Source organism: Deinococcus sp. QL22 (genome assembly GCF_023370075.1).
Classification (GTDB): Bacteria; Deinococcota; Deinococci; order Deinococcales; family Deinococcaceae; genus Deinococcus.
In genome coordinates this window covers 950001-1061072 of record NZ_CP097149.1, presented here as the reverse complement: position 1 = coordinate 1061072, position 111072 = coordinate 950001, and the positions used below count along the sequence as shown (strand labels likewise).

Sequence of the window (111072 nt, the reverse complement as noted above, 5' to 3'; positions counted from 1 at the left end):
ATTGATCCGCAACCGCTCCGCAGTTATCTGCTGAACGTGTACACGCACCCTCAGCACCGGGGCCTGGGCCTGGCGCAACGGTTGACCCGGATGGCCCTGGAGGAAACGCGGCGGCGCGGCATCCGCATCATGAGCCTGCATGCCAGCGAGTTTGGGCGGCCTCTCTACGAGAAGCTGGGCTTTACGGCCACCAACGAAATGCGGATCGTGTTGGAGGCTGAGGCATGACATACACCCTGCGCCAGGTCACCCGCGCCGAAGTGCCGACGTTTCATACCGTGATGATGGCGGCGGGCATGGATGCCCGTTCGAGTTGGAGCCGTACCACCGTTGCCGATCTGGAGCACTCCCTGTTCGGCGTTGGCGCAGGCGGGTTATTGGCTTGGGCAGGCGCGGAAGCGGTGGGCTGCGTCGGCTTCCGCCCCGATGGTTCGCACACCCTGACACTGAATAAACTCGCCACGTTGCCCCAAGCACGCGGTCATGGCATCGGCGCGGCGCTGGTGCAGGCGGTGGAAGAGTTGGCCGTCCAGCAAGGTTACGGGCGTGTGCTGCTGGCCGTCTCGCAATTCAATTTAGATGTTATCCCTTTTTACGAACGGCTGGGATACAGGCAGGATTCGGCGGCGGTGTACGCACATGCCAGCCCGCAGAGTCCTGCGCCCGTGGTGTTGGTGAAAGCAGTGATGCCTATAACAACAGAGGTTCTTTTATGACCAATTCAACCCAATCAAAAAAGCTCTGGGGTGGCCGTTTTGCCGAAGCCACCGATGACCTCGTGGAGCTGTTCAACGCCTCTGTCGGCTTCGATCAGCGCCTGGCCGAGCAGGATATTCGCGGATCGCTGGCGCATGTGGCGATGCTGGGCAGCGTGGGCATTCTGGACGACACGGAAGTCGCGCAGATTACGAACGGCCTGAATACTGTGCTGGCCGACATTCGCACCGGGAATTTTGAATGGCGACTTGACCGCGAAGACGTGCATATGAACGTGGAAGCCGCGCTGCGTGACCGGATTGGCCCGGTGGCAGGCAAGCTGCACACCGCCCGCAGCCGCAACGATCAGGTGGCGGTGGATTTCCGGCTGTTTACCAAAGAGGCGGCGCTGGACTTGGCCGAAAAAACGCGGGCGCTGCGGGCCGTGATGCTTGCCGAGGCCGACAAGCATCTGGAAGCTGGGGTAATTTTGCCCGGCTACACGCATTTGCAGGTGGCTCAACCGATCTTGCTGGCGCACTGGTTTATGGCGTATGTGGCGATGCTGGAGCGCGATGAAGGGCGACTGCGCGACGCTGCCGAGCGCATGGACGAATCCCCGCTGGGCAGTTCGGCGCTGGCAGGCACGCCCTGGCCGATTGACCGCCACGCTACCGCCGCCGCCCTCGGGTTTGCCCGTCCCACCGCCAACTCTCTGGACGGCGTGGGCAGCCGAGATTTCGCGCTGGAATTCCTCAGCGCCTGCGCCATTCTCAGCGCCCATCTGTCGCGCCTGTCGGAAGAGTTGATCCTCTATTCCACCTTTGAATTCGGCTTTATTACACTGCCCGATTCCCACACCACGGGCAGCAGCATCATGCCCCAGAAGAAAAACCCGGATGTGTCCGAGTTGGCACGCGGCAAGGCGGGGCGCGTGTTCGGCAACCTGATGGGCCTGCTGACGGTGGTGAAAGGCACGCCGCTGGCCTACAACAAGGATTTGCAGGAAGACAAGGAGGGCGTCTTTGACAGCTACGACACCCTCAGCATCGTGCTGCGCCTGTATGCCGATATGATGCCCAAGACCGTCTGGCACGCTGAAAAAACTAAGGCGGCTGCAGCACGGGGCTACAGTACGGCAACCGATGTGGCCGACTATCTGGCCCGGCAGGGCGTCCCCTTCCGCGAGGCACATGAGGTGGTGGGCGGGTTGGTAGGCACTGCTTCCCGCTCAAATCGCCAACTCTGGGAACTGACTGACGCTGAATTGAAGGCCGCCCACCCGCTGCTGAATGCCGAAGTTGCCCAGAATCTGACCGTAGAAGAAAGCGTGAAAAACCGCGCCAGCTACGGCGGCACTGCCCCCCAGCGGGTGCGGGAAGCGATAGCCGATGCCAAGAAGAAGTTAGAGGGCTGATGATGGATGTGACGGTGAGGTTGGACGGCACGTTGCTGACCAAACGCCAGCAGGAATGGGCGCAACATTTGGCGAACCCGGCGAAGAATCCGCTCTTGCCTACCGCAGATGGCCGCCTGTCTGGTGATGGATTCACCCTCCAAAACGAACTCTGCGTGTACAGCCAACTCCAACCCCAATACGCCGAGGGCTTGCTGTATTCCGGCCTGATCGTGACCAAGCGCCCGTGTGCCACCGTATTCGATCTCACGCCAAAAGAAGCCGCTGCTACACACGAACTTCTTGCCAAAGTGAAAGCGCATCTGGATGCCACCGTACAGCCCGACGGCTACACAGTCGGCTGGAACGTGAACCCGGCGGGTGGGCAACACATCCCGCACGTACACCTGCACGTCATTCCCCGCTGGAATACCGACGCGGCGGCGGGCGTGGGCCTGCGCTGGTTTTTCCGGCAGGTGGCGAGCCAAGCACAGGAGCAGGAGCGACGACGAGGTTTAGCCGAAGCATCTGCCCCCGCCGCCCCCGTGCCCATCTCTGAACCTGAAGGAGTGCCCATGACTGCCACTGAACTGACTCCCACCCCCGCCGTACTTCTCCTGACCCAGCAGCACGTGAAGTTGCGCGAAGCCCTGCCCGCCGATTTTTCCGTGATTCTGGACTTGCTGACCCGCTGCGGCCTGCACACATCCAGCCTCACACCGGAAGGCAGCACCTACTGGATTGCCGACCTGAACGGCGTTCCCGGTGGCTGCATCGGCCTGGAGCATGGGCAGGGCGTGTGCCTGATCCGCTCCACTGCCGTGCTGCCCGAATCGCGTTCTCAGGGATTGGGCCGCGCCCTAGTCCGCAGCGCACTCACGCAGGCCAGTTTGCGCGGCGACCATACCGTGTATCTGTTCAGTCAGGAGGCGGGCGATTACTGGCGGCGCTTCGGCTTCGTGCCGACAGGCGGCGATGAGCTGTCGGCGGCCCTGCCCGACGCGCCACAGGTCAAAAGCGGCCTGTGCCGGGGCTGGATACACGAGGAGCAGGCGTGGAAGTTAGAACTGGTACAGCAGGAGAACGCGGGGCAGTGAAACAGGTGGCAAATGAGAGTCCTGTACGCACATGGGAGCGTTCCCAAACGGGCGCGGTGCGCTATGCTGTCGCCACGCAAAACCCAAGCGCCCCGGCTGCCCTGTTCGGCTCCCCCGACGCACCGTTCATTCCCTTAATTGGAGGCATTCACCATGACCGACTCATCTGTTCAAATTCGCCTCGCCAATGCCCAAGACAAAGAAACCATTGTGCGCGTGATGGAAGAAGCGGGCCTGAGCACCGAAGCGGCGCTGGCCGAAGGCACTACTTACTGGGTCGCGGAGCGCGGCGGGCAACCTGTAGGAGCCATTGGGCTGGAGCACGGCGACACGGCTTCCTTGCTGCGTGGAGCGGCGATTTTGCCCGCAGCGCGGGGCGGCGGGCTGGGCAGACGCCTGGTCATGAGCGCTGTGGAATATGCACAGGGACGGGGCGACCGGGCCATTTATATGTTCAGCAAGGGCGGCGACTGGGGCACCTTTGGGTTTACGCAGGTGCCGCTGGCCGTCGTTATGGGCGACCTGCCCAACGCGCCGCAAATTCAGGCCTACAAAGCCAAGAGCGAGCGCCCCGGCGGAACCACATGGATGCGGGCACTGGATACGGGCGCAAGCAAAGCGTAAGGGCGGGCGTAGTGGGTGGATCGTGGATCGTGGTTTGGTCTGAATCTTTCCCCACGGTTCACCCTCCTCGATCCAGTCTTGGGGGCCACCCATGACTCTGTCTCTGGACTCCATCGCCGTCCCCGACCTGCACCCCGATTCTCCCCTCAGCACCCGCAAGGCCCGCCTCAGCGACATAGACGCGATTCACGAACTGATCGGCTATTGGGCGGCGCGGGGGCTGATGCTGGTACGCTCGCGGGCTTTGCTGGCCGAAACGATCCGCGATTTTCACCTGTACTTGGCCGAACCGCATGCGGGTAACCCCGGCGGCTTGGCAGGGGTGTGCGGCCTGCATATGTTGGCCCCCGACTTGGCCGAGGTACGCGGGCTGGCCATTCATCCGGCCATGCAGGGGCGCGGGCTGGGCAAAAAATTGGTGGAAGCCTGCGAGCAGGAGGCGCGTGAAATTGCGTTGCCTGCCCTGTTCGCCTGGACTTATCAGCAGGGATTCTTTGAAAAATGCGGGTTTGTCCGGATAGACAAGACCAACCTGCATCCCAAAGTCTGGAGCGAATGCCAACGCTGCGCCTTCTTTGAAAATTGCAACGAGATTGCTATGTATAGGGAATTGGGTTGACGGAAGCTCTGGCCCAAAGCAAGTTGGGACAGCGAATTCGGCAGGAATTGCATGATCGGGCCAATCCTGCCCTTGCGGCAGGGATGTTTGCCTACATGAAAGGCGTCCAACCGTTTATGGGCGTGCAAACTCCGGCACGGCGCGAAGTGGTGCGGGCGGCGCTGAAGCTGGAGCCGGATCGCACGGCCCGTTTTACCGCTGTAACGGAATTGTGGGCAGGCCAATTTCGGGAAGAACGCTACACGGCGCTCGATGTTGTGGCCTTCAGTCGCCCCAGCCCCGCAGACCTGCCCTTTCTGGAAGGCCTGTTGCCCGCCACTGATCACTAGAATGTGCTGGATTCACTGTCACCGCTGCTGGCTGGAGCTTTTGCAAACACGGAGCAACGGCGAGAGCGAGTGGAATTGTGGCGGGTCAGCCCCCACCTCTGGACAAGGCGGGCGGCAGTACTGGCGCAACTGAAGGCCAAGAGGAACACCGATCAAGCCCTAATGGTAGATACCATCCGCGCCGTGCAGCACGAGCGCGAGTTTTTTATTCAGAAGGCCATCGGCTGGGCATTGCGCGAGTACGCCAAAACCGATCCGATGTGGGTGCGGGCCGCAGTAGATAACGCTGGGCCTGACCGGACTAGCGCGGCGGGAAGCCCTGAAGCATCTGGACTGACGGGAAAAGATATGCGCCTCCATTGGCCCCATGCCCCGGCTAAGATAAGGATTATGAAGAAAACTCTTTCACTCACATTGCTGCTTGCCGCCCTCGGTTCGGGGGCACAGGCTGCCACGCTTACCCAAAATATGCCTGCCGGGGCGCTCATGACGCTGGAAACCCAGAAAGCAGGCGGGGCCATAGACCGCCTGTTTGGTCTGGTGGGCCAAGTGATCGAAACCGTTGGTGAAGACTCTCCCGATATGGCCGACCTGACCGATACCCTCACCGGATTTCAGCAGATTATCAAAGGTTCGCTGGGGCAGGAAGGCGCGCTGGGCGTGTTTACCGTAGGCGCACCCGGCAAGCCGTTCGATCTGCATGTGCTGGCCGCCTCGCGCACCGATGAATTGTCTGACGAGATGTTGAGCGACATGTTGCCCGACAAGCCCGGCGCAACAGTCGGCCTCTATTCCTTCTCGCGTCAGGGCCGTATGTTCGTGGGGCAGTCTCGGGGCCTCGTGTACATGTCCAGCAACAAAACCCTGCTGATGAACTACCTGGGCCGCCTCAGCGGAAGCACCGCCCCTCGCCTGCTGAATTCTGCCGTTTATACCGCTCCTACCGCCGCGAAAGGCGAGCAGGAGCTGTCCTTCTTCGTCAACTTTTCAGCCGCCGCCAAAGTCGCCCGCAGCCAGTTATCACGGTTCTTCCTGCCGCGCCTGCTCTCGCCCATCGTGGACACCGTGGACACTCTGGGCCAATATTCAGCCGGATTGACCACCACGGCGGCGGGCCTGACCGGGCAATCGGCGCACGCGGTCAACCTGGACGGTAAAGACAAACCGCTGACCCGCATGCTGACCACCACCACCAATTTTGCCGTGCAGAACATCATTCCTGCCGATGTAGAAACAGTGGCCGTGACTGCCTGCGCCCCGGAAAGTAATGCCTACGCCGCCCGCTGGCTCAGCCGCATCGATCTGCTCGACCCGGTGGGCTTCCTGACCGACAGCCAACTCGCCAGCCACCTGGAGCGCTCGGCGAAGTACCTCGGGAGCGAGTGCGCCCAGGTTGCGCTAGACGGCGCGCAGGCCGCAGGCTTTGACGCCGCCAACCCCCTGAGTGCCCTGGATTACAGCGTTACCTATCAGCGCGTGTCCGATTTGTCTGCCGCCGAAGCACACATGCCCGAATATGCAGACGCCGTGAATACCGCGCTGGCAGGCTTGGCCAAAAGCCTCAGCGATCTGCTCAAGAACACGGATATGACCGATTTGCCCGGTATGGGCGACATGGGCGAGTTTTCTAGCGGGGCGCAGGCAGGTGCACTGGCCGCCGCGCTCGGCAGCGTGGACGACCTGACCGACCTGATCGGCGGCCTGAAGATGGTCTACAACTTCCGCGACGGCTACCTGATCACCGCTTACAGCCAGGAGGCGCTGGATGCCGCCCTGGCCGAAGACGCCCCCGTGCTGGCCGAAGACGCCGATTTTGTGGCCGCTGCCCTCAAGACTCAGGGTGGGGCAGGCTGGCAGTACGCCCGCAACCCAGAAGACGTGACCGAAGAACAGGTCATGGGCGTATTCACCAACGCCCTGCCAAAAGAGCAGATGGACAGCGAAATGGCGGGTATGTTCAAGCCTGTGAGCGCCGTCATGACCGACCTGATCAACCGCTACGGCGGCATGACGGCCCAGAGCAGTGTCAGCGGCAACCTGATCGTCAGCAAATCCAACGTCAACTTCAGCTGGTAAGCTCCTGGCGCCCAGACTGATCCCCTGACTAAACGACTTCGGCTTTCTTATTCATTTTGGATGCATTAAAATACGCCCCGGCGATGGGCGCGGTAAGCAAAAGAGGCTGTCCCGACTGCGTTTTGGTGGGGCAGCCTCTTTTTTGGAATGTATGAATACAACATCTTTAGGCGCGGAGTTGTGCCTCTTGCGGGTATCGCCCACTCGGATGCCCGCTATGATGCGGCACGCGCCATGAACTGCGTCCGGAGAGGCGCGAATGGAGGAGGCCAAGCATGAGTTTAATCAGCATGTTGAAAAAGGAACGGGCGATTTTAGCCCTGGAAGACGGCACCGTTTATCGGGGTTACGCCTACGGTCACCGGGGCGAAACGGTCGGCGAAGTGGTGTTCAATACCTCGATGACCGGGTATCAGGAAATCATGACCGACCCCAGCTACAACGGGCAAATCGTCACCATTACCTACCCACATGTGGGCAATTACGGCGTGGCGATTTACGACATGGAATCCAATAAGCCGTATGTGCGCGGCTTTATTTCCCGCGAGTTTTCCGGCACCTACAGCAACCACCGCGCCCAGCAATCCCTAGAGGCGTTTATGCAGCAGTACGGCGTCGTGTCCATTCAGGGCATCGATACGCGGGCGCTGGTGCGCCGGTTGCGTTCGGGCGGCGTGGTCAAGGGCGTTATTGCTCACCGCTCCTACACCCACCCCGAAGACTCTTACGGGGAATTTACGCCCGCCGAGGAGCAGGTGTATGTGCGCCGCGCCCAGGGCCATCAGGACATCGACGGCTTTGATATGACCCGCGAGGTCACCACCGCGCTGCCCTACGCCTTCCCCACGCTCCGCAGCGGCAAGCGCGTGGTGCTCATGGATTTCGGCATCAAGCACACCATCATCGAGCGGCTGGCCGAGGTGGGCATCGAACCCATCGTGGTTCCGGCCCACACCACCCCGGCACAGATCATGGCGCTCCAGCCACACGGCCTGTTCCTCAGCAACGGCCCCGGCGATCCCGCCCCCCTGGAATACGCCCACAAAGCCGCGTGGGAACTGATGGGCCTGCTGCCCACCTTCGGCATTTGCCTCGGCCACCAAATTTTGGGCCTCGCGGCAGGTGGCAAAACCTTCAAGATGAAATTTGGTCACCGGGGTGGCAATCAGCCAGTCAAAAACCTCCTGACCAATACCGTAGAGATTACTTCTCAGAATCATGGGTACGCCGTAGACCTCGACTCTATTCCCAACGGCGCGTTTGTGGCGACGCACATCAACCTGAACGACGGCACGCTGGAAGGCATGGCGCATACGCGCTACCCGGTGTTTTCGGTGCAGTACCACCCGGAAGCCAGCCCCGGCCCGCACGACAGCCGCTACCTGTTTAACCGGTTTATAGAGGAAATAGATTTGTTTGATGGGGGTAGTGGTACACCCGTCGCCAAGGCCTCTACAGGCCGTTTGGGGGTTTGACAACCCATCTCTTGACCGGGATGATACTTGTAGCTAGGAAGTAAAGTTTTTCGTGTTTTAGCGAAACTCATGCTTCACTCAAGAAAAACTCACCCACCCTAACTTCCTGTCGAGGGCGTGACAGGAATGTCAGAAACAAACAGCTATCGTTCGATGCGGTTTGTGAAGTTTCCGACATACAACTAGCTGTTCCGGAGCCATGAATCACCCAGCCTATACGGGCGCCTGCTGGGTGTGGAGCGAGTGGCGCGACCGATAGAACTGTGGATTTTTCCACACCTGTCGGTCTTTTTCGCTCCCCAGGAGGATTCCACCTTGAAACGCACTCTCGTTCTTATGCCCACCGTACTGCTTGGCCTCAGTGTTATGGCAGCCGCACAGACCCCAGCCAGCAGCGGCACCGTCAACAAAGTCATCAAGTTCGTCTTGGCTCAGGATCTGATCAAGATCAACACCGTAGACGGCAAAACCACTGAGCAAGTGGTGCTTGGCCCCAAAACGGTGTTGCCCAACGACATCTTGCGTGAAGAAGTAACCGTGACCAACATCAGTGGCAAGTCCCTGAATACCGTGTACGTGGGTATTCCTGTGCCCAAAGGCACCGAGTTCAGTGGGCAGGCCACGCCCGGCAACGAGCGTTGGAAGCTGCTGTACTCCATCGACAACGGCAAAACATATGCCGCCACGCCCACCCGCACGGTCACCGTGACCGAAAACGGCAAAAGCGTAACCAAGCAAGTCGCCGCTCCCACCAACATGTACACCAACGTGCGCTGGACGGTCGCCACCCTCAAGAAGGACGAATCGTTGAAGCTCAGCTTCCGCGTGAAAGTCAAATGAGTTCTGCTTCAACCATTTCGCTCTAATCGTCAAACAAGTTTTCAATCGTCAACTCATTTGTATACAGGCAAGTCACTAATTCCGAGCAGTAAACAGGAGAACACATGAAGAAGTCTTGGTCGTTCGTTTCCGTATTGGCAGCACTCGCTTTGGGTACCGCTTCCGCCGTTGGCACCACCGTGCCCGCCAATACCACCTTCAAAGTCGGAGCGTATGGAGTTGGACAGGACATCCGCATGACCTACCCAACAGGAGATGTTTTCCTCACCTCCGCTGCCGACACCGATGCTGGTGCCCTGAACAGTGGACGTGTGACGGTCAGTCCTGGAGCCTTTGTGCTGGTTCCTGATGCAAAATTTACGGTCTGTTTCCGCGCCACCATCGGCTAAACTCACTTCATTCAACCTCTTCATGGGCCGCCCTCTGTACTGGGGCGGCCCGCTTGCTGCCGGGCTTTAAGCTTCCTTGACCCTTTTGTGCGCTGAACGGAAACCCACAATTTCGGTTTGGGTCAGGCGACACACTGCCGCCTAAGGAGTTTGCCTGCCATGAGCGACCAACCCAGCCTGTTCGACGATGCTGCCGCCGCCCCCATAGCATCAACAGCCGCATCTGCCGTGACCTTGCCCGGCGACTGGGCCGACGTGCTGAAGGGTGAGACCAGCCAACCGTATTTTCAGAATCTCATGGCGTACGTGGCCCGTGAGCGCACAACTGCCACCATTTACCCGCCGTCCGGAGAGATGTTCACGGCGCTGAAGCTCACGCCGTACGCCGATGTAAAAGTGTTGGTGTTAGGCCAGGATCCCTATCACGGCGGCACTCCAGATGGACAGGGGCAGGCGCACGGCCTGAGCTTCAGCGTGCGGCCCGGTGTGCGCCCGCCGCCCAGCCTCGCCAATATTTACAAGGAACTGCAGGGCGACGTGGGCTTTCAGATTCCCAAACATGGCTCGCTGACGCCCTGGGCCGCACAGGGCGTGCTGCTGCTAAACGCCGTGTTGACCGTGCGGGCCGGAGAACCCAACAGCCACGCCGGGCAGGGCTGGGAAAAGTTTACCGACGCAATTATCCGTGCCGTGAATGCCAAGCCGGAGCGTGTGGTGTTTGTGCTGTGGGGCGCGTATGCCCGCAAAAAGACCAAACTGATTACGGGGCAGCAGCACACCATTCTGGAGAGCGCCCACCCCAGCCCGCTCAGTGTGACCAAATTTATGGGCAGCAAGCCCTTTTCGCGGGCGAATGCGGCGCTACAAGAAGCTGGTCAGACGCCCATTCAGTGGCAATTGCCCATGCAGGCCGAAGCAGTGCAGACGGAAGGCTAAGAATGCCCGGACGCACCGAACTGCTCCAAGACGAATACCTGCGGCGCGAGGGCCACGATCCGAAAGCCTTTGCTTACGCCTTTCCTGATGGCGACCCGTATACCGACCCGGACGGCCTGGCCCGCATTGCCGCGCTGGCTGTACCGCCTGCCTATACCGATGTGTACGTATCGCCCGATCCGGACGCCGAATTGCAGGCCTTTGGCCGCGACGCTGCCGGACGGCTGCAATACCGCTATCACCCTGATTTTGTACAGATCGGGGCGCTGAAAAAATGGCAACGCCTAACCCGTTTTGCCGGAGCGCTGCCCACCCTGCGGGCCGTGACCACCACTGACCTGCGCCTCAGCGGGTTGCCGCCACGCAAGGTCATGGCCCTGATGAGCCGGGTGCTGCATGTGGCCCGTTTCCGGGTGGGCAGTGACGCCTACGCCCGCGACCACAAAACCTACGGCCTGAGTACGCTGAGGCAAAAGCATGTGCAGGTGCAGGGCAGCACCGTGACCTTTCATTTTCGCGGCAAACACGGGGTCACGCAGCACAAAGCCACCCAAGACCGCACACTGGCCGCCAACATAGAGCGCCTGCTGCAATTGCCGGGGCCGTGGCTGTTTCAGGGCGTGCAGGACGACACCCGCATCCGCATCCGCGCCCCTGCCCTCAATTCTTATTTGCGGGAAGTGATCGGTCCGTTTACCGCCAAGGACTTCCGAACGTGGGGCGGAACTCTGCTGGCCGCCGAATATCTGGCCGAAGCGGGCGCACCGGAAAGCGAACGCGCCGCCCGCAAAACCCTCGTGGAATGCGTGGAAGTTGTGGCCGCCGACTTGGGCAACACGCCCGCCGTGACGCGGGGCAGCTACATTTGCCCTGTCATTTTTGACCGCTACCTGGAGGGCAAGGTGCTGGACGACTACGAACCCCGCGCCGCCAAACTGCCCCCGGAACTGGACGGCCTGACCCGCAGCGAGGTGGCGCTGAAGCGATTGCTGGAGAGTGAAAAGGCGTTGCGTGGGCGGCGAAAGAAGGTGGATTAAGTCCGAATCAAATCCCGTCCCAATTCCCCCACGTTCACCTTGCCGCATAGCGCCATCGCCAGTCGCAGTTCCTCATTCAGCAACGTCAGGGTACGGGCCACACCTACTTCCCCACCTGCCGCCAAACCCCACAGCGCAGCGCGGCCCAAAAAGACGCCCTGTGCGCCGAGGGCCAATGCTTTCAGCACATCCGTTCCACGGGTCACGCCGCCGTCCAGATAAATCTCTGTGCGGCCTGCCACCGCGTCCACTACTTCAGGAAGTGCTTCTATGGCACTGACGGCCGTATCCAGTTGCCGCCCGCCGTGATTGCTGACCCAGACATGGCAGCCGTGCTGGGCGGCCAATTGAGCGTCTTCGGCGGTCAGAATACCCTTCAGCACAATCGGCAAGGAGGTCACGCCGCGCAGCCAGGCCAGGTCGTTCCAGGTCACGGTTTTGTCTACAAGTCCCTGAAAATAGTTGACCAGTTGCGACCCTGTGCCTGTTTCTACTCCGGCCAATTCTTGCCGTGTTCCGGCGTTGGGCACGCCCAGATGGGGCGGGAGGGCAAAACGGTTCCGCTCGTTGGGTTCGCGGCGACCCAAAAACGGCGCGTCTACGGTCAGCACCAACGCCCGTGCTCCGGCAGCTTCGGCCCGCTGCACCACTTCAGCGCTAATTTCACGCTGGCGGTAGAGGTACAACTGGAACCAAAAACCTGTGCTGGCCTGCTGTGCCACCGCCTCAATCGGAGTGTTGGAAAAGGTGCTGAGGGTCATGACCGTGCCCGCCGCCGCCGCGCCGCGTGCCGTGCCCAGTTCGGCGTCATGGTGTGCCAGACCATGAAAGGCGCTGGGGGCAACAGCAATCGGCATTTGCACGGGCAGGCCCAGCAGCGTGGTTCGGGTGTCCACGTTCGACACGTCGACCAACATGCGCGGCCGAAGTTTCAGGCGGCGAAAGCCTTCGCGGTTTTCCCGCAGCGTTACCTCGTCGTTTGCGCCGCTGGCGTAGTATTCCAGCGCGTTCTGATCCAGCGCGGCGCGGCCCAGCGCCTCTATTTCGGCCAGATTCACGGTCTGTTCCAGCGTCGGTTGTAATACCTGTAATGCACCCAGCAGCGTGGTCATGGCTTACCATCGGCTTCCCGACTTCTTTAAGTCAAGGGGCGCCCGACTTCGTAGCCTCGCTGACGGCATTTGCCCCCACCCCGGCGCAAGCTGAGCCATGTTGCGTTCTCCGAAACCCGTTGTTGCCCGTGCAGGCCAGGAAAGCGTCTGGGCCTACCCGCGCCCGCCCCGCCTGGAGCGTACCCCCAAACGCATAGAAATCGTGTTGGGAGGCATTGTTATTGCCGACACCACCCAGGCCTACCGGGTTCTGGAAACCAGTCATCCCCCTGGCTATTACCTGCCCCGCGCCACCTTTTTGCCCGGTGTGCTGCACGAGGCGCACGGCGCAAGCTCTTGCGAATGGAAGGGCGAGGCGGCCTACTGGACGCTCTCGGCAGGCGGAAAAACAGTGGCCCGCGCAGGCTGGAGCTATGAGCGGCCCACGCCTGCTTTTGCTGCTATTGCTGGCTTTGTGGCCGTGTACGCGGGCCAAATGGACGAATGCCGCGTAGACGGCGAGCGCGTGACGCCGCAGCCGGGCGGGTTTTATGGCGGCTGGATCACGCCAGATGTGGTGGGGCCGTTTAAGGGCGGGCCGGGGTCTATGGGCTGGTAGGCTTTGCGCTCTGCGATTTAATTTTGTCTTTTCGGCATGCTTCCAAGCTTTCCCCCACCTCCAAGTGGGTCAGGGGAGGTTTGTCGTTGCACTAGGGTCTGTAGGCCAAGGGTTGAAATTTGAGGGAATGAGCGTATCTTTTCGTGCTGTGGCGCGAAGAAATCACGGATGAACAGTGGCAACGTCTGGAACCCCTCCTCCCAGCCCGCTTCGGTCTGGGACGTCCTTATTTAGAGCATCGACCCATCGTCAGTGGCATCCTCTGGGTCCTCAGAACAGGTGCGCCGTGGCGCGACGTCCCAGAGCGCTTCGGCAAATGGACCACGATCGCCAGTCGGTTCCGTCGCTGGACTGCCAAAGGCCTTTGGCAGCAGGTCTGGGCCGAATTGCAACGCCAGGCTGACCGGAAAGGTCAGCTTGACTGGTCAATGCATTTTGTCGATGGCACTGTAGTTCGAGCACATCCATGTGCTGCAGGCGCACGTGGAGGCCAAGCCGAAGAAGCTCTGGGAAGATCCCGGGGTGGCTTCAGCACCAAGATCCATCTACGTGCAGAAGGGCACGGAAAGCCCATGGCGTTCGTCCTGAGTGGTGGAGAACGGCATGAATCCAAATACCTACAACCTCTGCTGGAGAAGGTGCTGTGGTACGCGCCGGACGGGGCCGCCGCGGATTCGTCCTGATCGCATCGTGGGCGATCAAGGCTACAGCTACACCACTGTTCGGAAGTATCTGCACAGCCGTGGCATTCGAGTCACGATTCCCAGGCGTAAAGACCAGGGTTCTGATCTGTGCTTCGATCCTGCTGTCTACAAAGAGCGGAACAAAGTGGAGCGCCTGGTCAACCGCTTCAAACACTTTCGCAGGATCGCGACTCGTTATGACAAACGGGCCCGGAGTTATCAAGCATGGCTCCAAGTGGCGGCGATCCTCTTGTGGCTCTGAGATGTGGAGAGCTTGACTGCACCTTCAGTAGCCTGAAAAATTCGGCCGAAGTCTGTCATCGTCAACGCCATGGGTTGTGATCTACACGAGCATTTTGAGGTTCGAAAAGACGACGGCTGGAAAAGAATTCAGGTGCTCCCAGATCTGGACTGGGACACGGCCACTCCGGAACAGGAAGAAGCCTACTGGCGCTTGCCGCTGTTTATCGGTCGCGATTACGATCTCTTTGCGATCCTGGGTGGTGTGCGGAACCGAATGAATGTGCGCCCGATCTCCCCGTGCCGTGGGATCCCAGACGACGTGAGTGATGAAGTTCGCGATGCTTGGCGGGCAGCACAGCACTATCCAGAGGTGCACAGTCCATCGTGGCTTTCCCTGCACGAGCTGTTGACGTTTGATTGGGATCCGCCTCTCGTGCGCTTGGAGCCCATTGCTGATCAAGACGCACGAGAGGCTCGGCCGGAGATGGTGACCTACCGTGATGCAGTTGCAGACACGAGGTTTGTGACCGAAGGTTTGACGCAGCTTCAAGCGTTCGTGGACGATCCCCACGATTTGCGAATGGTGTTCTGGTTTGACAGCTGACACAGCTGATGATCCAAACGCAACCCAAAGACGGAGGCGTATCCCTGCCCCTTGGCCTACAGACCCTAGGCAGGATTGATCTTGTCGCATTCAGGCTCGGCTTGTTCGTTCACCTGAAGCGGAATTGCCAGTCGTCTTGAAGCTGGAATTGGCCCGCGCGTTGCATGCACCTTGGGGCCTTACACGCAGAGGGGTGGGAACGATGTGGGTCTGTTTTCTCCCTCTCCCCTTGCGGGGGAGTGAGCGCCAGCGATTGCCCTTGACCTTCCTTCGACTCTAGACCCTTCGACCCTACCATTCTGCAAGCTGCCCTCCCCGCCCGCCCTTGATAACCTGACCCTATGACGGCTTCTGATGATCGCATTCGCTCCAAACTGACGGCGCTGGTCCCTGCGCTGCGGCATTTCCATTCGGCGCTGCTGGACTTTGCCAAAGGTGAATACGAGTTCCTGAACGGGCCAGTCGGCGGCCCTTTCGCGCTGTATTCGCTGGTCATGAATCACCCTTCTTTTCAATGGTTGCGCCCCCTGTCGGGATTTATGGCGACGCTGGATGAGGTGCTGGACGCCAAAGGCACGCCCATGACCGAACGCAATGTGGCCGATGCAAAGCAGGCGCTGGGGCTCCTCTTTTCCGATACTGACACCCGCTTTGCTGACTTCCGGGCAGGCTACTTGCGGGCCAAGAACGACAACCGCGTGCGTGAAACAGAGGCGCGGTGGCGCGAAATCTTGACTTCTCTGGAGGCGTGATGTGCGCCTGATCGTGGGCCTCGGCAATCCCGGCACGCAGTACGCCCGCACCCGGCACAACGTGGGCTGGCTGGTGCTGGATGAACTGGGGCGGCGTTGGGGAGCCACCTGGCGCAAAGAGAAAGACGCAGAATTGGCCGAAATTCGTTTGGGGCCTGCACCCGGAACCAAAGTGCTGCTGGTGCGCCCGCTGACCTTTATGAATGCATCGGGCAAAGCTGTGGCCCCGTTGATGTCCTTTTACAAGTTGGAGCCGGATGCACTGTTGGCCGTTCAGGACGACCTCGACAGCCCGTTTGGACTTCTAAAGTTTCGCCCCAGCGGGCGGCATGGCGGCCAGAACGGGATTCGTGACCTGATCCGTGTGCTGGGCACCGAAGCCTTTCCACGCCTGAAGATCGGCATTTCGCGGCCCCCGGCTGGCTGGGATCCCGCCGACTGGGTGCTGAGCCGCTGGCGCGACGAAGAAGCCGATACGCTGGCCGAACTGATCCGACTGGGGGCCAACGCCGCCGAAGTCTGGACGCAACACGGGTTGAAAGAAGGCCAGGCGCAATACAACGGCACCGATCTGAGGCCCAAGCCAGAGCCAATCAAAGTGGAGCCGGTCAAAGTGAATGCGGGGCAGGTTGAACCGGAGAAGGCGGCAGCGGTGAGAGTGGTGTCGGAGAGTTAGGCGCAGAGTCTCTCTCCTGTTCTGATTTAGTTTCCTTGCCCTCGCAACACAACAAAACTACCCTTGATCTGCCCTTAGATCCTAGACCCTTAGACCGCCCCCGCAACATTCCCGCCCCCAATCGCGTATAGGAGCCGTATGGAACTACTCACTGGACTCCTTTCTTCGCTGGGCCTCTCCGGGGCGGCGGGCCTGAATGCCTATATTCCGCTGCTGGTCGTGGGCCTGCTCTCGCGCTTTGGCGTGCTGGAACTGTCGCAGCCCTTTGATCTGTTGGGCAATGTGTGGGTGCTGGTCGGCGTGGGCGTCATCGGGTTGCTGGACTTTGTGGGCGACAAGATTCCCGGCGTAGATCACGTGCTGCACCTGTTCGGCGGCGTGGTCAATGCCGCGGCGGGGGCCATCCTGTTCGCGTCTCAGGCGGGCGTGGCCGATGTGCCCCCGACCCTGAGCCTCGCACTTGGCCTGATTGTGGCGGGCGGTGTGCAGGCCACGCGCACGGTCATGCGCCCAGTAGCCACAGCAACCACGGGCGGCCTCGCCAATCCGGTCATCAGCACCGCCGAAGATGGGGCCAGTCTGACCATCAGCGTGCTGGCGATCTTCGCCCCGGTGCTGGCGGTCTTGGGCTTGGCGGGCGTGCTGGTGGTTGCCTACCGCCTCTGGGCGCGGGTGCGGGGCCGCCGGATTTTGTAAATATCGCCGTACACTGTGAGCAGTCAACAGGGGAACAGTCAGCAGAGGAGAGGAGCCATTACGGGGCCTCTCCCTTTTTCGTGCTGGCATTCGCTGCTGCACCGATACTTATCAATCGTTTGGCGGCAAAATGTTCACTATTTTGGCGACGGATTGGCAGGTCATCTTCATGTTTGATTCTCTTTCTGGACAACTTGTGCAAACTGACCGCCATAATCTAGCTGAATGTTCATATTTCCGTTGACAAGTTGCACAGACTTGCTCACACTGAACCCATGCAGGGATGCACCGAGCCAACATTGACGGCCTGCAAATTGAGCAGTGCAAAGGAGACGCCATGAAACTAGTCACGGCGGTTGTGCGCCCCGAGCGGGTGCAACAGGTCAAGGAAGCTTTATTTCAAGCTGGAATCAGCGGAATCACCCTCAGCCGGGTCAGTGGGCACGGCGGCGAGCAGGAAGTTGTAGAGCATTACCGGGGTACCCGCGTGATGGTGGAATTCCGCGACAAAGTGGAGTTCCGGATGGCTGTCTCTGAACCCTTTGTGCAGGCGGCCATAGACGCCATTTGCCGGGGTGCACGCACAGGCGAAGTGGGCGACGGCAAGATTTTTGTGCAGACCCTTGACCGGGTGGTGCGGATTCGTACGGGCGAAGAAGACAGCGCCGCCCTGACGCCCGTCACCGAAAAGAAACTGACGCCGACGTTTTAAGCGGCACTAAGTACGCCCCCAACCCCGGAGGGAGAGACATGACGAACCTGAACAAGACCCTGCCCACCCTGCTGCTGCTCGGCGGCGCGGCCCTCGCACAAACGGCCACCCCCGAACTGAATACGGGCGACACCGCCTGGCTGCTGATCGCCTCGGCCCTCGTGCTGCTGATGACGCCCGGACTGGCCTTCTTTTACGGCGGCCTCACCCGTGCCCAGAGCGTCCTGAACACCATGATGATGAGCTTCGTTGCCATTGGCTTGGTGGCCGTGCTGTGGACACTGGCCGGATACACCATCGCGTTTGGTTCCGGTGGCAACGCCTTCTTCGGTGGGTTTTCTAACCTTGGCTTAGAAGGCCTCAAAGACCAACTCAGCGGCACTATTCCCACCTTCGTATTCGCCGCATTTCAGGGCATGTTCGCCATTATTGCTCTGGCCCTGATTTCCGGCGCAGTCGTGGAGCGCATGCGTTTCGGTGCGTACCTGCTGTTTGGCGGCCTCTGGAGTCTGTTTATTTACGCGCCGCTGGCCCACATGGTCTGGAGCAGTGACGGCTGGCTGTTTAAAGACGGCGCACTGGACTTTGCAGGCGGCACCGTGGTTCACATCGCTGCTGGCGTGAGTGCGTTGGTCGCGGCGTTCGTGGTCGGCCCCCGCATCGGGTATGGCCGCACCGCCCACATTCCCCACAACGTGCCGTTTGTCCTGCTGGGCGCGGGCCTGCTGTGGTTCGGCTGGATGGGTTTCAATGCTGGCTCGGCCCTCGCCGCCAACCAGACCGCCGGACTCGCCTTTATTACCACCCTCATCGCTCCTGCCGCCGCCATGTTGGGCTGGCTGGTCTGGGAAAGCGCCCGCAACGGCAAGCCCACTGCCGTCGGTGCCGCCACCGGCCTGGTCGTCGGTTTGGTCGCCATCACGCCCGCCTGCGCCTTCGTCACCCCGTGGGCCGCCATCGTTATCGGGTTGCTGGCCGCCACTGCTTCTTACTGGGCCGTGCAGCTCAAGTCCAGCCTCAAGGCCGACGACGCCCTAGACGTGTTCGCCTGTCACGGCGTGGCCGGAATCGTGGGCGCACTGCTGACCGGAGCGCTGGCGTGGACAACCGGCAGCGGCAAGCCTTTTGCCGAGCAGATGGGTACCCAGTTCGTGGCCGTCTTGTTTACGGTGGTCTTTACAGGCCTCGGCACCTTCTTGCTGCTTAAGTTGGTCAGCCTGATCATGCCGCTGCGGATTCCTGCCAGCCAGGAAATTACGGGCATCGACATCAGCGCCCACAGCGAGCAGGGCTACAGCGAAAGCGAAACTGGCCTCGGCGCACCTGTCTTCGTCGGCGGCGACTGAACCCTGCCCCGTATCTAAGCTTGCTCCATACCTGAGCATCCTTTCGCCCTAACGCCTCCTCTCCCCCAAATCCGAACTTCCACGTTTAGCCCGCCACTGACCGCATCCCCAGTGGCGGGCGCTGCTGTGCCTGCTGTCTGGAGGCTGGTGGGAAGCCTTATGGATGCTGGGGCGCAACCGTAGTCAACCTGACGGTACTTTTTGCCAGTCGTCTTATCAAGTTGCCTTCACCGGGACGCATGCCCCCTCAGTGCAATTGGAGGCGTGTGTTAGGATGCTTGCTGAGTCTGACGTCATTCTAAGGGTCGGGCCACCACAGCTCCAGGCCCCTTTCATGCCATCGTTTTTAGGGTGGTCTGTTTGGGTGTCTTGAGCCGCGATGGTAAAGGAGGAGGGGATTTGGACGCTTCAAGTCGAGTCTTGAGTGAACTGGCCAGCCGTGAGGCCGCGCTAGATGCCCAGATCGAAGCGGCCCGCGAGGAAGCGAAGCGGGAGGTCGAGGCTGCCGAGCAGGAAGCGGCCCGTATTCTCCGTGACGCAGAATCGCGTGCTCAGGCCATGCAGGCCGAACATGACGGGCAGCTGAACACCGAAACGCACGCCATTCGTGCAGACGCCACCGCGCAGGCTGAGGGCGACGCACACACGGCGCGTGAGCGGGCCAGTTTACGAGTACAGCAGGCTGCCGAACACATTCTGAAGGCGGTGTTGCCGTGATCAACCCCATGCAGCAGGTTGTGATTGCCGTTCGCAAGCGGGACAGCGAAACGGTCATCACGGCCCTGCAAGACGCCGGGGTGCTGCACCTCAAGCCCATCACGGGCGGCCCGCTCAACACGGGTTCGTTGGTCGGTCAAGATGCCTTGGCCCGCCGCGAAGACGAACGCCTGTTGGCACGGGCCGAAAGTACCATTGCCGAACTCGGCGCTTACCGCCCCGCCCCCGCTCCCCTGCCCGCGCAGGGCGAGTGGGAAAACGTAGTGGAAGCTGCCGCCGTTCCGGTCGGTGCGCTTGCCAAAGAGCGTCAGGCGCTTCAGGCCGATCTAGACGCCGAAGCTGCTTACGGCCCTGCGGTGCGTGCCCTGTCGCACATCGTGGGCGGGCTAGACCGCAGCCGCCGCGTGAGCCTGGTGCCATTCCTGCTTCAGCCCGCCGATAACGTGGCCGAACTGGACGCGGCGCTGCAAGCCTCGCTGAAAGACCGCTACCTGCTGGCCACCGAGCCTGTGGGCCAAAACCGCGTGGGCGTCATCGCTACCCTGAAAGGGGAACGCGACGCCGCCCGCACCGCGCTGGGCAAGGTTCGCCTCGGTGAACTGCGCTTGCCGGGACGCTTCGACAACATGCCCCTCTCAGAAGCCGCCTCGGAAATGGAGCGGATTCAGAAGGGCGGCGCAGACCGTCAGGTCGGACTGAACGGCACCCGCGAGAAGTTGGCGCAAACGCACGGCCCCGCGCTGTACGCCGTGCGCGACGCCCTCAAAGACCGGGTCGCCATTCATGATGTGCGGGCGGTATCGGCACGCGGCAAATACAGCCTTGCCATGCAGGGCTACGTTCCCGCCGACCGCGTGCCTGCGCTGACTGCCGCGCTGGGCAAATTCGGTGACGCCGTCAGCTTCGAGTTCCATGAAGCCGACGAGCACCACGACGCCACCATTCCCGTGCAACTGAAAAACAACGGGTATGTACGGCCCTTCAGCCTCGTCATGGGTCTGATGAGCCTGCCCAAATACGGCACCTTTGACCCCACGTGGGTCATCGCCGTGTTTTTCCCGCTGTTCTTCGGGATCATCATTGCCGACATCGGTTACGGCTTCTTGTTCTTGCTGTTCGGCCTCTGGCTGCTGGGCAAGGCCAAGCGCAACGAGGGCTGGGATCTCAGCTTCTTCGGGGCGTATGTACCGCCCGCCACCCTCAAAGACCTCGGCTTCGTCACCAACGTGATGTCAGCTTGGGCCATCGTGTGGGGTGTCCTGACCGGCGAACTGTTCGGCACGCTTGGCGAGCATATTCACCTGTTCTACGTCGATCCGGCCATCGTGAACAACCTGTGGGGCTGGACCGGAATCGTGGCCGAAGCCCATGAGGGCGAAAAGCACTACGGCCTGATTCCCACCGTGTTCCCACGCCTGGAAACCGATTACTTTTCCAACGTGGCTCTCGTGTTCGCGCTGCTGTTCGGCATCGTCCAAGTCCTGTGGGGCTGGGGCATCCGTATTCAGCAGGGCATCAAGCACAAAGACGCCGTGCATATCTGGGAAGGCATCGCCTTGTTCGGCGGTGTGGGCGCTCTGATTCTGATGGCGTTCGCCACCCAGGCAGGCAAGAACTTCGGCCAGTTTTCCAACTTCTCTAACCCCCTGATTCTGCTGATGTACGTGGGCTTTGCCCTGTTCCTAATTGGCTGGATTCGGGTCATCAAGCAGTATCCGCTGCTGCCCATCGAACTGCTCTCGCAGGGCGGCGCGGTCGTCAGCTACGCCCGTATCTTCGCCGTGGGTCTGGTCAGCGCAATTTTGGCCAAACTCTGCACCGACGTGGGCTGGAGCCTGTACGAAAATATCGGCTTCCTCGGCATCATCATCGGTGTGATTCTCGGCGCGGCGCTGCACTTCTTCGTGCTGGCCCTCACCCTGATCGGCCACGTGATTCAGCCCCTCCGTTTGCATATGGTCGAATTCCTCAATCCCACCGGCTTCAACGCCGAAACCAGCCCCGCGTACAATCCTCTTCGCCGCCTTAGCGCCAGCGCCAGCGTCAATGCTGGGGCCGGGCAGGTCAAATAATTTCAGGAGTGTCCACTATGACCAAGTACAACAAGATCGTCCTCGCTTCCCTCGTTCTCGCCCTCGCCACCACCGGCTTTGCCCAAGAAGCGGGCGCGGCTGCCAACGATGACCTGTACCGTGGGTTGCGTGCAGTGGGCGCAGGTTTGGCCCTCGGTCTGGGCGCAGTGGGCACCGGCATCGCGCAGGCCCGCATCGGCTCCAGCTTGGTCGGCGCAGTGGCCGAAGACCCCAGCAAGGCCGGTAGCCTGCTGCTCTACTTCCTGATCCCTGAAACGCTCGTGATCTTCGGCTTCCTCGCCCTGTTCATCCTGAACTGATATGGCGCTCGACAAGCTTCTCGAACAGGAGGCGCAATCGGAAATCGAGCGCATCCGCGCCGAAGCCCGTGACCGCGCCGCCACCATCCTGAAAGACGCCCAAGACCGCGCCGAAGCCCTGCTGGACAGCCGAACCCGCGCCCTGCACAGCCAGCGTCAAGCAGGTCTCGTGCGGGCACGCAGCGCCGCCGAACTCGAACTGAGTGCGTCTCGTCTCAAAGCGGGCGAACACGGAATGGCGCAGGTGTACAGCCTCGTGGAAGGTCACTTGCAAGAAGTGATCGCTGCTCCCGAATACCGCGAGATTTTGGCGCGGTTAATCTGGCAGGCCCGCGAAGCCATTCCCAACGCCGACGCGGTTGAAGTGAACCCCGCCGACGTGATGGTGGCTTGCGAACTCGTGACTGATCTGCCCGTGCGTGAAAACGCCGGAATCGTGGGCGGTGTGCGCGTGCTGTCCAACGGTGGTAAGAGCGGCATCACCAATACCCTCGCAGGCCGACTCGACCGCGTGAAGGGTGAACTTGCCCCGCAGATCAGCCGTCTGCTGGCCGAGTAAAGGACGCCCATGCCCGACGATTACGCTTACATCAACACGCGTGTCCGCATCATGCGAACCAAACTGCTCGACGGGCGCTCGCTCGACTCGGCGCTCTCGTCGGGCAGCTATCAGGAATTTTTGCGTGTGCTGACCGAAACCGAACTGGCCGCCAACATGCGTGAAACCACGACCGAGGGTGCGGGTCTGCCCGAACTCGACCGCGCCCTGTCTGCCAACCTGTTTGCCACCACCCAGAAGGTACTGAACTTTGCCGATGGCGACGCCAAACGCGAGATTCAGGCCCTGCTGATGAAGTGGGATCTGGTGAACCTCAAGACCGTGGCGCGTGGTGTGGTCGGTGGACGCGGCGCAGACGCCATTTTGGACAGCCTGATTCCGGGCGGCACCATCAAAATTGCTGCCCTGCAAACCGCTGCTCAGAGCAGTGATTTGGCTGCCGCCGCCGCCGCCATCGCCCTCAGTGGACACCCGCTGGCCAAGGCGATGCGCGACGGAGCCAGTGCTTACGCTGCCAGTGGCCGCTTGCTGGACTTGGAAGTGACGTTGGATCAGGGCTACTACCGCCACGCGCTGAACGTGGCCCGCAATACCAGCCTGCGCCGTTACTTGAGCCGGGAAATCGACGTGACCAATGCGCTGATTGCCCGCGCCAGCAAAGGCCAACCCCTCGACCCCAACTTGTTTGTGGCGGGCGGGCACCTCGACGCAGGCGGCTACGCACGCTTGGCAGGCGGGGACGCAGGCGGCGTGCCCGATATCGTGGGCATTCTGGACGCTCCGACCCTGGAGGACGCCGAAGTCGCGGCGCGGACGGCGCTCGACAATGCCGCCCGTAATGTGGCGGCGGGCGACCCCGAAGGTGTGGGCATCATCCTTGATTTCCTGCGCCGCAAAGAAATCGAGATTGCCAAACTGCGCCTGATCGCACGCGGGAAGTTTTATAACCTGAGTGCTGAATCTATTCGGAAAGAGGTGCAGGCATGACCGCCAAAGCCCAAGCAGGCGGCACCTTGCAGCGCGTGGCGGTGTTGGCCGACAACGAAACGGCCACCGGCTACCGCTTGGCGGGTGCAGAAGTCATCGAGGCCACCCCGGAAAGCGCCCTGCGTGAACTGGAAGCCCTGATTACCGGCAACCGCTACGGCCTGATCGCCATCGACACCGGCCTGATTCCCGACCCAGCCACCGCCACCGCCCGCATCATGCGGGGCCGGGATCTGCCCATCCTCTTGCCTATTCCCAGCTTGGCCGACGCCTTTAGTGCCGATACCGTGGACGCCAAAGCCTACATGGGTAAACTCGTGCGCGAAACCATCGGCTTTGACATCAAGTTGTAACCCTGTTTAAGAAATACCGTGTCCAAGGGTCTAAAGGTCTAAGGAAAAGACCCACAAATGGTTGAGTTTTTTGCCCTTAGACTCTTAGACCCTAGACCCTTAGACCTTCTCAAGGAGAACGAATGACGCAGAACAAAGCAGGCGTCGTGCAGAGTATCGCTGGCCCCGCCGTGATCGCCAACGGCATGTACGGCGCGAAAATGTACGACATCGTGCGCGTAGGCACCGAGCGTCTGGTCGGAGAAATCATTCGACTGGACGGCAATACGGCCTTCGTGCAGGTGTACGAAGATACCAGCGGCCTGACGGTGGGCGAACCCGTCGTCACGACCAACTTGCCCCTCAGCGTCGAACTGGGGCCGGGCATGCTCAACGGCATCTATGACGGCATTCAGCGCCCTCTGGACAAAATCCGTGAAGCTTCGGGCGACTTTATCGCTCGCGGTATCGAAGTCAGCAGCCTTGACCGCACCAAAACCTGGGCCTTTACGCCCAGCGTGAATGCGGGCGACATGGTCATCGGGTCTTCGATCCTCGGCACCGTGCCCGAATTCAGCTTCACGCACAAGATCCTGACGCCCCCCGAAAAGAGCGGCAAGCTGCGCTGGGTGGCGGCAGCAGGCGACTACAACATCGACGATACGATTGCTGAACTGGAAGACGGAACCAAGCTCCGCATGGCCCACTACTGGCCCGTGCGTGCGCCCCGTCCCGTTGCCAAAAAGCTTGACCCCAGCTTGCCCTTCCTGACCGGAATGCGCATTCTGGACGTGCTGTTCCCTCTGGTGATGGGCGGCGCGGCAGCTATTCCCGGCCCCTTCGGATCGGGCAAAACCGTAACCCAGCAAAGCGTGGCGAAGTACGGCAACGCCGACATCGTGGTGTACGTGGGTTGCGGCGAGCGCGGCAACGAGATGACCGACGTGTTGGTGGAGTTCCCCGAATTGGTTGACCCCAAGACGGGCGGCCCGCTGATGCACCGCACCATCCTGATCGCCAACACCTCTAACATGCCGGTGGCGGCGCGTGAAGCGTCCGTGTACACGGGCATTACGCTGGCCGAGTACTTCCGCGATCAGGGCTACTCCGTGTCCCTGATGGCCGACTCCACCAGCCGCTGGGCCGAAGCCCTCCGCGAAATCTCCAGCCGCCTTGAAGAAATGCCCGCAGAAGAAGGCTACCCCCCTTACCTCGGTGCGAAACTCGCGGCGTTCTACGAGCGTGCCGGAGCGGTGACCACCCTCGGCGGCGAAACAGGCGCAGTCAGCGTGATCGGCGCAGTTTCGCCGGCAGGCGGCGACATGTCTGAACCCGTGACTCAGGCCACCCTGCGTATTACCGGCGCGTTCTGGCGTCTTGACGCTGGCCTGGCCCGCCGCCGCCACTTCCCAGCGATCAACTGGAACGGCTCTTACAGCCTGTTCACACCGATTCTGGATGGCTGGTACCGCGCCAACGTCGGCCCCGACTTCCCCGAACTGCGCCAGCGCATCGGCAACCTGCTTCAGCAAGAAGCCGCGCTGCAAGAAGTGGTGCAACTTGTCGGCCCCGACGCCCTGCAAGACAACGAGCGTCTGATCATCGAAGCGGGCCGCATGTTGCGTCAGGATTTCCTGCAGCAAAACGGCTTCGACCCCGTTGACGCCAGCGCCTCCATGCCCAAAAACTACGGTCTGATGCAGATGTTCCTGAAGTTTTACGATCAGGCCGACATTGCGCTGAAGGGCGGAGCCACCATCGACGAAATTATTCAAAGCCCCGTGATCGAGAAACTGGGCCGCGCACGATACACGCCCGAAGGCGAATTTGCCGCCTACCGCGATGACGTGCTGGCCGAACTCGACACGACCTTCAAGGGAGTCAAGGTATGACCCTGCTCAAGAAGGAATACAACGATGTGGCCTATATCTCCGGTCCCTTGTTGTTCGTAAATGCGGCCTCCGACCTCGCTTACGGCGCAATCGTCGAAATCAAGGATGGTCAGGGCAAGATTCGCGGCGGACAGGTCATCAGCGTATCTGATGAAAACGCCGTGATTCAGGTGTTCGAAGAAACGCGTGGTCTGGACCTCGCCACCGCCAGCGTCAGCCTCGTTGAAGACGTGGCCCGCCTCGGCGTGAGCAAGGAAATGATTGGCCGCCGCTTTGACGGCCTGGGTCGCCCGATTGACGGTCTGCCCCAGGTGGTCGCCGAGAAGCGCGTGAGCATCAACGGCCAGCCCATGAACCCCACGGCGCGTGCCAAGCCCGAAGAATTTATTCAGACCGGCATCAGCACCATCGACGTGAACACCTCGCTGATCCGTGGTCAGAAGCTCCCCATTTTCTCGGGCAGTGGTTTGCCGCACAACGAACTGGCAGCGCAGATCGCCCGTCAGGCCAAGGTGCCCGGACACGAAGGCGACTTCGCCGTGGTGTTCGCGGCCATGGGTCTGACCCAGCGCGAAGTCAGCTTCTTCACGCAGGAATTCGAGCGCACGGGCGCACTGGCCCGCAGCGTATTGTTCCTGAACCGCGCCGACGATCCCGCCGTAGAGCGCCTTTTGACGCCCCGTATGGCGCTCACCACCGCCGAGTACCTGGCCTTCGAGCACGGCTATCACGTCCTCGTGATCCTGACCGACTTGACCAACTACTGTGAAGCCCTCCGTGAAATCGGCGGCGCACGCGAGGAAATCCCCGGACGACGCGGCTTCCCCGGCTATATGTACACCGACTTGGCAAGCCTTTACGAACGCGCAGGCGTGGTACAGGGCAAACCCGGATCGGTCACGCAGATTCCAATTCTGTCCATGCCCGACGACGATATTACCCATCCCATCCCCGACCTGACCGGGTACATCACCGAAGGCCAGATCGTGGTTGACCGGGCGCTGAACACCAAGGGCATCTTCCCGCCCATCAACCCGCTGCCCAGCCTGAGCCGCTTGCAGGGCAACGGCATCGGCAAAGGCAAGACCCGCGCCGACCACAAAAACGTGTCCGACCAGCTGTTTGCGGCTTACGCCAACGGCCTCGACTTGCGTAAATTGGTGGCAATTACGGGTGAAGATGCCCTCAGCGACACCGACAAACTGTACCTGCGCTTTGCCGATGATTTCGAGCAGTACTTCATCGGGCAGGGCGGCCAGGATCGTTCTATCGACGAGAGCCTGACGGTGGCGTGGGGCATTCTGTCCAAGCTGCCCCAGAGCCAATTGACGCGCCTCAGCAAAGACACCATCGACAAGTACTACGGTACCAAGGTGGACGAAATGTGGCGGGGCAACCGGATCTAAATAGAACATAGAGGCTAGAACGTGGATCGTAGACTAGTGTTGACCACGATCCACGCTCTACGATTTGAGCGACGAAGGAGGTGAATCTATATGGCAGGACAGATCAGCCCCACCCGCAGCGCCCTGCTCGCCAGCAAGGCTAGCCTGAAAACGGCCTCTAGCGGTGCAGACCTGCTGAAGCGTAAGCGTGACGCCCTCATCGGAGAGTTTTTTGCTCTGGTGAAAGACGCGCTGGCCGCCCGTGAGCAACTGAGCGGCGTGAGCAAGGGCGCGTATACCAGCCTGTTTGGGGCCAAAGCATGGGACAGTCCCGAAGCCGTGGAAAGCCTGAGCTTGGCGACGGGCGGTGAATACACCGTTCAGATGGAAATTCAGAGCATTTACGGCGTGAAAGTGCCTAAGATCGAGGTGCCCGCCCGTCCTACTGGCGTGAACTTCAGCCCGATCAACGTCGGCGCACGCACCATTCAGGCCGCAGGCGACTTTGGCGGCGTGATGGAAGCCATCGTAAAGGTGGCCGCCACCGAAACCAAGTTGCGGCGCATCGGCGAGGAGATTAAAAAGACCTCGCGCCGGGTCAACGCCCTAGAGCAAGTGGTCATTCCCGGCATTCAGGACGACATCCGTTTTGTGCGCGGCGTCCTCGATCAGCGCGAACGTGAAGAAAGCTTCCGTCTGAAGAAAATCAAGGCGAAGCTGGAACGCGAAAAAGAACTGGAAAAAGCCGCCACCGCAGCGGCAGGCAGTCACGGCACCGCCGCCGACTGAGTCCAGCACAGCAAAAGCCGTCCCCGCAGGGGGGCGGTTTTTTTGTTGGCTGCTAAAGTTTCGCTATCGTCCCCGCCAGATTCACCCGCGCCTGCGCCTCTAGCCCCGCAAATTCAGGCGTCGTAAATATCCGCTCCCGCTCCAAGAAGCCGCGCAAGATTTTTTTGCGGCCCACACGGTACAGCAGCCCCGGTACGTGTCCATATTCCCGGCGAATGGCGGCGTCGTAGGCAGCAAAAGCTTCGGCATCGGCTCCCAGAATGCTGAGGTCAGCGTCTATCAACAGGGCTTCAGCGCGTGTGGTGGCGGGCTCAGCGTGGCGGGTCGCCAAAATCAGGGCGTGGATGTCGGCGCCCAGATCAGCGGGTGCGCCCTGTTGCGTCAACCAGCCATCAAATACATCGGCGCTGCGTTGTTCGTTGTCGTGTTTTCGGGGATCGTAAATCAGGTCATGGCCCCACACGGCTAACGCCAGCACAGGAGTCAGCACTTGCCTACTGTCCAGCGCGTGCAGCACGGCCCGCACATGCTCAGCGTTGTGGTAGGCGCGGTGGGCCTCGGCGTAATAGGGGAGGGCAAAGGCTTCGGCAGTGGCCAGCAAAGCGGCGTCCATCGGAGCAGCGTCATTCATCATGCTCGGCCTTGGCGTCCCGTTCCATCAGGTGGCGCAGGCCCACAACGGGCGTCCATTCTCCGCTGGCGACACGTGCGACGGCCCGCACAATCGGCAGGTCGTGGCCGTGTGCGGTGGCCCAGGCGTCCAGCAGTCCTGCGGTGCGGAGGCCTTCCACCACTTTTCCCCCCTGCGCCGGAGTCTGACCGCGTGCCATCGCTTCCCCGGCGGCGCGGTTGCGGCTGTGCGCGCTGGTGGCGGTAGCGACCAAATCGCCCAATCCGCTCAGGCCGTACACCGTCTCTTCCTGTGCGCCCTGAGACAGTAAGTAGCGGCCCATTTCCCTCAGGCCACGTGTGATCAGGGTGGCTTTGGCATTGTCACCCAGTTGCAGACCGTCACCCAGGCCAGCGGCCAAAGCGATCACGTTTTTCAGTACGCCCCCGAGTTCTACGCCCACCTCATCGGTGCTGGTATACACGCGCAGGCTGGGCGTCATCAGGGCCATTTGCGCGGCGAGGGCCAAAGGTTCGTCGGTGCTGGCAACCACCGTCGCGGCGGGTAAGCCCCGGCCCACTTCCTCGGCGTGGTTGGGGCCACTCAGCACGGCCACCCGTGCAAAGCCCAACTTGCGGGCCAAGTCAGTCAGGCGTCCACCATCTGGCGCTAGGCCTTTGGCACACAGCACCACGCCCAGAGTGCGGGGCAAGTCGGCCAGCAAATCGGGCACGCCCACGCTGGGAACCACCACCAAAGCCCACTCTGCGCCCGCCACCGCTTCCGCTAGATCAGAGGTCAGGCGCACCGATTCGGGCAGCAAGCTGCCCGGCAGATATTCCCGGTTTTCGCGCACCTCGGCCAGGCGGGCGGCAAAATCGGGGCGTCTGGCCCAGAGGGTGACGGGCTGCTCAGCGCGTGCGCCGTTCACCGCCAATGCTGTGCCCCAGCCCCCAGCGCCCAGTACAGTTAAACCCGGCACAGTCAGGCCGCTCATGCGCCTGCCCAGGCAAACACCCACACACGCGGCGTTTCGGGCGTGGGCGGGGCAAAGTCGGGGTATTCCACCACTTCCCAGCGGTCAAAGCCTGCCGCGCCAAGCAGCGTCTCTAGATCGGCTGGGTCGTAGCCGCGTTCCCGGTGGGTTTCTATAAATTCCTCGGTGGTGCCGTCGCTGTTGAGCACCCGGCAAAACGCCTGCACCACGCCCACATCGGCTTCCACGTCATGATGATGAGACCAGTGGTAATGCACCTCACGGCCATCTTCGGTGTGCGCCAAACCCTCTATGGTGTTGTCTTCCCACAGTTCCCGCACGCCGATTCTGGTGTTCAGGTCGCAGGCCAACAGCCCGCCTGCCCGCAGATGCCCCTGCGCCTGCCGAAAGGCCGCGCCCAAATCGGCAGGGTCAAGCAAGTTGTTCAAGCTGTCGAAGACACAGGTGATCAGGTCAAATTGCTTGCCCAGTTCAAAGCTCCGCAAGTCGCCCACTTCAAAGGGGATGCTGGGCAGCCGTTGCCGCGCCACACGCAGCATTTCGGAGCTGCCGTCCAGCCCAGTCACGCTCAGGCCCGCTGCCTGCAACTCGCGGGTAAAGCCGCCTGTGCCGCACGCCAGATCCAGGGCGCTGAGTTGGGTGTCCGGCGCGGCGTTCAGGCCACCATCACGGGCATACGTCAGCACGAAATCGGCCCAGTGGTCATATTCCACATCGGCCATAATCGCGTCGTACACGGCGGCCAACGCGGTAAAAGGGGAGTGCTGCATAGGGGTTACTATAGCTGGGCTGTCTCTGCTAGCCGCGCCTCTATTTCGCTCTGCAAGCCTGCCAGCTCTCCCTCATCCAACACAGGAGGCCCCGCGTCTACCGTCACTTCTCCCAGCGGCACCCAACTGACACAGCCCAACATTTGCGGCGTTTCGGGGAGTACCAGCGGCGCACTCAGCGGGCGCACCCGCAGCAGCAGCGCATGAACCCAAGGGCGGCCCCGGTAGGCAAACCGACGCGAAATGGCGTCGGCAGTCAGCGCTTGCAAGTCGGCCAAGGCCCGCGCCTGCGCTTCCTGCTCTACCTTCCAGACGCCTATCACTTCGGCCAACGCTGGCAAGACAATTGCGCCGGGTTGCGGATCGTCTCGCAGCAGGAGCGCAAATTCGGGCCGCAGTTCGGCTGGGTTCTGGTGCAGGAAGGTGGGATAGAGCAGGAACGAACTGTGCTCAACTTCAAAGCCGTCGTGCGTTTCCATAATGCCGCCCTTGCGGATCAGCAGCGCGGTTTGGCCCAGACTGAGGGCTTGGGCTTGGGTGTCCCATTCTTTGAGGGCTGGGGTGAGGGAGGACATGGGCAAAGGGTAGCGCAGACAGAGAGGGCCGATTTTGCATGGCAAACATGGCAGAGGCAAACGCTTGGCCGCCTCCTTGGGGAAGGGGTTTGGATGGGGAATTGTTGTTGTAGGGTGAGTAATAAAGAACCGTCCCTCTGGGCAACAAGGGCGACAAGTGAAATCGTAAGGTTATTTAGCAGTGGTGATAATCAGGGGGCTTTTGCCAGCGAGTCCACCAGCGTATATAACGATCACTTGAGACAATGCAGGCCCGCCTAGCTAAGGAATGGATGAGTCTAGTTGGCTGCGAATGGCAGTGGCAGTTTCAGGTGTCTCCCGCCTCTACCTGTTTGGCCGCCTAGAGTTAAGCTTCTAATACTTCTTTTAGGTGAAGGTGCAAGTCCTTACCTTGTTGGTCAGTTGTTGCGCTGGGGGTGCTGCCTTATGTCTTGCACCCGTCAGGGGCTAGGGCCAAAGCGGTGGTATGATGCACGGCAGTTCCGCTTGGGCGTTCCCCGTATGGGGGCAGCCCCGGCTGAATGGGCGCGGTTTTTCCTGCACCCACCCCGCTTTACCCATCCCAATTGTTGACCCGGCACGCGCCACGCCGCTGCTTCCGCATTGTCGGGGCCGCGTTCCGTTGGCTGCTGCCCAAAGGAGAGGCCACTGCATGGAACTCACGCCACGTGTCCCGCCGCACAGCAATGACGCCGAAATTAGCGTGCTGGGCAGCATTCTGCTCGATAACGATACCTTGGCCCAACTGGGCGATACGGTGTCGCCCGAAATGTTTTACCGCGAAGGCCACCGCAAGATTTTTGCGGCCATGCGGATGCTGCAAGAAAAGGGCGAGCCTGTTGATCTGGTCACGCTGTCCGAGCATCTGCGAAGCAAGGGCGCGCTGGACGATGTGGGCGGCCTGACCTATTTAATTGGCCTGTCGGATCAGGTGCCGACTGCCGCCTACGCCGAGCATTACGCCCGGATCGTGCAGGAGAAACACACCCTGAGAATGCTGATCAGTGCGTCGGGAAAGGCCATGCAACTGGCCTACGACGCGCAACTGCCCCTGGAAGACCTGCTTGACCGCGCCGAAAAGATGATTTTCGAGGTGGCCGAGCAGAAGAAGAAGGGCGAGGCATTTCAGGCAATGGGCGAAGTGGTACACAACACCTTCGAATACATCACGTTGCTGCACGCCAATAAGGGCATTCCAGACGGCGTGAGCAGCGGCTTCCGCGACTTAGACGAGCAGATCAGCGGCTTGCAGAAGGGCAGTCTGAACGTGCTGGCAGCAAGGCCGAGCATGGGAAAAACTGCCTTCGCGCTCTCTATCGCCCAGAATGTGGCCCTACGTGGTGAGAAATCGGTGGCTGTATTCAGTCTGGAAATGCCTGCCGTACAGCTGGCCCTGCGAATGCTGTGCAGTGAGGCACGGGTAGACATGAACCGCATCCGCAGCGGGCAACTGAACGAGCGCGACTTTGAGCGCCTGGCCCACGCCGCAGGGCGACTCGCGGAAGCGCCGATGATCATCGACGATGAACCCGATTTGACCCTCAACGGCCTGAGAAGCAAGTTGCGCCGGATTTCTGCACAGCACGGACAGTTGGGGCTGGTCGTCATCGATTACCTGCAACTCATGTCGGGCGGCAAAAGCAACGGCGGCAGCGACAACAGACAGCAGGAAATCAGCACGATTTCGCGTGGCCTGAAGGGATTGGCCCGTGAACTGGAAGTACCGATCATGGTACTCAGTCAGCTCAGCCGCGCTGTAGAGCAGAGGCCCAACCATAGGCCGATGCTGTCTGACTTGCGCGAATGCGTCACGGGTGACACGCTGGTCATGCTGGCCGATGGCCGCCGCCTGCCTATTCGGGAACTGGTGGGCCAGACGCCGGAAGTCCTGGCGATGGCCGAAGATGGCCGGATCGTGGCGGCGGCCAGCGATCTGGTGTGGGAAGTAGGGGAACGTCCGGTGCTGGAAGTGCTGACCCGCAGTGGGCGGCGTTTGCGGGCCACCGCAGGCCACCGGGTCTACCGTTTGGGCGGCTGGGTCACGCTGGGCGAAGTGCAGCTCGGAGACCGGGTGGCTTTGGCGCGGCGCGTGCCCGAACCCGCCCCCACTGAAACAGCTACCACCCCAACAGTGTGGCCCGAAGACCATGCGGCCTTACTAGGCCAACTGATTGGAGACGGCAGTTTTCTGAAGGGTCAGCCCCTGCGCTACACCACCGCTTCAGAAGAGAACAGCGAACTGGTGCGCCGCGTGGCCGAAAGCTTCGGCTCCACCGTCTCTCGGCACGCGGGCCGGGGCAACTGGCATCAACTCGTAATCGCGGGTAACGGCAACCGCTGGCACGCGGCGGGCATGGGGGCGTGGCTCAAGGGCTTGGGCATCTTCGGTCAGCGTTCGCAGCAAAAACGCATTCCAGCCGTTCTGTTCACCCAACCGCTTCCCGTAGTGGCGGCCTTGCTGCGCCATCTGTGGGCCACCGACGGCTGCATTCATGTGCGTGAAAAGGGCGGAAGCAGCCGGGTGTATTTCGCCACCTGTAGCGAGGGCTTGGCGCGAGATGTGGCTGCCCTGCTGCTACGCTTCGACATTGTGGCCCGCGTCAAATCGGTGGTTCAAACGGCTTCCCCCACCTTGTCTCTGCTCTGGAATGTGGATGTCTTGGGGGCAGAAGCACAGCTGGCCTTCCTGAACGGCGTGGGAACATTCGGGCCGTGTGTGGCACCGGGCGAGGCGCTGTGGGCGCTGCTGGAATCTCAAACGGCTAATACTAACGTCGATACCCTGCCGAAGGAAGCCTTTGCACGCGTCAAAACATTGATGGCCCAGCAGGGCGTGTCTCAGCGGGCGATGGCAGCGGCGCGGGGTACGGCTTACGGCGGTTCATCTCACTTCCGCTTCGCGCCGTCGCGGGCCGTATTACTCGATTACGCCGCCCACCTTTCGGATGACACACTGCGCGAATGGGCGCAGAGTGACCTGTTTTGGGATGAAGTCATCAGCATCATGCCAGCGGGGAGCGAAGTGGTCTACGACCTGACCGTGCCCGGCCCCGCCTCCTGGTTGGCCGACGGCCTGATCAGTCATAATTCCGGGGCCATTGAGCAAGACGCCGACATCGTGATGTTCATTTACCGCGACGAGTATTACAACAAAGAGACGGATCAACAAGGCATTGCCGAAATTATTATTGGCAAGCAGCGCAACGGGCCAGTGGGAACGGTCAAGTTGCAGTTTCATAGCGCACATGTCCGGTTTAATGACCTTGCGCCGGAGGGTGTGTAATGCCAGAAGAAGCAGTAAAAGCAGCAGGACAGGGCGCGGGCAGACGGCGCAGACGCAGACGTACCCCCAAAGCGCCCGACGGCGGCAGTGGCTCGGCCAACTTGCAACAGTCGGGGCAGTTGCGGCCCGGTCAGGTATCCAACGCCACCGCCGCGCCCATTCCCGCCGTGCCCAACAAACGCGGCCAAAAGCGCCCACTGGCCGAACCGCGAATTGGCGTGGGCTGCATCATCATGCGCGGCGACGAGATTTTGTTGGTGCGTGAGCGCGGGCGGTGGAGTTTACCCAAGGGCGGCCTGGAGGCGGGCGAACTGATTCAGGAAGGCGCACGCCGTGAAACCTTTGAGGAAACGGGCCTGATCGTGGAACTGCGCGATCTCGCCTTCATCGTGGAATTTCAGGCGCAAACGTGGGGCCACCACCTGCAATTTTTCTACACAGGCCGCGAGGTGGGCGGCAAGCTGGAGCCGCGTGACCCAGACCGCGACGTGCAGGAAGCCCGCTTTATTCCGATCCGGCAACTGCGCGAATTTATCCGCTTCCGGCCCCGCCTGCTGGCCCTGGAGACGTGGCTGCGCGAGCGTCGGCCCCGCCATTTCGTGTTCAATCTGGACAAAGAACCCGCCATGCTCCGGAAGCGGCGGCGCGTGGGTGAAGGCCTGCCCAGCGGCTCGCAATTTGACATGACGGACGACGGCGACGAAGTAGATTTGTAGAAAAGCGGTGAGTGGTGAGTAGTGAAGAGTCAGTGGGGAAACACGGGTGGAATCAGAGTTTTTGCCCTTCTCAGTGACCACAATCCACTCATCACTTCCTGCATTTAAATCTGTTACTATCAGAATATGAAGCGTGTATTACGTAAGGATTTGGGGGAAGACGAGCTGGAATCTCTCCCGGCGAGTTTGCCCGTCAGTGGGCGCGGCTATGCACATGTCTGCCCAAAATGCGGCCAACCCCTGACTCTGCATGACCTGCGCGACGGCGATCAGGCGTATTGGTGCCATGCCTGCAACGTCGGCCACCGCGCCAGTGATCCACCTGCGCGGGCGTTCAAGCCGTTGCCTCAAGCGGGGTAAGCAGTTTCCCTCCATCTGGGGGGCGTTGCAGAGCAACGAGGTGGTTCGCCTTCCAGCCGCGCCCCGTAGCAATCCGCTATGCTAAGCGCCTCATGACGCGCCCCACAGATTTGCAGGCCAAGCCGCCGCACCCGTTGGCCGGTCAGGTCATTGCGGTCACGAGCGCGGATCAGGGCTACGGGCGGGCTATCAGCGGGGCATTGGCTCAGGCAGGAGCCAGCATCGTCCTCATCGGCGGCAACAGCGAAACGCTGGCATCGGCGGCCAGCACGCTGGAACATGCGGGCGGCACGGCCATTCCCATCAAGGCCGACGTAGATGTGCCGCTGGATTGGCTCAGCGCCCAGAACCGCATTCTGGATATTTTCGGTTCGCTGCACGGCATTGTTCACCTAGCCGACAAACGCGCCCACAGCAACTTTACGATGCTGACCGAGGGCGAGTGGATGGATCTGTTCAACTGCAACGTAAAGAGCAGCGTGGCGATTGCCCAGATTTTGCGCCGCCGCCTGCCCGGAGCGTGGCTGACCATCATCGGGCCGCATCTGGATGACACGGGCCTGCAAGTCCATCCCCAGCGCGGCGCGATTCGGGGCCTCGTGGAGAATGCCTACACCGAGGATTTGCGGATCAATATGATCTTGCCGGGCCGCGCCAGTTCCGGGGAAGAAGCCCTAGACCGCCCGGTGGCCGAAAGCGTGATGGCGCTGGCGACGCCCGCTCTGGGCCATCTGCGCGGCAATATCATCGATGTACCGCTGGCTCCCATTCCCAAGCTGCGCGTCATGGAACCGCAGCCCTTCTGATGAGTGGATTCAGGCAATGAAGTGTCCCTACTGCTCTGCGCCCGACAGTAAAGTCGTCAATTCTCGCCCCAGCGACGACGGGGCCAGCATTCGCCGCCGCCGCGAGTGTCTCAGCTGTGCCCGGCGCTTTACCACCTACGAACGCGCTCAGCTGGAGCCACTGATGGTGGTCAAGCGCAGCGGCCCCCGCGAGGCGTTTAACCCCGACAAGCTCTTGCGCGGCCTGACCCTCGCCACCGAAAAGCGCCCTGTGAACCCGGATGTGCTGCGGGCCTTTGCCTACGGCTTTGAAGACGATGTGCAAATCGGAGAGATCCCCAGCACCGAGATCGGGCGGCGGGCCATGACCTTCCTGCGCCCGCTGGACGGCGTGGCCTACATCCGGTTTGCCAGCGTGTACCGCGAATTCGACAGCCTGGAGAGGTTTATCGAAGAAATTCAGGGATTGAAAGATAAGGAAGAAGGCGGCGGGACGGGCTAGGTCAGATCCACGTTGAGGGTACGGTAAAACGCGTTGGTGGGCGTCTTGACCAGTTCACGGGTGTTGTGAAAACCCAAGGCCCCGTAAAAGGCCAGTTGCTCCGGGCCGTCATCGGTCAGCAGAGCCATTTGGCGCACATGGGCGTAGCGTTCCAATACGGCGCTCATCAGGGCACGGACTATCCCCCGGCGCTGTGCGTTTGGGTGCACCAGAATGTCCTGCACAAACAGGATGCTCACGTCATCGGTGACGCCGCGCACCAGCCCAAGCAAGGGGCCGCCTTCCTCCCGCGTTGTCCACACGAAGCCCGATTGCCTGACGGCCCATTCCAAGGCTGCTGGGTCTCTGGTGTAGGCGGTCGAACCCACTGAGGCGTAGAGGGCCAACAGTTCAGGCAGAGGCGCGGACTTCGCGGCAACGGTAAAGGTCATACCGACTATTTTGTCCTGTTCGGTGGGCATGACCTCTGTGCCATCTGGTCAGTGTTAGAACTCTAACCCTGTCGGCGTCTCTATGCCCGCTGGGATCGCCGTGACCAGCACTTCATATTTTCCAGTCACGAAGACCTTGAAACCGTGCTTCTGCAATTGGCGGCGGGCCTGCGTCACATCGGTACACAGCAGGCTCAGATCGGGGCGGGCGTAGTTTTTCATGCGTGCGCCGTAGCTGAGGTGGCCGTCCAGGTAGCGGGCATTGGGAAACCCTAAGATCAGGCCGCCCGTGGGGGTCAGGTGGTGGCGGCGAATGGCCCGCAGCAGATCGTGTGGCACGACGCCGGGGCTTTGCAGCAGGCTGAGGGCCAGCACCAGATCAAAGCTTCCCAGTTCGGGCAAAGGCAGCGTATTCACGTCCAGCACGCGGAAGCTGAAGCTTGGATGCCGTGCGTGGGCAGCAGCGAGGGCGCTCTGGTCTAGGTCTATGCCCAAGACCTCAACTGTCCGGTCGGGAAAGGCCAGCGCCAAGGCATCCAACTCGTGGCCTGCGTTCACGCCCAGCGCCAGCACGCGGCCCCCAACGGGCGGATTGACGCGGCGCAGGGCTTCTATGAATGTTGCCAGAAACACCGGGTCTTCCAGCTTGTTTACCCGCGCCCACTCGCCCGCTGTGCCGTAGCCCGCCGCATCTGGAGCCGGGGCAGGCGCGTACCGCTGCAAGGTCAGCCGGATTCGCCCAGCGCCCACAGCTTCGGGCGTGTGCAGGTGTGCGCCCAGCAGGTCGGCCAAGTCGACCCACACGTTCAGTGGACGGTGCAGCCCTGCATTCGTGGCTTCACCTACATAAAGGCCCAGCCCCAGCCCAGGGTCGGGCACGCTGAAGGTCACGCGGCCTGCTTCGGCCAAAGCGCGGCGCAGAGCAGGCAAGATTACACTCATCGGCTCTGAGGTGAAAACCAACTCCATCAGGTGTCGGCCTGTGCAGTGGGCGTCGGCGTTTCGGCATGGGGAGTGTTGCCCGCCCGCTGGCTCAGTACCGTTGCCACCACCACCAGCAGCCCGCCGAGTGCGCCGCGTAGTCCCACACGTTCGTTGATCAGTACATAACTGAACGCAGTGGCAGTCACTGGTTCCAGCGCATAAATCAGGCTGGCTTCAGCGGCACTGACGTGGCGTTGGCCCACTGTTTGCAGCAGGGTCGTCACAGCGGTGGCGGCGATGCCCAGATACAGAAGGGGAGCCCAAGCCTCTCTTGGGGGCCAGAGTGCGTCGGGCGCGGCAATGGCGGCCCACAGCCACGCTACCACCGTCACAGTGATCAACTGGGCCATCGTAAACGGCAGGGCAGCGTGCCGGTGCGCCAGCCGTTCTAACGTGACGATAAATCCGGCGTAGGTGACGGCGCAGCCCAGCGCCCACAGGTCGCCCACCACCAATGCTCCTCCTTCCCAAGACAGGAGCCCCAGCCCCAGCACCGCCAGCGGCAATGCCCCCCACAGTGTCAGCGGCAACGGGCGGCGCTGGGCAAAGGTGAGCCAGACCGGAACCAGAATTACGCTGAGGGCCGTAAAAAACGCTGCCCGATTTGCCCCGGTGGTTTGCAGCGCAATGGTCTGTGTGCCGTATCCGGCGATCAGCCACAAGCCCAGGATGAAGCCGTCTTTGGCAAGGCTGGAACCGTCAAAGCTGTTGTGGACCACCTGCGCCGCCGGACGGTACAGCAGCAGAGCGGGGGCCAAAGCAACCGTTGCAATGAGAAAGCGCCACGCGATCAGCACGCTGGGGTCAAGCACCTCGCCCAGGGTTTTGACCACCGCAAAGGTGCTGCCCCACAGGGCTGTAACCAGAATCAGCAGGAGGACACCGCGCGTGTGAGAAGACATCACCGGAGATTCTACGCGCAGTGGCGCCGGCGACACAGAAGAACAGAGGTTTGGCTCTGCTGCCTGCGTTGTGCATACAGGAGGAGCCGAACACAGCAGGTAGAGTGTTGTTACACGGACTCCGCCTGGTAGACAACCACAAGCATGTCTGGAGCTACTCTCGTGCTAAGTACAACGTATTTAATATGTAGACTTAAGCATGGCCCGTCCTGCCCGCCGCATTGAGATTTCTGAAGACGCTGATGAGTTGCTTCGGGAACTGGAGACCAGTCCACATACGCACCCGAAGGTTCGCCTGCGGGCGAGCATCCTCCGACTGCACCGACAGGGCTGGAGCATTCCCCAGCTCTCCAGGCATTTTGGCCGAACCATCAGGTCATCCACCACGATTTTACCCGTTTCGAGGAGCGCGGCATTCTCGGATTGGCCGACGAGTGTCCACCCGGACAGCCTTCGAAAGTCACACCCGAGATGGAGCAGTTTCTCACGGAGAAATGCGAGAGCAGCGCTTCTGGAACGCTCCACTGCTGTGCGAGGCCCTCGCACAGCAGTTCGGGGTCATGATTCGACCTCGTGCATTGGCCAATTACCTGCAACGCCTGGAGTACAGCTGAAAACGCGCCCGATATTCACCCGCGCAGACACTCGATCCTGCAGTCGCTGAAACACATCGGGCCGCGCTCGACACGCTAGATAGGGTGTCACTGATGGGTTGTCAAGGCTTTGGATGGGTGGTTGTCGGTGTTGGACCAGTTCCGTCTTGAGCACGACAAAAGTCATCCTGGTAAGGTTGCCCAGATTTCACCACCGCCAACCCAGTGATCAAGAGTTTGCGTCCCAGCGCGACCAAAGCCACTTTGGCTGGCTTGCCGGTATCCCGCAAATGGCGATAGTAGGTTCGCATTCGGCTGTGTGACCTTGCTCCCCCAAGGCCGAGAGATACGCGATCCGCCGCAAACGGGCGTTGCCGGTTTTGGAAATACTTCCTCGGCCACGCTTGGTTCCCGACTGGTGTGGAGAGGGAGCCAGGCCTGCGGCCGCAGAAATCTCCCGCCTGGTCTCGAGCTGGGCAAATCCCACGGTCTCCGCCAACATCGTTGCTGCAGACACGAAGGCAAACCCCGGCACACTCAGCAGCAACTTCAGTTGCTGCGACAATGTTTCATCGGCATGAATCAGCGCATGCATCGCCGCTTCAATCTCCACAAGTTGCTCCATCACGAGATCTAACCGCTGCTGGGCCAGCTTCACCCCGGTCTCTGAAGCGTAATGAGCGTCTTGCAACGCTTGCAGATAATTGTGCTCCTGAGTCCGGCGCACGAGAACGGGAAGCCGTTCTCGAGTGAGCTGCTTCAGATCGTTTAAAGCTCTGCTGGGTGGCGTCCAGCGGCCCGGATGCATCACGACGCCATACCGCGCGATCAGCTCCGCATCCATCGCGTCGGTTTTGCCCCGACGCAGCACAGAACGCGCAAAATATTTGATCTGCGCTGGGTTGACCACACTCACGACACACCCGAGCGCTTGAAAATGATGTGCACAGCGCTCCCAGTAGACATTGGTCGCCTCCATCACGACCTGAACCTGCTCGGGTGGCGCGAACGTCGAGATCCAATGGCTTAACTGTTGAAGTCCGGCGGGTGTGTTCGCCACGGGGCCGCGTTGACCCAGCCAGCCTCCTGAGGCATCTTGCAGCTGAACGAAGAGCTCTCGTTTTCCGACGTCAATCCCCAGCACCAACATGCTGCACCTCCTGAGATGGGCAAAGCGTGTCAGGCACGACTTTCTCGGCACTGTTCTTGTGGTGCAGGCTCTTCGGCCTCGGATAGGGTTCAGCGTTGCAGAGAAAGAGCCCAGGTCGGCCAGATCTAGCGTGCGGCCTTGGTGGGCCATAAAAAGGGCCTGGTTTGGCGACCTGGAATGGACCTGACCATCCGTAGTGTGACGGATCTGGCCCAACACACAAAACGGGGCACTGGACGGTAAATTGACCCTCAAATATCTCGACCAGACTGGCCTCTCTGATGTTATCGGTGGGGGCGACGTGGTTTAGGCGAGGCTCTGGGCAACAATTTGAGATCCCCACTCGGTGGGGATCCTCTGGACGGATCAATCTCATCGGTAGCTACAGCCTGCACAACTGCGCAGAACAGCTGGAAGTTCGCGAACTGGAAGGCACGTGCAATGGGGATCAGGTCATCGCTTATTTGGACACGCTGGCAGGCAACTGTCGTCCTGACCAGCTGACGGTCGTCGTGTTGGACATCGCTCCCTTGTGAAAGGGAGCGAAACTCAAGGAAAAGACTGTGGGATGGGAGAAACAGGGCCTGTACCTTCGCTATCTTCCACCCTACGCGCCCTTTCTCAACCTCATTGAGGAGGTCTGGCGCAAGCTCAAGGGCCTCCTCATGCCTCGCCGCTGTTATAACTCGGTTGCTGAACTCCGTGCTGCACTTCTCAGCGGGCTAAAGATACTTCAAGCGAAGTTTATCTAGATGTTAGATGCGGCATACTTAGATAGTACCGTCCGAGTTTCCCGAGCCGCTGGTGTTGCGAATTGCCAGTTCACGTGGACCAACCGCGCATTACAGTGGGTTTCCCAGGCGTGTATCTCATGCTCGACGGCCCCTTTACTCGCAGGACGTTGTCCGCGACACTGACGTTGCAGTGCAGACCCACACGGGCTCGGCCATGACTTCCAAGTGGGCCTGCAAAACCTCTTCCTGTCCCAGGGCTGCCCGGCAACGTTTTCTAGGATTGACGAACGATCATCCTCGCTCTGATGCTCAGGCACGGCCGCCAGAAGTCATTGAGTTGACCCTGGACGTCCGCTGGCGTTTGCTGACCTACCTTTACGTCCCCAGTGAATTTCACAGTGGACCGCTGTTTGGTAGGCGCCCCTATGGGGTCAGGCACATCGCCCAAGCGGCTCGGGGAGTGCCGCCGGGCCTGTTACCTGACGACTCGTCAGCATTTTATTTGAATAACTGCTACGTGTTGGGTTGGAGCAACGCGCTCACTGAGGGAGACAGCGACATCGATTGGGTGGGGCACTGGTTGATTACTCCGGATGGCCGTTTGGGCAGGTCGGCAGATCGTGTGGACTGGCTGGGCCAAGCTCAAGCACTGGCGCTCGCCGACGAGGAAACCTTTGTCGTGATGTTGGGAACTTGGTATAAGCCTGTCAAGCGGCGTCCGCGTTGATTCTCAGCGCGGGAGTCGTCGTCGCGGACGCCGCTTGACGCAATACAGGAAACAGTTCCCGTGCACTATGGGTTCTGAGAATGCGCCGTGAAGTCCGTTGATTTTTGCCAGCAGCCTTCAGTTTGGCGAGAAATGCTTTGGTGCGCTCATCCTGTCGCAACCGCACAATCGCCACGATGTGCAGCGCCCAGTTGAGGCGCCGATTCCCACCGGTGTTGAGCTGCATTCGAGTGGTCTGACCGCTCCCCCGCTCAACAGGTGCGGCTCCGCAGTCGCTCGCACAATGACATTTATTTTTGAAGCGCTCAATCCTCCCTGTTTCACCCAACACGATCTCTGCCACGACAGGCCCAATCCCTTGAACCTCGAGCAAGCTCGGCATTCAGGAGGTCAGGACCGCCTTGAGTTGCTTCTCGAGCACCTTCAGCTGCTCTAGGGGGGTCTTCATCACCGTTTCCAAGATGGGGCGCACAGAGGACGTGGCCACCAGCGATGCCAATGTCGCCTTGTGTGCCTGGTGTTCTTGAGAGAGCTTGCGCTGAGCGGGGGTGAGCTCCTGCATGCACGTTGCTGTGCCCCCAACGCAAACTTCGGTAACTCCGGATTGGCGATGAGCGCTCGAGCGGCGTTTTGTACATCAACGACGTCGTTCTTCTTACGGCCCTTTCGAGCCCGGTACCGGCTTGTTAACGTTGCAGGAATGTGGGTCACTGGTTCGTGACCCGCCAGGAGTTGGCTGACAAACGCCATGATGAAGCGGTTCGCCGCACCTTCGATCTCCCATTGCCGACACGGATACGGTAGCGCGAACATCTGCAGCTGCGCGAGACCTTCAGCGGTGTTCGCAACCGTCAGAGATGCTAACGGAGTGCCCTGCTCGTCAAGGGCAGCCACGGTGTGACTGTCAGGATGGGGATCAAGTCCGACTGTGATCAGCCCAACCTCCAAATTCAAGCGGGATGAGCCGCGCGCAGCTCTGTCAAATTGGGCCCCAAGGCAGCCTGGTATCTGGCGACGCAGCGGATCCAGCTGAGGATGGTGGTGTGCAGTGGTAATGCTCCAAGAAATTCTTCAAGCGGCGTTGCGAGCGTTCGCCGATGAGGTGAGTGTAGACCAAGGCGTGGCGTAGCCCAGCGCCGAGTGACGGCGCTGGTGGTTGTACCAGCGGTGAAACTCGGGCATGGCCGTACGAACTTCAGCCATCGTCTGCCAGTCGTGACGGAAAGCAAATTGATATTTGTAGGTTCTGTTGAGTCTCTCCAAGATTCCGGTGCCGCCGGGCTGGGAGACTTTTGAGCGCACCCAGCGGCCGTACTTCAAACAGCCCTGTTGAAAGACCTCACCCGTGAAGTCGCTGCCACCGTCACTCTGCACGAGGAGGGTGTCCGGGTGGCCCTCGGCCCGCAGGACAGCGACCGCTTCGTCAAGCGTGAGCTTGGCGAGGTGCATGGATAAGCTCCGCACCACCCGGCTGGCCAAGACCACCCGTGAAAGAACGTCCAGCACGAAGTAGATCCAGCAGACGCCGTCCGGGAGGGAGAGGCGCGCCCGCGTCGATCTGTACCCGGCGGCCTTCGGGCCAGTCCTGAGGACTGGAACCTGGTATGTCAAGTCGGCGGGGAAAAGACTCAAAAAGATCCTATGAAGGGGCAGGGATGGGGCTGCCCAGGTGACAGGCGTGCAAGGTTCGGTACAGCTCGCGGGCCAGGTGCGTCTTGAGTGCTCGAAGGGCCGCCCGTTTTGTTTTTCCCTCCTGCTCCTTCTTGGCCACAAATGTTTTGGTGCGTTCGTCACAGCGTCGCCGGGTCAAGGCCATCAGGTGGAGCACAGGGTTGAGCTGTCGGTGGCCACCGACGTTCACGCACCAGCGTGTGTTCTTTCCGCTGCCCCGCTCCACGGGGGCAGCGCCGCAGTCACTGGCAAAGTGATGGACGTTTTCAAACCGCTGGATGTCACCCATTTCGGCCAGTACGGTGCCGGCCAGCACCACGCCGATCCCCTGCAAGGTCAACAGGGTGGGGGCCACTTGAGCGACCAGGGTCGCCATGGCGTGTTCCCGCTCTTTCCATGCTGCTTCGAGAGAAGTCAGCACCGCCTGCAGGGCGGTGCTCAGCGAGGCAGCCATGGTATCTGGGAGCGCTTCGAGCATCATCTGGTTCGCTTTGCGCTGCTGAGCCAGCTTGTCCCGCGTGCGGGACAATTCCTGCAACCGGGTACGCTGCTCGCTGAGCTGGTCGGGCGGGAGTTGCGGGTTGGCCAGCAGCACCCGAGCGACGTTCTCGGCATCGACCAGGTCGTTCTTTTTCTTGCCGCGACGCGCACGGTACTGACGGGTCAGGCTGGGGTGGATGTGAGACACCGACTGATCATTGGCAAAGAGCAGGGCCAGCAGGGGAGCCACGTACCGGTTGCCTGCACCTTCAATGGCCCAGCAGTGCAGTTCAAAACGAGCAGACCAAGCACACAACTGATTCAGGCCTTCGGCGTCGTTCTGGACGCTCAGGCTGTCCAGTCCCAGTCCACGCGAATCGAGAGCGACGGCGGTATGGGTCGTGGGGTGGGGATCAAGTCCAAGAATGATCATGGCGTCCTCCAGTAGATGTGTGGCGCCGAACCCCCACCCGCGCAGGTCTGTTCTGGATGGGGCCCGCAGGCAGCCTGGTATCAAGCGAAGAGCAGCGGTGTGGTGCCGTTGAGAAAGAGAACGCGCCATTCCAGTCCAAGCGACAAGCGCAGACACTTTGAGGGCGACGCTCTCTCCTCACCTTATTGTTGACATACAGACACTTTGGGAGAAGGGTGTCTTATTTTCCGAGGCTGCGGAGGATGGAGTTGCAGTTCACCGAGCGCCACTCGAATCTGGTGCAATCCGATGGCTTGGCCTTGAGCTTTCAATTCCTGGTACAGCAGCCGGTAGCCCGAATTTGGGTGTAACAACGCGGTCTGGCGCACTTGCTCGTACAGTTCATCCCGATGCTGTTGGCGCGCACAGCGCACCGGTGCGCTGTGCTGATCGTCGCGAAGTCGCCCATACGGGATTTCGGCGTATTGGGCGAAGCGCCGCAAGCTGATCTGGGGATGGCTCTGCCGGAGGACGATCGTATCAATCATCGTCAGAGCCGCCGCACTTTTCGCGCAATATCAAGCTCCAATTCCTTCTCCGCCACAATGCGCTTCAGTCGGTCGTTCTCCCGCTCTAACATACTCACACCTTGATCCGGACGATCTCCCGCGAGGCGGGCACGGCCCGCCTCCAAGAATTGAGCTTTCCAACTGTGGATCAGGCTTTCATGGACATCATGCTGTCGGGCCGCTTCCGCCACGCCCAACTCTCCACGCAAGACGCTCAGGACCATGGCTTCTTTGACGTCGGTCGTCCAGGTTTTCCGTTGTTTCCCCATGATGCTCTCCAGTGTGCTCGTCCCTCGCTTCACAAGGGTCAGGTTCTGGAAGTCATTGCTGGAGCATTACCAGTTCCTAACAAGGCCATGGCGGCAGACAACAGGAGGGCAACACCCCATCCACCCCTGTTATACAGACAAGAGGAAGAAGGCTTGGAATACCGAGCATATGTTGTCCAGGGTCAGCGTGCCCTGGATGTATCTGTTCTGTGCCTCCCAGTATCAGAGGGCTGATAAAGGTTGCCCCTCTTTCAGGTTCCGCTGACCCATCGGACAGGTGTAAGTCAGGCGATGAACTACGGGCTGTTGATTCTCAAACCACTTCGGCAACAGGGCCAGACTCTCTACCAATTGTCTACCCGTCCAAGGCAGCCGGCCAGATTTTGAAAGGTATTTGTAAGGTTTCCTCTTGGAGATGAAACGCTATAGAGGAGGGAGTGGGTGGAAAGCCAGGGTTTAACCCCGGGCTGAGCATACCCACACCTCCCGAGAGGGAGGCTGTATCGGTGGTGAGGCTTGATGGCTCGAGATGGAATGACAAGCCAGCTTCCCACAGCTCTGCTCAACACAGAACACAGTGGCAGGTGGTGAGTGATGAAGTGAGCGGCACCAAAGCCTTTGCTAAATACGGCGAGAACTTTCAGTTTGATGAAAGCTTTCTGGACGACAAAAGCAGCCTGTTCGGTCTGAACACTTCCCAACTCCCGGACGCATCCAGCCTGGAACAGCTAATGTTGGTCCTGACCGTCGCGACCTAGCTACTCGTGTCAAAGGCTTCAGACCGTGCGGCGTAGGGATCGGAGTTTCGTCGGTCCCCACTGGCAGCAGGCACTGAGTTCTCTCAAGAGTGGGCTGCGTGCGGTTCAGTCCGCGCTGAGTCGGGGTCCGGACGGCCTTCTCCTGTCTGACGGCTCAGGTTCACCCTGAGCCGTCCAGCGGGCGAAAATGCTCTCGAACCAGCCCTCGAATCGCCCTCAAGGTCGGTTGGCAGCTCGTTTTTCGTCCCCTCTTGCAGACTAGGTCGAATTAGTAAGAGCTGCGACTCACACTTTTTTATTTCAAGGCCCGTCTCAATTTCTGATGAACCGGTAGGCCTAGAAGGTACACTTCACAAATCTGATAAGAGTCAATCTTAAATCACCCGTCTAGGACAGCATGTCTGGGATATGGCTGGAAAATGTTCTCTTGAGGTTTACGGAGAACACTCTCTCATATTCGCTCATTTTTGTAAGGTTCCCGTTATGGAATTGAAATTAGATTAAGTTTGCCTTAAACCCGGGGACGGGATCAGGCAGCGTCCGATCAGTCGCCCGACCGTAGCCGAGCAGGGGAGACAGCCCAGTTCAGGTCCCCCCGAAATCCTAGCGTCCAAACTACTAAGGAGTTTTATTACGCATCAGCCCTTCCGGGTTCTTTCGCTGATAGCTTAGCTGACCTTGGGCACCGCCGCTGACACGCAGATTATCGGGGAATCCATCTGTAAGTCATGAGCAAGAGGCGGAACACTAAGGTGTAAGAAGTTGTGTTCGAACGTTTAGAGAACTCGCTGAACCGCCCGGCTCGCCCTCGCCCGCTTCCGCCCTTCATGAAAACTTTCAGGAGAATTCGATGCCTCACCGCCTACTAAGTGCACTGCTGCTGACTGCTGGGTTAGCATCTGCACAGGCAGCTTCGCCCGTCAGCCTCAGTCTCATGCTCAGCTCGGTAGAGCGCGTCACTGTGGATGGTAAAGCCACCGAAGTGTTCAAGGCCAATCCCGGCAACGTGTTGCCCGGCTCGGTACTCAGTCAGGTCGTCACAGTTCGCAGTACGGCTGCCAAAACCCTGCTTAACGTGCCGGTGACGCTGCCTGTCCCCAAGAGCACGGTGTATCTGGCCCCTGAGCAGGGCATGACTGCGGTGCGCACCGAGTTCTCCGCTGATGGCGGCAAGACATTCGCGCCGGCCCCACTGAAAAAGAAGATCACAGTGACTGAAAACGGCAAGGCGGTGCAGAAGGACGTGGACGTGAAGCCCAGTGAATACACAGCCGTACGTTGGTTCATCAGTGAACTACGGGCCAACGAGCCACTAAAACTCGGCTACCGCGTCCAGGTCAGATAAAGCAGTTCGGAAGCACTGTCAGTCCGCTCTCCACTCCATCCCTATTCTGTTCGGAGGAACACCATGAAAAAAAGCACCTATCTGCTCTCCCTGATGGCCGCCCTGACCCTGGGTACCGCCAGCGCCGCCACCGAAGCCGGCATTGAGATCGTCAACGTGGCTACCGCCACCTTTGAAGACCCTACGGGCGCTGCAGGCAACACGGCGGGTACCTCAACGTCCAACCCGGTGACCACGACCGTGTTGCCCGTGCCCAGTTTTACGGTCACGCCAAACAATACGGGCACGGCGCCGAGCCCCGACGCTCCTGATCCCACGCTGGACCGCGCCGGCGTGCTGCCCGGCAGCGTCCAGCAGTTCCGCTACACGGTCACCAACACCGGCAACACCCCAGTGGTCGTGCAGTTCAACCCCGATATCACGGCCCTCAACGTAGACCGCACCAACAGCGACGTTCAGAACCTGACCTACTTCGCCTTCACCGATACCAACAACAACGGCGTCATTGACGCTGGCGAGCTCCAGCCCCTGACCGATTCCAACAACGACGGTCTGGTCGAGTCGCCGGCCATTGCCTCGAACGCCGCCATTACCATCGTGCAGAGTTATAAGATTCCTGACGCGGCCACCGCCGGTACGCGCTTCGGCGCCAACCCGGTGGCTACCGGTCTGTTCGACAACACTCCTGACGCGCAGAACTCCGGCAACAACACCTACACCAGCACCGTCACGGTGACCAACAACGGCGTCACCAGTACCCTGGTGGACAACAACAACTTCAACCGTTCGACCGTGTATACCCCCGGAGTGAGTGTGGCGCCCATCGACGCTAACGGCGTCGGTGGCACGACCCCCGCGCCCGGCGGCAACACCGACGGCCGTCAGGATCCTCCTGCTCAGGTCACCCCTGGCGGCACACTGCCCGCCTACAACGACCCCAACCCCAACGGTGGCAACGGCGCCGTGGTGCTGGTGGGCGTCAACGGCAACAATCAGTCGGCCTTCCCCAAGGCCGACGCCGAGCTTGTGAACGATGACCGCGTGACTTTCATCAACTCGGTCACCAACAGCGGCACCCAGACTGACTCCTTCCTGCTGCTGCCCCCACTCAACCTGCCTGCTGGCGTGACAGTGACCTACTTCGACGCCGCTGGCAACGCGTTGCCCACCACGACCGTGAACGGCGTGGCCTACGGCACCCTGCAGAACGTGACTGCCGGTGAGACCCGCAACTTCCGGGTACAGGTGAACTACCCTGATACCGGCGGCGTGAACAGTCCTGTACCGGTGATCAACGTCGAAATCGGTATTGACTCGCTGAGCGACGCCGACATCCTGCCCAACGCCAGCAGCACCGACACTGTCTTCACGCCGGACCTGCAGTTCGGTGACTCCACCCTGGCCCTGGGCACCTCGGCTGGCCCAGTGGTAACCGACGCCGTGACCCCCGGCACCGCCGACACCGTGGCCTTCTTCCCGATGGACGTGTTCAACGCGGGCGGTTACACCGATACCTTCACCCTGAGCGGCTCGGTGCCCTTCACGGTGCTGAACGCCGGCGTGCCCTCGACCAGCACGGTCACGGCCACATACTACACCTACACTGACGTGAACAACGACGGCACCTTTACCAGCGGCACCGACACGCTGGGCAGCGTGGTCACCAGCACCGGTCCTCTGGCCGCCGGCGCCGAATTCAAGGTCGTGGCTCTGGTCACCGTGCCGGCTAACACCCGCGCTGGCCTGTATACCGTGAGCCAGTCGGCGACCGGGAACTACAGCACCATCTCCCGTGGCGACACGAACGACGTGGTGCAGGTGCTAAGCACCGCCGCCACTGTTACGCTGGCCAAGAGCGGGCGCAACGCCACTGTCAACCCCGGCGGCGCCTTCGTGACCACGGGCCTCACTGCCAAGCCCACCGACACCGTCGAGTACCGCATCATCGCCACCAACACCTACAACACCGATGTGCGCAACTTTATCCTGACCGAGCAAAACAGCGCACAGGGCAACGTGTTCACCTACGGCACCTTCGCCGGCGTTTCGAGCAGCACGACCCAGGCCGGCGGCACAGTGCTGTACCGCTTCAACGGCGGCGCCTGGCAGACCGGCACCGCTCTGCCTGGTGGCTTGGCTGCCAGCGCCGTGATCCGCGTGGACGTGGGTGTGGACACCAACGCTGACATCAACATCACCCGCGACGACGTCCTGTCGGCCAGCCAAACCGTGACCACGAACTTCACCGTCACTGTCAAGTAAATCCTCTCGCGGCGCGCCCTCCAGCTTTGGTGGGGCGCGCCATGCTCTCTAACAGCAGACCTTCTAACATCAGAACCCCTTTTTAAGGCCTCAGCCCTGCTTGTTCCCCCACCCCATCCAGGAGACCCTTGTGACCCGTTCCCACACCCACCGCCTGCTAACTGCGTTCCTGGCCCTGAGCGGTCTGGCGGGCGCGGCCGGCACACCAGCCGGTACCGTGATTACCAACCAGGCCACCGCCACCTTCGACCCGCCCGCCCCCGGTACGCCGGGCGAAAGCATCAGCAACGTGGTCTCGACCGCTGTGCAGGCGGTGTGCGCCGTGAGTGTGACGCCCAACGGCAGCGTCAGCGCGCCGGGTCAGGCGGTCAGTGTGCTGCCAGGTGAGCGCGCCGTATTCGCCTATACAGTCGTGAACGCAGGGAACGCTGAGGCGACGCTGCCCCTGGGCGCCCGCGCCGAGGCGGCCAGCGCCTTTGCGCCGCGCCTGAGCGTCTACCGCGACCTGAACGGGGACGGCGCCCTGAATCCCGGCGAGTCCGAGGTCAGCAGCGTGACTCTGGGCGCGGAGCAGACGGCGCGTGTGTTGCTGGTGGCCGACACGGGCGAGACGCAGGGTGACGCCTTTGTCAACCTGATCGCCAGTTGCGCCGGAGGTCAGAGCGCCGACAGCGACAACGTGAGTCTGGTGCGGGTGGGGCCGCCGCCCGTGCTGGACGTGCAGAAGTCCTTCAGCCCGTCGCTGGTGCGCCCCGGCACCGAGACCACCGTTACCGTCAGCACCCGCAACAGCGGTCAGGGGGAAAGCCGTGAAGTGATCCTTACCGACCTGCTGACCGATCAGCTCTCGCAGGGCCTGGAGTTTGTGGCCGGCAGCGCCCGCACCAACCTCGGCACGCTGGAATACACCCAGGACGGCGTCACCTGGACCGAGCAGGAACTGGCCCCGGTGCGCGGCGTGCGGGTGCGCGTACCCAGCCTGGCCCCCGGCGCGGCGCTGAGCCTGACCTTCCGCATGCTGGCGGGTGCCCAGGCCGAGGGCCGCGTGATTCTCAACACCGCCACAGCGCGCACCGGTGGCCGCGAGGTCAGCGGCAGTGCCAGCGCCGACGTGCGCTATCTGCCCGGTGTGGCGATTGGCCCGCTGGGCGTCCCCGAGGTCCCCGAAGGCACATCTGCCGACACCCAGACCACCCCTTTTGCTGTGGTCGGCCAGCTGGTGTGCTTTGACCACACCGCCAAGAACACCGGTGACGTGCGCGACGCGTTCCGCCTGACCGTGACCTACCCGCAGGGCGCAGCCCGCGCCGAGTTTCAGAATGAGGTCGGGCAGCCGCTGACTCAGCCGCTGCTGCTGGACCCCGCTCAGACGGCCTTTGTGCGCGTGTGTTATGAGCCGCAGCAGGCCGGTGCGCTGGACGCGCTGATCACCATTACCGGGGAGCGCGGCACCCGCAACACCACCCGCGATCAGGTGACCTCGGTCGAAGGTGGCCTGCCCGAGCTGCGCAAGGCTTACATGGCGACCACGCAGGGCACAGGCGGGCAGACCGTCGCCGTTCCAGAAGGCAGCACGGTGGCCGCCGGCGACACCATCACCTATACCCTGACCGTCCGCAACCCCTACGCCCGCCCTCTGACGAACGTAGAGGTCAGCGATCCTCTGCCGGCCCATGTGGACTTCCGGTCGGCGTCAGACGGTGGCGTACTCAGTGGTCAGGCCGGCGCCCAGACGGTGACCTGGACCCTGGGCACTCTGGCCCCCGGCGAGACGCGCACCCTGACCACCGTGACCCAGGTGTCCACCCGCGCAGTGGACGGCGAGAGCCTACGCAACATCTTCAGACTGGTCAGCACCGAGCTGCGCGCGCCTGTGCCCAGTAACGAGGTGCTCACGCCGGTCTGGACCGCCCAGCTGCTCATTCGCAAGGAGGTCAGCGCCCTGGAAGCCACCTTCGGCGACCGTCTGACCTACACCCTGAACATCACCAACCAGTCGGCCACCACCGCGATTGTCGATGCCGTGGTCACCGATACGCCGGCGCGGGGCTTGGACTACATTCCCGGCACCAGCACCCTGGGCGGCCAGCGGCTGGCCGACCCCGAACTCGTGGGCGGCGCGCTGCGCTGGACCGTCCCCGAACTGCCGGCCGGCCGCACCGTAAGCATCAGCTACCAGACCCGCGTGACCCCGGAAGCGACCGGTCAGCTTGTCAACACCGTGGAAGTGCGGGGCACCGGTGCTGGCGGCGCAGCGCGCGCCATTGCCAGCAACCGCGCCACGGCCGTAACCAAGCTCAACCCCCTGAAGTTCTCGCCGAACGCCGACCTGGTAGGCACCGTATTCGTGGACCGCAACCGCAACGGCCTGTTCGATGCTCCGCTTGATACTCCAGTGCAGGGCGCGCGCGTCTTGCTGGCTGGGGGGCGGCAGGTGCTCACCGATCCCGGCGGGCGCTACTCCTTCCCCAACGTGCCTTACGGCACGCACGCCCTGCGTCTGGATCCGGCCTCAGCGCCGTTTCCCCCGCTGCACGTTCCGCAGGACGGCGGCCTGAGCGGTACCCAGACGGTGTTCGTGCGGGGCCTGACCAGCGTGGACTTTCCGCTGGCGCCCCTGGGCGGCGACATTGACGCCCTGCGCGACACGGTGCTGGTCGTGGGAGACGTACGCGTCGAGAAGGCGGTGTACAGGGAGGCAGGCGGTTACATGGTCACCCTGCGCGTGGTGACCCCGCGTGCACTGGAGGCCGTGACCCTGCTCGACCCCCTCCCGGACGGCGCCGCGCTGAAAGAAGGTCGTAATACCTACAGCGGTAATTTGGCTGCCGGTGAACTGAATCTCACCTACCGCTTCGACTGGACCGGCGGGCCGCGCGCGGCCACCACCGACCCGTCACTGAGCTGGAGGTATTAACGTGAAATCAAGCCCCAAGTGCCTTGCCGCCCTGCTGACGGCCCTGCTGGCCTCCGGTATCGGTACGGCGCAGGACCTCAGCACCAGCCTGCCCCTGACCACGGTCGGGGACCGCCTGATGTGGACCGTCGGGGACCAGAACCTTACGCTGGACGTGCCGCTTGCCGGCCGCGTGCGCCTGGAACTCTACAGCCCCCGCGTGGACAAGGGTGATTACCGCAGCGACACCTATTACGGCGATGAGCAGTACGACGCCGGCCGCAGCGACGTGACCACCACCTTCACCCTGCTGGGCAGTGACGGCAAAGCGCTGCTGAGCCGGACCTTTGCCCCCGGCGAACACGCCTGGGAAACCCTGCTCGATCGGGACCTGCCCGCCGGGCAATACCGCCTGCAGGCGGTGACGAGCGGCAACGGCAAGAACACCTTTGCGGTACGCCTGGCCGGGGTCAGCGCGGCCATCAGCGCCGAGCGCCTGAGCGTGAACGTGCACTCGCGTGACTGGGTGCCCGCCCTGAACCTGACCCTGGACGGCCGCGTCGACCACGTGCTGCGCCTGTACGACGGCGACGGCACGGCCGAACTCGAAGCGCAGCTGCGCGACGAGCAGGGCAATGTCACGCCGCTGCAGGTCAGTGCAGACCTGGTGTTCAACGACCTGCCGCTCCCCGCCCGCGCCGGCAACTACACGCTGGAACTGCGCCAGCCGGCTGCGGCCCGCCAGTACAGCAATACCGTGGGCTTCAACCTGACCCGCGCCGGCGCACCGGTCCCCCTGACCGTGGCCCGCGTGGACCAGACCGGTCTCCTGCGCGTCACCGCCGAACTGGTGCTGCCGGGCGGGGCTCAGCCCACCCAGGCCACCGCCCTGATTGGTCAGATTTCTGTGACAGTTCCGGGCACCCTAGTGCAGCGCGTGCCGGCCGGCCCCTACCCGGTGACGCCCGATCCGGTGACCGGCGCGCAGGTGACCGTCGCCGCCTCCAACGTCACTGTGCCGCGCGGCGGTGTGGCCGAGACCCGCATTCAGGTTCGCCCCGAGGTGGCCCTGAGTGTGGAGGTGGACAAGGCCGAAGTCTGCGTCGGCGACACGGTGACCCTGATCGCCCGCGCTCAGACCGCCTTTGCCGGCGAGCTGCCGCTGGACCTGAGCTTTGAGCTTCCCGAGGGCTTGACCGTGCAGGGCGTCAACTCCCTGCAGGGTACCCTGAGCGCCGCGCGCCCTGGCGAGCTGCGCCTGAACGCCACGGCTACCCAAGCCGGCCCCGTGACAGTCACGGCCCGCCTGAACCCCTGGGCACAGACCCAGGCGGTGAAGGTGGAGGTCCGCCCGGACGTCACCACCCTCCAACTGGTCCGCGAGCCCCTAGCCCCAGCGGCGCCCGGCGACGAGGTCACGGTCGCCCTGCGCCTGACCAATACCGGCGCACAGGCGGCGACCTACGACCTGACTGACACGGCTGGCACCGGCCTGGAGACGCTGAGCAGCCCCCGCTTCACGGGCACATTGGCCGCTGGTGAGACCCGCACCCTGAGCTACCGCGCCCGCGTGACCGGCACCGAGGCGGTGGCGCTCGACGCCTCGCTGACGAGTTCTAGTTGCGCAGCCACGCAAAACGTGAGCGGCACCCTGGCTGTCCAGGCGCCTGCTCCTGTGGCGGTGGCCGGGCCAGTGCCCGTGAGCACAGCGCCAATCAATCCAGCCCCAACCCCAGCTGAGCCAGCCCCGGCCCCCGAAGCCCGGCGCGCGAGCACCGTCACCCTGCCCTTTGACGCGCCCCAGCAGGCCCGTGAGATCGTGGTGGCCCACACCCCGCCCGGAGGCGCCACCTTCGTGACCGGCAGTAGCCGCCTGAACGGGCAGCCCCTGGCCGATCCCCGGCGCGGCGCGAGCGGTCAGCTGTACTGGGTGATTCCCCAGAGTGCCCTGATCCAGGGTCAAGCCGCGTGGCGCGGCACCGTGAGCTACGAATTGGCCCACAGTGGTCCGCTGGGCGCCCTGGGTGCGCCGTCTCTGCTGGTTCGCTACGCCGGCGAACGCCGCGAGGTTCTGGCAGGCCAGATCAACGAGGCCGACCTCGGTGCGGCTCAGCGGCTCAGCGCTCCTGATGCTGTGACCGAGAACACCGGCGCCATCAGGCTGCCCGTGCAGGGCAGCCTGATCCGGCAGCGCGACCGCATCAATGTGGTGGTCAGCGTGCCGGCTGGTCAGGAAGCCGCGCTCAACGTGAACGGGCAGCCCATCGAGGTCAACCGCATTGGCGAGATCACCACCAACGAAGACGGCAGTCGCCGGATCACCTACGTGGGCGTGCTGCTGAAACCGGGTCAGAACGTTCTTCAGGCTGGCCAGGATCAGGTGAGTGTGCAGCTCGTGGGCGCCACCACGAAAGTGGAACTGACGCCCGTGTCCCTGATTGCTGACGGCAGCACGCCGCTGCGCCTGCGCGTGCGCGCCCTAGACGCCAGCGGTAACCTCAGCGACCAGGAAACAGTGACGCTGAACAGCAGTCTGGAGCCCCAGCTCCCCGACGCTGAGCCGGGTCAGCCCGGGTATCAGGTGCGGCTGCGTGAGGGTGAGGGCGAACTCGTCTTACAGGCCCAGGCCGCGCCCGTCGCCTTGAGCGTGACCTTGCAGCAGGGCCAGGAGGTCAGTACCTCCCGCTACGAGGTGGGCCCTGACAGCAGCCGCGTGGGCGTGGGTATGGTGAGCGCCACCCTGGGTCTGGACGGCAGCCTGAACCTGAGCGAGGACCTCAGCATTCAGGCGCGCGCCTCCTACGAAGGACCCCTGGCCGGCGGCAAGCTCTACGTGGCCGCCGACAAGGACGGCCTGCCCACCGACAACGACACCCTGAAGCGCTTTTCCCTGTTTGGTGACAGCAGCGTCGCCTCGGTCCCGCTTCAGGGCATCGACCCGGTCGCCGTCCGCTACGAGCATCCCACTTTCCGCGCCGCCTACCGCCGCAGCGCCCTGCCGATTGACGTCCTCCCGGTGGGGGAGCAGCTGACCGCGCTGACCGCCAGTACCAAGGGCCCCGTGCAGGTCAGCGGCTTTGCCGCCCTGGTGCCCGGCGACCGCATTGTCGGCGAGCGCCTGACGCCCGAAGGCAACCGCCTGCTGCGCCTGTCACGCGGCGACGTGGCCCTGGGCAGCGAAACCCTGGAAGTGGTGACGCTGGAACGCGTGACAGGCAAGGAACTGACCCGCGAGCCCCTGGCCCGGAACGTGGATTACGTGCTTGATCCGCGCACCGGCATCATCACCCTGACCCGCTCACTCGACCGCGTGGACGCCGAGCTCAACGACGTGGTCGTGCTGGCCAGCTACCGCCTGGACAGCCCCCTGAGTAACCGCGCGCTGGCCTTCGGCGTACAGGCCAAGTACGTCGGTGAAGGCTATGCCGTGGGCGTGGCAGCCGTCAGCCTGGACAGCCGCGTGACCACAGGTGTGCGCGCCATCTACGACAACGGCACCGTACGCGCCGATGGTCTGGTGGCCTACTCGGGCGGCGTGCAGGCCAGCGCCGACCTGGGCGTCAAGCTGGGCCGCACCACAGTGCAGGGCCGCGTGCGGTATCAGGACGGCACCTACAATGGTCTTGCGCCCCTGACGCCGGGTCTGAATGTCAGCGCCAACGTGGACACCCGCCTGACCGAGCGCTTGAGTGCCAACGTGCAGGCCGAGTACGCCAGCACCGCCGCTTCTCAGGGCGGCAGCGTAACCGCGCGGGCCGATTACAATCTCAAGCCATTCAGCGTAGGGGCAGGCCTGCGGGCCGCCTTCGGCAGCCAGTCGGGTCTGGGCGCCGTGATCAGTGCCGGGTACCATCAGGCGCCCATTGACGTGGACGTGGTCCATGTGCAGCCTCTCAGCGGCAATCTGGACCCCACCACGACCGTGAAAGCCAAGTACGCCGTCAGCGACACCCTGAGCCTGGGCCTGACCGATGAGATCAACTGGAATACTGGTCACCGCGCGGCTCTGAGCCTGACCAACAAGGTGGGCAACACCAACTATGAGGTCGCCTACGACCTGCCCACCGCCGGCGGCCAGGGCAACCGCGCCCGCTTTGGAGTAACCACCAGCCTGCCCATTAACGAGCGTCTGACTGCTGGTCTGCGCGGCAGCGTGCTGTACGACGTGAACACGCAAGACAGCGAACTGGGCGCTGGAGTGGACCTGCTATACAGGGCCGGCCGCCTGACCGCCACCACCGGCACCGACTTGACCTACAAGGCCGGCGAGTTTGGCGTGGTGGTGCGCGGCGGCGTGAGCGGCCAGGTGAACGACCACCTGACTCTGAGCGCCGACGGCTTGGGCGAATTTGGTGTCAGTCACAGTGGGCTGCGCACAGCCCTTGGTTACGCCTACCGCAACCGCACCTTTAACAGTCTGGGCACGGTGCGCTACATCAGTGGCTCACTGGCGGGCGGCAAGCCCGAACTGACCAGCAACTTTGCCGCCGAGTACCGCCAGCCCACCTGGGCCGTGCGGGCCGGTGTCGATACCCGGACCCTGCTGAACGACCGCGGCAGCTTCACGGCGCAGGTGGGCCTGGGCGGCACGTACTACGTGACCGACCGCATCGGCATCGGCGCCTGGGGCCGCGCGTTGACGCAGCTCAGCAGCGGCATCACCCAATACGGTTACGGCTTGGAGGCCAGTTTCCGTGCCCTGCCCGGTACCTGGATTACGGCCGGCTACAATCCGGCGGGCTTTACGGGTCTGGGCAACGCCTACACGAAGCAGGGGGCTTACCTGCGCTTGGATCTGACGCTGGACGAGCAGGTGAATCGATGAGTTTCACTTCAATAAAGGAGGGCTCGATGCGCCCGCTGATTTGTCTTTTGTTTCAGCTGGCCCAAGTGGTGGGCCGGCTCCCACGAATCAGGTCCCGGCTCGCAGCCTTGCTGGTGACCCTCATGGGCACGGCGATGGCGGCCCCCAGCTACTGTACTGCCACCTACGTGATCACGAGCGCTGCCACACAACAGGTCGGGTATTTCAACTTCAGTACCAACGCGTACGTGCCGCTGTTCACAGCGGCCAGTACAAACAGCAACGCACTGGCTGAAAGCCCAGTCAACGGCTTTCTGTACTACATCGAACGCAACAACAACCAGTTGCGGTATATCAACCCAGCCACGGGGGTTGACACACTGGTGGGCAGTTCTCCAGCACCGGCCAGTGGAGCCAGCGTGGTTGGTGGTACCTTCGACACCGCCGGCAACTATTACGTGTACTACAGCAACGGCCGTTATCTTCAGCTGAACCCGGCAACAGGCGCTCAGGTTGGCGGGGCCAGAACCATCAGCGGGCCAGCGGGGTACACGCTCAATGCTACGTCCAACGGGGACTTTGCGATTGATACGGCGGGTCAGGTGTACATCATCGTGGAAGCGAACACCAACGGTGGATCCACCTATAACCCCTATGTCTGGCGCTTGGATGTCGCTTCTGGTGTGCTGAGCAATCCAGTCGCCCTCCGTACCTCAGGCGGCACCTTATGGACCGGCACTGTCAACGGCCTGTCGATTGATCCCTTTAGCAATACTGTCCTGGTTAGCAGTGCAACAGGTGCGGCGAGCACAGGCGGCACTGCTGGTCTGTATTCCGTGAACCTCACGACTGGCGTGACCACGCTGCGACAGGCAGTCCCCGGAATCACCGACTTGGGGAACTGTGGGATCGTCCCTAACGCCCCGACCCTCAGCAAAAGCTTCAACCCATCGTCACTGGCCTCTGCGTCTGGCACCAGCGTCCTGACGATTACAGTGGGCAATTCTAACTTGATGCCGATCTATACCTTTGCTGACTTGATAGACACCCTGCCGGCTAGCTCTGAAGGTGTTATGACGGTGGCGTCCATACCGAATGTCGGGGGAACCTGTCTGACCACTGGTACCGTGACAGCCCCAGCTGGTAGTCGAACAGTTACTCTGAATAGTGGCGCCCGCATTCCAGCTGGTGGATGCACCATCACCGTCAATGTCTCCGTTTCAGCCGCGGGCACTTACACGAACACCCTCGGCGTTGGGGCTCTTGTGACCTCGACGGGCACCAACGCGTCGGCGGCTAGCTCCACTCTGCCGGTAGGGGCTGATCTGGCGATCACAAAAACAGACAATGTGAGCAGCGTGACCTCCGGCAGCGCAACCACCTACACGGTGCGCGTCACAAACAATGGGCCCAACAGTGTCACCGGCGCGATTCTCAAAGATCCCGCTGCAAGCGGATTGACCAAGACTACAGTGGCCTGCTCGCCAACCACAGGCGCCTGCACCGCTGGCACCACACCCACAGTGACCCAGCTGGAAAGCGCCGGTGGATACGCCCTGCCCACCCTGGTCACTGGAGCTTTCTATGAACTGAGGATTACGGCGACTGCCACCGCTGCCAGTGGTTCGGTCAGCAACACGGCAACTGTGGATGCGCCCGCTGGCACCACAGACTCCACATTGGGGAACAACACTTCTACAGATACCAATACCATTACAGTAGATGTAGGCATAGACAAGGCTGGCCCGGCCTTTGCGAAGCCGACAGAAGCCTACACGTACACTGTTACGGTTACCAATACCACTGCAGGCGCCGCTACCAACGTCACAGTCAGCGACACGTTGCCTGCTGGCCTGACCTTCGTTAGGGCCTCAGACGGCGGTACGTACAACAGCGCCAACCGCACTGTCACGTGGACGCTAGCCAGTCTCGCCGGCAACGCCACCAAGACGCTCACCCTGACCGTCACCGCGCCGGCTGCTGCGGCCATCAGCCCCACTGGCGGTATCAAGAGCGTGCAGAACACCGCCACGGTCTCGGTAACCGGCGACTCGAACGCGGGCAACAACACCTCGGCTGCCGTGACCACCCGCTTCGTGCTGACCGAGGTTGTCAAGCGCGTGCGGAATGTCAGCACGGGTGGTACTTTCGGCACGTCGGGTGGCGGCAAGCCCGCTGAAGTGCTGGAATACTGCCTCGATGCCCGCAACTTGGGGGGCGCCAATCTGCCCAACTACGTCCTGACCGATCAGGTGCCCAGCAGCGTCAGCGCTCTGATCACCGGTTATGACGTCGACGAGCCCAGTGCGACCACCGGCTTTGGCATCAAGCTCACGCGCGGCACCACGGGGTACCGCACCAGCGCGGCCGACGCCGACACCGCAACCCTGACCACGACGGGCGGCAGCTTTGGCCAGGGCATCATGACCCTGAGTCTGGGCACCCTGACCGCCGGCGAAACGGTGACTGCCTGCTTCCAGGCGACCATTCGTTAAAAAACCGGGTCTCAAAACAGACGCGCGCCCCTGGTGAATGGGCGCGCGTCTACATTTGGGTGATGCGCTCAGTCGCGGCAGGGCAGGCGATTGTAGGACGCGGTGCACGGGGCTCACGCGGCGCAACCTTGTCTTCCAGTTCGGGGCGGATCAGGTAAATCTTGCCCTGCTCATCAATGTTGGTAATCTTGACCTCAAGGCGTCGCTCACATTCAGCACGTCTTTCACGGCGTTCATGCGCTACCCGAATGTCAATCACTTCGCCAGTGATTGCGGCGCTGCTCTAGTGGAACGGGGGAGCGGAAAGAACCCACGCTGGTGCGTGAATGTCAGCGGCAATCGGCAACTAATACAGTGCTTCACCTGATGGTGCTCACCCGACTGAGGTGTGAAGAGCGCACCAGCACATTCGTCACGAAGAAGGGGCAAGAGGGAAAAACGAAACGGGCGGCACTCCGCGCGCTCAAGACTCACCTGGCTCGGGAGTTGTACCGAATATTGCAGGCCAGCCACGTTGATAACCTCCTCCCAGCCCCTCTGAGGGTCTCTTTCTCAGCCGACTTGACATACCAGGTTCGGGTACTGAGCTGGCCGACGTTCTCTGCTCCCAGAAATGCGGATGACAGGTACAATGGAGCGGTAAGTCAGTAGAGTGACAATAACAAAGTTGTGCTGTTCTTAAATAGTTTGCTCACTGTTGATAGCGCTTGATACCGTTACAGTAGTCGGCTGATGAGCGCCGCCCCGCCTTTGCCCCCCCATACGCTGTCTGTGGCCCCGATGATGGACTGGACAGATCGGCATTGCCGCGTGTTTCACCGCACGCTGACGCGCCGCACGCTGCTGTATACCGAAATGGTGACCACAGGCGCGGTCTTGCACGGAGACCGCGAACGGCATCTGGGCTTTACCGCCGCCGAGCATCCGGTGGCGTTACAACTGGGCGGCAGCGACCCGGCGGCTCTGGCCGAATGCGCCCGCATCGCGCAGGACTATGGCTACGACGAAGTGAATCTGAATTGCGGCTGCCCCAGTGACCGGGTGCAAAACGGCTCGTTCGGCGCTTGCCTGATGGCGACGCCCGAGGTGGTGGCCCGCGCAGTCGAGGCCATGCGCGGCGCGACCACGCTGCCCGTGACCGTCAAGCACCGCATCGGTATAGACGATCTGGACAGTTACGATCACCTGACGCGCTTCGTGTCCACAGTGGCCGGGGCAGGTTGCGACACCTTCATCGTGCATGCCCGCAAAGCGTGGCTCAGTGGCCTGTCTCCGAAAGAAAACCGGGAGATTCCGCCCCTGCGCTACGAATTGGTGCAACAACTGAAGGCCGACTTCCCGCACCTGACAATTGTTCTGAATGGGGGAGTGCTGAGCTTAGACGACGCGCGGGCGCACCTGGCCTGGGCAGACGGGGCAATGGTGGGGAGGGCGGCCTATCAAAATCCTTATATTTTGGCCGCCGCTGACCGGGATGTGTTTGGCTCCGAGGTCATACCGCCAACCCGCCGCGAAGCCATCGAAGCTTTCTTGCCGTATGTGGCCGCGCAGGTGCAGCAGGGCCAACCCCTGAACCGCTCTATGCGCCACACTTTGGGCCTGTTCGTGGGGCAGGCCGGGGCCCGCCACTGGAAACGCACCCTCAGCGAAAAAGGGCATCTGCCGAGATCGGGGCTGGAAGTGGTGCGCGAGGCGATGGCTGGCGTCCCTGGCAGCGTGTTAGATGCTCACCCGGAACCACAGGCACTCGCCCCCGCATGATCACACCGCTTCCTCTCCTTCCCGGCCAAACACACCTCTTATATGGACAGCAGCAGCAATGGGTACTGGGGGCTGCTTTCGCTCATGCTCTGCCTGCCGGGTCGGTGCTGTTTCTGGAAGGCGAACTGGGTGCGGGCAAAACCACACTGACGCAGGGGCTGGTGGGCGCACTGGGCTTCACCGAACCCGTGACCAGCCCTACCTACGCCCTGATGAACGCCTACCCCACTCCCGCCGGGCGCGTGCTACACGTGGATGCCTACCGCACCCGCCACCCCGCCGAGCTGTACGAGATGGACTTGGAAGACCTGATCGCGGGCAGCCGCCTGAGCGTGATCGAGTGGGGCGAGGCCTTATATAGCGACTATCCTGACGCGCCGATTGTGCGCCTGCTGCATGTGGACGGAGAGCCGGACGTGCGGCGCGCGGAGCGGCTGCGGTGAGGCGGACTGGCGTCTAAGGGTCAAAGGGCTAAGTGTCTAAGAACGACTTAAAACCCTACTCCACGCTGTTGCCTTGACCACGATCTACATTCTACGGTCCACCCTCTATCGCCCCACCACCTCAGACCCTGGACCTTTAGACTCTTAGACCCTCACTCCTCACCCCACCCGGCGGGCCGCCCGTCCCGGCTCACAGCCTTCACAATGTCTGATATGTGGACGCTCGTTCTGAATTGCGGGTCAAGTAGTGTCAAGTTCGCCCTCCTGAATCCGGCGTCGGGGGAGGTGCGGCTGTCGGGGCTGGCCGAGCGACTGGGTGCGCCCGAAGCGTCGGTGCGGCTGGAACGGGACGGGCAGCGCACCACCCACGCGCTGAAGGGCGGAGCTTACGCCGAGGCCTTTGATATGCTGCTGGCCGAGTTGGACGCGCTGGGCGTGCGCTCGGAGATTTGGGCGGTGGGCCACCGCGTCGTTCACGGCGGCGAACGCTTCAGCGCCCCGGCCCGCATCACGCCCGATGTGCTGGACGCCATCCGGGCCTGTGTGCCCCTCGCGCCGCTGCACAATCCGGCCAATCTGTCGGGCATAGAGGCGGCGCGGGCAGCCTTTCCAGATGTGCCACACGTCGCGGTGTTCGATACGGCCTTTCACCAGACCATGCCCGATGTGGCCTACCGCTACGCCGTGCCCGAAACGTGGTACACCCGGCACGGCGTGCGGAGCTACGGTTTTCACGGCACCAGTCATGCGTTTGTGGCTGCCGAGGCCGCCGCGCTGCTGGGCCGCCCGCTGGCCGAACTGAATCTGGTCACGGCCCATCTGGGCAACGGCTCCAGCGTGTGCGCCGTGCAGGGCGGACGCAGCGTGGATACCAGCATGGGCCTGACCCCGCTGGAAGGTCTGGTCATGGGCACCCGCAGCGGCAACGTAGACCCCGGCCTGCACGACTATCTGGCGCGGCAATCCGGCCTGACCCTGAGCGAAATCACGGCGGCCCTGAACCGCGAATCGGGGCTGCTGGGCCTGTCCAATCTGGCCTCCGATATGCGTGAGCTGGAAGCGGCGGCAACGGGCGGACACGCGGGCGCACGCCTTGCTGTGGATGTGTTCGTGTACCGCCTCGCCAAAACGGTGGCGGGCATGGCGGTTGCGCTGGGCCGCCTAGACGGCCTGGTGTTCACGGGCGGCATAGGCGAAAACAGCGCCACCATCCGGGCCGCCACCCTGCGCCGACTGGGGGTGCTGGGCTTTGAAGTGGATGAGGCCGCCAACGCCAAAGCAGTACGCGGGCAATCGGGCCTGATCACGGCGGACGGTGTTCCGGCGCTGGTGGTGAATACGAACGAGGAGTTGAGTATTGCGCGGCAGACGGAAGAGTTGCTGGTGCACTGAGCTTAGATCGTGGTCTCGATCTTTTTCTACGCTCCACGATCCATGTCCCCCACAGCCCACACTCCATAACCCCCTCCGAAGGAGAACCCATGAAAACACTGTTTGTTGCCCCCACCCGCAACGGCGTCGGCCTCAGCAGCACCACGCTGGGCCTCGTGCGTGCGCTAGAGCGGCAAGGTTTAAAAGTTGCCTTCCTGAAGCCGATTGCCCAAACCCACGAAATAGACACCGACGATTCGGTGCATTTTGCCCGCGCTCTGATGGGCACGCGCACGCCGGAGCCGATTTCGCTCACTTCTGCCGAGGAACAACTGAGTTTGGGGGCCGAAGAGGAATTGATGGAAAGTGTGATCGCCCTGTCGCGCGAGGCGGCAGAGGGCGTGAGCGGCGGCGCGGACGTGTTGGTGGCCGAAGGGCTAGCCCTCACCGAGCGCAATACCTACGCGGGGGCGCTGAATGCCAGCCTGGCCCGCAACCTGGAGGCCGAAGTGGTGCTGGTGTCCAGCCTGGCGGGAGTCACGCCCGCCGCGCTGGCCGACGAGTTGGAGATTTCGGCGCTGGCCTACCGCCGCAGCGATGGGCGTGGGCTGGCCGGGTACATCCTGAACTTTGCCCCGATGGCGCTGGATTTTGGCGGACTCCTGGCCGAATTGCGGGGCCGCAGCCGTATCTTGGCAGGCGGAGAATTGCCGCTGCTGGGCGTGGTGGCGCAAAATCCCGCACTGGGAGCGCCCCGCACGCTGGATGTGGCGCGGTACCTGGGCGCGACGGTGCTGAATGAGGGCGAGGCCAGCCTGCGCCGCGTGTCCAGCACGGTGGTCACAGCCCGCAGCGTGCCGCGCATGGCCCACCTGTTTGGCCCCGGCGCATTGGTGGTCACGCCCGGAGACCGGGAAGACGTGGTGATGGCCGCAGCCTTGGCGCATCTCAGCGGGGTTCCGTTGGCGGGACTGCTGTTTACCTCGGGCAGTGGCCCCGAAGATTCCATAGAGAAGCTGTGCCGGGCCGCGCTGACCAGCACCCTACCTGTGCTGAGAACCAATACCAATTCCTACGAAACGGCCTCGCGCCTGTCGCGCATGGACGCCCGCGTGCCGCACGACGACACCGACCGCATGGACCGGATGCTGGACTTTATCGCTGACCGCCTCGATACACTGCCACTGGGCGCACGCCTCCGCACCCCCAACGTGGACGGGGAACGCCGCCTGCCGCCCAGTGCCTTCCGCTACGAACTGATTCAGAAGGCGCGGGCCGCCCACAAGCGAATCGTGCTGCCCGAAGGTGACGAACCCCGCACTGTGCGGGCCGCCGTGCGCTGCGTAGAAAAGGGCATTGCCCGCTGCGTGCTGCTCGCCAAGCCCGACAAGGTACGTCAGGTGGCCGAGGGACTGGGTCTCACCCTCCCCGATGGTCTGGAAATTCTAGACCCAGACGTGATCCGCACCCAGTACGTGGCCCCGATGGTGGAACTCCGCAAGAGCAAAGGCCTGACCGCGCCGCAGGCCGAGGCGCAACTGGAAGACACGGTGGTCATCGGCACGATGATGCTGGCCCTGGGCGAGGTGGACGGGCTGGTGTCGGGCGCGATTCATACCACAGCCAACACGGTGCGGCCCGCCCTGCAACTCATTAAAACGGCCCCCGGCGCGGCCTTGGTCAGTTCCATCTTCTTCATGCTGATGCCGGAGCAGGTGCTGGTGTACGGCGACGCTGCCATCAACCCCAATCCCAACGCGCAGGAATTGGCCGATATTGCCATCCAGAGTGCCGACAGCGCCCGCGCCTTCGGCATCACACCCCGCGTGGCGATGCTCAGCTACAGCACGGGCGAAAGCGGCACGGGCGAGGACGTGGAAAAGGTCAAGGCCGCCACCGGACTGGTGAAGGAAATGCGCCCCGACATCATCATCGACGGCCCGCTGCAATACGACGCCGCGAGCGTGCTGAGTGTGGGCAAGCAAAAAGCCCCCGATAGCCCAGTTGCGGGCCGCGCCACCGTGTTCATTTTCCCCGACCTGAACACCGGGAACACCACCTATAAAGCCGTGCAACGCGCCGCCGGAGTGGTGGCTGTAGGGCCAATGCTGCAAGGCTTGAGAAAACCCGTAAACGATTTGAGCCGGGGCGCATTGGTAGACGACATCGTTTATACGATTGCGCTGACGGCTATTCAGGCGACTCAGGGCGGGGTGCAGGGGGCGGGGAAGTAAGGTCTGAGCCGATCCTTTACCGCCGTCCCGCCATCCGCAGCAGCACCAGCCCCGCGAACACGGCAATCAAATCCGGGGCATAGGCGGCCAGCAGGGGCGGCACGGCTCCGTTTTCGCCCATCACGCGGAAGACGCTCCAGGTGGCGTAGTAAGCAAAGCTGAGCAGCAGCGCCCACACGAGTCCCACGTTCAGGCCGCTGCGGAAGGTGTACACGGCGAGGCTGACGGCGAAGAAGGCCAGAGCCAACGCCGCCAGCGGTTCGGCGAATTTGCGGTGCAGGGCGGTAAATTCGGCGGGGGCACGGATATTCTGGGCGCGGTAGGTCTGGGTACGGGCCAAGAGGTCAGGCAGCGGCAGATAGATGGGCTTGAGCTGCCCGCCGTTGTCTTCAAAGCTGGCTTGCACATCCTGCACAGGCAGCGTGCCCTTCTCGAAGGTCAGCACAGTGACGGGCCGCGTATCCTGATAGGTGATGCGCTGGCCGTTTTCTAGTTCCAGAATGTTGCTGCCGGGTTTCAGGCGGCCTGTGCGGGCGGTGATCACTTCACGAGGGGGCTGACCGATCTGCATGGTCACGATTCGCAGGTCGCGCAGTTCGCCGCCCGCCGCCACGCTGCCCACGCTGATGGCGCGGTTCAGGGCGTCGCGCAACACTAGACTGTCTTTGCCCGGTTCCCCCAGCCCGATCACGCGGGGATTGTCGAACACGATTTCGCGCTGCACGGTCTGGGCCTGCACTTTGGCACGCGGCACCAGGGTTTCGGCCACCACGAACGACAGCACAGTGACGCCCGCTGCCAGCGCCAGCACAGGGCGGAACAACCGCGAGGCCGGAATGCCCGCCGAGAGCGCCGCCTTGATTTCCGAATCGGCGGCGAGGCGAGACAAGCCCTGCAACGTGGCGAACATCAGGGCAATCGGCAGCGCCCGCGCCACGGCTTCCGGCACGTTCAGGGCCAGCAATCGGGCCACCAACAACGGGTTTGCCCCCTTTGCCAGCAGCGGTGCAATGGCATCTTCCAGTGCGGCCAGCACCAGCAGCACGATCACCACCACCAACGCGCCCACCAGCGGCGGCAGGATTTCTTCCAGCACATACCGCTCAAACCGCTTCAGGCCGATCATCGGAGCCGCCAAGCCAGCACGCCTGCCACGATCAAGAACACCAGATTGGGAATCCAGGCCGCCAGATTGGGTTCTATGGCTCCAGCGCGGGCCAACTGCGGCACGGTTGTCCAGATCACGTAAAAGCTGACGATGAACACCAATACGGTGGCAAAAGCGGCGGCGCGGTTGCGGATCAGCAGGCCCAGGGCTCCGGCGGCCAGCGCGAACACGATGGGCGTCACCGGGTCGGCCAGGCGCGACGCCAACTGAAACTGAATGTCTCGGCGCTGGGTGGCGGTCAGGCGGTCATTGTCCTGTGCCAACTGTGCGCGGAGGGCGGGTGTGCTGACCTTTTTGGCTTCGGGGGGTGGCGGGGCCAGCGTATCGGCTTGCGGCACGGTCATGGGCTTGGTCTGTGCCTGCGGATTCTGGCCAGGGCGAGAAATCCACGCGCCTGTCAGCGTCCACGTTTTAGCCTCGGTGTCCCAGGTGCCGCTGGGTGCAGTAATGGTTTCGTCGCCCCGCTGCACCATCACGCCCTGAAGTTGGGCCACCGTGCTGCCCGCATCGTTGCGTACCCGTCCGGCGTAATACAGCGCGCCAGGTTCGGCGTAGGTGTACTTTTCCTGCGTGGGCTGCGGCGGCACCATCCCGTAAATCTTGTACCAGGCGTTGTCCCAGCGGTCTAATCCGGCAGGAACCACGTATCCGGCATTGATGAAAGCCAATACGCCCACCAGTGCAAACGGCAGGGCCAGCGGCCATACGAGGCTCAGGGGCCGCACGCCCGCCGCGAACATGGCTTTGATCTCGCTGTCCTTTTGCATGCGTGAGAAGGCCAGCAGCACGGCAAACGGTACCGCCAGCACCAATGCCCGGTTCAGCAGCGTGGGCAGATATCCAGCAAACGCACCCGCCGCCTGCACAAAACTGGCGTCGTAAGTCAGCAAGCGGCCCACAGTGGTGCTCAGGGCGTCGGTCATCTGCAAAATAAGGAACAGGGCGAGGCCCGCGCCGTACCACCCCAGCACTTCACGGAACACAGAACGGGGCAGCAAAGACGGCACAGGCGGCATTCTAGCGGGTGAGTGGATGAGAGGTAGAGGGAAAGAGGGGAGTGCTGCCGGCGCACTTAAACAAGTCGAGCCAAATAAAAAGAGGGCAAGCCCGGCGGCCTGCCCTCAAGAGTGAATTTGCTTATCCGAAGGTAATTACCCGGCTTGCGGGGCCAGCGGCGCGTCCCACAGGTGGCGTTCGCGGCGGGCCACATGCTCGTGCAGGCGCAAAATCGCGGTGTTGCCGTGTGCCCCGTGATCCTGAATGGCCCGTTCGGTGGCCGTGTCCACATACGCCATTCGCAAGAGTTCGGCGCTGCTGAGGCCATCACGGGTCTGCTTGACACCGCGCTCCCGGCGAATCGTGGCACTGTCGGTGCCCAGCACGCTGCGGTTGCTGATGCTGCCCAACTGCCCGTACACGTTGCCCTCGCCGCCGTGCCGCGCCACCGTACTCATCAGGGTGCGTCGGGCGTCGGTGCTTTCCAAGCGTGCGGCCAGCCAGCGCCGTGCTTCGGGGTCGGGGTTGCGCTCGGCAATCTGGGCGCTCAGGCGCACGTCGCCCTGCATGGCACGGGCCAGCAAGGTCTGGGCACGCTTGCGCCAACGCTTGGCCTCAGTGGTGGTCAGCACAAAGGCGAGACGGGCAAATTCGTCGGGGTGCAGGGTAGCTTCCGGGCCAGCCCCAAAGTCACGCGTGGGGCTATGAAGGTCATGTTGGGCGGCAAAAGTAGTCCAGTCTGTCGCGGGCACAGTCAGGCCCAGTTGAAGGAGGGCGGTGGGGGCGTGCAGCAACCCGTCCGCGCTGGCGGGCAGGCGCACCGTACCAAATTCCAGTGTGTTGGGGAGGCTCTTCATACGTATATATTAGCATAAATTATGTTTTTAGCATAACAAATTGGGCAGAAAAAGGCCAAGCTGACGCAACGGTAAAGGCAGGTTTTTGACGTGTTGGACGTGGGATTTTGAGGGGTGGCTCAGCTTTGGGTATTACAAAGCGGGCAAATGGAGAGTTAGTGGCATGCGTACTTGTAGGGTTGCTGTTCCACCCATCTTCTGGCTTGCTGTCACGCTTTACCCCACCCCCCAGTCCCCGCCCCCAAAGGGTAAAGGGGAGTGGTCGCTCTGCTGCGCCGCTCTACGAGTCCGCTGAGGAGGAGTGATCTTGTCGCGTTTCAAGTCGGCTGAATCCTTCTCTTGAAGTGGGATTGCCAGTCGTCTTGAGCATGGAAGTGGCCCGCGCGTTGCACACACCTTGGGGCCTCACACGCAGTTGGGCGGGGACGGTGTGAGGTGGCGGTGTCATGGCTGTTTTATGGAGGTGAATGAGCGCAGCGATTGCCGTTCTTAGCCCCTTGACCTTTAGACCCTTAGAGCGTGTTTATAAAGGGTCAGGGAATCGGACATGCTTCAAGGTGTGAAACGCAAGGCATACTCGACCGACCTGACCCAGAAACAGTTCAAGCGCTTGGAGCCGTACTTACCGCACGCCAAGCCGAGAGGTCGACCGCGCACGGTCGACCTGTACGAGGTGTGGTGCGCGATGATGTACATCTTGCACGGGGGGATGGCGTGGCGCACTCTCCCCCATGATTTTCCGGCGTGGGAGACGGTGTAGTCCGACTTCCGCCGTTGGGAAGCGGATGGGACTTGGGAAGCCGTCAACCACCTCTTGGTGAGAAAGACCCGCGCAGCGGCGAGGCGCGACCCAGAGCCAAGTGCGGGCATCATTGATGCCCAACCGGTGCGCTGTCGCCCGCAAGCGGGACGACGTGGAGTGGAGGCGGGCCAGAAGACCCATGGACGCAAACGTCATGTGCGGGTTGACACGATGGGCTTGCTTCTGGTGGTGTGGATCACGACGGGAGATATTCAAGATCGTGATGGGGCTCAAACGCTGCTCCAGCACGCTCAGAGGCGCTTTCCGCGCCTCTCTTGGTTCTGGGCCGATGGTGGGGATGCGGGCCAATGGGTGGATGGGGTGAAGCAGACCCTGTGCTGGACACTTCAGATCATCAAGCGCACGGATAACGCGAAGGGATTCGTTGTCCTCCCGAGGCGTTGGGTCGTGGAACGCTCCTTGGCTTGGTTGACACGCTCACGTCGCTTGAGTCGAGACTCCGAGGGCCGAGGTCAAACCTCGGCCACTTGGTGCTATATCGCCAGTATTCGCCTCATGCTCAGACGCCTTAATCCTATCAGTGACCCTTTATAAACACCCTCTTAGACAAAGCACCCAGCGCCTCTAGATTGCCTTCCCCGCCACCAATTTCAGCAACTCCACATACACCCGCGCCGTTACAGTTGCGTCTTCTAGGGCGTCATGGGCGGCGTAGGTGAGGCCAAAATGCTTGACCAATTGGTCTAGCGGCGTGCCCACTTTGCGTGGCAGGTGGCCGGAATGCAGCAAAAACTGGGCCACCAATTTGGTATCCACCCGCCCCCGCCGAAAGACCCGGCCCAGATCGGGCAGCAGGGGGGCCAAAAACCGAGTATCGAATTGCAGATTGTGGCCGCCCAAGATCACGCGGCCTACCTCGGCGGCATAGTCGCGGATGGCCTGCGCTACGGCTTCGGGCGGTTGCGCGGCGGCGTGGTGGGCGCTCAGGTCTATGCCGTTGACCGCCATCGCTTCCGGCTCCACGTCGTACTGACCGTGCTGCACGCGCAGATGCAGGGGCCGCGTAATTTCGCCTTCCGGGGTCAGCGTGACTAGGCCCACCGTCAGCAGCGGGTGGCGGGATGGGTCACGGCCTCCCGTTTCGGTGTCTACAAAAATAATCGGTTGCGTCAGGGCGGCCAGCATGGGTTCAGGGTGGCACATGTGACGGCCCACAAAGATCAGCCATTCAGACTGTTTCTTCACACCGCTCTGCCCCCAACCCGCTAGGCTGTAGACCAATGAACCGCTCGCGCCTCGCCTTGCTGCTGCCCGCCCTTGCCGTCACTCTTGCCGCCTGCGGAGACGGAGGAAACATCGAGGGCCTTCAAACCTTTACCTATCCGGCGGGCGACCACCGTACCGGGTCGTTGGTGTACGCCGAGAACCCACCTGCGGGCGGGGCACACAACGCCGTGTGGCAAAACTGCGGCGTATATGCCCAGCCCCTCTATAACGAGTACGCCGTTCACAGCATGGAACACGGCGCAGTATGGATCACCTACCGCCCCGACCTCGACGCTGCGTCATTGGATCAACTGAAAAAGCTGGTGGACGGTAGGCCATACACGCTGCTCAGCCCCTATCCCAACCTGCCTTCCCCGGTGGTGGCGAGCGCGTGGGGCGCACAATTGAAGGCCGACAAGGCCGACGATGGCCGCCTGAAAGCCTTTCTGGACAAATACGAACAAGGTGCGACGGCCCCAGAACGCGGCGCGGCCTGTTCGGGTGGGTACGGCGCAACGCAGTAAGGGTGTGAGTGGTGGGCTGTAGGAATTAAGAATTCTGCGGCCCACCTCAGCGGGCTAAAACACCTTCAACTTGTGAAACAGGAAAGCCACGGTAGAGGCCAGCGCCATAGCAATGGCCAGCACGATCCACATTCCATACGGACTCTGGGCAAAGGGAATCGGCACGTTCATGCCGAAAATGCTGGTCACTAGGGTAGGAATCGCCACCAGAATGGTCGTCACGGTCAGCACCTTGACGACCTGATTCACATTGTTGGAAATCACGCTGGCAAAGGCTCCAGCCATGCTGGTCAGAATGTTACTGGCGATGCTCGCCATTTCAATCGCCTGCAAGTTTTCAATCAACACGTCATCCAGCAAATCAGAATCTTCCTCGTACATTTCAAAGATTCGGTCACGCTTCACGCGCTCCATCATGGCCTCATTGGCTTTCAGGCCAGTCATAAAGTACACGAGGCTTTTTTCAAGCTTCAGCAGGTTCAGCAGTTCGCGGTTTTGCTGCGAGTTCTCCAGTTTGTCTTCAATCAGATCCACGCGCTTGTTGATCTGGCGGACATCAATCAGGAACCGCTGGGCATTGCGAAGAAACAATTGCAAAGTCAGGCGATTTTTCTTGGCTGTACTGACGCGCCGCACCAATCCACTGATGACATCCTTGACCACCGGGTTTTCCAGCGCACACACGGTCACAAGGCAGTGATCGGTGTGCAGGATGCCGAGTGGCACGGTGTCGTAAGGAATATCGCTTTCATCGGGCAGGCGGTAACTTGTCTGCATGATCATCAACAGTTGGCCGTCCTCGCGCTCAAAGCGGGAGCGTTCGTCGGGGTCAAGGGGATACGACAGGTAATCCAGCTCTAACCCGGTTTCGCGGCTGATGCGGGCCAATTCTTCGGCGGTGGGCGCGGTAGCATTGATCCAGCAGCCGTCCCTGTAGCCCTCGGCAGTGGTCAGCTTGCCGCCAATAGAGCGGTAGTAGGTCAGCATAGGCCGCCGCCAGAGCTTAGAGCAGGAGGGTTGACGGACAGGGAACAGGTGTAGAGCGCATAGTGGGACACAGCTCGAAGCATGGGCGTCCTCCGGTGGGGTGGGATGGCGTCAAGTTCAAACTGGGCGGTTCGTTGTCCAGAGTTTCGGAATGCACGGCATCACCTCCCTTCCGGCGGGCCGCGAGCAACGGCGTGACCTTACCGCCCGCCATGCTAGCCGGATACACGGTAGAGGTGCAAGCATGGGCACAAAAAACCCACCCGCCAGCCGGGGCCGGAAGGTGGGAAGAGGGCTAATTTTTGGTTTACGGAGCGCGTCCGCCTCTGTTGCTCACTTTGTTCGGGTCATCAAGCTGACCGCAACGGTCTTTACAGGCCGAAGTAAACGCGGTTCTTGACGATGAATTCGGTTTCGCCGCCGGGCACATCTTCTTCGGGGTAGATGGCGCTGACGGGGCAGGCGGGCACGCACGCGCCGCAGTCGATGCACTCGTCGGGGTGGATCAGGAATTGATCGCCCGCGTCGTAGATGCACTCTACGGGGCAAACTTCGGTGCAGGCGTTGTCCTTGACACCAATGCAGGGGCTGACGATGACGTGAGGCATGCCAGACAGTATGCACAGCGCCGGGGAAAGTGACAAGGGCAAAGTCTCCGTGAGAGTTGCACCGGACTAGTCAGGTTTTATCCGTGCGGGCGCACCAAAAGCCGAGCTTAGAGGTCGGGATTGCTGGAGAGAAGGCAGATGGGGACGCAGTACAGAGCGAATTTAGTGGACGGCCTCAGCGTGCCTCCCCGTGAAGTGCGCCTCTGCCAAGTGCAGATCCTCGTCTTTATCTACGTCGGTGCCGACAGCCGCGTGCGGCGTCATCAGGGCGTGAACGGGAACGCCCAGCAACGCGGCCACTTTGGATTCCAGCCGCGCCACCGTCAGTTGCCCGGTCAGGAGTCTCAGCAAAATACCCGGCCCGATCAGGCCCGCCAATTTCAGGGGCGCTTTGCGGGCGGCCAACACCCCACGCAGGCGCGGCAGGAACTGGCCGATCAGGGCCGGATCGAGCATAAACAGGTTGCCCCCCGTGAATGTGCCGTCCTTCAGGCGGGCATAGGTGCGTTTGACCCCCGGATAGGCCGCCTCGCAGACCTCGCGCCGCACCACCGGATATACCAGGACGGCGTCGGTCGGGGTAGCGTCCAGCACGTCGCGCACCTGCTCTGCCCTCAGCAGCGGAATATCTGCCGTGACCACCAGCACGCGCTCGCCTGCGCCCGCTGCCAATGCTTCCACGCCCGCCTCCAGGTTGCCCAGCAACGTGCCGTGATCGGTGACGCGCAGGGCAATCAAGGCGTCCATTTCGGGCGTCGTGGGGCCGACATAAGCAATGCGCTGCACGCGCCCGCTGCCGTGCAGGGCACGCAGGACATGCAGCGCCATCGGCTGGCCCGCCACCGGAATCAGCCCCTTGACCTTGACGCCATGCGCCGCCGCGAAAGGATCGCCGGGATCGCCGCCGCCCAGCACCACGGCACTCCAGCGCACCGCCGAAGCTGCCGTGCGGGGCAGGCCAGTTGTTGACTGCTCAGGTTGACTCATTGGGCTTAAGGGTAGCAGGGAGCGGGGGTGGGGGCCGAATGGGGAATATTTGGGGGTGGTCTAAGGGCCGATGGTCAAGAGTCTAAGCAGGGCCATTGCTGGCGCTTCCTCACCCTCTACCCCGGCAAATACAACCGCCCCGTAAATCCCGCTCCGGGCGCACTCTCCAGCGTCAGGGTTCCCCCATGCAACTCGGCGGCGCGGCGCACAATAGCTAGGCCTAAGCCGTGGCCTTCGCCGCTGCGGGCTGCGTCGGGACGGTAAAAGGCTTCTCCGAGGCGGGCCAACACGTCTGCCCCCACGCCGGGGCCGTCATCCTGCACGGTCACGGTGGCGCCCCCAGCTTCGGCTTCCACTTGCACGGTAATGGTGGCTCCCGGCGCGTGCCGCACGGCGTTCATGGTCAGGTTCCAGATGGCCTGACCCAGCAGCACCCGGTCTCCCTGCACCGACACGGGCGCGGGGGCCAGCAAATCCACGTCGGCTTCCGGCGAGAGTTCGCGGGCGCGGTCTACGGCGTCGGCGGCCAAGTCACGCAGAGGCACGGGCGCACGCCCCATTGCCTCGGCGTCGCGGGCCAGCAGGAGCAGGTGGTTGGTGAGGGTCGCCAGCCGGGTCATATCGGTGCCGACTTCGCGGAGTTCGGCGCGGTAACGGGCGGCGTCGCGTTCGCGGGCCAGTGTGCCTTCGACCCGTGCCTGTACAGCGGCCAACGGACTGCGGAGGTCGTGCGCGGCAGCCCGCAGGAAAGCCTGTTCGCGTTCGCGAGCATCGGCGAGGCCCCCAAACGTGCCCTGCAAAGTCAGCGCCAGCCGCGCGAGTTCGTCGCCCTGTCCGGCCCCCGGCACAGGCCGCCGCAAATCGCCCCCCGCGCCTATGTCACGCGCCGCACCTTCCAGCGCCCGCACAGGCCGCAGCAGTCGCCCCGCCACGCCCCAGCCCACGGCGAGCGACAGCAGCAACGCAGCAGGCAACAGCCACGCCAAGGCCCGCCCAAAGGCCCGCTGCGCCTCGGTCAGCGCCTGTGCGTCGGTGGCCACCGCCAGCGTGATGTCGCCTTGCAGATCGCGCCCCGGCCCCCGCGCCCGCACGCCGCGCACCGTGATCAGTTGGTCGTTCAGGCGGTACAGGTTGTCTCTGAGGTTCAGGGCCACGCCTGCGGGAAAGTTGGCTGTCTGTACCTGCGACACTACGCCCAGTTGTACCGACACCAGCCGCAGTTCCAGGTTGCGGGTCTGCGGATTGCTCCTGACAATGCGCTCTAAATCGGCCACCGTGACCTCGACCACGCCAAACCCCAGCGGCCCGGCGGCGCGGCCCAGTTCTCCTTCTACCCGCTCCTGCACGGCACTGACCGCACTCAGCAGGCGGTCTTGCTGCGAGCGCAAGAGGAACCCGTTGACCGCCACGTACAACCCGCCTGCCACCAGCGCCACCGCGAGGCCGGTTGCCAGCGCCGCCCAGAGCGCCAAACGTGCCCGCAGGGTCAGTGGGGGCCATTTTAAGGACATGAGTACCCAGAGCAGAACTGGAGCCACCTACTCCACAGCCCCCTCATTTCTCCACCCGGTAGCCGCGCCCCCGCTCGCTGGAAATGGCTTCCTGCGCCAGCTTGCGCCGCACATACCGCACGTACACATCCACGATTCGGGCCTCGCCCTCAAACTCCGGCCCCCACACCCGGTCTAGCAGTTCCTCGCGGGTAAACCAGCGTTCGGGGGCCAGCGCCAGCACTTCGATCAGGGCGTATTCGCGCCCGGTCACGGCCACTTCTTCGCCGTCCCACGCCACCGTGCGGGCCACTGTGTCCACCACGCCGCGCCCCGCCGCAAATGGCAGCCTCGGTGCACCCTGCCCCCGCTCCCGGCGCGACAACGCCCGCAAGGTTGCCAGCAATTCGGGCATGGCAAACGGTTTGACAAGGTAGGCATCCCCGCCTAAATCCAGCCCCTGCACGCGGTCTCCCAGTTCGCCCCGCGCCGTCAGGAACAGAATGGCCGAATCTACCTCGGCCCCGCGCAGTTGCCGCGCCACCTCGAAGCCGTCCATACAGGGCAGCATCACGTCCAGAATCAGCAGGGAATAGTCGCCCAGCATGGCGGCCTCCAGACCTTCTGGCCCGGTCTGCGCCCAAGTCACCACGTACCCCGCCTCGCGCAGTGCCTCCCGCGTCGGCTCAGCAATGCGGGGATCATCTTCTACGAGCAGCAGTCTCATCGGGTGGGCCTCATACGACGCTCAGTGTAGGCGCGGCGGTTAGGGGTGGGTTAAGCGAGGTTTAGCGCACATTGGCACCTTCGCAATTTGCCTGTAGACGGATGATAGGGACAGCAAAAAATGTCAGTGCTGTGACCTCTGCCGTATATCGTCCCTCGGTGACATACGAACGCCCTCCACACTTTTCAAATTCAGACTCTTTCACGATAGAGGAGACTAAAAGACGTTGAATGAACACTTTTTGCAGTGGGTGACGTAAAAGATTCTTGGCATCTCGCAGGGCATGGAGGCCAAAAATCCTTTCTTGCGCCGAAGCCGGAGAAGGAAGCGCGGGCATTAGGCGTGGCAGACCGATTCCTAGAAGAGCAAAAACGACAAAGGCAGCGACAGTTCGTGTGACTGACAATGATGTAAAATCTGCGCCCTCACGCCTAAGCTTCATGGCCTGCACAATCCCAAACTTTTATTGACCCGTCATCCACCCAAACTCCGTACCAAGCCCCACACCAGGAGCCCCAGCCCTATCACCAAGGCCACACCCAGCACGGGCAGCAGCCAGGGCAGGCGGCGCTGCATTCCGGCGCTGCGGGCACGGGCATCCAGCAGAACCGGGGCGGGCAGGCTGCGGGCGGCCAAAGCCAGAATCGTGGGCACGATGACCAGATCATCGCCAAATCCCAGCAAAGGCGTCAGGTCGGGCAGCAGATCTAGCGGGCTGACAGCGTAAATAATGGCGACCAACGCAGCAGCTTTGGCGGGCAGTGGCGTGCGGCGGTCACCCAGAGAAAACAGCAGGGCCAGGGCGTCACGCCAGATGGGACGAATGCGGGCAATCACGCCCACAGATACGCGGTCTGGAGGTTCAGAGTTGCGTCTGCTATGCTGGTGGGTAGTCGTGGCCGCCTTCAGGTGTGCCGCGCCGGAGGCCACAGCAATATGACTCGCATCACGCGAGCCGTCGTGTACCGCGAGGACACGTTCAGGAACGGACACTGCAACCATCATCCAACATCCAGCCCGTGCGGGTTGGCCCTGCCGCGTGCAGGGAAGGTTTTTGTACATAAACCGTGTTGCTCCCGATGTTTGCCACCCGTTCCGGCCTCCAGTCCGGTTCGGGGATGTTTGCATGGTTCTGGCAGGCCGCCCCGATATGTGTTAAAGTCTTTGCTTGGTGACCCGCGCCTAGATGCGTGGGTGGGCAGCACCCGCCCGGCAGCGTTCCGGGGCGGGGACAGCAGGAGGAACGACCGATGTTTGCAATTATTCAAACGGGCGGCAAGCAGTACCGCGTGCAGGAAGGCGACGTCTTGCGCGTTGAGAACCTGAAGGCCGATGCGGGCGACAAGATGGATCTGAAGCCCCTCTTCGTGGGCGGCGAGAATGCCCTGTTCGGCGACGCCGTGAGCAACTTTACGGTGCAGGCTGAAGTTATGGCGCACGGACGCGGCGACAAAATCTACGTCCGTAAGTACAAGAGCGGCGTGCAGTACCGCAAGCGTACGGGCCACCGTCAGGGCTTTACGGCCATCAAAATTCTGGGCATCAAAGGGTAAGGTGAACTGAAATGGCACATAAGAAAGGTGTAGGTTCTTCCAAGAACGGTCGTGACAGCCAGCCCAAGTACCTCGGCGTCAAGAAGTTTGGCGGCGAGCAGGTCTTGGCCGGAAACATCCTCGTGCGTCAGCGCGGCACCAAGTTCAAGGCTGGCCCCAACGTGGGCATGGGCCGCGACCACACACTGTTTGCCCTCCAGCACGGCAAAGTCGTGTTCACCAACAAGGGCGCGACGGGCCGCTTCATCTCCATCGAAGTCGCCGCCACCGAACTCGCTGCCGACTGAGATCAGGCACGAACACGCACGCCTTGCCGCACAGGTGGCAGGGCGTGCTTTGTTTGGATTACAGGTTAATCAGCGGTATTGAAGAGGGGCGTCTAAGAGTCGAGGGTCTAAGAACAGCTTTTGTGGGGAGGCTCGGATTTTCTTGCAGCCGTAGAAAAGCGTCTAAGAGACTAAGCACACCTCTCCTCCCGCCTTTCCTTAGACTCTCAGACCCTTTGACACTTAGACCATCTTTTTCAGCATCAACCAGAGGTACATATGGCATTTCGTGATGTTTTAAATATTGAGGCAGCTGCCGGAAATGGCGGCGACGGCTCTATGAGTTTTCACCGGGCAAAATTTATGGAAAAGGGCGGCCCCGACGGTGGGCACGGCGGACGCGGCGGCAGCATTATTTTGCGGGCCATCGAGGGCGTCGAAAGTCTGGAACGGCTGGTGGGTAAGCGCAAATTTAAGGCTCCCAACGGCGCATACGGCGAAGGCCGACTCCGGCAGGGTGCAGACGGCGAAGACATTTACATTGAAGTTCCGGTGGGCACCACCGCCTTCGATGACGACAGCGGGCGCGTGATTGCCGATCTGGTGCGCGTGGGTCAGGAGAAAGTCATTGCACGCGGCGGCTTCGGCGGGCGCGGCAACTCCACCTTTGCCAGCAGCACCCGGCAGGCTCCCCGCTTTGCCGAGTTGGGAACGCCCGGCGAAAAGCGGCGTGTGCGCCTGGAACTGCGCCTGATTGCCGATGTCGGTCTGGTGGGCTACCCCAATGCGGGCAAATCAAGCTTGCTGGCCGCCATGTCGCGGGCCAATCCGGCCATCGCCGCGTATCCTTTTACGACCCTTTCCCCGATTTTGGGTGTCGTAGACCGCGTAGATACCGATGACCGTTTTACGCTGGCCGACATCCCCGGCATCATCGAGGGAGCCAGCGAGGGCAAAGGGCTGGGGCTGGAATTCCTGCGCCATATCAGCCGCACTCGCCTGCTGGTGTACGTGCTGGACGTGACCCGCAGCCCCGTAGAGGAAATGCGGAGCCTGCAATCCGAGCTCCGCAGCTACGATCCGAGTTTGTTGGGCAATGTGGCCCTCATCGCGCTGAACAAAGTGGAACTGGTCGAAGAAGACATTGCCCAGATGGTGGAAGACGAACTGCTCGACTTCGGCCTGCCCATTTTGCATGTTAGTGCCAAAGAGAAAATTGGCCTGACCGAACTGCGCGACAACGTGTTTGCCATGCTGCCTGACCGCGAACTGTGGGCACAGCAAAACGCGCTGGAAATTGAGATTGAAGACCTGCGCGAAGAAGCCCTGACCGTCGTGTTCCGCGAAGACGAGCCGACCAAACCCGGCGGCGAATTCGAGCGCGTGTGGGAAGTGCGTGGCGGCGGCTTTGCCGAGAAGATTACCCGCTTTGCCCGCCACCTCGACGACGCCGCCGAGTACCTTTCAAACCTGTTCAAGCGTCAGGGCCTCTACCGGGCGCTAAAGCGGGCAGGCGCACGCGAGGGCGATACCGTAGAAATCGGCACCTTCCGCTTCGAGTACTTCGACGACGATCAGCCGGGAGAGCGGTAACGTTCTAGCAGGCTGGAAAACGGAATAGACAGGAACGTGGATTGTGGAATGGAGGGAACACCCTTCAAACCGCGATCCACTTCTTGTTGGGGATGGAAAAATCAAAAGACGGATCGTGGAGCGTAGGCCAGAACCTACACCACGTTCCACCAACCACACTCCCTAGTTCTTCGTCAAAATCCGTACTGACAGGATTTCATCGGCCACGGCGTCGGCAATAGGCGTTTCCTGCCCGGTGCTGCTGTCGCTGGTGCGGGTCAGCTTGGGCAATACGTCGTCGCCCGTGACCACTTTGCCGAAGATGGTGTGCTTGCCGTTCAGGTTTTCGGTGGGCGCGAAGGTAATGAAAAACTGGCTCCCGTTGGTAGCAGGGCCGCTATTCGCCATCGCCAACAGTCCGGCAGCGTCGAAGGTGAGCGCGGTGCGGAACTCGTCGGCGAAGCTGTAACCGGGGCCGCCCGTGCCCCACTGCTCTTTTTTGGCGAGGTCGGTACTCTGGGGGTCGCCCGACTGCGCCATAAAGCCGTCCATGACGCGGTGAAAACGGATGCCGTCGAAGTAGTGGTTGCGCGCCAGGAACACGAAGTTGTTGACCGTCACGGGCGTTTCGGCCTCGTACAGATCGGCCAGTACCTGACCCCGGTTGGTGTCTATCAGGGCAAAGTAGTTTTTGCCGTCTTGCAGGCTCAGGGTGGGTTCGGTCTTGAATTCGCGCACGGGCTTGTCGGTCAGGAACGGCACGAGCGTATAGCCCGCAGGCACCGCGCCAGCTTTGGTCACGGCAGGCGTGGCGGCGGTTTCAGCCGGGGTCTCCGTTTCAGGCGTGGTTGCCGGAGTTTCCGTTTCTGGCGTTTCCGTCGCCGTTTCTTCCGGCGTGGTGGTCGCGGCGGTGTCGTTTTTGGGACACGCGGTCAGGGTCAGGGCAAGGGTCAGCAGCAGGGCGGCCTGTTTCATCGGGTGCAGTCTACCTGTTGGCCCTAGGGCAAAACGGTGATTTAGGCTCACAGCTGAAGTGGCGTGACCCCTATGCCCGTGTGAAATCAAAGTAATGGGAGATAACGCTAGACTGCGGGGCGTGATCGTAACGATAGATGGCGTCGCTGCCAGTGGAAAATCGAGTGTGTCTTCGGGGGTAGCGCGGGCGCTGGGCATTCCGTATGTCAGCAGCGGCCTCCTGTACCGCGCCGCCACTGTGCTGGGCCTGGAGGCAGGCGTGGACTTGCACGACGCGCCTGCACTCTTAATCCTGCTAAACACCCATGCGCCCCGGCTGGAGCCATTGGCTGAGGGCAACCGCGTCTGGGCCAGAACGCGCGAACTGACCGACGCCCTGCATTCTTCCCGCGTGGATGCGGGCGTGAGTGTGGTGGCCGTGCTGCCCGAACTGCGGGCGTGGGTGGATGCTCAGCTCCGTGCCCTGCCCGAACCCTTCGTGGCCGAGGGCCGGGACATGGGCACCAATGTGTTTCCTCATGCTGGGGCCAAGTTTTACCTGACGGCCAGTCCCCGAATCCGCGCCGAGCGCCGCGCTCGCGAGCGCCCCGAAGACATTCCAGCCATAGAAGCCGCCCTGATTCGCCGGGACGCCAAGGACAAAGTGCAGAGCGCCCCCGCGCCCGACGCGAAAGTGATCGACACCGGGCTTCTGACGCTGGACGGCGTGATAGAGGTGATTCTGGAGGGGTTGGGAGAAGCCAGGAAAGCCTAAACCAGTGCCTTAGCTCAGCGTTTCAATCGGCCCCAAAGCCACCACCGTCGGCGGAAACTCGGCAATATTGTTGATGGGGCACAGGCGCAGGACTTCGCGTACATCGTCGGCGGTGACGCGCGTGTAGCGGTCTACGAGTTCAGACGTGGGGCTGGGATAGCCGTGAGCCAGATGCTCCATCCCCAGCGTAAACAGGCGGCCATGCGGCGTTTCGGACCGCAGCAAGGTTCCGACGGCCATTTTGCGGGACGCACGGCGCACGGCGGTTTCGGTGATCAGCCCCTCGGCTCCGGCCAGCACCGTGCGGAAGCCGTCCAGCACCGTTTGGGCACGGTCTGGATCGCAGGAAAACCCGCCCTCGAAGGTGCCTATATCGCGGTATTCCAGATGAGCCAAATCCGCGCCGTCGGCTAGCCCGGTATCCAAGAGCGCCCAATACAGCGCCCCGTTTTCTCCGCCGATCAGGTCGGCCAGCACCACGGCGGCCTCCCGCAGCGGGTGGGTGGTGGGCAGCCCCGGCAGGCTCAGGGCCAACTGCACCCGCGTCAGGCTGGGATCGCGTACCACACGGACTGTACCGGGATGAACCGGAGCCGGCTGAGTCAGATAAGGAAGGCTGGGCGTCGGCAGCGGCGCGGCGGGCCACTCCCCCAGTTCGGCCTCTGCCCAGGCCAGCACTGCCGCCGGGTCAAATGCGCCCACCACCGCCAGTGTCACCTGACTTGCGCCGTAGCGCTCGCGGTGGTTGCGGGCCAGCGCGTCACGGGTCAGGGCGCTCACCGTTTCCACCGTACCCAATACAGGTTGTCCCAGCGGGTGCCTGCCCCAGTAGTCGGCCCGCAGCTCGTCTATTACGCGCACGGGCGGCTGGTCGGCGTACATGGCAATTTCTTCCAAAATCACGCCGCGCTCGGATTCCAGATCGCTCTGGCGCAGGGCCGGGCGCATCAATTGGGTCAGGGTGTCCAGCAGGGCGGGCGTGTATTCGGGCAGCGCGGCGGCGTGGTACACGGTGGCTTCCTCGCTGGTAAAGGCGTTGGCGTTGCCGCCCAGATCATCCAGCCGCTCATTCAGTTGCGCCGCACTCAGGGCCTCGGAACCTTTGAACATCAGGTGTTCGATAAAGTGCGAGGCCCCCATTTCTGCGGGCGTTTCATCACGTGCGCCCGTGTTGACGAAGTAGCCAGCAGCCACCGTTTGCGCGGCGGGGTCAGGTTCGAGAAGTAAGGTCAGGCCGGACGGAAGATGATGCAGTTGGGTTTCAGGCAGTTTAATTTCGGAAAGGGATTCAGACATGGTTGACCTCTGCCGCTGCGACTTCGGTTTCTTCAACTGCCACTGGCCCCAGCGTCACCGTCGTAGCTTGCCCCGCCGGATCGTAGCCACTCAGGAAGGCATTCACATCCTCCAGCGTCAGGGCGGCGAGTTGCCCACGCAGGTCGGCCACGCTGCGAATCCGCCCGAACACGGCCACATCCCGCGTGAGGCTGGTGGCCCGCGCCCGCAGGCTTTCGGCTCCAAAGACCACGCTGGCGGTCAGGCCCGTTTTGGCCCGTATGAATTCGGCGTTGGTCAGACCTTGCGGCAGGCGGCCCAGTTCCGCCATCAGCACGTCCAGCGTTTCGGGGGCGCGGGCGGGCGTGCTTCCGGCATAGGTAGACAGGAAGCCCTGCCCACCCAGCACCACTGGCGACGCACTGACCGAGTAGGCCAGCCCGCGTTCCTCGCGCACCGCATGGAACAGACGGCTGGCACTGCCGCCCGACAGCGCTGTAATCGCCAGTTGCCAGTGCAGCCAGTGGGGATGCAGCGGCGCAATTCCCGGCGAACTCAGGCTGATGTGGGTCTGCTCGCCGTCTTCAAAGGGCAGATGCGAGCGCAGACCGGGCAGGAAGCGGGCGGTCACGAGGTCATTTTGGCCTGTGCGCCAGTCGGCAAAAGTGCGGGCCATCAGGTCATGCACCGCGTCCGGGTCAGCGTCGGCCACCAGCCCCAGCACGCTGCCGTTGCCGCCGTAACGGGTCAAAAACTCGCGCAAGCTGGCAGGCGAAATAGTCGCTAGACCTTCCGGCGTCCCGCTGGCGGGGTGGGCAAAGCCCGCGAACGGAGCTGCTGCCGCGCCGTCGAAAGCCACGGAGCGGGCCTGCACCGCCAGTAGATCGGGCGGGCTGTCTTCCAGTCCCTCTAAATCCTGCCGGGCCAAGTCCAGCAAGACCGCCAGTTCGGCATCGGGCAAGTCGGGGCGCAGTAGCACATCGGCCAGCAGGGCAAGCGCACCGGGCAGGTCGGCCTTCAGGCCGCTGACGCCGTAACGGGTAGCTTCCGGCCCCACGCCCCCGCCCCGGCGCACGCCGAGGTCATCGAAAGCGTCCTGCAGGGCGCGGGCAGAGCGGCCCCCAGCCCCCTTGAACAGCCATTCTTCCAGCACGCCCGCCGAACCCTCGAACCCCACCGGATCGTGTGCACTGCCCACCGGAATCCGTAGATCGAGTGCAAAGCCCGGCCCGGCCCGGCGCTCATAGGCCACCTGCAGGCCGTTCTCCAGCGTCCAGAGCCAGACCCTTGGCCCGCTGCTGTGCTGTGTCGTTCCCGGTTGTGTTGTCCCCGTCTGAATCCCAGGCGCGGCTGCCTTCCCTTCTGCGCCAATCGTCATCGTGGGTAGTCTACCGCCCCCATGCAGACAGGACTGAGGCGAGGCTACTTTAGAGGGACGCTTGACTCCTATTCACTCGCCATGCTGAAGGCCTATGCGCCGTCTGCTCTCGTTCCTCGTGATTGTGGCTGTCCTGGGCGGGCTGGCCTACCTGCTGTGGCCTGTCCTCAAAAACGCTGGCCGCTATTCGGCGCTGCTCTCGGCCCCCGCGCCTGCCGCCCGCAGTCTGCCGAACCCTTTGCCCGGTCAGCGGTTTGTAGATACCTGGGGCGGCGCACGCAGCGCGGGCCGCAGGCATGAGGGCGTGGATATTTTCGCCCGCCGTGACACGCCGATTGTGGCCACCACTCGCGGCGTCGTGGTCAATGTGGGAGAAAATAGCCTCGGCGGGCGCACCGTGATGATTCTCGGCCCCGGTGGGCAGCGGCACTATTACGCCCATCTGGAACGCTACGCCGAGTTGCGTGAGGGCGACTGGATTGAAGAAGGTGCGGTGGTCGGTTATGTCGGCGACAGCGGCAATGCCAAAGGCACGCCCCCGCATCTGCATTACGGCATCTATACGGGGAGCGGGGCCATCAATCCTTATCCGCTGCTGCGGCGAGAGTGGGAGAAACGCTGAACAAAGTCTGTCTCAGTCGGCGGCTTGCTGCGTCACCCACGGCAGATGATGCTGAGACGTGTCTACCAACGCCCCGAACCGCAGATGACGCTGGCAGATGAACCACATCTCGTCGCGGTCATTGGCCAGCACAAAGTAGGCGTCGCTGGTTTCACTGGGATTGAACACGCCCAGCACGCGGTACAGCCGGTCTTCTGCGAATCCGCTGTCCAGCGGGCGGGGCATGGGCGCACGGGGGCCAGTCAATTCCTGAATTCGCACAAACAGATGGGGGTGAAAGGCGAGCATGCCTCAGCCTGACGCCAGCTCAGCCGTTAGAGTGGATGAACTCAGACAAGCTAAAGGCCAGTTCAAGATTGGGGCAACGGCGGTTAAACCTGTTGCCCCTCTGTGGTGGTTGAAAGTTAACTTTAAGCGTCGGTTCCCAGGTTGTCCTTCGCCCACTGATAGAACTCAGGCTTGTAAAACTCCAGCCGGATTTTCTTATATTCCTTAGTGGAATACAGGATGGCGTGGTCTATTCCCTCGGCCACTTCGTCGTGAATGGCCTGAATCTTTCCGAAGGCTTCTTCCTTGCTGCGGCCATGCACCATCGTAAAAATCGTGTAGGGCCACTCGGCGTAGGTGGGGCGCAGGTAGCAGTGAGACACGGCCTTGAATTCGGCCATGCGCCGCCCAGTTTCGGCCACGTCTTCTTGCGGCACGGCCCAGACGCCCATCGCGTTAAAGGTAAATCCGGCCTTCTGGTGACGGAACACGGCAGACACGCGCCGTAAGGCTCCGGCGGCTTTCATTTTCTCGGCGTGCGCGGCCACTTCCGCGATGCTCAGGCCCAGTGCGGCGCAGGCGTCGGCGTAGGGTTCCTCGGTTACGGGCAAGTCTTTCTGAAACTCGGTGACGAAGGCCCGGTCAAGGTCGGTGACGGCGTAGCCGATGTTGCGCTGCTCGCTGGTGTACTGCGGCGCGGCCTTGGCGTTCCAGTCTTCTTTGCCGGTCATGTCAAATTCCACGCCAATCTTGAACAGATGCAGCGTGGGCATCAGCCGGGTCAGGCGTGCGCCGCTCTGCTCGTGCAGCTTTTGCACGTGGGCCTCAAGGTCGCTTTCGGGCGGCACAGCAATCGTGTACCACAGGTTAAAGGCGTGGTTGCGCTTGTAGTTGTGGCTGACGCCGGGGTGCAAATTTACGATCTCTGCGCCCGCGTCCAGTTGGTCTTCGTCATGTACAGCGGCGACGAGACTGCTCTGATAGCCCAGCGTGCGGGTATCGAAAATGGCGCTGACCTGCCGCAGTACGCCTTCCGCCTTCACCTCCTGCAAAATAGACAGGGCTTCGGCCTCGGTCAGGCCCACCTGCTCGGCAATCATGGCGTAGGGGCGCTGCACGATGGGAATATCGCGCTGAATGCGGTTCAGCAATTGCTCACGCGGGGTGGGTTGGGTCGGCTCCGCACCAGTCGACTCGGTCTGGGCAGGAGCGGCAAGAGGAGCAGTCATATGACCCAAGATACGCCGACCCATGCGGTAAAACGTCCCCGAACGAGCGGTAAGGGAGCGGCCCCGTCCCAAGCGTGGGCATCTGCTTAAGGCGGAGCAGGGCGGCCAGGTTCCGGAACCCATTAATGCGGTTCAGGGCGCACAATATGGACATGGTAACCGCACTCGTGATGGTACAGGCCGAACGGCAACGTATTCAGGAAACCGCCGAGGCACTCGCCAGCGTGCCCAGCGTGCGCGAGGTGTATTCGGTGACTGGAGAGTGGGACATCGTGGCCGTACTACGCCTGAGCCGTTACGAAGACTTAGATGACGTGGTGACCGGACATTTAAGGAAAGTAGACGGCATTACGCGCACGCAAACCATGCTGGCCTTTCGCACCTACAGCGAGGATTTGCTGGATCAAGGTTTCGGCGTGGGTTTAGATGAAGGCCGGACAGAGTAGAGCAATTTTTTCCACGACAGTGAGATTAAAAAGCGATATTAAAGAGAGTTACAATCCACTCTGCTCCTGAATACGGTAGCCCTGCACCCCTTGGTTTGCGAGGCTCCCGGTACCTCGGGCATTTTGCGAAACTATGCTCACTCGCCTTTGGTCAGCACAGGGAGCGGTGAAAACAGTTTCTATGATGGTTTTGGAAGCAGTTCCATTGCTGTCCACCTGCCCATTAACACGTAATAATCCGTTCAGTTTTTAGGTATACGATAACTCTGTTCGTCTAATCAGTCCGAAAGAGCAGTCAACTCTTTTTATGCGCATCTTGCAAAAAACTTACTTTGCCGTCAATAAATACTCATTTCATTGCCTCTTCACAACCATTCGACATTAAGCCATCTGTTGATTGGTCGGAGTTTTAGCCCTACAGAACGGGCTTAATGCTTTCAGTTGCTCAAATCAAGCTGCATTTCTAGGGTTGACTTTGGTGCATCAGTGTCAGCACTTCGATCAAACCGCGCAACTTCTCTACAGAATAAATCAAACTCTCATACAACGGTTTAACTGCGCTCAGAGGGAGATTTACTGGTTTTGTTGCAAAAGCGTAGCCTCTCCAGGTGCATCTATACTCAAGAAGGGGGTTTACAACGTCTAGTCCCATCACTCATACTGAATCTCCGGAGGATTACTCAGATGACTTACAAGAAACTCAGCGAGCAGATTCACGAGCTTAGCAACCCACAGCGTAGTGATTCCTTTGTAAAGCTTTTCCGGGATGCTGTACGTCAGGGCAAATTTGATGCCACGTACATGCCCGAACGTTTTACCATGCCCAAGCAATTTAGCCGCCGGGGTGCGGAAGGTACCTACCAGCGCGACGCTAAAGAGATGTTGTTTGAAATTACGCCTGATTTCGAAGCTTGGTTTGATCAGACCAACCGTGACTTGGCCGCAGCACGCAAAGGTGGCAACATCAAGCCTAGCGTAGAGGCGATTGAATCGGGCCTTGTTGACTTTAAGAAGATGGCCGAAGAGACCCGCAAGAAAATGCAGGCCAGCTACGAAAAAGGCCAAGCATTGGGCAACAGCAGGGCAAAAGGCAGCAAGGGCGGCAAGCGCAAGTAAGCTCTGGGCAACACAAATCTAATTTTTACTGACTGGGTGGATGAGAAAATGCATTCATCCAGTCAGTATTTTGGCTCTGGCTGCCCAGCATTGCTTCGGCTCTCGGCGCTCCTGGCCCCCTTTCCTCTGGTGTCATGGGCGCGTATCCTGCCAAGCAATGATGGCCGTTCCTGATGCTTCCACCTCTTCCGCTTCTGCCCGCCGGGGCCTCTTGATCGTCATGACGGGCGCGTCGGGCGTGGGCAAAGGCACGCTGCGAGAACGCTGGCTGGAAGGCCAGGACGTGTTCTATTCCACGTCCTGGACAACCCGTGAAGCCCGCCCTGGCGAGCAAGACGGCGTGGATTACGTGTTCGTAACGCCCGAAGCTTTTGAGGCCAAAGCCGCTGCCGACGGCTTTCTGGAGCACGCCGCCTTTGTGGGTAACCGCTACGGCACGCCCATAGAACCCATAGAGACGGCGCTGAGCCGGGGCCAGGATGTGGTGCTGGAAATTGAGGTGGAAGGAGCCATGCAGGTGCAGGCCCGCGCAGGCGAGGAGGCGATTCTGGTGTTCATCATGCCGCCGAGCCTGACCGAACTACGCCGCCGCTTGGAAGGCCGCGCCACCGAAACGCCCGAACGCATAGAAAAACGTCTGCTGCGTGCCCGTGAGGAAATTACTCAGGCGCACGCCTTCCGCTACGCCATAGTCAACGATGACCTGAACCGCGCCCTTCACGAGCTTCAGGCCGTACAACGCTACGAGCGGGCGCGGCAGATTCCCGAAGAGGAGTGGACGCCGGAAGACCGTGCCGCGCAGGCGTTGGCCCTGTCGGTACGCAGCGATGGCCTGAGTGCCGCCGAGCTAGAGCGGGTCGTAAACAGCTGAGAATTTAAACAGCCAAGGGGAGACTATGCCGTTAGAACTCGTACAGGGCGACATCGCCGCACAAACCACCTGCGCTGTCGTCACTGCCGCCAATAAGGAATTGATGGGCGGAGGCGGCGTAGACGGCGTGATTCACCGCGCTGCTGGGCCAGAGCTTTTGCGGGCAATTCGGCCTCTGGGCGGCACACCCACGGGCACAGCTGTTATTACTCCGGCGTTCGGCTTAACGAAGCAGGGCGTTCAGTACGTCATTCACGCGGTTGGCCCCATCTGGCGCGGCGGGCAAGCGGGTGAAGCAGAGTTGTTGGCCGGAGCTTACCACCACAGCTTGCGCTTAGTTGTAGAACACGGCTGCGACAGCGTGGCGTTCCCGTCCATCAGTACGGGCGTGTACGGCTATCCGCTGGAGAAAGCTGCGCCTGTGGCCCTCGCTGCGATAGCCGAGATTTTGACCGAGCAGTCAGACTTGACCGTGCGCGTGGTGCTCTATGACGTGGGCAACTTACAGGTCTTTCAACGCGCATGGGCACGGCTGGAAAGTGGAGAGAACCGGCCAGTATAGGTAGACAGGGAACGGAAACCGGACAGGAGTTAGCCCGGTTTCCGTTTCCGAATAGCTTTATCCCTACTCGCCGCCCGCGCTGCGTTGCGTGTCCCGGCCCTCCGGCGTGGGCAATCCGGGCGGCCTGCCTTGCGGGAAACCGGGGCCAGTCAGGTCTACGGTTTCGCGGTTGGGCACGATGTCGCCCTTCATGCCGTGTTGCTCCAGTACGGGCACGAAGGCTTCCATCACTTCGACTTCTCCGTGTACCAGCCACACATGCGGCCTGCCCGCCGTACTCAGGAAGGCCAGCAGATCGTCCTGATCGGCGTGGGCGCTGAATCCGCCGATCGTATGCACTTTGGCCCCCACCGCCACGTCTTCGCCCATAATCCTGACCGAATCAGCGCCCGCGACAATTCGCCCGCCGAGGCTGCTGGGAGACTGATAACTGACGATCACGAGGCTGGTGCTGGGTTTCCAGAGGTGGTGCTTGAGGTGGTGCTGGATGCGCCCGCCCGTCATCATGCCGTTGCCTGCCAAAATAATGGCGGGGCCGTCGTAGCGGTTGATGCGCTGCGATTCGGCGGCGCTGGGAACCACATGAAGGGTGCTGGGCCGGAAGGGGTCTTCGCCGTTTTGCAGGGCTTGCCGCACCGGGGGAATCAGTTCGTCGCCAAATTCGAAGTATTCGTGGGTGGCACGCGCTGCCATAGGCGAATCTAGAAATACCGGAATGCGCGGCACTTCCCCGCTGTCCATCAATTCCTTCAGGGTGTGCAGGATGGTCTGCGCCCGTTCTATGGCAAAGCTGGGAATCAGGATTTTGCCGCCCAGCCGCACGCTTTCGCGCAGGGCGTCTCTAAATTCTATAAGTGTGTCGGCCCACACGCGGTGAGTCCGGTTGGCGTAGGTGGTTTCTATGACCACTGCATCGGCCTCGGGCGGCGGCGTAAAGTCCAGTTGCAGCCCGCTTTCCCGGTTGCCAAGGTCGCCGCTCATGATCAAGCGGCCCTGCGCCGATTCGATCAGCAGGTAGGCGCTGCCCAGAATGTGCCCGGCCCGCTGCGGCGTAATGCTTATATCGGCCACGCGCAAGGTATCGCCAAATTCCAGCTGTGGGCGCAGCAACGCCACTGTCCGGTGAACGTCCTCTTCCTCATACAGCGGCGGCGGCACTTCGTCTTCCCGGCCCTGTCTGCGGGCACGGCGCACGTCCTGGCGGTAGCCTTCTACCTGGAGCCGCGCCGAATCCAGCAGCACCGTTTCGGCCAGGGCGGCAGTGGGCGCAGTGCAGTACACCGGCCCCCGGAAACCCTGCTTGACCAAGATGGGCAGGCGGCCCACATGATCAAGGTGCGCGTGCGTCAGAATCACGGCGTCCAGGTCGCGCGGATCGAAGTGAAAGGGTTCGCGGTTGCGGGCTTCTAATTCCTCTCCGCCCTGAAACAATCCGCAGTCAATCAGCAGCTGCCGCGTGCCGCCCGCCGCCGCATCCAGCGTCAGCAAGTGCATGCTGCCCGTAACTGTGCAGGCCGCGCCCAGACTTTGCATTTTCATGGAGCAAGTCTAGCGGGCCAACCTGACCGTGCGTTCCGTCACAGTTCCAATGGGTCTTTATGCGCCCTTCAGGTTTGAGAAGCTGAACGGGTGTACGGTCAGAGCATGACCCACCTAGAAACCAGCACGCCCCGCAGCGGCTTTGCCCGAATCGCCGTAGGCATAGATTTCTCGCCCTCCTCGCGTCACGCGCTGGATGTGGCCCGCACCCGTTTTCCCGGCGCAGATATCCGCCTGCTGCATGTCACCGACGCCCGCGTAACCGCCACCCCCGACCTGATGGGCGGCATGACTCCCTCCCTGCCCGATTCCGGCCTGCTACAAGCCATGGAACACGCCGACGCGGGCCGCCTGAACGAGTTGCTGATGGACAACGAGGACGCCGAACTGCTCATTGGCGACCCTGTGACGGGCTTGCTGGACGCCTCGCAACGCTGGGCCGCTGATCTGCTGGTGGTCGGCACGCATGCCAAAGGCTCGCTTGAACACTTTTTCTTGGGCAGCACGGCAGAAAAGCTGGTGGCGCGGAGTCCTATTCCGGTGTTGACGGTTCGGCTGGGGCAGTAGGGAAAGGTTGGTCAAGGTTCTGGAACTTGTCCCACGATTTGCCCCACCCCCCTCTGGTGCGCAGCTTTGCAGGCCCGCTAGGCGGGATTGATCTTGCCGCGTTTTAAGTCGGCTTGTTCGTTCATCTCAAGCGGAATCGCCAGTTCATTCCGGAATGAAACTGGCCCGTGCATTGCACACACGATGGCCTCACACGGAGTTGGGGTAGCGGTGTTGTGGTTTAGCTCGTCACCTATGAGGGTGAGGCTGGGACTCGCAGACCGCAGAGGGGTGAATGATCGTGAGCGATCGCCCTTTCCTACGGCGAATTTCCCGGTGGATTCACTGGCAAAGTCGGCCTCACTGGCACTTCGGTTGGTGTCGCTGCTGGCGTTCCCGTCCCCGGCTCCCCATCCTGAAATTCGCCCGTAATCGTTCCGCCATCGGCTTTGCGGGCCACGACTTCATTCCGGTCTAGGTCGTACAGGATCACTCCGGCACGCAGAATGTCGCCGTTCTGCACGCTTTCGGCGGGTTGCTCCGGCGTTCCGATCAGGCGGGCCACATTCGCCGCGTCGTCGTATTCCACGCGGCCTGCTTTGCTCACGCGTCCGCCTTTGCTGGTCAGCACCACGTTCCCCACCAGTATGGTTTTTTCGTCGTCTACATCGACTTCTATGCGCTGGCTGCTTCCCGTCAGCGGGCCGTCGTCGTTGGCCCGGGAAAAGGCAATCGGGCCGTCAATGCGGGCTATGCCGTCCGACTCGTCGTACACCAGCTTTTGCCCAGTCAGTTCTGTTTTGCCCTGCGTCACCCGCACCGTGCCTTGCGTGGGCACGGGCGTAGCTTCCACGGCGCAGCGGCTCAGGCGATCTGTTTTGCCCTCAGGCGGATTGTTCAGAAACCGGGCGGTTCCGGCGCTGGCCTCAATTCGTCCGTCGCTGCCTTCCTGCCCTTCCGGCACGTCCTTTTGGGTCACCAACGCCAGCGGCACGCGAATCACGTTCTGATCAATGGTGATCTGGATGCCGCCCGTCCCTGTCTCACTGAACACCGCTAGGCTGGGCGCATCTTCCGGCTCATCGTCTTGCCGCGAGCAGATGGTAAAAATGCCCGTTTCGTCGGTGGTTCCAGTTCGCACGATGCGGATACGGCGTTCCTTGCCGTCATCGCCCTTGCGGATCAGTTCCAACGTGGCGTTTTCGGATTCGGTGGCGGGCGCGGGGGTGGGCTGAGTTTCTGTGGTAGGGGGCGCGGTAGGTTGAGATTGGGTGGGCAGAGGCGTTGGGGCCGTTGTTTGGGCATTCACACCCCACGTCAGGGCGGCCCCCAGCATCAGGGTCAGGCTGAAGCCCACTGCCGGAAGCCGTTTCATAGGCATCAGCTTACTAGGCTTACTCGCCGCGCAGCTTGAATTGCTCGGCGGGAATCTTGTAGGCGCTGTTCAGGCCACGCACGCGGGCCAGATCGGTGCGCTGTTCCAGGTAGCCGCTGGCCGGGGCCTTCACGGTCACCTTGCTCTTGCTGTCCACGCTCACGGCGTTGCCGACCACGTAAGCCACATTCTTCTTGTCGTCGTAAAACACAGCATCTCCGGTGGTGGTCAGCGTGCCCTGCACCAATTTCACGCTGCCGCGTACATACAGCGTCTTGGCTTTGGTCAACACGCGCACTTCTTGGCCGGTCATGACGAGGGCTTTTTGGGTGCCTTTGGCGGCGCGGGTCAGGCTGGGGCTGCCCGTCAGTTGGGCCAGTTCGCGGTCTTCATCAAAGATCAGCTTGGCGGCCTTGCCCGTCTGGGTGCCGTTACTGAGGCCCACATTCCCCGTACTCGTCGAAACATTGTTGTCCACGTCCAAGCTCATCTGGCCTGCCGTGATGCTCACCGTGTCGCCGTCTTCCTTGCTGGCAGGTTGAAAGGTGGCGCTGGCATTGCCGTTCAGCACGCCTTGCCCACTGGCTTCGCTGTAGGCCAGTGCGGTGCCTTTGGCGCTCAGGCGGCCCCGCGTCACCTGTACGCTGCCCGTAAAGTTGGCGGTGCGCTTGCCTTTGGCCTCAATGAGCGGGGTTCCGGCCGGCGCGGCCAGTACCGCCTGTGTAGCCTGTATTTGCAGAGTACTCACGGTGGCTTTCACGGGGTTGCCACTGAAGGTCAGCGGCCCATTGCGAAGGTCGCCGCGTGGCCCGCCCTGAATCGTGATGATGCGCTTGTTGGTCTCGGCCTGAGCCGCCGCCAGCGTGACTCCTAGCAGGCCCATCAGCAAGAGGTTGCGGTTCAGTTTGGCGGTCTTGGTGGTGAAGTTGGTCATGATGTGGCTCCTTGGGGTGTGAATTGAGTCAGACAGGACTTTGGATTTAACCGGATTTACAGTGGAACCCGTTTCCCGTCCTGGCAAGTTTGGTTGGCGTCAAGATTGGCTGAGTAACTAGAGTTGTCGTTGTCTGAGTCTTCGATGACAAATTGAAAACTCATGCGAATTTTTGCCACACGTCCCGTAACATTGGGGGAATCAATGGTTGCCAGCGGAGCCGTGAAACCATAGCCCTGCTCGATCTTTATCGGCTGTGCAGCGTTCCCAGTCAGATCTAAATCGGCGCACTGCGCCACCAGCGTAATGCGGGCCTTCTGGGTGGTCATGTTGTCCTGGCTGTCTATGGTCAGGTCGGGGGCGGTCAGGGTGGCGTCCAGCGTTTCACGCCCGGTATAGATGCCCGCCGCATTCTTCTCGCGCAGTAACCGTTGCCCATCGGACAGTCCGCTCAGGCGCGTTTCGCCCGTCACCGGGTCACTGCTGACATCGGCGGCACGGAACCGCCACACCGCGCCTTCGTCCCGCGCTGGATACAGCGACAGGGCCACGCCCGACAGCTTGGCCCCCGTTCCGGCCCCAGCCTGCCCCCCACTGGGCAAGAACGCAAAAATCAGCGCGAACAAGACCAGCGCCGTCAGCGTCCACAATCCGGCTCTCAGCACGGGGGCACTCTACCGTCAGACGCTCATGAGAGTGGTGGGGCCAGCCTGACTGAGGGTGAGACTTGGGGGGTACTCGGCGTTGTGGCCCGTTTCCGACCCATCTCTGACCACTCACCACTTACCCTGTCTGGGTGATCGATACCCACTGCCACCTTGATTACCTCGACGATCCCGCCTCGGCACGCGGCGAACTGGGCCTGACTGGCCTGGTCTGCATCGGCGCGAGTGTGCAGCACGCCCACAACGCGGTACAACTGGCCGAAACCCTGCCGGGCGTGTGGGCCACTGTGGGCATCCACCCCGGCGACAGCGCCGAAGACAGCCCCGAAGCGCGGGCCGAACTGGAGGCGCTGGCCCTGCATCCCCGCGTGGTGGGCATTGGTGAAAGTGGGCTGGATGATTACTGGGACGACACCCAGCGGCCCGCACAGATGGCGGCATTCGAGTGGCAACTGGACTTGGCGCGGCGCGTGGGCAAGCCGCTGGTCATTCATACCCGCGACAAGGCGGGAGCTGAATCTGCCCATCTGTGCGTGATGGACGTGCTGAAAAACTGGCCCGACGTGCCCGTGATTCTGCACTGCTTCAGTGGTCACACTGGGCTGCTGCAGTTTGGGTTGGAGCGCGGCCCACATACCTACTTTGGCTTCGCGGGCAACACCACCTACAAAACGGCCCGCGAGATTCAGGCTGCCGCCCAAAGCATTCCACTGGGCCAAATGCTACTGGAAACCGACGCGCCTTTTCTGGCCCCAGTCCCCAAGCGCGGCAAACCCAATCGTCCCGGCTATGTACGCCACACGCTGGAATTCATCGCGGCTCTGCGCGGCGTAGACCCGGATGAACTGGAGCGAATCACCGACGCCAACGCGGGGCGGGTGTACGGGATGTATGAAACAAATTCCGATTGAATTCCGGTGGTATGGGATTCAATCCAGGCAAAGCGGATAGGAAAAGATAAGGGTTCCGGAATATGGACGGACAACCGGTGGGCTGCTCAATGAAATGGGGCCGGGTGTACGGGAATTGGGCGGAGCCCATATTGCCACCCCTTCCGCCGGATAGACTCCGGACATTCTTCACGCAGTTTCAATTCAGCAGCGATCAGGACGGCGGGTGTCGACGCTCCCGGCTTAGAGTTTTTCCCACTTCCCACTTTCTAGAGGAGTTCCCCATGTTCGACGAATTTCAAGTCAATGACCTGCTCGCCCCCGATGAACGCCTGATTCGCCAGAGTGTGCGGGCCTACTGCGACGCTGAACTGATGCCCCAGATTGCCGAGTGGTGGGACAGCGGCGACCTGCCCGTGCGTGACTTGATGCAGCAATTTGGCGGCATGGGCCTGCTGGGGCCGACCACGCCCGAACAGTACGGCGGCGCGGGCGTCAGCTACAGCGCCTACGGCGCGATGATGTACGAACTGGAGCGGGTCGACAGCGGCCTGCGGAGTGCGGCCAGCGTGCAGGGCAGCCTCGTGATGTTCCCCATTTTTACCTACGGCACCGATGAACAGCGCGAACGCTATCTACCGGGGCTGGCCTCCGGCGAACTGATCGGCTGCTTTGGTCTGACTGAACCCGATGGCGGCTCCGATCCCGGCGCGATGCGAACCCGTGCGCGGCTGGACGGCAACGAGTACGTGCTGAACGGCTCCAAAATGTGGATCACCAATTCGCCCGCCGCAGATTTGGCGGTGGTGTGGGCCAAAGACGATGAAGGCGTGATTCGCGGATTCATCGTGCCCACCGACGCGCCGGGGTTTCATGCCCCCAAAATCACCCGCAAAATGAGCCTGCGGGCCAGCGTGACTGGGGAAATCGTGCTGGAAGACTGCCGGATTCCGGCGGCCAACTTGCTTCCCGGCAGCGGCGGCCTGAAATCGCCGCTGTCCTGCCTCACCTCGGCCCGCTTTGGCATTGCCTGGGGCGCACTGGGCGCACTGGAAGCCGTGCTGCAAACCGCGCTGGACTACACGGGCAGCCGCACCACCTTTGGCAAACCCATTGCCGGACGCCAACTGGTGCAGGACAAACTGGTACGCATGGCCACCGACCACAGCACCGGGCTGCTCCTAGCCTGGCGCCTGGGCCAACTGAAAGACGCGGGCCGCATGAACTTTGCCCAGGTCAGCATGGCGAAGCGGAACAATGTCCGGGTAGCCCTGAACGGCGCTCGCCTCGCCCGCGAACTGCTGGGCGGCAACGGCATCACCACCGAGTACCCGGTCATTCGCCACATGCTGAACCTCGAAACCGTGGATACCTATGAGGGCACGCACGACATTCATACGCTGATCGTGGGACGGCATCTGACGGGCGTGGGGGCGCTGGAATAAGGGCGGGCGTAGGACGTGGGCTATGGATTGGAGCGACAGTGTGGCTCACACCCTACAGGCCCACTCACCACCAGCCTCGCCGCTTGAAGTAATAGGCCAGCAGACCCCCGACCAGCGCGAAACTGGCCCACGCCAGCGCGTAGCCGTATTTCCATGGCAGTTCAGGCATATGCTCGAAGTTCATGCCCCACACTCCCGCCAAGAAGGTCAGTGGCAGGAAGATCACGCTCACGGCGGTCAGGGTTCTCATGACCTCGTTCATGCGCTGGCTCTGCAGGTTCAGGTGCAGGTCAAGCAGTCCCGTCAGGTAATCGCGTAGGCCGTCCAAGTGGCTGCTGGCGCGGGTAAAACTGTCCTGAGCATCGCGGTAACGCACCAGATCGGCGGCGCTGCCGTTGGCGTGGCGGCCCAGGAGGGCGGCGGCTTCGCGGGCATCGGTGGCGAGGCGGCGGGCGTGGCTGATCAGGTGCTTCAGGTCAAACACGTCCGACACCGGGTTTTGCCGCTGGTGCTTGAATACCCGCTCTTCCAGCGCCTCTACCCGCAGTTCCAATGCGTCACCCAGCGTAAAAAAGGTGTCGGCGGTATGGTCGAGCAATTCGTACATGATTTCCTGCGGCGTGTTGATGTGTTCGCGGCCAATCATGTCCCACACGGCAGTCAGGGCGTGCGTGCCGTGCGTACTCAGCGTCAGGATGGCCTGCGGATACATGAAGATGGTCAGGCGCTCGGTGAAATCGTCGGGGTCTTGGGGCTTGGCGACGCTCCGAATAGTAATGAAGGTGTGTTCGGGATACTGCTCGGCGCGGCTCCAATGGCCCTTTTCCAGCGTGTCTTCCAGCGCCAATTTGTTGATAGGGAAGGCGGCCCGCAACTGAGCCAGTTCATCGGGGGTCACGTCCTGCACGTTTAGCCACAAGTCCTGCGTTTCTCCAGTCCACTCGAAAGGGCTGCCGTCCAGCCGTTTGGCTTGAATCATGCCTGTAGGGTAGTGGGTTGTAGGGGGTGGGAAGTAGGAGAGGCCAGCGGGCGAAGATTAATCCTGTGGTCTGACCTGTTGCCCCCCACGATCCCCCATCCCTTACCCTATCCACCAATGAACACCTGGGCCTGGGTGGCAATCGGCGGCGCAGTGGGCGCGGTGGCCCGCTACGGCGTGGCTTTGGCCTTCGCGCCGTTGGCAGCCCGCGCAGGCTTTCCGCTGGGCATTCTGGTCATCAATGTGCTGAGATCGTTCCTGCTGGGCCTCACGGTGGCTCTCGTCGGGCGCGGCGTGTGGCCGGAAGTGGCGCGGCTGGCCTTCGGAACGGGCGTGCTGGGCGCGTTTACCACTTTCAGCACCTTGAGTGTAGATATAGATGAATTGCTGGGGCGCGGGGCAGGTGCGGCGGCGTTGGCTTACGCCCTGAGCAGTGTAGTACTGGGCGTGCTGGCGGCAGTGGCGGGGCGTGTGTTGGGGGGCAAGTTGTAAAACTCCGGCAGGTTGAACCTCTCCACGCCTGGCCAGAGCGCAGATCAATTGGCCAACACGGCATTCCCATATTCCACGATCCACGCACCACTTCCTGCCGCTGTACTCTACAGGCACACCTCATGACCGGAAAAAAACGCCGCACCAAAACCGAAGCCACCCGCCCGCCCGAACAGTTTCTGGACTTGGCCGACGTGCTGACCTACGTGGGTCAGGTCATCGCGCGGGGCGTGCCGGGGGCCATCTGGGTGCGGGCCGAAATTGCCAGCCTCACCGACCGCCGTCACCTGTACATAGATCTGGTGCAACTGGGCGAGGAAGGGGAAGTTGCCAAATGCCGCGCCACCGTCTGGGCACGCGAACGCTTTGCGTTGGAAGGCAAGTTTCGCCGCGCTACGGGGGGCACCTTTACGGCGGGCCTGAAAGTGCTGCTGTTCTGCACCGCCGAATTTCACCCGCAATACGGCTTTTCGCTGAATGTGCTGGATGTCTCGCCCGAATTTACGCTGGGAGACGCTGCCGTGCGGCTGGACGCCCTGCGCGAACAGTTGGTGCGCGAAGGCGTGTACGGCCTGAACCGCCTGTTACCTGCGCCTACCGACTTTGGCCGCGTGGCCGTCATCAGCCCGGAGGGTGCGGCGGGTCTGGGCGACTTCCAGCGTGAAACAGACCGTCTGGAGGCCGCTGGCGTCATAGAGTTTGTGTATTTGGAAGCAACGTTTCAGGGCCGGGACGCTTCGGGCAGCCTGACGCGGGCCATTGCTCTGGCGCGGGCCGCTCACCTGGAAGCCCCGCTGGACGCATTGGTGGTCATCCGGGGCGGCGGGGCCGTGACCGATCTGGCGTGGCTGAACGATCTGGACGTGACCCGTGCGCTGGCGAATTTTCCGGCCCCCGTAATTACCGGACTGGGCCACGCCCGCGACGACACCCTGCCCGACGAGGTGGCCCACACCCGCACCGACACGCCCAGCAAAGCCGCCGCCCTGATCGTAGGCGTGGTGGCCGCCGCCGCTGCACGGGCACAGGAAGACGCCCGCAGCATCCGCGTCTATGCCCGCGACATTCTGGTTGACGCTGCCGCCGCCGCAGAATGGGCACTAGACCGCACACGCACCGCTGCCCTACGCCAAACCGACGCCGCCCACGCTCACACCGACGCCCTGATGCGCCAAGCGCTGGGCCTCACGCCTGCCCGCACGCTGCAACGTGGGTACGCGCTGGTACGCAACGCAGCAGGCCAGCCCATCACCCGCGCCGCCCAGATCGGCCCCAGCGAACGGCTGAGGCTGGAGTTTCAGGATGGCGAGCGGGATGTGGTGAGTGGCGACGAGTCGGGAAGAAAAACATAGCCGCAAGAAGCTCAACAATTACCTAGTGTTAGTCTCGTCCATTGTCTGTTTAGGCGGTTTCTCCCTCCGCAATTTCCCGCCCATCGTCACTAATCCAGTCGCTCCACGATCCGGCATACAGGCGGTTGCCTGCGCCCAGCGGCACTCCAGCCAGTTCGCGGGCCAGCAGATTGGGCGTGGCGCTCACGCCGCTGCCGCAGTAGGTGATGGTGAGCGCATCGGCGGCGTTCAGGCGCTCGGCCTGCTCTGGCCCGCTCCGGAACGTGCCCGCCGGGGTCAGTGCGCCCGTCCAGTCGCGGTTCACGGCTCCGAGGATGTGTCCGGCTTTCCTGTCTATCGGCTCGGTTTCGCCCCGGTAGCGGGCCGGAGCGCGGGAATCGATCAGCAGTGTGGCGGCGTCGCGGGCCTGCACATCCTGCGCGCTAGCCACCAGTTCGGGGCGCACCTGGGGCGTAAACGTGGTGGGCGTGACCGAGGCCTCGTCTGTGGTGGCCGCTCCGCCTGCCGCCAGATACGCGGGCCAGCCGCCGTCCAGCACATACACCTCGGCGTGCCCCAGCCAGCGCAGCAGCCACCACGCCCGCGCCGCGTAAAAGCCCTGTCCGGTGCTGGGGTCGTCGTAAGCCACCACAATGCTGTCGTTGCCGATGCCCGCCGCGCCCAGCCACGCCGCCAACTCATGCGGGTCAGGCAGAGGATGACGGCCACCCGCGCCGTCAGGCTGCACCGGGCCGCTCAGGTCGGTTTCCAGGTCGGCATACACCGCGCCCGGAATGTGGCCGCCCATGTAGGCAAAGCGCCCCACCAACGGGTCAGACAGGGCGTATCGGCAGTCCAGCACCCGCACTCGCAAGTCGGCCAGATGTTCCAACAGCCACGCGGCAGACTTGAGGGGAGAGGGGAGGCCAGAACCAGTCGCGGCATCGGTCATATCCGGTAGCCTACACCGTTGGTAGGGGAGAGCAAAAACAAAAAATCCGCCCTGCTTGGACGGTGATGAGTCTGTTTGATTGACATGAATATAGCGTCATATGCAGCCGGTGTCAACCTCATGCGGCCTGAACTGAGAAGGGCGTTCCAGACGCTATTTCCTCCCAGCTCACTCCAAAAGCTGTGCATAGGCTTCGGCCAGTCCAAATGGCAAGCAATAAAAAATCCGCCCTTCTCGGACGGCGATAAGAACAATATAGCGCGATATGCAGGCAGGGTCAAACTGTTGCGGTGGGTTCAAAAACTGCCGTTCCACACGGCAAAACTATTACATTCACATCCGACCTCATGCATAAGGGCGGCCCACTCAGACCGCCCCGCTGCTTTGCCCAGCTCTCGGTCTTAGCGGGCGACCTCTACCGCTCGGCTTTCGCGCACAACCGTCACCTGCACCTGTCCGGGGTATTCCATGTCCTGCTCGACCCGTCCGGCAATTTCGCGGGCCAGCAGAGTCGCCTGCGCGTCCGTCACCTTTTCGGGCTGCACGATCACGCGCACTTCCCGGCCTGCCTGAATGGCGTAGGCCTGCTGCACGCCGGGAAACGACACCGCGATCTGTTCCAGTTGCTCCAGACGGCGCACATACGATTCCAGTTCCTCGCGCCTTGCACCGGGCCTCGCGGCGCTGATGGCATCGGCGGCGGCCACCAACACCGAGTACAGCGTCTCGCCGTTTTCCGGGTCGTGGTGGTGGGCAATGGCGTCGATCACGTCAAAGGGTTCGCCAAAGCGTTTGGCAAGGTTGATGCCGATTTCGACATGTGTCCCGTCTATTTCGCGGTCAATGCTCTTGCCCACGTCATGCATCAGTCCGGCGCGGCGGGCCAGCCCAGCATCCAGCCCCAGTTCGTCGGCCATGATGCCCGTCAGGTGAGCCACCTGTACCGAGTGCTTCAGCACGTTCTGGCCGTAGCTGGTGCGGAAGTACATCCGGCCTAGCAGTTGCACCAGCCCCGGCTTCAGGCCCACCACGCCCGCCTCAATCGCGGCCTCCTCGCCCTGCGTGTGGATGAAGGTTTTCATTTCATCCTGCGCCTTATGCACCATCTCCTCTATGCGGGTGGGGTGGATACGGCCATCGGCCACCAGCGCGTCCAGCACATGCTTGGCAACCTCACGGCGCACCGGATTGAAGCTGCTCAGAATCACGGCTTCAGGTGTATCGTCGATGATCAGATCCACACCGGTCAGGGCTTCAAAGGCCCGGATGTTGCGCCCCTCGCGCCCGATCAGACGGCCTTTCATGGCGTCGTTGGGAATAGGAACCACGCTGACGCTCAGGGCCGCGCTTGTCTCGCTGGCGCTGCGCTGAATGGCCTGTGCAATAACCTGCCGCGCCGTGCGCTTGGCGTCCGAAGTCGCCCGCTCCAGCATCGTCTTGATCCGCAGGGCTTTCTCTTCTTCCAGTTCGGCGTCTAGGCGGCTCAGAATCAGGTCGCGGGCCACGTCATGGGTCAGGCCCGCCACTTCGTACAGCTTCAGATCTACCTGGCGGCCCCGCTCGGCCAGGTCGGCTTCCTGACCTGCCAGCACGCGCAGTTGGCCTTCCAGGCGTTCTTCCAACGAGTCCAGCTTGTCGCCCCTGGCGTCCAGCTGCTCGGCGCGGCGGTTGAGGCGCTCAATTTCGCGCTTCAATTCCTCGCGTTCGCGGCGGTTCTCCTGCCGGTCTGCGGCCAGGGCCTCGCGTTCCCGCGCCGAATCCTGCTTAATCTGGGCACGTTCGGCGTCCAGTCCGGCCCGCAGCCCGGTCAATTGCTCGCGCCTTGCGGCTTCCTGTGCGGCCTGCGCCGCTTCGCGTTCGCCTGCTTCCTGAATTCGTTTGCTGGCGTCCTGTCTGGACTGGTCTGCCTGCTCGCGCACCTGCCGGGCTTCCGTATCTGCTTGCCCCCGAATGCGCTCCGCTTCTGCACGCGCTTCCCGCAACAGCCGGTCATCGATTTCGGCCCGTTCTTTCAGGCCGCGTGACTGCCCCGCGAAAAACCCGCCGACCAATCCCCCCAGGAGCGCCAAAATGACGTACAGCATGGTCATGGTGGCTCCTTTTGTCCTTTGTTCATTGGATGATGTGTGGGCCGTCAGTTGAAGGCTGACTTCCGTCTGCACCATATGAAAAGTGATGAGGGTGGAACTGTGTTGCCCTGAGTGTTATGGCGTCCAGCCCGACAGAATCAGGCTCTAGCCAACGCGAACCGCTCGCATCAGAAGTGCCTTAAGAACAAGGTGCATTCAGAGAGAAACGTTTCGCCTCCGCAGTCTAGCCCCAAAGTCGCCTGACCCCTGCGCTAAACTCGGTTCATTCGTTTATCTGTGTGATCGGAAGGCAGTTCAGGACGCCAGCAGTCGGCAGCCAGCAGGAAAAGACGCACCTAAAACTTGGGCGGCCTTCTCTGCTCAGAACTGGTTTCTTGTAGGCGAACTCGGCTACTTCAGTGTTTCCCCGAAGTAGTTCAGCATGTCGCGCCGGGCGTCGCGGCTGGCCTGCGTGTTGGCAAGCTTGCTCTCGGCCAGCAGGAATCCGTGCGGTTCGCCCTGATACACGCTCAGCTTAAAAGGCTTGTTGGCCGCGTCCAGTTTCTGGGCGTAGCTGTAGATGCCCGCAATGGGGCTGGGCTGATCTCGCGTGCCGTGAATAATCAGTATGGGCGCGGTCAAGTTGCCAATCAGGGCGGTGGGCGTTTGCGGCTTCAGCGCCGTGCCGCCCTGATCGGGAAAGCCGTACCACGCCACTCCCGATTTGAAGGCTTTCATCTGGGGCAGCAGCAGCATGGTGTAGCGCCCGCCCGCGCAGAATCCGGTCAGTCCCACCGTGTTGATATTCACATCAGGGCGCAAAGCCAAGGCTTTCAGACCGTCTTCCACAAGCAGTTTTACTGTGGCGTCGCTGGGTTCCGGCTCAAAGGTCTGCCACCCCAGCGCCAGTGTCACGTATCCGGCAGCGGCCATTTCATCCACCAAGTCGCGGTAGCCCTGCTCTAAGCCCCGGAAGGAATGCAGCAAAATCACTGCAGGTCGCCGGGTGGTCGGGGTGGTGGTAGCAGGCGCGGCCAGATAGCTTTTGTAGGCTTTTCCGCCGCTCAGCACGTCTATATTCTGCCCTTCCGATACAGCAACTGTGGTGGTCGGGCTAGCTGTGAGCGGCGTTTGGGCCGAACCAGGCTGCGTGAGGGCGAGCGAGATCAGGGCCAATGCAGGCAGCGTGTGCTTGAGCATAGGTAAATCCTCCCAGTTGCTTATCTGTGGGACTTGTACGTGCCTCTACTGTATCCAATTGGTGGCTTTGTCCCTCTCTGTTGGCGTGCGGAATAAGCAGAGAATGAAGATCAACAACAAGCCGGGCCGCTTCCCATGACAGGAAACGGCCCCAGCTTAAAAGTTTGGTTTGACTTACTTCTGAGCGTGTACCACGAGCTTCATCGGAATGGTGACTTCCGGGTGAGCGCGGTAAGCAATATCGTATTCGCCAATTTCCTTCACGGTCTTCGGCATTTCGATCTTGCGGCGGTCTACGTCAAAGCCGAGGCGGTCAAGGGCGTCGGCCACGTTCCCGTGCGTGACGGCTCCGTAAACTTTGCCTTCGCCAGCGCGGACGCTGATTTCGACAGCCACACCGTTGAGGCGGCTAGCGAGGTCTTCGGCCACGGCCTTCTCCTGCGCCTGAATCTTCTGGCGCGAGCGGAGGCGGGCTTCGAGGCTCTTCATGTTGGTGGTCGTGGCGGGCGTGGCCATTCCCTGAGGAATCAGCCAGTTGCGGGCGTACCCGGCCTTGACTTCCACGATGTCGCCGGTTTTGCCAAGGCGACCGGGTTCAAGAAGAATAATTTGCATGCCTATTCTCCTTACTTCCGAACCAGTTTCTCGGTGTAGGGCAACAGAGCAAGCTGGCGGGCGATTTTAATCGTCTGCGCGATGCGGCGCTGGTGCTTGGCCGAGAGGCCGGTGCGGCGGCGAGGAAGAATCTTGCCCGTATCGCTGACGAAACGGCGCAACATCTTCACGTCTTTGTAGTCGGTGATTTCCAGTTCGCCAATGGAGAACGGGTCGACCTTGGGCTTGCGGGGGCGCTTGGGCCCCTTGCCGCGCGGTTTGCGGTCGGCACTGTTTGACTGCGTCATAGGGATTCCTTGTGGTGCTCGTTTTAGAAGCGCCTGCTTTCCCTACCGTCAGGCAAGGGTTAAAAGGGCAGGTCTTCTTCTTCCGGCGGAAAATCGTCGAGACCTTGATCAATATCCAAGCCGCCCGAACGGTTCCCCGAATTCGCTCCCCGACTAGCCGAAGCCGCTGCTGGGGGACGCGCCGTACTGCTCGTGGTCTGAGGACGAGGTGCGGCGGGGGTGGCTGCGGGACTACCGGGAACGCCCGCGCCTCGGGACAGGGCTTCGACTCGCGTCGCCTCTATCTTGGTGCTGTTGCGCTTGTTGCCGTCTTTGTCTTGCCATGATTCGTTGACCAGTCGGCCCTGCACCAGTACCGGATCACCCTTGCGGAGATCTTTCATGGCTTCGGCCAGTTCACGCCAGAGCGTCATGTCGATCCAGTGGGTCTTTTCCTGCTTTTGCCCCTGACGGTCATTCCACGTCTCGTTCACGGCCAGGCCGATTCCGAGTACCGCGTCTCCGGCGGGGGTGTAGCGCAGTTCGGGGTCGCGGACGACGTTCCCGATCACCACTACTTCGTTCATGCCGTTCTGCATCCGGACGCCGCCTCCGGCATCCTGTACAAGTTCCGGGGTGTAACCTAGCTGCTCCATGCGGAGTGCTTTGACTTTCACCGCGCTGCGTTTGCCGCCTTCTGGCGCTTCCCACTGGCTGTAATCCAGGCTGCCTTCGACCATCACGGCGTCTCCGCCCTTCAGGTTGCGTTCGGCCTGCCACTCGGCGGGTTTGCCGAGAATAGACACACGGTGATACCAGGGAAGTTTGCGCTCGCGTCCATCAGTTCCGATCACTTGATCTTCTCCGGCGACAGTGGCCTCAAATACCGCCACACCAGTTGGGGTGTAACGCAGTTCGGGGTCACGGGCGAGTGCGCCAATCAGGTAAACATGGTTCATGCCTCGGGCCATAACAGGTGCTCCTTTTTTGCTGGCTGATACGCGGGGCGTACCGTACTGGGGGCTTTAACGTTGCTGGCTGACCCTGCATATTCAATCGAAGAGCAGGTTGACTTAACTTTAACAAGTCCTGAGCGTTACGTCAATGGCGTAATGCCACGGGCTTAACTTCAGGCTTTCTTCGTCTTCCACTCTGGGCGGTCTTTGACCACCAAGATACGGCGGACGTGATCGCGCAGGCGCAGGCTGGCGGCGATGTCCTTTTCAGGATTGCCGTTGGCTTTGATGGAGTACATCAAGTAGTAGCCTTCGCGGTCTTTGTTGATGGCGTAGGCCAAACGGCGGTTGCCCACATCGTCGAGGCTGGCGATTTCGGCCCCGGCCCCTTTCAGGGTGGTTTCGATGTACTCCTTCTCGATAGCCACTTGCTCGGCACTCAGGTTGGGGTTCAGGATCAGGTTCAGATCGTAGGTATTCATAATTCACCTCCTTGGTATTGGGGAATAGGCGTGTTCTGCGGTTTTAAAGAAACCAGCAGACAGCGCAACTCACCACTTTACCAGAGCCGGGGCGGGGATACCAGAGCCCTCCGGCGTATCTGGTGGGTGGATGGGACAACGGGTAGGCTGGGGCATGACTGATCTTGTGCCAGACGCCACGCAACCGACATTGGCCGCCACCGATCCTGCTCAAGCTGACGCCCAAACAGAGTCGGATGGGGGCGGCACGTGGGTAGATGGCATTCTGGACATTCTCAAAGAAGCCGTAGAGGGGGGCACTCCTGGTCAGGGCACTGCCTTCTTGGACGGCACCAAGGCTGATGGCAGCGGCAATCACGGCCTTCTGGCCACGCTCGATTCACTCACGGCGGCGCAGGCCAGTCAGGAGGTGCATGGGTCTACGATTGCCGGACACACGCTGCACACGGCCTATCACATGGAGGTCATCGTGCGTTGGGAGCGGGACGGAGACCGGGGGCCGTTCGATTGGCAGGGCAGCTTTGGCACAGGTCAGGTGACCGACGACGAATGGGATGAAGCCCGTGTGCGGCTGCGAACGGCCTACGATTCCCTCTGCGCTTTTGCTCGCACGCAGGCCGCGCGACCCGCCACAGGAGACGCGGTGGGCGGCCTCAGCGGGGGTATGGCCCATGTGGTGTACCACCTCGGCAGCATCCGGCAGATGGTGAAGGCGCTGGGATAGGGGTGGCAATTCGCGCCTTTACACCCGCCGACACTGGGGCTTGGGCCACTATCCAAAGCACAGTCACGGGGCAGCCGATCAGTGCCGAAGCGTTGCTGGCCGATGAAGCCCGCCGGAATCCAGCCCACTTCAGCCGCCGCTGGGTGTTCGATAGGGCTGGCGAGGTACTAGTGGGTCACTTGCCACGGGTGTAGTCTTTCACTGGACGACCTGAAGAGTCTGCGCTCCAGAACCTCCCAGAGGATGTCTCCGTGCAGAGGCTCGCTGACGGCGAGCCTTTCTTTTTCCGCCCCAAACAAAGGGCGTCGGGTGTGCATTCCATCCTCGCGCAGTCGCTTCCAACCACTCAATGATTTGTCTCGGAGTCGTCGGACAGTGGCCAGCCAACGCCCGACGAACCAAGATGCGCTGGATCGACTCGGCCATATTCAACCAACTCCCCGCGACCGGGGTGTACAGCGGCATGATGCCTTGTGCCATGAACCAGCACACCAGAGCCGGCGTCTTATGACCCACCAGATTGTCCAGCACCAGCAACACTCGAAGAGGTGGCAAGGGGTCGAGCAGCGTGAATCTGACACTGAGTCCTTCCTGCCATTTTTCCCAAGCAGCACGGTTGTCTGCCGGTGGCAACAGGGTTGCCACCGGTAAGGATTAGAGCACTTCAGCGAGCGTCTGTCGCATCCAAGGATGCAGCACGGCGTTCGTGCAGCTGGTGACCCCACGAACACGTACTTGACCGCTGGCCGGATGAAAGAGGGTCAGCAACTTGGCCGTCCCAGCCCGGACATATTCATGTGGGAGGCGCGTCGGTTGCCCCTCGGGTCGCCAAGCGCTCCCAGGCTGAGCAATCGCCTAGTAAGGTCCGGCTTCATCCAGGGCCCACACGGCCAAGCCGCCTTGTTCCCCCTCAAGATAGGCCTGCTCAATCAATTTTTTTGGCCTCTGTCTCTGGGTCCCGCACCACAACCACGCCCGTTTTCCGTTGTCGTTTGGCCCGTCCTGTTTCGCACCACGTTCGGTCGCGCTGCCACGTCAGCCCAGCTTCGTGTAAGACACCCAAGATGGTAAAGGTACTCACTCGTTCGAGCCCAGGTTCACGACGCAGCACCTTCTGCAGGGTCACCAGAGACCAAGTGGCCGTGCCGTCTTGCTCCCGATCTGGGGGACGGCGTGCGGTGTCTAAGATGCGGTTCCGCTCAGCGGAACCGTAGACGACTGGAGGACGCCCACCTGGACGAGTTTGGAGTGCGGTTAACCCCTATTGATTGAAGCGGGAGACCAGACGGGTAACCCCTTCACCAGATTGACGCCCACACAGCCGAGCCGCTTCGGTATACGGCACACCCGTCGAGACGGCGAGAATCGTCTTTGCCCGACCCACAACAATTGCGGCTGTGTGATGCGACCGGCTCAATCGCTCCAACATGGTGCGTTCTTCTTCGGTCAGAGGACGCAGCGGGTTTTTCTGGACACGAGCCATCCTCATACCCTATACCCGTAGCAAGTGACCCACTAGTGGACAGCCACAGGCATGACATGGGTTAGACTCAGGAATGGGACGACAGAAGCAGTGGGTTGTGAAGCTGAGTGACGATGAGCGGCAACAGCTGACGGACATGACGCGCAAAGGCGTGCACAGTGCGCGGGTCATGACCCGCGCACGTCTGCTGTTGCTGAGCGAGCAAGGGCTCCTCGATCAGGAGGTGGCCCAGCGTCAGGGCGTCAATGCTGCGACTGTGGCATCCATTCGCAAGAAGTACGCTGAGGGCGGCCTGCAGGCTGCCCTGTACGAAAAAGAGCGTCCTCAGCAGCCCCCGAAACTGGATCCTCAGCAGACGGCGATCCTGATTGCCGAAGTCTGTCGGGCACCTGATGGTCGGGAGAAGTGGACGATGCAGCTCTTGGCTGATCGTCTGGTGACCTTAGGCGTGGTGGACAGTAGTAGTGACGAGACGGTGCGGCGCACACTGAAAAAAACGCGCAGGGACCGTGGCAAGTTCAAAGTTGGTGTGTCGCTCAGGTAGGCGCGGACTTCGTCTGGCGCATGGAAGCTGTGCTGGACACGTATGCTCAGCCCTACGACGCTTCGCGGCCGGTCATCTGCTTCGATGAAACATCCTACCAGCTGCTTGATCATGTCCGTGAGCCATGGCCACCCGTGCCGGGAATCCCGGCACGGGTGGATCATGAACAAGCGGTGCGGCACGGTGAATTTCTTCGTGGCCTTCGAACCCTGACGGGTCAACGTACGGTCACGGTGACCGAGCGACGAGGAAATGCGGAGTTCGCAGCGCAACTCCAGAGCCTGGAGTGACGCTCTCCCGAGGCAGAGAAGATCACACTCGTCCTGGATCAGCTGTCGACACACAGCCCAGCGGCGTTATATCAACCTCTTCCGGCAGAGGAAGCCCGGCCATTGACTCGTCGATTTGAGTGGGTACACACGCCAAAACATGCGTCTTGGCTGAACATGGCCGAACTCGAATGGTCGGCCCTGCAACGTCAGTGTCTTGGGCAACGTCTGGCCAGCAAAGAGGCCGTCGAGCGTGAGATACAGGCCTGGGAAACCGACCGCAATGCGCGGGCGGTGCGCGTGAACTGGCAATTCTCAACACCAGCTGCGCGGGAGAAGCTCGGACGGCACGACCCAGCGTGAGAATAACTATAGACATGCCTGTGGCTGTCCACTAGGTGTGGCGCACCTGTACTTCTTCCCCTTCAATCCGCCCCGATTCCTGCATGTGGCCCTGCAAGTTCACCCGGCGGCGCGGGGCAAAGGTGTGGGGAGTGCGTTGTGGACAACTGTATTGGAAGAAGCCCGGCAGCAAGGAGCAGCTTTGGCCGCCAGCGTAGACGACACCGACGCCGAAAGCTTGCGCTGGGCCACACGGCGCGGCTTCGTGCAGCACGCCCACCGTTTCGCCTCAGAACTCGATCTGACCACTTTTGATGCGGCGGCCCATGCCCCTGCATTGGCAAAGGCTCTGGCGCAGGGCGTCACCTTCACTGATCTGGCTGGCCTGAATCCATCAGGAGCAGACACCGCTACTGTTGACCGCTATCTGAATTTTGTGGCAGACCGCCTGACCGAGACGCCCGACATGGCCGGACACTCCCGCTGGCCGCTGGAGCAGGTGCGCGAAATGTTGCGGCTAGACGGCACGCCCGATTTTCCCGCCCGCCCCGATTGGCTGATTCTGGCGCTGGCCCCAGATGGCACGTGGCTGGGGACTACAGCCATGATCGGCCTTGTGTCCCGGCCTTTCTTGTACAACGAACTCACTGCCGTTATCCCCAAAGCACGCGGGCGCGGTCTGGCCCTGCCCCTCAAGCTTCAGGCCATTGCCCGCGCACAGGCGGAAGGCTACGCGCTGATGCGAACCAACAACCACTCCACCAACGCGCCCATGCTGCGCGTGAATCATCAACTGGGATTCGTGCCGCAACCGGGCCGCTTTGAGATGCACCTGAGTGCGTTGGATTGAGGGATATGAATTGTGGAATGGGGAAAGGCGTGCTGGCCGATTCAGCCAAAGTTTGAGATGCCTTTCCCAGTGCTCACAGACAACCCTATTTCTTCGTCCGCTTAAACGGATTCCACCCTTTGGCGGGGGCTTCTGGCGCTTTGGCGGGAGCAGGCACGGAAGGTGTAGGTTGCAGCGGCACACGCGGCGTCGCCATGCCGTGACGCCCGGCACGTTGACCTGTCGGCGTGGGGGGCGCAGCTTCTTCCAGCTCATGAAAATGCTCGTCTTGCGGCGTTTCGCCCATCGCGGTCAGCAGGGCGCGGCGAATGGCGTCGGCAGTGGGGCGGTCATGCGGGCGCTTGGCAAGGGCCAATTCCGCCATGCGCGACACGTTGCGGGCCACCTGCGGGTTCAGGTGAACAAGTGGCGGGGGAAAGCGCGTCATGTGCGCCACCATCAATTCCTCATAGGTGTTGCCCGTAAATGGGCGCTGGCCCCACAGCAACTCGTACATCATGATGCCGAGGCTGTACACGTCGCTGGCCCCGCTGCTGCCCTCGCCGTGATAAATCTCCGGGGCCATATAGAACGGACTGCCGCTGACTTTGCCGCCCTGAGACGTAAAGTAGGTGTTCCCCAGGTCGCCCAACGCCGCCCGGCCTTCGCTGATGTACACGTTCTGGGTCTTCACGTCCTGATGCACCGCGCCCAAATGGTGCAGATAAGTCAGGGCCGAGGCGATGTCCGCCAGCAACCGCATGCTGGCATCAAGGGGCAGCATGCGTCCAGGCAGGCGTGCCAGATGCTCGTTCAGCGCCCCCTGCGGGTAATAGCGGATGGCCAGGAATGACAGCGGCCCAAATGGAGTGCCCGCGTAGCCCGTGACCAGATGGGGATGCCGGAATTGCAGCGTCAGCCGAACCTCGTTGCCAAAGCGTTCGGCGGCGTCATGCACGGCCAGCGTTTCAGGCAGCGGAATCTTAAGGGCCACCTCACGTCCATCGG

Annotated in this window: 113 protein-coding genes and 4 pseudogenes (2 of these 117 running past the window's edge); 71 read left to right on the top strand and 46 right to left on the bottom strand. The window is 61.9% G+C overall.

Annotated features, from left to right (window positions below):
* The 12 genes and pseudogenes from M1R55_RS05090 to M1R55_RS05035 form a co-directional block, all read left to right on the top strand.
* A protein-coding gene (locus M1R55_RS05090) for a GNAT family N-acetyltransferase (RefSeq protein WP_249393628.1) crosses the window boundary here: on the top strand, positions 1-228 show its 3' portion. 243 nt of this gene lie to the left of the window's left edge; 228 of the gene's 471 nt are visible here — the last part of the coding sequence; its start codon lies beyond the left edge, outside the window; the stop codon is at positions 226-228.
* Positions 225-716 carry a GNAT family N-acetyltransferase gene (locus M1R55_RS05085; RefSeq protein WP_249393627.1) on the top strand — a complete coding sequence of 164 codons (492 nt, stop codon included), beginning with the start codon at positions 225-227 and terminating at the stop codon, positions 714-716. Before M1R55_RS05090 ends, M1R55_RS05085 begins: the two co-directional genes overlap by 4 nt.
* On the top strand, positions 713-2113 hold the full coding sequence (gene argH, locus M1R55_RS05080; protein WP_249393626.1) for an argininosuccinate lyase: 1401 nt from the start codon (positions 713-715) through the stop codon (positions 2111-2113). The genes M1R55_RS05085 and argH overlap by 4 nt, the downstream gene beginning before the upstream one ends.
* Positions 2113-3189 (top strand): GNAT family N-acetyltransferase, encoded by a 1077-nt coding sequence (locus tag M1R55_RS05075; RefSeq protein ID WP_249393625.1) that lies wholly within the window; start codon positions 2113-2115, stop codon positions 3187-3189. Before argH ends, M1R55_RS05075 begins: the two co-directional genes overlap by 1 nt.
* Positions 3190-3342: 153 nt before the next feature.
* Positions 3343-3813: a GNAT family N-acetyltransferase gene (locus M1R55_RS05070; RefSeq protein ID WP_064013775.1), complete on the top strand. Its 471-nt coding sequence runs from the start codon at positions 3343-3345 to the stop codon at positions 3811-3813.
* 91 nt (positions 3814-3904) lie between these two features.
* The gene (locus M1R55_RS05065; RefSeq protein ID WP_249393624.1) at positions 3905-4432 is read left to right on the top strand and encodes an N-acetyltransferase; all 528 of its coding nucleotides are present in this window, start codon (positions 3905-3907) and stop codon (positions 4430-4432) included.
* 83 nt (positions 4433-4515) lie between these two features.
* Positions 4516-6837, top strand: a pseudogene (locus tag M1R55_RS05060) (DNA alkylation repair protein).
* Positions 6838-7127: 290 nt separating this feature from the next.
* Positions 7128-8312: a glutamine-hydrolyzing carbamoyl-phosphate synthase small subunit gene (gene carA, locus M1R55_RS05055; protein ID WP_249394137.1), complete on the top strand. Its 1185-nt coding sequence runs from the start codon at positions 7128-7130 to the stop codon at positions 8310-8312.
* A gap of 336 nt (positions 8313-8648) precedes the next feature.
* Positions 8649-9152 carry a hypothetical protein gene (locus M1R55_RS05050; protein WP_249393623.1) on the top strand — a complete coding sequence of 168 codons (504 nt, stop codon included), beginning with the start codon at positions 8649-8651 and terminating at the stop codon, positions 9150-9152.
* Positions 9153-9256: 104 nt separating this feature from the next.
* Positions 9257-9541 (top strand): hypothetical protein, encoded by a 285-nt coding sequence (locus tag M1R55_RS05045; RefSeq protein ID WP_249393622.1) that lies wholly within the window; start codon positions 9257-9259, stop codon positions 9539-9541.
* Between the two features lie 159 nt (positions 9542-9700).
* Positions 9701-10477 (top strand): uracil-DNA glycosylase, encoded by a 777-nt coding sequence (ung, locus tag M1R55_RS05040; RefSeq protein ID WP_249393621.1) that lies wholly within the window; start codon positions 9701-9703, stop codon positions 10475-10477.
* Between the two features lie 2 nt (positions 10478-10479).
* A complete protein-coding gene (locus M1R55_RS05035) occupies positions 10480-11514 on the top strand; it encodes a DNA topoisomerase IB (RefSeq protein WP_249393620.1) in 1035 nt (344 codons plus the stop codon).
* Here the strand turns inward: M1R55_RS05035 and M1R55_RS05030 are convergent.
* The gene (locus M1R55_RS05030; RefSeq protein WP_249393619.1) at positions 11511-12626 is read right to left on the bottom strand and encodes an alpha-hydroxy acid oxidase; all 1116 of its coding nucleotides are present in this window, start codon (positions 12624-12626) and stop codon (positions 11511-11513) included. The two genes, M1R55_RS05035 and M1R55_RS05030, sit on opposite strands and share 4 nt — an antisense overlap.
* A 97-nt stretch (positions 12627-12723) precedes the next feature.
* Between M1R55_RS05030 and M1R55_RS05025 the strand changes: the two genes are divergently transcribed.
* From M1R55_RS05025 to M1R55_RS04945, 17 genes and pseudogenes are all read left to right on the top strand, one after another.
* Positions 12724-13224, top strand: a complete 501-nt coding sequence (locus M1R55_RS05025; RefSeq protein ID WP_249393618.1) for a DUF427 domain-containing protein — start codon at positions 12724-12726, stop codon at positions 13222-13224.
* A gap of 146 nt (positions 13225-13370) precedes the next feature.
* Positions 13371-14169, top strand: a pseudogene (locus M1R55_RS05020) (IS5 family transposase).
* A gap of 69 nt (positions 14170-14238) precedes the next feature.
* Entirely contained in the window at positions 14239-14754 is a 516-nt protein-coding gene (locus M1R55_RS05015; RefSeq protein ID WP_249393617.1) for a hypothetical protein, read from the top strand.
* Between the two features lie 341 nt (positions 14755-15095).
* Positions 15096-15506: a hypothetical protein gene (locus tag M1R55_RS05010; protein WP_249393616.1), complete on the top strand. Its 411-nt coding sequence runs from the start codon at positions 15096-15098 to the stop codon at positions 15504-15506.
* Between the two features lies 1 nt (position 15507).
* Positions 15508-16182, top strand: coding sequence for an aminoacyl-tRNA hydrolase (pth, locus tag M1R55_RS05005; protein ID WP_249393615.1), 675 nt, complete (start codon positions 15508-15510; stop codon positions 16180-16182).
* A 138-nt stretch (positions 16183-16320) separates the two neighbouring features.
* Positions 16321-16878 (top strand): DUF4126 domain-containing protein, encoded by a 558-nt coding sequence (locus M1R55_RS05000; RefSeq protein ID WP_249393614.1) that lies wholly within the window; start codon positions 16321-16323, stop codon positions 16876-16878.
* Between the two features lie 337 nt (positions 16879-17215).
* Entirely contained in the window at positions 17216-17590 is a 375-nt protein-coding gene (locus tag M1R55_RS04995) for a P-II family nitrogen regulator (protein WP_249393613.1), read from the top strand.
* A 38-nt stretch (positions 17591-17628) separates the two neighbouring features.
* Positions 17629-18936 carry an ammonium transporter gene (locus M1R55_RS04990; protein WP_249393612.1) on the top strand — a complete coding sequence of 436 codons (1308 nt, stop codon included), beginning with the start codon at positions 17629-17631 and terminating at the stop codon, positions 18934-18936.
* Between the two features lie 399 nt (positions 18937-19335).
* Positions 19336-19653, top strand: a complete 318-nt coding sequence (locus M1R55_RS04985; RefSeq protein ID WP_249393611.1) for a V-type ATPase subunit subunit G family protein — start codon at positions 19336-19338, stop codon at positions 19651-19653.
* Positions 19650-21725, top strand: coding sequence for a V-type ATP synthase subunit I (locus tag M1R55_RS04980; RefSeq protein WP_249393610.1), 2076 nt, complete (start codon positions 19650-19652; stop codon positions 21723-21725). The genes M1R55_RS04985 and M1R55_RS04980 overlap by 4 nt, the downstream gene beginning before the upstream one ends.
* A 17-nt stretch (positions 21726-21742) precedes the next feature.
* On the top strand, positions 21743-22045 hold the full coding sequence (locus M1R55_RS04975; RefSeq protein WP_249393609.1) for a V-type ATP synthase subunit K: 303 nt from the start codon (positions 21743-21745) through the stop codon (positions 22043-22045).
* 1 nt (position 22046) lies between these two features.
* A complete protein-coding gene (locus tag M1R55_RS04970) occupies positions 22047-22604 on the top strand; it encodes a V-type ATP synthase subunit E (RefSeq protein ID WP_249393608.1) in 558 nt (185 codons plus the stop codon).
* Between the two features lie 9 nt (positions 22605-22613).
* Entirely contained in the window at positions 22614-23591 is a 978-nt protein-coding gene (locus tag M1R55_RS04965) for a V-type ATPase subunit (RefSeq protein ID WP_249393607.1), read from the top strand.
* Positions 23588-23944 carry a V-type ATP synthase subunit F gene (locus M1R55_RS04960; RefSeq protein ID WP_305880271.1) on the top strand — a complete coding sequence of 119 codons (357 nt, stop codon included), beginning with the start codon at positions 23588-23590 and terminating at the stop codon, positions 23942-23944. Before M1R55_RS04965 ends, M1R55_RS04960 begins: the two co-directional genes overlap by 4 nt.
* Before the next feature lie 122 nt (positions 23945-24066).
* Positions 24067-25815 carry a V-type ATP synthase subunit A gene (locus M1R55_RS04955; RefSeq protein WP_249393606.1) on the top strand — a complete coding sequence of 583 codons (1749 nt, stop codon included), beginning with the start codon at positions 24067-24069 and terminating at the stop codon, positions 25813-25815.
* The gene (locus tag M1R55_RS04950) at positions 25812-27221 is read left to right on the top strand and encodes a V-type ATP synthase subunit B (RefSeq protein WP_249393605.1); all 1410 of its coding nucleotides are present in this window, start codon (positions 25812-25814) and stop codon (positions 27219-27221) included. Before M1R55_RS04955 ends, M1R55_RS04950 begins: the two co-directional genes overlap by 4 nt.
* Positions 27222-27311: 90 nt before the next feature.
* Positions 27312-27989, top strand: a complete 678-nt coding sequence (locus M1R55_RS04945; protein WP_249393604.1) for a V-type ATP synthase subunit D — start codon at positions 27312-27314, stop codon at positions 27987-27989.
* Between the two features lie 52 nt (positions 27990-28041).
* Here M1R55_RS04945 and M1R55_RS04940 read toward each other — a convergent pair whose 3' ends face one another.
* The 4 genes from M1R55_RS04940 to M1R55_RS04925 are packed head-to-tail and all read right to left on the bottom strand — an operon-like array spanning position 28042 to position 30941.
* Positions 28042-28620 (bottom strand): phosphohydrolase, encoded by a 579-nt coding sequence (locus tag M1R55_RS04940; protein ID WP_249393603.1) that lies wholly within the window; start codon positions 28618-28620, stop codon positions 28042-28044.
* Positions 28613-29596, bottom strand: coding sequence for an NAD(P)H-dependent glycerol-3-phosphate dehydrogenase (locus M1R55_RS04935; RefSeq protein WP_249393602.1), 984 nt, complete (start codon positions 29594-29596; stop codon positions 28613-28615). The genes M1R55_RS04940 and M1R55_RS04935 overlap by 8 nt, the downstream gene beginning before the upstream one ends.
* On the bottom strand, positions 29593-30366 hold the full coding sequence (locus M1R55_RS04930; RefSeq protein WP_249393601.1) for a class I SAM-dependent methyltransferase: 774 nt from the start codon (positions 30364-30366) through the stop codon (positions 29593-29595). The genes M1R55_RS04935 and M1R55_RS04930 overlap by 4 nt, the downstream gene beginning before the upstream one ends.
* Positions 30367-30374: 8 nt before the next feature.
* A complete protein-coding gene (locus M1R55_RS04925) occupies positions 30375-30941 on the bottom strand; it encodes a DUF1802 family protein (protein ID WP_249393600.1) in 567 nt (188 codons plus the stop codon).
* Between the two features lie 466 nt (positions 30942-31407).
* Here M1R55_RS04925 and M1R55_RS04920 point away from each other — a divergent pair, with 466 nt between their 5' ends.
* The 5 genes from M1R55_RS04920 to nrdR all read left to right on the top strand — a co-directional run bounded on the left by M1R55_RS04920 (position 31408) and on the right by nrdR (position 36587).
* Complete coding sequence (locus M1R55_RS04920; protein WP_371827159.1) at positions 31408-34224, top strand: replicative DNA helicase; 2817 nt, start codon at positions 31408-31410, stop codon at positions 34222-34224.
* Positions 34224-34940: an NUDIX domain-containing protein gene (locus tag M1R55_RS04915; protein ID WP_249393598.1), complete on the top strand. Its 717-nt coding sequence runs from the start codon at positions 34224-34226 to the stop codon at positions 34938-34940. Before M1R55_RS04920 ends, M1R55_RS04915 begins: the two co-directional genes overlap by 1 nt.
* Before the next feature lie 126 nt (positions 34941-35066).
* On the top strand, positions 35067-35300 hold the full coding sequence (locus tag M1R55_RS04910) for a hypothetical protein (RefSeq protein WP_249393597.1): 234 nt from the start codon (positions 35067-35069) through the stop codon (positions 35298-35300).
* Between the two features lie 92 nt (positions 35301-35392).
* Positions 35393-36106 (top strand): SDR family NAD(P)-dependent oxidoreductase, encoded by a 714-nt coding sequence (locus M1R55_RS04905; protein ID WP_249393596.1) that lies wholly within the window; start codon positions 35393-35395, stop codon positions 36104-36106.
* A 16-nt stretch (positions 36107-36122) separates the two neighbouring features.
* Positions 36123-36587, top strand: a complete 465-nt coding sequence (gene nrdR / locus M1R55_RS04900) for a transcriptional regulator NrdR (RefSeq protein ID WP_249393595.1) — start codon at positions 36123-36125, stop codon at positions 36585-36587.
* On the opposite strand, the gene M1R55_RS04895 is transcribed toward nrdR, so the two are convergent.
* The 3 genes from M1R55_RS04895 to M1R55_RS04885 are packed head-to-tail and all read right to left on the bottom strand — an operon-like array spanning position 36584 to position 38904.
* Entirely contained in the window at positions 36584-37018 is a 435-nt protein-coding gene (locus tag M1R55_RS04895; RefSeq protein ID WP_249393594.1) for a GNAT family N-acetyltransferase, read from the bottom strand. The two genes, nrdR and M1R55_RS04895, sit on opposite strands and share 4 nt — an antisense overlap.
* Before the next feature lie 54 nt (positions 37019-37072).
* Positions 37073-37960: a bifunctional 2-polyprenyl-6-hydroxyphenol methylase/3-demethylubiquinol 3-O-methyltransferase UbiG gene (locus M1R55_RS04890; protein WP_249393593.1), complete on the bottom strand. Its 888-nt coding sequence runs from the start codon at positions 37958-37960 to the stop codon at positions 37073-37075.
* Positions 37961-37986: 26 nt separating this feature from the next.
* Positions 37987-38904 (bottom strand): DMT family transporter, encoded by a 918-nt coding sequence (locus tag M1R55_RS04885; protein ID WP_249393592.1) that lies wholly within the window; start codon positions 38902-38904, stop codon positions 37987-37989.
* A gap of 494 nt (positions 38905-39398) precedes the next feature.
* Between M1R55_RS04885 and M1R55_RS04880 the strand changes: the two genes are divergently transcribed.
* Positions 39399-39518: a winged helix-turn-helix domain-containing protein gene (locus M1R55_RS04880; RefSeq protein WP_249393591.1), complete on the top strand. Its 120-nt coding sequence runs from the start codon at positions 39399-39401 to the stop codon at positions 39516-39518.
* Positions 39519-39726: 208 nt separating this feature from the next.
* Here the strand turns inward: M1R55_RS04880 and M1R55_RS04875 are convergent, their stop codons facing one another.
* Positions 39727-40647, bottom strand: coding sequence for an IS110 family transposase (locus M1R55_RS04875; protein WP_249393590.1), 921 nt, complete (start codon positions 40645-40647; stop codon positions 39727-39729).
* Between the two features lie 281 nt (positions 40648-40928).
* Between M1R55_RS04875 and M1R55_RS04870 the strand changes: the two genes are divergently transcribed.
* The 3 genes from M1R55_RS04870 to M1R55_RS04865 all read left to right on the top strand — a co-directional run bounded on the left by M1R55_RS04870 (position 40929) and on the right by M1R55_RS04865 (position 42108).
* Positions 40929-41183, top strand: coding sequence for a hypothetical protein (locus tag M1R55_RS04870; protein ID WP_249393589.1), 255 nt, complete (start codon positions 40929-40931; stop codon positions 41181-41183).
* 27 nt (positions 41184-41210) lie between these two features.
* Positions 41211-41399: a transposase gene (locus M1R55_RS32060; RefSeq protein WP_371827158.1), complete on the top strand. Its 189-nt coding sequence runs from the start codon at positions 41211-41213 to the stop codon at positions 41397-41399.
* A gap of 484 nt (positions 41400-41883) precedes the next feature.
* A complete protein-coding gene (locus tag M1R55_RS04865; protein WP_249393588.1) occupies positions 41884-42108 on the top strand; it encodes a hypothetical protein in 225 nt (74 codons plus the stop codon).
* On the opposite strand, the gene M1R55_RS04860 is transcribed toward M1R55_RS04865, so the two are convergent.
* From M1R55_RS04860 to M1R55_RS04835, 7 genes and pseudogenes are all read right to left on the bottom strand, one after another.
* Positions 42089-42490: an IS110 family transposase gene (locus tag M1R55_RS04860; RefSeq protein WP_249393587.1), complete on the bottom strand. Its 402-nt coding sequence runs from the start codon at positions 42488-42490 to the stop codon at positions 42089-42091. The two genes, M1R55_RS04865 and M1R55_RS04860, sit on opposite strands and share 20 nt — an antisense overlap.
* Positions 42491-42670, bottom strand: coding sequence for a hypothetical protein (locus M1R55_RS04855; RefSeq protein ID WP_249393586.1), 180 nt, complete (start codon positions 42668-42670; stop codon positions 42491-42493).
* Positions 42671-42777: 107 nt separating this feature from the next.
* A pseudogene (locus tag M1R55_RS32055) lies at positions 42778-43002 on the bottom strand (hypothetical protein); the annotation flags it as partial.
* 177 nt (positions 43003-43179) lie between these two features.
* Positions 43180-43740 carry an integrase core domain-containing protein gene (locus M1R55_RS04850; protein WP_249393585.1) on the bottom strand — a complete coding sequence of 187 codons (561 nt, stop codon included), beginning with the start codon at positions 43738-43740 and terminating at the stop codon, positions 43180-43182.
* 7 nt (positions 43741-43747) lie between these two features.
* Positions 43748-44692 carry an IS110 family transposase gene (locus M1R55_RS04845; protein WP_249393584.1) on the bottom strand — a complete coding sequence of 315 codons (945 nt, stop codon included), beginning with the start codon at positions 44690-44692 and terminating at the stop codon, positions 43748-43750.
* Positions 44693-44874: 182 nt separating this feature from the next.
* Positions 44875-45219, bottom strand: a complete 345-nt coding sequence (locus tag M1R55_RS04840; protein WP_249393583.1) for a hypothetical protein — start codon at positions 45217-45219, stop codon at positions 44875-44877.
* A 2-nt stretch (positions 45220-45221) separates the two neighbouring features.
* Positions 45222-45509 carry a transposase gene (locus tag M1R55_RS04835; RefSeq protein ID WP_249393582.1) on the bottom strand — a complete coding sequence of 96 codons (288 nt, stop codon included), beginning with the start codon at positions 45507-45509 and terminating at the stop codon, positions 45222-45224.
* Between the two features lie 587 nt (positions 45510-46096).
* Here M1R55_RS04835 and M1R55_RS04830 point away from each other — a divergent pair.
* The 6 genes from M1R55_RS04830 (at position 46097) to M1R55_RS04805 (ending at position 60069) form a co-directional block, all read left to right on the top strand.
* Entirely contained in the window at positions 46097-46267 is a 171-nt protein-coding gene (locus M1R55_RS04830; protein WP_249393581.1) for a hypothetical protein, read from the top strand.
* An 850-nt stretch (positions 46268-47117) separates the two neighbouring features.
* The gene (locus M1R55_RS04825) at positions 47118-47612 is read left to right on the top strand and encodes a hypothetical protein (protein WP_249393580.1); all 495 of its coding nucleotides are present in this window, start codon (positions 47118-47120) and stop codon (positions 47610-47612) included.
* Between the two features lie 63 nt (positions 47613-47675).
* Positions 47676-49874 (top strand): hypothetical protein, encoded by a 2199-nt coding sequence (locus M1R55_RS04820; RefSeq protein WP_249393579.1) that lies wholly within the window; start codon positions 47676-47678, stop codon positions 49872-49874.
* Between the two features lie 130 nt (positions 49875-50004).
* On the top strand, positions 50005-52791 hold the full coding sequence (locus M1R55_RS04815; protein WP_249393578.1) for a DUF11 domain-containing protein: 2787 nt from the start codon (positions 50005-50007) through the stop codon (positions 52789-52791).
* A gap of 1 nt (position 52792) precedes the next feature.
* Positions 52793-57595 (top strand): DUF11 domain-containing protein, encoded by a 4803-nt coding sequence (locus M1R55_RS04810; RefSeq protein ID WP_249393577.1) that lies wholly within the window; start codon positions 52793-52795, stop codon positions 57593-57595.
* 122 nt (positions 57596-57717) lie between these two features.
* Positions 57718-60069 carry an isopeptide-forming domain-containing fimbrial protein gene (locus tag M1R55_RS04805; protein WP_249394134.1) on the top strand — a complete coding sequence of 784 codons (2352 nt, stop codon included), beginning with the start codon at positions 57718-57720 and terminating at the stop codon, positions 60067-60069.
* Between the two features lie 49 nt (positions 60070-60118).
* On the opposite strand, the pseudogene M1R55_RS04800 reads toward M1R55_RS04805, so the two are convergent.
* Positions 60119-60309 (bottom strand): annotated as a pseudogene (locus tag M1R55_RS04800) (hypothetical protein); the annotation flags it as partial.
* A 492-nt stretch (positions 60310-60801) separates the two neighbouring features.
* Between M1R55_RS04800 and dusA the strand changes: the two are divergent.
* The 4 genes from dusA (at position 60802) to pta (ending at position 65878) form a co-directional block, all read left to right on the top strand.
* Positions 60802-61830 carry a tRNA dihydrouridine(20/20a) synthase DusA gene (dusA, locus tag M1R55_RS04795; protein WP_249393575.1) on the top strand — a complete coding sequence of 343 codons (1029 nt, stop codon included), beginning with the start codon at positions 60802-60804 and terminating at the stop codon, positions 61828-61830.
* Positions 61827-62273, top strand: a complete 447-nt coding sequence (tsaE, locus tag M1R55_RS04790; RefSeq protein ID WP_249393574.1) for a tRNA (adenosine(37)-N6)-threonylcarbamoyltransferase complex ATPase subunit type 1 TsaE — start codon at positions 61827-61829, stop codon at positions 62271-62273. Before dusA ends, tsaE begins: the two co-directional genes overlap by 4 nt.
* Before the next feature lie 213 nt (positions 62274-62486).
* Positions 62487-63665, top strand: a complete 1179-nt coding sequence (locus tag M1R55_RS04785; protein ID WP_305880270.1) for an acetate kinase — start codon at positions 62487-62489, stop codon at positions 63663-63665.
* A gap of 89 nt (positions 63666-63754) precedes the next feature.
* Positions 63755-65878 carry a phosphate acetyltransferase gene (gene pta / locus M1R55_RS04780; RefSeq protein ID WP_249393572.1) on the top strand — a complete coding sequence of 708 codons (2124 nt, stop codon included), beginning with the start codon at positions 63755-63757 and terminating at the stop codon, positions 65876-65878.
* A 16-nt stretch (positions 65879-65894) separates the two neighbouring features.
* Here the strand turns inward: pta and M1R55_RS04775 are convergent, their stop codons facing one another.
* From M1R55_RS04775 to ddrC, 3 genes are all read right to left on the bottom strand, one after another.
* Positions 65895-66995 carry an LptF/LptG family permease gene (locus M1R55_RS04775; RefSeq protein ID WP_249394133.1) on the bottom strand — a complete coding sequence of 367 codons (1101 nt, stop codon included), beginning with the start codon at positions 66993-66995 and terminating at the stop codon, positions 65895-65897.
* Positions 66996-67000: 5 nt separating this feature from the next.
* Positions 67001-68062, bottom strand: coding sequence for an LptF/LptG family permease (locus tag M1R55_RS04770; RefSeq protein ID WP_249393571.1), 1062 nt, complete (start codon positions 68060-68062; stop codon positions 67001-67003).
* A 135-nt stretch (positions 68063-68197) separates the two neighbouring features.
* Complete coding sequence (gene ddrC, locus M1R55_RS04765; RefSeq protein ID WP_249393570.1) at positions 68198-68899, bottom strand: DNA damage response protein DdrC; 702 nt, start codon at positions 68897-68899, stop codon at positions 68198-68200.
* Positions 68900-69458: 559 nt separating this feature from the next.
* Between ddrC and M1R55_RS04760 the strand changes: the two genes are divergently transcribed.
* Together M1R55_RS04760 and M1R55_RS32050 are read left to right on the top strand one after the other, a co-directional pair.
* Positions 69459-69659, top strand: coding sequence for a transposase (locus tag M1R55_RS04760; RefSeq protein WP_249393569.1), 201 nt, complete (start codon positions 69459-69461; stop codon positions 69657-69659).
* 57 nt (positions 69660-69716) lie between these two features.
* Positions 69717-70256, top strand: a complete 540-nt coding sequence (locus M1R55_RS32050; protein WP_371827157.1) for a transposase — start codon at positions 69717-69719, stop codon at positions 70254-70256.
* Positions 70257-70286: 30 nt separating this feature from the next.
* Here M1R55_RS32050 and M1R55_RS04755 read toward each other — a convergent pair whose 3' ends face one another.
* Entirely contained in the window at positions 70287-70907 is a 621-nt protein-coding gene (locus tag M1R55_RS04755) for a 3'-5' exonuclease (protein WP_249393568.1), read from the bottom strand.
* Between the two features lie 35 nt (positions 70908-70942).
* Between M1R55_RS04755 and M1R55_RS04750 the strand changes: the two genes are divergently transcribed.
* Positions 70943-71452 (top strand): DUF3105 domain-containing protein, encoded by a 510-nt coding sequence (locus M1R55_RS04750; RefSeq protein ID WP_249393567.1) that lies wholly within the window; start codon positions 70943-70945, stop codon positions 71450-71452.
* 54 nt (positions 71453-71506) lie between these two features.
* Here the strand turns inward: M1R55_RS04750 and M1R55_RS04745 are convergent, their stop codons facing one another.
* From M1R55_RS04745 to M1R55_RS04720, 6 genes are all read right to left on the bottom strand, one after another.
* The gene (locus tag M1R55_RS04745) at positions 71507-72439 is read right to left on the bottom strand and encodes a magnesium transporter CorA family protein (protein ID WP_249393566.1); all 933 of its coding nucleotides are present in this window, start codon (positions 72437-72439) and stop codon (positions 71507-71509) included.
* A gap of 371 nt (positions 72440-72810) precedes the next feature.
* Complete coding sequence (locus M1R55_RS04740) at positions 72811-73047, bottom strand: ferredoxin (protein WP_064013833.1); 237 nt, start codon at positions 73045-73047, stop codon at positions 72811-72813.
* Positions 73048-73209: 162 nt separating this feature from the next.
* On the bottom strand, positions 73210-74034 hold the full coding sequence (locus M1R55_RS04735; protein ID WP_249393565.1) for a nucleotidyltransferase family protein: 825 nt from the start codon (positions 74032-74034) through the stop codon (positions 73210-73212).
* A gap of 116 nt (positions 74035-74150) precedes the next feature.
* The gene (locus tag M1R55_RS04730; protein ID WP_249393564.1) at positions 74151-75545 is read right to left on the bottom strand and encodes a HAMP domain-containing sensor histidine kinase; all 1395 of its coding nucleotides are present in this window, start codon (positions 75543-75545) and stop codon (positions 74151-74153) included.
* 43 nt (positions 75546-75588) lie between these two features.
* Positions 75589-76251, bottom strand: a complete 663-nt coding sequence (locus M1R55_RS04725) for a response regulator transcription factor (RefSeq protein WP_249393563.1) — start codon at positions 76249-76251, stop codon at positions 75589-75591.
* 474 nt (positions 76252-76725) lie between these two features.
* Positions 76726-77244, bottom strand: a complete 519-nt coding sequence (locus M1R55_RS04720) for a YkvA family protein (RefSeq protein WP_249393562.1) — start codon at positions 77242-77244, stop codon at positions 76726-76728.
* 257 nt (positions 77245-77501) lie between these two features.
* On the opposite strand from M1R55_RS04720, the gene rplU reads away from it, so the two are divergent.
* From rplU to obgE, 3 genes are all read left to right on the top strand, one after another.
* Positions 77502-77804, top strand: coding sequence for a 50S ribosomal protein L21 (gene rplU, locus M1R55_RS04715; RefSeq protein WP_249393561.1), 303 nt, complete (start codon positions 77502-77504; stop codon positions 77802-77804).
* 11 nt (positions 77805-77815) lie between these two features.
* Positions 77816-78091, top strand: a complete 276-nt coding sequence (gene rpmA / locus M1R55_RS04710) for a 50S ribosomal protein L27 (RefSeq protein WP_249393560.1) — start codon at positions 77816-77818, stop codon at positions 78089-78091.
* Between the two features lie 258 nt (positions 78092-78349).
* A complete protein-coding gene (gene obgE / locus M1R55_RS04705) occupies positions 78350-79663 on the top strand; it encodes a GTPase ObgE (RefSeq protein WP_249393559.1) in 1314 nt (437 codons plus the stop codon).
* 162 nt (positions 79664-79825) lie between these two features.
* On the opposite strand, the gene M1R55_RS04700 is transcribed toward obgE, so the two are convergent.
* Entirely contained in the window at positions 79826-80617 is a 792-nt protein-coding gene (locus tag M1R55_RS04700; RefSeq protein ID WP_249393558.1) for a peptidylprolyl isomerase, read from the bottom strand.
* Between the two features lie 121 nt (positions 80618-80738).
* On the opposite strand from M1R55_RS04700, the gene cmk reads away from it, so the two are divergent.
* A complete protein-coding gene (gene cmk, locus M1R55_RS04695) occupies positions 80739-81371 on the top strand; it encodes a (d)CMP kinase (protein WP_249393557.1) in 633 nt (210 codons plus the stop codon).
* A gap of 9 nt (positions 81372-81380) precedes the next feature.
* Here cmk and M1R55_RS04690 read toward each other — a convergent pair whose 3' ends face one another.
* Together M1R55_RS04690 and M1R55_RS04685 are read right to left on the bottom strand one after the other, a co-directional pair.
* Positions 81381-82667, bottom strand: a complete 1287-nt coding sequence (locus tag M1R55_RS04690) for a pitrilysin family protein (protein WP_249393556.1) — start codon at positions 82665-82667, stop codon at positions 81381-81383.
* On the bottom strand, positions 82660-84024 hold the full coding sequence (locus tag M1R55_RS04685) for a pitrilysin family protein (RefSeq protein ID WP_249393555.1): 1365 nt from the start codon (positions 84022-84024) through the stop codon (positions 82660-82662). Before M1R55_RS04685 ends, M1R55_RS04690 begins: the two co-directional genes overlap by 8 nt.
* 94 nt (positions 84025-84118) lie before the next feature.
* Between M1R55_RS04685 and M1R55_RS04680 the strand changes: the two genes are divergently transcribed.
* Positions 84119-84646 carry a M23 family metallopeptidase gene (locus tag M1R55_RS04680; RefSeq protein WP_249393554.1) on the top strand — a complete coding sequence of 176 codons (528 nt, stop codon included), beginning with the start codon at positions 84119-84121 and terminating at the stop codon, positions 84644-84646.
* Positions 84647-84658: 12 nt separating this feature from the next.
* Here M1R55_RS04680 and M1R55_RS04675 read toward each other — a convergent pair whose 3' ends face one another.
* On the bottom strand, positions 84659-84934 hold the full coding sequence (locus M1R55_RS04675) for a hypothetical protein (protein WP_249393553.1): 276 nt from the start codon (positions 84932-84934) through the stop codon (positions 84659-84661).
* Positions 84935-85056: 122 nt separating this feature from the next.
* Positions 85057-86142, bottom strand: a complete 1086-nt coding sequence (locus tag M1R55_RS04670; protein ID WP_249393552.1) for an Lrp/AsnC family transcriptional regulator — start codon at positions 86140-86142, stop codon at positions 85057-85059.
* Between the two features lie 152 nt (positions 86143-86294).
* On the opposite strand from M1R55_RS04670, the gene M1R55_RS04665 reads away from it, so the two are divergent.
* The 4 genes from M1R55_RS04665 to M1R55_RS04650 all read left to right on the top strand — a co-directional run bounded on the left by M1R55_RS04665 (position 86295) and on the right by M1R55_RS04650 (position 89137).
* A complete protein-coding gene (locus tag M1R55_RS04665; RefSeq protein WP_019011407.1) occupies positions 86295-86588 on the top strand; it encodes an Lrp/AsnC family transcriptional regulator in 294 nt (97 codons plus the stop codon).
* Positions 86589-87272: 684 nt separating this feature from the next.
* The gene (locus M1R55_RS04660; protein ID WP_019011408.1) at positions 87273-87704 is read left to right on the top strand and encodes a hypothetical protein; all 432 of its coding nucleotides are present in this window, start codon (positions 87273-87275) and stop codon (positions 87702-87704) included.
* A gap of 157 nt (positions 87705-87861) precedes the next feature.
* A complete protein-coding gene (gmk, locus tag M1R55_RS04655; protein WP_249393551.1) occupies positions 87862-88575 on the top strand; it encodes a guanylate kinase in 714 nt (237 codons plus the stop codon).
* A 25-nt stretch (positions 88576-88600) separates the two neighbouring features.
* Positions 88601-89137: a macro domain-containing protein gene (locus M1R55_RS04650; protein WP_249393550.1), complete on the top strand. Its 537-nt coding sequence runs from the start codon at positions 88601-88603 to the stop codon at positions 89135-89137.
* 63 nt (positions 89138-89200) lie between these two features.
* On the opposite strand, the gene M1R55_RS04645 is transcribed toward M1R55_RS04650, so the two are convergent.
* The gene (locus M1R55_RS04645; protein ID WP_249393549.1) at positions 89201-90676 is read right to left on the bottom strand and encodes an MBL fold metallo-hydrolase RNA specificity domain-containing protein; all 1476 of its coding nucleotides are present in this window, start codon (positions 90674-90676) and stop codon (positions 89201-89203) included.
* Positions 90677-90781: 105 nt separating this feature from the next.
* Between M1R55_RS04645 and M1R55_RS04640 the strand changes: the two genes are divergently transcribed.
* Positions 90782-91243, top strand: a complete 462-nt coding sequence (locus tag M1R55_RS04640; protein ID WP_249393548.1) for a universal stress protein — start codon at positions 90782-90784, stop codon at positions 91241-91243.
* Between the two features lie 298 nt (positions 91244-91541).
* Here the strand turns inward: M1R55_RS04640 and M1R55_RS04635 are convergent, their stop codons facing one another.
* From M1R55_RS04635 to M1R55_RS04625, 3 genes are read right to left on the bottom strand one after another with little or no spacing between them, the layout of a single operon-like run.
* Positions 91542-92597, bottom strand: a complete 1056-nt coding sequence (locus M1R55_RS04635; protein ID WP_249393547.1) for an LptA/OstA family protein — start codon at positions 92595-92597, stop codon at positions 91542-91544.
* Between the two features lie 19 nt (positions 92598-92616).
* A complete protein-coding gene (locus M1R55_RS04630; RefSeq protein ID WP_371827156.1) occupies positions 92617-93531 on the bottom strand; it encodes an LptA/OstA family protein in 915 nt (304 codons plus the stop codon).
* A gap of 56 nt (positions 93532-93587) precedes the next feature.
* Positions 93588-94196, bottom strand: a complete 609-nt coding sequence (locus M1R55_RS04625) for a hypothetical protein (protein WP_249393546.1) — start codon at positions 94194-94196, stop codon at positions 93588-93590.
* 131 nt (positions 94197-94327) lie between these two features.
* Here M1R55_RS04625 and M1R55_RS04620 point away from each other — a divergent pair, with 131 nt between their 5' ends.
* Positions 94328-95107 carry a TatD family hydrolase gene (locus M1R55_RS04620; RefSeq protein WP_249393545.1) on the top strand — a complete coding sequence of 260 codons (780 nt, stop codon included), beginning with the start codon at positions 94328-94330 and terminating at the stop codon, positions 95105-95107.
* Positions 95108-95370: 263 nt separating this feature from the next.
* Entirely contained in the window at positions 95371-96531 is a 1161-nt protein-coding gene (locus M1R55_RS04615; RefSeq protein ID WP_249393544.1) for an acyl-CoA dehydrogenase family protein, read from the top strand.
* Positions 96532-96595: 64 nt separating this feature from the next.
* Here the strand turns inward: M1R55_RS04615 and M1R55_RS04610 are convergent, their stop codons facing one another.
* Positions 96596-97510, bottom strand: a complete 915-nt coding sequence (locus M1R55_RS04610) for a magnesium transporter CorA family protein (RefSeq protein ID WP_249393543.1) — start codon at positions 97508-97510, stop codon at positions 96596-96598.
* A gap of 117 nt (positions 97511-97627) precedes the next feature.
* On the opposite strand from M1R55_RS04610, the gene crcB reads away from it, so the two are divergent.
* Both crcB and xseA read left to right on the top strand, forming a co-directional pair.
* Positions 97628-98002, top strand: a complete 375-nt coding sequence (gene crcB / locus M1R55_RS04605) for a fluoride efflux transporter CrcB (protein WP_249393542.1) — start codon at positions 97628-97630, stop codon at positions 98000-98002.
* Between the two features lie 122 nt (positions 98003-98124).
* Complete coding sequence (gene xseA / locus M1R55_RS04600; RefSeq protein WP_249393541.1) at positions 98125-99354, top strand: exodeoxyribonuclease VII large subunit; 1230 nt, start codon at positions 98125-98127, stop codon at positions 99352-99354.
* 49 nt (positions 99355-99403) lie between these two features.
* Here the strand turns inward: xseA and M1R55_RS04595 are convergent, their stop codons facing one another.
* From M1R55_RS04595 to rpsF, 7 genes are all read right to left on the bottom strand, one after another.
* Positions 99404-100285: a sulfurtransferase gene (locus M1R55_RS04595; RefSeq protein ID WP_249393540.1), complete on the bottom strand. Its 882-nt coding sequence runs from the start codon at positions 100283-100285 to the stop codon at positions 99404-99406.
* A 401-nt stretch (positions 100286-100686) separates the two neighbouring features.
* Complete coding sequence (rny, locus tag M1R55_RS04590; RefSeq protein ID WP_249393539.1) at positions 100687-102375, bottom strand: ribonuclease Y; 1689 nt, start codon at positions 102373-102375, stop codon at positions 100687-100689.
* 390 nt (positions 102376-102765) lie between these two features.
* A complete protein-coding gene (locus tag M1R55_RS04585) occupies positions 102766-103554 on the bottom strand; it encodes a dienelactone hydrolase family protein (RefSeq protein ID WP_249393538.1) in 789 nt (262 codons plus the stop codon).
* Between the two features lie 174 nt (positions 103555-103728).
* The gene (rplI, locus tag M1R55_RS04580) at positions 103729-104169 is read right to left on the bottom strand and encodes a 50S ribosomal protein L9 (RefSeq protein ID WP_249393537.1); all 441 of its coding nucleotides are present in this window, start codon (positions 104167-104169) and stop codon (positions 103729-103731) included.
* A gap of 11 nt (positions 104170-104180) precedes the next feature.
* Positions 104181-104456, bottom strand: a complete 276-nt coding sequence (rpsR, locus tag M1R55_RS04575) for a 30S ribosomal protein S18 (RefSeq protein WP_019011372.1) — start codon at positions 104454-104456, stop codon at positions 104181-104183.
* Positions 104457-104515: 59 nt separating this feature from the next.
* Complete coding sequence (locus M1R55_RS04570; RefSeq protein ID WP_249393536.1) at positions 104516-105406, bottom strand: single-stranded DNA-binding protein; 891 nt, start codon at positions 105404-105406, stop codon at positions 104516-104518.
* 158 nt (positions 105407-105564) lie between these two features.
* Positions 105565-105873 (bottom strand): 30S ribosomal protein S6, encoded by a 309-nt coding sequence (gene rpsF / locus M1R55_RS04565; RefSeq protein ID WP_064013861.1) that lies wholly within the window; start codon positions 105871-105873, stop codon positions 105565-105567.
* A gap of 154 nt (positions 105874-106027) precedes the next feature.
* On the opposite strand from rpsF, the gene M1R55_RS04560 reads away from it, so the two are divergent.
* The gene (locus M1R55_RS04560) at positions 106028-106597 is read left to right on the top strand and encodes a DinB family protein (protein ID WP_249393535.1); all 570 of its coding nucleotides are present in this window, start codon (positions 106028-106030) and stop codon (positions 106595-106597) included.
* A 2-nt stretch (positions 106598-106599) separates the two neighbouring features.
* A complete protein-coding gene (locus tag M1R55_RS04555) occupies positions 106600-106791 on the top strand; it encodes a hypothetical protein (protein ID WP_249393534.1) in 192 nt (63 codons plus the stop codon).
* Between the two features lie 4 nt (positions 106792-106795).
* On the opposite strand, the gene M1R55_RS04550 is transcribed toward M1R55_RS04555, so the two are convergent.
* Positions 106796-107113 (bottom strand): hypothetical protein, encoded by a 318-nt coding sequence (locus M1R55_RS04550; protein ID WP_371827179.1) that lies wholly within the window; start codon positions 107111-107113, stop codon positions 106796-106798.
* A 1040-nt stretch (positions 107114-108153) separates the two neighbouring features.
* Here M1R55_RS04550 and M1R55_RS04545 point away from each other — a divergent pair.
* From M1R55_RS04545 to M1R55_RS04530, 4 genes are read left to right on the top strand one after another with little or no spacing between them, the layout of a single operon-like run.
* Positions 108154-108624, top strand: coding sequence for a helix-turn-helix domain-containing protein (locus M1R55_RS04545; RefSeq protein WP_249392045.1), 471 nt, complete (start codon positions 108154-108156; stop codon positions 108622-108624).
* A 20-nt stretch (positions 108625-108644) separates the two neighbouring features.
* Entirely contained in the window at positions 108645-108914 is a 270-nt protein-coding gene (locus M1R55_RS04540; protein WP_249393533.1) for a hypothetical protein, read from the top strand.
* Between the two features lie 21 nt (positions 108915-108935).
* A complete protein-coding gene (locus tag M1R55_RS04535; RefSeq protein ID WP_371827178.1) occupies positions 108936-109256 on the top strand; it encodes a transposase in 321 nt (106 codons plus the stop codon).
* Between the two features lie 37 nt (positions 109257-109293).
* Positions 109294-110085, top strand: a complete 792-nt coding sequence (locus tag M1R55_RS04530; RefSeq protein ID WP_249393532.1) for a GNAT family N-acetyltransferase — start codon at positions 109294-109296, stop codon at positions 110083-110085.
* Positions 110086-110170: 85 nt separating this feature from the next.
* Here the strand turns inward: M1R55_RS04530 and M1R55_RS04525 are convergent, their stop codons facing one another.
* On the bottom strand, positions 110171-111072 hold the 3' portion of the coding sequence (locus M1R55_RS04525; RefSeq protein WP_249393531.1) for a serine/threonine-protein kinase. It continues 94 nt past the right edge of the window; 902 of the gene's 996 nt are visible here — the last part of the coding sequence; its start codon lies off the right edge, out of view; it ends in the stop codon at positions 110171-110173.

What these genes read in the sequence shown, in the direction of transcription:
- M1R55_RS04630 (WP_371827156.1), bottom strand. Translation starts at nt 93,531, where the DNA reads ATGACCAACTTCACCACCAAGACCGCCAAACTGAACCGCAACCTCTTG.
- M1R55_RS04745 (WP_249393566.1), bottom strand. Translation starts at nt 72,439, where the DNA reads ATGCTGACCTACTACCGCTCTATTGGCGGCAAGCTGACCACTGCCGAG.
- M1R55_RS04960 (WP_305880271.1), top strand. Translation starts at nt 23,588, where the DNA reads ATGACCGCCAAAGCCCAAGCAGGCGGCACCTTGCAGCGCGTGGCGGTG.
- M1R55_RS04945 (WP_249393604.1), top strand. Translation starts at nt 27,312, where the DNA reads ATGGCAGGACAGATCAGCCCCACCCGCAGCGCCCTGCTCGCCAGCAAG.
- M1R55_RS04935 (WP_249393602.1), bottom strand. Translation starts at nt 29,596, where the DNA reads ATGAGCGGCCTGACTGTGCCGGGTTTAACTGTACTGGGCGCTGGGGGC.
- M1R55_RS04835 (WP_249393582.1), bottom strand. Translation starts at nt 45,509, where the DNA reads ATGGGGAAACAACGGAAAACCTGGACGACCGACGTCAAAGAAGCCATG.
- M1R55_RS04585 (WP_249393538.1), bottom strand. Translation starts at nt 103,554, where the DNA reads ATGCTCAAGCACACGCTGCCTGCATTGGCCCTGATCTCGCTCGCCCTC.
- M1R55_RS04940 (WP_249393603.1), bottom strand. Translation starts at nt 28,620, where the DNA reads ATGAATGACGCTGCTCCGATGGACGCCGCTTTGCTGGCCACTGCCGAA.
- M1R55_RS04785 (WP_305880270.1), top strand. Translation starts at nt 62,487, where the DNA reads ATGTGGACGCTCGTTCTGAATTGCGGGTCAAGTAGTGTCAAGTTCGCC.
- M1R55_RS04680 (WP_249393554.1), top strand. Translation starts at nt 84,119, where the DNA reads ATGCGCCGTCTGCTCTCGTTCCTCGTGATTGTGGCTGTCCTGGGCGGG.
- M1R55_RS04685 (WP_249393555.1), bottom strand. Translation starts at nt 84,024, where the DNA reads ATGACGATTGGCGCAGAAGGGAAGGCAGCCGCGCCTGGGATTCAGACG.
- dusA (WP_249393575.1), top strand. Translation starts at nt 60,802, where the DNA reads ATGAGCGCCGCCCCGCCTTTGCCCCCCCATACGCTGTCTGTGGCCCCG.
- M1R55_RS04740 (WP_064013833.1), bottom strand. Translation starts at nt 73,047, where the DNA reads ATGCCTCACGTCATCGTCAGCCCCTGCATTGGTGTCAAGGACAACGCC.
- M1R55_RS05075 (WP_249393625.1), top strand. Translation starts at nt 2,113, where the DNA reads ATGATGGATGTGACGGTGAGGTTGGACGGCACGTTGCTGACCAAACGC.
- gmk (WP_249393551.1), top strand. Translation starts at nt 87,862, where the DNA reads ATGATGGCCGTTCCTGATGCTTCCACCTCTTCCGCTTCTGCCCGCCGG.
- M1R55_RS04645 (WP_249393549.1), bottom strand. Translation starts at nt 90,676, where the DNA reads ATGAAAATGCAAAGTCTGGGCGCGGCCTGCACAGTTACGGGCAGCATG.
- M1R55_RS05010 (WP_249393616.1), top strand. Translation starts at nt 15,096, where the DNA reads ATGACGGCTTCTGATGATCGCATTCGCTCCAAACTGACGGCGCTGGTC.
- M1R55_RS04675 (WP_249393553.1), bottom strand. Translation starts at nt 84,934, where the DNA reads ATGCTCGCCTTTCACCCCCATCTGTTTGTGCGAATTCAGGAATTGACT.
- M1R55_RS04690 (WP_249393556.1), bottom strand. Translation starts at nt 82,667, where the DNA reads ATGTCTGAATCCCTTTCCGAAATTAAACTGCCTGAAACCCAACTGCAT.
- M1R55_RS04820 (WP_249393579.1), top strand. Translation starts at nt 47,676, where the DNA reads ATGAAAAAAAGCACCTATCTGCTCTCCCTGATGGCCGCCCTGACCCTG.
- M1R55_RS05025 (WP_249393618.1), top strand. Translation starts at nt 12,724, where the DNA reads ATGTTGCGTTCTCCGAAACCCGTTGTTGCCCGTGCAGGCCAGGAAAGC.
- M1R55_RS05070 (WP_064013775.1), top strand. Translation starts at nt 3,343, where the DNA reads ATGACCGACTCATCTGTTCAAATTCGCCTCGCCAATGCCCAAGACAAA.
- M1R55_RS04725 (WP_249393563.1), bottom strand. Translation starts at nt 76,251, where the DNA reads ATGAGACTGCTGCTCGTAGAAGATGATCCCCGCATTGCTGAGCCGACG.
- M1R55_RS04735 (WP_249393565.1), bottom strand. Translation starts at nt 74,034, where the DNA reads ATGAGTCAACCTGAGCAGTCAACAACTGGCCTGCCCCGCACGGCAGCT.
- M1R55_RS04845 (WP_249393584.1), bottom strand. Translation starts at nt 44,692, where the DNA reads ATGATCATTCTTGGACTTGATCCCCACCCCACGACCCATACCGCCGTC.
- ddrC (WP_249393570.1), bottom strand. Translation starts at nt 68,899, where the DNA reads ATGAAGAGCCTCCCCAACACACTGGAATTTGGTACGGTGCGCCTGCCC.
- M1R55_RS04885 (WP_249393592.1), bottom strand. Translation starts at nt 38,904, where the DNA reads ATGTCTTCTCACACGCGCGGTGTCCTCCTGCTGATTCTGGTTACAGCC.
- M1R55_RS04595 (WP_249393540.1), bottom strand. Translation starts at nt 100,285, where the DNA reads ATGACCGATGCCGCGACTGGTTCTGGCCTCCCCTCTCCCCTCAAGTCT.
- M1R55_RS04995 (WP_249393613.1), top strand. Translation starts at nt 17,216, where the DNA reads ATGAAACTAGTCACGGCGGTTGTGCGCCCCGAGCGGGTGCAACAGGTC.
- M1R55_RS04870 (WP_249393589.1), top strand. Translation starts at nt 40,929, where the DNA reads ATGTTATCGGTGGGGGCGACGTGGTTTAGGCGAGGCTCTGGGCAACAA.
- M1R55_RS04895 (WP_249393594.1), bottom strand. Translation starts at nt 37,018, where the DNA reads ATGACCTTTACCGTTGCCGCGAAGTCCGCGCCTCTGCCTGAACTGTTG.
- M1R55_RS04875 (WP_249393590.1), bottom strand. Translation starts at nt 40,647, where the DNA reads ATGTTGGTGCTGGGGATTGACGTCGGAAAACGAGAGCTCTTCGTTCAG.
- nrdR (WP_249393595.1), top strand. Translation starts at nt 36,123, where the DNA reads ATGAAGTGTCCCTACTGCTCTGCGCCCGACAGTAAAGTCGTCAATTCT.
- tsaE (WP_249393574.1), top strand. Translation starts at nt 61,827, where the DNA reads ATGATCACACCGCTTCCTCTCCTTCCCGGCCAAACACACCTCTTATAT.
- xseA (WP_249393541.1), top strand. Translation starts at nt 98,125, where the DNA reads ATGACCGGAAAAAAACGCCGCACCAAAACCGAAGCCACCCGCCCGCCC.
- M1R55_RS04890 (WP_249393593.1), bottom strand. Translation starts at nt 37,960, where the DNA reads ATGAGTGTAATCTTGCCTGCTCTGCGCCGCGCTTTGGCCGAAGCAGGC.
- M1R55_RS04650 (WP_249393550.1), top strand. Translation starts at nt 88,601, where the DNA reads ATGCCGTTAGAACTCGTACAGGGCGACATCGCCGCACAAACCACCTGC.
- M1R55_RS04545 (WP_249392045.1), top strand. Translation starts at nt 108,154, where the DNA reads ATGGGACGACAGAAGCAGTGGGTTGTGAAGCTGAGTGACGATGAGCGG.
- rpsF (WP_064013861.1), bottom strand. Translation starts at nt 105,873, where the DNA reads ATGAATACCTACGATCTGAACCTGATCCTGAACCCCAACCTGAGTGCC.
- M1R55_RS04930 (WP_249393601.1), bottom strand. Translation starts at nt 30,366, where the DNA reads ATGCAGCACTCCCCTTTTACCGCGTTGGCCGCCGTGTACGACGCGATT.
- M1R55_RS05000 (WP_249393614.1), top strand. Translation starts at nt 16,321, where the DNA reads ATGGAACTACTCACTGGACTCCTTTCTTCGCTGGGCCTCTCCGGGGCG.
- M1R55_RS04670 (WP_249393552.1), bottom strand. Translation starts at nt 86,142, where the DNA reads ATGACTGCTCCTCTTGCCGCTCCTGCCCAGACCGAGTCGACTGGTGCG.
- rplI (WP_249393537.1), bottom strand. Translation starts at nt 104,169, where the DNA reads ATGCAAATTATTCTTCTTGAACCCGGTCGCCTTGGCAAAACCGGCGAC.
- M1R55_RS04825 (WP_249393580.1), top strand. Translation starts at nt 47,118, where the DNA reads ATGCCTCACCGCCTACTAAGTGCACTGCTGCTGACTGCTGGGTTAGCA.
- crcB (WP_249393542.1), top strand. Translation starts at nt 97,628, where the DNA reads ATGAACACCTGGGCCTGGGTGGCAATCGGCGGCGCAGTGGGCGCGGTG.
- rpmA (WP_249393560.1), top strand. Translation starts at nt 77,816, where the DNA reads ATGGCACATAAGAAAGGTGTAGGTTCTTCCAAGAACGGTCGTGACAGC.
- M1R55_RS04610 (WP_249393543.1), bottom strand. Translation starts at nt 97,510, where the DNA reads ATGATTCAAGCCAAACGGCTGGACGGCAGCCCTTTCGAGTGGACTGGA.
- M1R55_RS04860 (WP_249393587.1), bottom strand. Translation starts at nt 42,490, where the DNA reads ATGCCGAGCTTGCTCGAGGTTCAAGGGATTGGGCCTGTCGTGGCAGAG.
- M1R55_RS04750 (WP_249393567.1), top strand. Translation starts at nt 70,943, where the DNA reads ATGAACCGCTCGCGCCTCGCCTTGCTGCTGCCCGCCCTTGCCGTCACT.
- M1R55_RS04975 (WP_249393609.1), top strand. Translation starts at nt 21,743, where the DNA reads ATGACCAAGTACAACAAGATCGTCCTCGCTTCCCTCGTTCTCGCCCTC.
- M1R55_RS04920 (WP_371827159.1), top strand. Translation starts at nt 31,408, where the DNA reads ATGATGCACGGCAGTTCCGCTTGGGCGTTCCCCGTATGGGGGCAGCCC.
- M1R55_RS05065 (WP_249393624.1), top strand. Translation starts at nt 3,905, where the DNA reads ATGACTCTGTCTCTGGACTCCATCGCCGTCCCCGACCTGCACCCCGAT.
- M1R55_RS04560 (WP_249393535.1), top strand. Translation starts at nt 106,028, where the DNA reads ATGACTGATCTTGTGCCAGACGCCACGCAACCGACATTGGCCGCCACC.
- M1R55_RS05015 (WP_249393617.1), top strand. Translation starts at nt 14,239, where the DNA reads ATGGGTTGTGATCTACACGAGCATTTTGAGGTTCGAAAAGACGACGGC.
- M1R55_RS04915 (WP_249393598.1), top strand. Translation starts at nt 34,224, where the DNA reads ATGCCAGAAGAAGCAGTAAAAGCAGCAGGACAGGGCGCGGGCAGACGG.
- M1R55_RS04635 (WP_249393547.1), bottom strand. Translation starts at nt 92,597, where the DNA reads ATGAAACGGCTTCCGGCAGTGGGCTTCAGCCTGACCCTGATGCTGGGG.
- M1R55_RS04615 (WP_249393544.1), top strand. Translation starts at nt 95,371, where the DNA reads ATGTTCGACGAATTTCAAGTCAATGACCTGCTCGCCCCCGATGAACGC.
- M1R55_RS04880 (WP_249393591.1), top strand. Translation starts at nt 39,399, where the DNA reads ATGCGAGAGCAGCGCTTCTGGAACGCTCCACTGCTGTGCGAGGCCCTC.
- rny (WP_249393539.1), bottom strand. Translation starts at nt 102,375, where the DNA reads ATGACCATGCTGTACGTCATTTTGGCGCTCCTGGGGGGATTGGTCGGC.
- M1R55_RS04950 (WP_249393605.1), top strand. Translation starts at nt 25,812, where the DNA reads ATGACCCTGCTCAAGAAGGAATACAACGATGTGGCCTATATCTCCGGT.
- carA (WP_249394137.1), top strand. Translation starts at nt 7,128, where the DNA reads ATGTTGAAAAAGGAACGGGCGATTTTAGCCCTGGAAGACGGCACCGTT.
- M1R55_RS04955 (WP_249393606.1), top strand. Translation starts at nt 24,067, where the DNA reads ATGACGCAGAACAAAGCAGGCGTCGTGCAGAGTATCGCTGGCCCCGCC.
- rpsR (WP_019011372.1), bottom strand. Translation starts at nt 104,456, where the DNA reads ATGACGCAGTCAAACAGTGCCGACCGCAAACCGCGCGGCAAGGGGCCC.
- M1R55_RS05045 (WP_249393622.1), top strand. Translation starts at nt 9,257, where the DNA reads ATGAAGAAGTCTTGGTCGTTCGTTTCCGTATTGGCAGCACTCGCTTTG.
- M1R55_RS04925 (WP_249393600.1), bottom strand. Translation starts at nt 30,941, where the DNA reads ATGTCCTCCCTCACCCCAGCCCTCAAAGAATGGGACACCCAAGCCCAA.
- rplU (WP_249393561.1), top strand. Translation starts at nt 77,502, where the DNA reads ATGTTTGCAATTATTCAAACGGGCGGCAAGCAGTACCGCGTGCAGGAA.
- M1R55_RS04970 (WP_249393608.1), top strand. Translation starts at nt 22,047, where the DNA reads ATGGCGCTCGACAAGCTTCTCGAACAGGAGGCGCAATCGGAAATCGAG.
- obgE (WP_249393559.1), top strand. Translation starts at nt 78,350, where the DNA reads ATGGCATTTCGTGATGTTTTAAATATTGAGGCAGCTGCCGGAAATGGC.
- M1R55_RS04570 (WP_249393536.1), bottom strand. Translation starts at nt 105,406, where the DNA reads ATGGCCCGAGGCATGAACCATGTTTACCTGATTGGCGCACTCGCCCGT.
- M1R55_RS04540 (WP_249393533.1), top strand. Translation starts at nt 108,645, where the DNA reads ATGGAAGCTGTGCTGGACACGTATGCTCAGCCCTACGACGCTTCGCGG.
- M1R55_RS04990 (WP_249393612.1), top strand. Translation starts at nt 17,629, where the DNA reads ATGACGAACCTGAACAAGACCCTGCCCACCCTGCTGCTGCTCGGCGGC.
- M1R55_RS05050 (WP_249393623.1), top strand. Translation starts at nt 8,649, where the DNA reads ATGCCCACCGTACTGCTTGGCCTCAGTGTTATGGCAGCCGCACAGACC.
- M1R55_RS05030 (WP_249393619.1), bottom strand. Translation starts at nt 12,626, where the DNA reads ATGACCACGCTGCTGGGTGCATTACAGGTATTACAACCGACGCTGGAA.
- pta (WP_249393572.1), top strand. Translation starts at nt 63,755, where the DNA reads ATGAAAACACTGTTTGTTGCCCCCACCCGCAACGGCGTCGGCCTCAGC.
- M1R55_RS04730 (WP_249393564.1), bottom strand. Translation starts at nt 75,545, where the DNA reads ATGTCCTTAAAATGGCCCCCACTGACCCTGCGGGCACGTTTGGCGCTC.
- M1R55_RS04770 (WP_249393571.1), bottom strand. Translation starts at nt 68,062, where the DNA reads ATGCCGCCTGTGCCGTCTTTGCTGCCCCGTTCTGTGTTCCGTGAAGTG.
- ung (WP_249393621.1), top strand. Translation starts at nt 9,701, where the DNA reads ATGAGCGACCAACCCAGCCTGTTCGACGATGCTGCCGCCGCCCCCATA.
- M1R55_RS04640 (WP_249393548.1), top strand. Translation starts at nt 90,782, where the DNA reads ATGACCCACCTAGAAACCAGCACGCCCCGCAGCGGCTTTGCCCGAATC.
- M1R55_RS04855 (WP_249393586.1), bottom strand. Translation starts at nt 42,670, where the DNA reads ATGCAGGAGCTCACCCCCGCTCAGCGCAAGCTCTCTCAAGAACACCAG.
- M1R55_RS04905 (WP_249393596.1), top strand. Translation starts at nt 35,393, where the DNA reads ATGACGCGCCCCACAGATTTGCAGGCCAAGCCGCCGCACCCGTTGGCC.
- M1R55_RS05035 (WP_249393620.1), top strand. Translation starts at nt 10,480, where the DNA reads ATGCCCGGACGCACCGAACTGCTCCAAGACGAATACCTGCGGCGCGAG.
- M1R55_RS04910 (WP_249393597.1), top strand. Translation starts at nt 35,067, where the DNA reads ATGAAGCGTGTATTACGTAAGGATTTGGGGGAAGACGAGCTGGAATCT.
- M1R55_RS04700 (WP_249393558.1), bottom strand. Translation starts at nt 80,617, where the DNA reads ATGAAACAGGCCGCCCTGCTGCTGACCCTTGCCCTGACCCTGACCGCG.
- M1R55_RS05085 (WP_249393627.1), top strand. Translation starts at nt 225, where the DNA reads ATGACATACACCCTGCGCCAGGTCACCCGCGCCGAAGTGCCGACGTTT.
- M1R55_RS04665 (WP_019011407.1), top strand. Translation starts at nt 86,295, where the DNA reads ATGGTAACCGCACTCGTGATGGTACAGGCCGAACGGCAACGTATTCAG.
- M1R55_RS04660 (WP_019011408.1), top strand. Translation starts at nt 87,273, where the DNA reads ATGACTTACAAGAAACTCAGCGAGCAGATTCACGAGCTTAGCAACCCA.
- M1R55_RS04805 (WP_249394134.1), top strand. Translation starts at nt 57,718, where the DNA reads ATGGGCACGGCGATGGCGGCCCCCAGCTACTGTACTGCCACCTACGTG.
- M1R55_RS04965 (WP_249393607.1), top strand. Translation starts at nt 22,614, where the DNA reads ATGCCCGACGATTACGCTTACATCAACACGCGTGTCCGCATCATGCGA.
- argH (WP_249393626.1), top strand. Translation starts at nt 713, where the DNA reads ATGACCAATTCAACCCAATCAAAAAAGCTCTGGGGTGGCCGTTTTGCC.
- M1R55_RS04840 (WP_249393583.1), bottom strand. Translation starts at nt 45,219, where the DNA reads ATGATTGATACGATCGTCCTCCGGCAGAGCCATCCCCAGATCAGCTTG.